Below are 115,343 nucleotides of genomic sequence, written 5' to 3'. Positions count from 1 at the left end.
GATGAAGGCAAGCCCGAGCGTGGCGATCAGCCCGGCGACGAAGGAGCCGATCGCCGCTGTCGCCAGCGCCGGTCCACCGCGCCCGGCGCGCGCCATCTTGTTGCCCTCGAGTGCGGTGACGATCGAGGCGCTTTCACCCGGCGTGTTGAGCAGGATCGAGGTCGTCGAACCGCCATACATGCCGCCGTAATAGATGCCGGCGAACATGATCAGCGAGCCGCCCGGATCGAGCTTGTAGGTGACGGGCAACAGCAGCGCCACGGTGAGAGCCGGGCCGATGCCGGGAAGCACGCCGACGGCGGTGCCGAGCGTGACGCCGACCATCGCATAAACCAGGTTCATCGGCTGCATCGCAACCAGGATACCCTGCCATAGGAATTCGAATGTGCTCATCTTGGTGTCCCAAGCGGCATTCCCGGCCGTGCGTTTCGCAACCGGGCGCCGCGCAAAATCAAAAGAGCTGACAGCGCGTCCCGCGCGGTCAGAAGAACAGATGTTCGAGCGGGCCGGCCGGCAGTGTCAGCTGCAGCAGCTGCGAGAAGATCGCCCAGACGACGAAGCTGAGGACGATGCCCAGCGGCAGCGAGATCCAGAGCTTGCGTTTGCCGAAGCCGCGTGCCGTCAGCGCGAAGAGGATGCCGGTCGCGATCGAGAAGCCGGCGACGCGCAGGAGCAGCATCTGGCCGGCAAGACCGGCGACGATCCAGATGACGGGTGCGACTTCCTGCCGGTCACGTTCGGGAAAATCGCCGCGCCAGGCTTCGAAGGCGGTCCAGATCCCGAGACAGAAGAGGCCGAACGCCACCACTTGAGGCACTGTCGCCGGACCGATGCGGTCGTACTGCGCAATCGCTTTCAGATGCAAGGCATCCCAGGCCATCACGCCGGCGACAGCGAAGAGGAAAACGGCAATAATGAACGCCGCCCAATCAGGGCGGCGCTCGGTTGCCGAGGAGGTGTTATCCTCGCTCATTGAACAAGTCCGATGTCTTTGAGAATGCTCTCAGTGGCCGAGATATCCTTTTCGAGCTGCGCCTTGAAGGCATCGCCGGACAGATAGGTGTCGGCCCAGCCCTTGGTCTTCAGCGTTTCCTGCCAGGTGGCGGAGCTGTGCAGCTTCTCGAAATCGGCGGTGACGCTTGCCACCTGCTCTGCCGACAGGCCGGGGGCAGCGGCGACCATGCGCCAGTTCTGGATGGTGACGTCGGTGCCGGCTTCCTTCAGTGTCGGGGCATCGACACCATCGATACGCTTGTCGCTGGAGACGGCGAGAAGACGGAGTGTGCCGGACTTTACCTGCGATTCGAACTCGCTATAGCTCGAGACGCCGGCCGTGACCTGGCCGCCGAGAATAGCGGCGAGCGCTTCACCGCCGCCGGAGAAGGCGACATAGTTGATCTTGGTCGGATCGACGCCGGAAGCCTTGGCGATCAGGCCGACGGCGATATGGTCGGTGCCGCCGGCAGAGCCGCCGCCCCAGGAAACCGCGCCCGGATCCTTCTTCAGCGCCGCGACCAGATCGGCCATGGTCTTGATCTCCGACGCGGCAGGAACGACGACGGCTTCATATTCGCCGGTCAGACGGGCGATCGGCGTGACGTCCTTGAGCGTGACCGGCGACTTGTTGGTGAGGATCGCGCCGACCATGACATAGCCGCCAACGATCAGCGAATTCGGGTTGCCGGCAGCCTGGCTGCTGAATTGCGCAAGGCCGATGGTGCCGCCGGCGCCCGGAACATTCTGGACCTGGACGTTGCCGGAGATCTTCTCCTGCTGCAGCGCGGTCTGCAGCGAACGGGCGGTCTGGTCCCAGCCGCCGCCGGGAGCGGCGGGCGCGATGATGGTGTAATCGGCCGCATAGGCCGGCAGCGCGATGGTCGCTGCAAGAAGGGTTGCGATGAACGTATGCTTCACGATGTGTCCTCCGTCGGCGGCTGAGCAAACCGCCTGTTGTTCTCTGGGAATCGGGAGGAATGGCCGGCCAGCGGACGCAAGCGTCCTGAATGACGAGCGGAATACCTCCCAAGGCTTCAACTCTCCGCCTCCACGGAGAAGAAGTAGCCAAAGCGACCACAACAACCTGTCATTTAGCTGACATCGGCGAGATATCCAGGAGGACGGGACACTTTTTTGCCGTAATTGGCAGGTGCCGGCTGGGACCAGCTTTCGCCTGCCGTCAGGCAAGTACATTATCTACACTGGACGTCCGTTTATATTTGCCGGATATTTTAGGCTGGAGGCAATCCAATGGCGAATGGCGGTTACAACCATTTTTGTCCGGTTTCCAAAGCGTGCGAGCTGCTTGAGCCGCGATGGACGCTGCTCATTCTCTGCGAGATGTGGTCCGGTTCAACCCGCTTCAATGAGATCCGGCGAGGCGTGCCGGGAATGTCGCCGACCCTGATGGTTAAGCGCCTGAGGGAAATGGAAGCGAACGGATTGATCGTCCGGTCGCAAAACGATGCGACGGGCGATATAGCCTATAGGCCGACCGACATGGCCAAGGAGCTGGAGCCGATCGTCCACGCGCTTGGAAAATGGGCGCACAGGAACGTCGACGCCGACGTCACGCTGGAAAAGCTCGATGCCCGCATATTGATGTGGAACATGCGCCGCAAGATCGATGCGAGCGCCCTTCCTTCCCGCAGGCGCAGCGTCATCAGGTTCAGCTACCCCGAACTGCCGAGAGACGAGAGAAATTACTGGCTGCTGGCAAAACCCGGTATGCCGGTCGACCTGTGTCTCAGTGACCCCGGCTATGACGTAGACCTTTTCGTGACGGCGGAGCTCAAGGCCATGACATCGGCATGGATTGGCCTGTCGAGCCTGGAAACGGAAATCGCCCATGACAAGATTTCCCTGATCGGCGACACGACCCTCGCCGCCAGCATGGAAAACTGGATGGTCAGGAGTTCCTACGCGATCGCCTGAGGCGCCATGGTTGCGCCTGCCAGTCTATATTCTGTATCGGGATTGCTACACTTCCTACACTAGCCCGAATTGCCAGGTCGCGGCACCATCGAACCATGAGCGAACCAGCGGCAACGCTGATTGGCGGGCTGGCCGCTTTGCAGAACCGAACGAGAGCAACAAAACCCGGCGGACGTTACGGCGGATTGCCTGCGTTTGCCGACAAGCCCAGGAGAGAAACCATGCAGACCACCCTCAGCATGTCGCGAGAACCCGCGCTATCCCAAAATACCGACCTTGCCGCCCTGAAGTCGCGCCAGCAGACCGCATGGGCCTCGGGCGATTATGCCGTTATCGGCGTGCGACTGCAGATCGTCGGCGAAAGCCTCTGCGAGGCGCTGGACCTGCGCGGCGGCGAGAAAGTCCTGGATGTGGCGGCCGGGAACGGCAACGCCACGCTTGCCGCTGCGCGGCGCTGGGCCGAGGTGACATCGACGGATTACGTCCCCGAGCTTCTGGAGCGCGGCCGCGAACGGGCGATCGCCGAAGGCATGCCGGTAAACTTCCAGATGGCCGATGCAGAGGCGCTACCGTTCGAAAACGGAGTTTTCGATGCCGTCATTTCTACATTCGGCGTGATGTTTACCCCCGATCAGGACACTGCGGCGAAGGAGATGCTGCGGGTCTGCAGATCAGGCGGGAGGATCGGCATGGCGAACTGGACGCCGAACGGCTTCATCGGCCAGGTGTTCAAGACGATTGGCCAGCACATTCCACCCATGCCCGGCGTGAAATCTCCTGCACTTTGGGGCACGACCGCCAGGCTCGAAGAGATGTTCGCAAGCAGCGGACGGATCGCCGTCACGCCGAAAATCTTCAATTTCCGCTACCGCTCCCCCGCCCATTGGCTGGAAATTTTCCGCACTTGGTACGGCCCTGTGCACAAGGCGTTCGAGGCCTTGCCCCAGCCGGGCAAGGCGGCGCTGGAACGTGATTTCCTAACGCTGATCGAGCGCTTCAACCAGGCCGAGGACGGCACGATGGTGGTGCCCGCCGAATATCTCGAAGTGGTAGTGACGAAGCATTAACACGGCTGCCGGGCTCGATCTGGCGGGATCATCGGCCCGGCCTCCGCCTTCACTGCGTCCGCAGAACTTCGTTCCAGTGCGCGATCAGCCGCGCCCGTTTCACCTGGTCGAGATAGACCATGAGCCCGGGGCTGACCGGCACCGGCCGCAATTGGGCGCCGAGCAGTTCCTGCAGCGTATTGGCGGTATTCTCCCCCGCGACCTCGGGGCTGACGGCCGGGATCTGCAGCTCGCGCGCCATGATCGTCTGCCCTTCCCTCGACATGAAGAAGGTGAGGTAACGCCGACCGAGCTCCGGCTCGGCGGCGGCCTGCGGCACCAGCCCGATCCGCGACATCACCACGGTATAATCCTTCGGCAGCACGATGCCGACATCGGGATAGCGCGAGGCCCAGTCGGCCGCATAGGAACCGAGAATATTGTAGCCGAGCACGAAGCGCCCGTCGGCAACGCGTTCGAGGATCGCCGAACTCGTCGAATAGAGCTTGACGCCGGCAGCCCCCATCGCCCCGATCACCGACCAGATGTCGCCGAACTGCTCCTGGTCGCGCGCCATGAAAAGAAAACCGACGCCGGAACGCTCGATGTCGTAGGTGCCGATCCGCCCATAGACCTCGTTGCCCTTGCGCTTCAGATAGTCGACGAATTCGGCCCGCGAACTCGGCACCGGCTCATGCGCAAAGCTCGGCTTGTGATAGACGAACACCGCCGGCTCGAAGGTGAGCGCATAGGCGGTGTTGCGCCAGTTCGCCCATTTCGGCCATGCAGTACTCATCGGCAGGTTGCTGACCTGTGCATATCCGTCGTTGGAAAGTTTCACCTGCAGGTCCATCGCCGAGGAGAAGGCGAAATCCGCCGTCTTCTTGCCGGCATCGGTCTCCCGGACGATCCGGTCGTAAATGTCGCCGGTCAGCATATCCTCATATTTGACCGCGACATCGGGATTGGCGTCCTGGAAACCCCGGATCATCGGCTGCGCCAGCGGCTCGTCGAGCGAGGAATAGACCGTCAGCACTGGCGCATCGGCATTGCCCGACTTCGCCGGATAGAAGGCTTGATCGGCTAGCGCAAAGCCCGGCAAGAACGCCAGCAGCAAGATGAAAACTCTCCTCATGCCGCAACAATGCCTGAGCGCGCCCAGAGGAGCAAGGGCGCCGGACTAGGCAGCGACCCACTCCACCAGCGCATTTTGCGCATGCAACAGAAAGGCCTTGGCGACGCGGCTTTGGCAGAGCGGATGCGCCATCGCCTCTGCCGTCACCTCCTGGCCGCGCCGAACCGGCGGGCACGGCAGAAAGATCGCATCCTCCCGCAAACGATCGAGCACATCGGCCCCGATCCGGTAGCCGGCGAGCGCGTCCGAGGCGGCATCGCCCGGCCATGAATCGGTGATGACGACGTCGGCATTCGATAGCTCGCCCATATCGGTGCTCACGCGGAAGCGTCCATTGAGCAACGCGGCGTCGCTGATTTGCCAGCGTTCGGGATAGACCTGAACCACCTCGATCGGCAATGCGATCGACGCTTCGGCCCAGGAGCGGAGGATATTTGCGTCCGCCGCCACACCAACGACCTTCAACCCGTCGATCGAACCGCGCCGGCTGTTGATATAGGCAAGGTCGCCGAGTGTCTCGCAGGGATGGTTGGAGCGTGTCCGCGCATTGATGACAGGCACCGGCGAGGCTGCCGCCACCGACTTCAATGTCGCAAACTCCCTGGTGCGGATCACCAGCATGTCGAACCAGTTGCCGAGATAACCCGAGAGATCGCCGGTTTCCTCCCTGGCATTGAAGCCGATCGGCACATGCACGCAGATACCGCCCATCGCCTGGATGCCGAGATCGAAGGCGGTAGTATTGCGCCAGCCGCCATCATCGACAATCAGCGCGACGCGTTTGCCCGCAAGGCTCTGCGGCATCGCACGCTCATCCCAGGCTTCGGCGAGCTCTCCGGCGCGAGCGACAATCGATCGAAGCCCGGCCTCCTGAATGTCATGAAACTCCAGAAAACTCCGGGCCGAACCTGTCATTCCAACCCTCGTTGCGCTTGAAACCGTCGCCACAATACCCTTCGCTGGCCTCACGGCAATCTCCCAAGCAACCGCGAATCACATTCCATACCGCGTTGGATAGCCTCGCGATTCGTCTTCCAAGCTATGCCCTGGGTCCGGCTCAAGCCTTAAATCGGTGGGCGATCGGTTTTATGATTGTCGATTCAGAAAGTGTCGACCAAAGCAGAACATTCCATTTTTCTCCTATGTGAATTGTCTTTTCATCACAAAGGATTAGGGATTGGCTCCGTCCTTCACCCGTTTAGAGTATTGATGAAGATCGACGACGTTATATGGTCGCGCTGCCGCGTTAAAAACGTCGAGACCGCCCGAATTTATTATTCGGGGGACGACTCTACGCGACAAAAACTCTATAAAAAGCTAGACTAAACTGGGAAGATCCATGGGAGGGGTCATGGAACGACGACTGAGCGCTATTCTTGCTGCAGACGTCGTCGGCTACAGCCGACTGATGGGCATTGATGAATCCGGCACGTTGCAGGCGCTGAACCGCCATCGCTGCGAGCTGGTCGACATTCGTATTTCAGACTACAAGGGCCGGATCGTCAAACTCACCGGCGACGGCATCCTTGCCGAATTCCAGAGCGTGGTGAATGCGGTCGCCTGCGCCGCCGAAATCCAGCGCAGCATGGCGGCCCGTAACGAGAACGTGCCCAAGGACGAGCGCGTCGAATTCCGCATCGGCATCAATCTCGGCGACGTCGTGGTCGAGAACGGCGACATATTCGGAGATGGGGTCAATCTCGCCGCCAGGCTCGAGCGGATCGCAGCGCCGGGCGGCATCGCCGTGTCGGCCTCGGTGCGCGACCAGGTCGGTTCGCGGCTCAATCTGGGCTTCGAATTCATCGGCGAACATATGCTGAAGAACATCAAGCAGCCCGTTCAGGTTTATACCGTCAGCTTGGCGCCGCCCTCCTCCGCCAGATTGGTGGCGCAGAACCGCAATACCTGCTTCATCGCCGTGCTGCCCTTCACCAATATGAGCGGCGATGCTGATCAGGATTATTTCTCCGACGGCATCACCGAAGACATCATCACCGATCTCTCCAAGATCTCCAGCCTGCACGTCGTGCCGCGCAACACCATTTTCACCTACAAGGGCATATCGGTGAAGGTGAAGCGGCTCGCTCAGGAGCTTGGCGTGCGCTACGTGCTCGAGGGAAGTGTGCGCATCGTCGGCAATCGCGTGCGCATTTCCGGCCAGTTGATCGACACCGCCAATGGCGACCATCTCTGGGCCGAGCGTTACGACCGCGACATGACCGACATCTTCGCCATCCAGGACGAGATCACCCATGCGATCGTCGGCCAGTTGAAGGTGCGCCTGCTGCCGGAAGAGAAGAAGGCGATCGCGACTGAGCCGACCGCCAATGTCGAGGCCTATACCTATTATCTCAGAGGCCGCCAGCTCTCCCATACCTGGACCAAATCTTATCTCCAGCTCGCAAGGCGTATGTTCTGCAAGGCGGTGGAGCTCGATCCGGATTATGCCCGCGCCTATGCCGGCATCGCCGATTGCGACGCGGCGATCCGTGACTGGGCGCCTGATGACGTGCCACTGAGGCGCATCCTCGAGATGAGCGCCCGCGCCCTGGCGCTTGATCCTGACCTTCCCGAGGCCCACGCCTCCCATGGTCTCGCTTTGCATCAGAGCGGCTATGACGACAGGGCGGCGGCAGCCTTCGAACGTGCCCTGGCGCTCGACCCGAACCTCTTCGAGGCGAATTTCCACTATGCCCGGTTCTTCTTCATGCACGGCAACTTCGCCGAATCCGTGCAATATTTCACCCGCGCCGCCGCAATCCGCCCTGATGATTACGTCTCGCCGATCCATCTGATGTCGGCCTACCGCTCGCTCGGCCGGGCGCTGGATACGGAAAACTGGGCGCGCCTCGGCCTGCTGCGCGCCGAACGCGCCCTGAACGTCAATCCGGAAAATTCGGGCCCCGCCCATCGCGGCGCGCTGGCGCTTGCCCATCTCGGCGACGCGGCAAGGGCACGCGACTGGGCGGCCCGCGCGATCGCCATCGATCCCGACGACATCGTCGCGCAGTATAATCTCGCCTGCGTCTACTCCGTCCTCGGCGACGTCGACCAGGCGATCGATCTGCTGGAGAAGCTGCTGCCGAACAGTTCCGTCTACCATATCAAATGGTTCGACAATGATTCCGATCTCGACAACATCCGCGACGATCTCCGCTTCCGGAAGCTGCTCACCGCCGCAATGATGCAGCGCGAACGGATCGAAAGGACCGGGAGCTGAGGTCGAACCTTTCCCCGACTGGCGCATCGGCCCGAAAATCGGAATCGATTTTCGGAAAGCACGATGCGTAGATTCAAAGTATTACAGCGTCCTTTGCGCGTCTGAAGGACGCGCGGCGCTGTAAGCTTGAAAATCGCTGTGACATCCCTGCTTCATCTCTGTAATCTCCCTTGAAAAACAGGGGAAACATCCGTGCGCATCCTGCTCACCGAAGACAATATCGCGCTGGCCGACGGCCTGTCGGCGATCTTGCGCGGCACGGGCCATGCCGTCGATGTCGTCCATGACGGGGCGTCTGCCAATGCGGTCATCGCAGCGGAAAATTTCGATCTGGTGATCCTCGACCTCAACCTGCCGGAGATGGACGGGCTCGACGTCCTGCGCGCCATGCGCGCCCGGCAGAACCAGGCGGCCGTCCTCATCCTGACCGCGCGCGGCACACCGGAAGAGCGGGTGAAGGGGCTCGATCTCGGCGCCGACGATTATCTGATCAAGCCCTTCGATATCGCCGAATTCGAGGCCCGCGTGCGCGTGCTGCTGCGCCGCCAGGCCGGGCTGCGCTCGGCGACGGTCGGCTTCGGCGGCATCTCCTTCGATCTCAATTCCCGCACCTTTTCATCAGGCGCCACGCCGCTCGATATTCCCGCCCGCGAGCTCGGCCTGCTCGAAATCCTCTTCATGCGGGCCGGCAAGGTCGTCGCAAAGGAGGCGATCATTCAATCGCTCACGGCCTTCGACGACGACATTTCCGCAAACGCCATCGAGCAATATGTCAGCCGCCTGCGTAAGCGCCTGTCGCCGCACGGCCTGACCGTCAAGACCGCCCGCGGCATCGGCTATTATCTCGACAAGCTGCCCGAGGCCTCATGAAAGCCGCCTATTCCCTCAGGCGCCGGCTGCTCTTCTGGTTGCTCGTCTCCACCGCCGTCATCGGCACGCTGGCCCTCGCCGATACCTATCGCGAGGCGGTCCAGACATCGAACATCGTCTCCGACCGCGTGCTCGCCGGCTCCGCGCTGGCGATCGCCGAGCGCGTCGTCGTCGCCGAGGACGGCACCCTGCAGGTCGATATCCCCTATGTCGCACTTGAGATGCTGACCTCGGCCGCGCAGGATCGCGTCTTCTACCGAGTCGACGGCCCGCCGGGCCAATTCATCACCGGCTACCAGGCCCTGCCGGTCCTCAAGAAGACGCCGGGCGATGCCGCCGCCTTCGCCGACGATAGCTTCCGCGGCGAACCGATCCGCATCGCCACACTCGAACGCTCCGCCTCGACGGGCATCCGCTCCGTGCCCTTCGTGGTGACGGTCGCCGAAACCACCATCGCCCGCCGGCAATTGGCGCAGGCGATCCTCGTCCGCTCCGCACTCCGTCTCGCCTTCATGATCGCCGGCGCGGCCGTCATCGTCTGGATCTCGGTCACGGTGGCGCTCCGCCCGCTCTACAAGCTCGGCGACGCCATCGGCGAACGCAGTCCCGATGACCTGCATCCGATCAAGCAGACCGTACCGAGCGAGGTCGAGCCGCTGGTCGATACGGTCAATTCCTTCATGGTCCGCCTGCAATCGGCGCTCGATGCGCTCCGCCATTTCACCGGCAATGCCAGCCATCAGTTGCGCACCCCGCTGGCGATCATCCGCACCCAGCTTGCCCTTTCCGCCCGTGCCGGCTCGCTTGATGAGGCGCAGGCGGCAGCACTGAAGGGCGACCAGGCGGTAGCGCATGCCGAACGCATCCTCGCCCAGCTTCTCCTGATGGCCAAGATCGATGCCGCCACCGCCAAGGAGGCGCTGACCGCTTCCGCCATCGATCTCGCCGCCATCGCCCAGGAAATCACCGGCGAGCAGATCCCGACGGCCGCCGTCGCCGGCATCGATCTCGGCTTCGAGGGCGAGAGCCCGGCGATGGTTCGCGCCGAGCCGCTGCTGATCGGCGAAATGCTGCGCAACCTTGCCGGCAATGCCATCGCCTATGCCGGCAAGGGGGCCGAGGTCACCGTCCGTATCATTGCCGCGTCAGAGACGATCCGCCTCGAAGTCGAGGACAACGGTCCCGGTATTCCGCCCGAGAAGCTGGAAGCAGTACGCCGGCGTTTTTCGCGCGGCAATGAGTCCGGTGCGCCCGGCGCCGGCCTCGGCCTGCCGATCGTCGAAGAAATCGCCAATCTTTTCAACGCCGACCTGACGCTGGAGCCGGGCGCGGATGGCAAAGGCCTGAAGGCGGCCGTCACCTTTGCCAAGGCGGCGTAACAGCCGTCGACCTTTCCGCCTTGCTTTCTTTCGCTGCATTGCACACACTGATTTCCGGGAACAGCAAGCCGCACGATGATGCGAGCCGGATAAAAAGAGAAATATGTCGATCAAAGCCAGCATCTATCATCTGACGCATTACACCTATGACAAGCCGGTCCGCCTCGGCCCACAGATCATCCGGCTGAAACCTGCCTCGCATTCGAAGACACGGGTGCTCAGCCACTCGCTGAAGGTCACGCCCTCCAACCATTTCGTCAACCTGCAGCAAGACCCTTATGGCAATTACCTTGCCCGCTATGTCTTTCCGGATCCGGTGACCGAGTTCAAGATCGAGGTCGATCTCGTCGCCGACATGACGGTCTACAATCCCTTCGACTTCTTCGTCGAGGAAGAGGCGACCAAGTGGCCCTTCGGATACCCTGAAACGATCCAGGAAGATCTGTCGATCTACATGACGCCGGAGCCGGCCGGTCCGCGCCTCAAGGCGCTGCTGCCGACGCTCGACTGGTCGCCCGACCAGCCGACAGTCGATATGATCGTCGGCCTGAATGCCCGCTTGCAGCGGCAGATCGGCTATGTCATCCGCATGGAAACCGGCGTGCAGACGCCGGAGGAGACGCTGGAAACCGCCAAGGGCTCCTGCCGCGACACCAGCTGGCTGCTCGTCCAGATCCTTCGCCATCTCGGCCTCGCCGCCCGCTTCGTCTCCGGCTACCTCATCCAACTGACGCCGGACCTGAAGGCGCTTGACGGTCCCTCCGGCACCGAAGTCGATTTCACCGACCTGCATGCCTGGGCTGAGGTCTACCTGCCCGGCGCCGGCTGGGTCGGCCTCGATCCGACTTCTGGCCTGCTGACCGGCGAAAGCCACATCCCGCTTGCCGCCACGCCGCATTATCGCAACGCCGCTCCGATTTCCGGCGGCTATTTCGGCGAGGCCGAAACCGAATTCGCCTTCGATATGAAGGTCTCGCGCGTCGCCGAGCACCCGCGCATCACCAAGCCCTTCTCCGATGAAAGCTGGGAGGAACTCAACGAACTCGGCGAGAAAGTCGATCGTATCCTCGAAGCCGAGGACGTGCATCTGACGATGGGCGGCGAACCGACCTTCGTTTCGATCGACGATTTCCAGTCCGAGGAGTGGAACACCGCCGCGGTCGGCCCGACCAAGCGCGAAAAGGCCGACCTCCTGATCCGCAAGCTGCACGAACGCTTCGCCCCCGGCGGTTTCCTGCATTACGGCCAGGGCAAATGGTATCCGGGCGAAAGCCTGCCGCGCTGGACCTTCTCGCTCTACTGGCGCCGTGACGGCAAGCCGGTCTGGCAGAACCTCGATCTGGTCGCCGCCGAAGGCAAGGATACCGGCGTCAAAGCCGAGGATGCCGAAAAGCTCCTGACGGCAATTGCAAAGGAGCTGGCGATCAAGCCCGATATGGTGCAGCCGGCCTATGAGGATCCCGCTGACTGGATCATCAAGGAAGGCAGCCTTCCCGAAAACGTCGACCCGGCGAATTCGAAGCTGAAGGATCCCGAGGAACGCAATCGCATCGCCCGCGTCTTCGCCCGCGGCCTCACGACCCCGACCGGTTATATCCTTCCGGTTCAGGCATGGAATGCCAAAGCAGCGCAAAGCCGAGTCTGGGTCAGCGAGAAATGGCGCACCCGCCGCGGCAAGATCTTCCTCGTCCCGGGCGACAGTCCGATCGGTTACCGTCTGCCGCTCGGCACACTGCCCTATGTTCCCCCGGCGCGTTACCCCTATATCCACCCGGCCGATCCGACGATTCCACGCGAACCGCTACCTGATGTCTTCGTACCGGCTGGCCGGGCCATGCCTGAAGCCTCTTTCCATGCCGACGAGAGCAATCGCGGCCGGGTCGAACAGACGCTCGGCGAGCTCCGCGGCGCTGTGCGCACCGCCATGTCGGTCGAGCCGCGCGACGGCAGGCTCTGCGTCTTCATGCCGCCGGTCGAGCGCATCGAGGATTATCTCGAGCTGATCGCCGCTGCCGAAAACGCCGCAGCCGAGCTTAAGCTTCCCGTCCATATCGAGGGTTACCCGCCGCCGCAGGACGAGCGCATCAACGTCATCCGTGTCGCCCCGGATCCCGGTGTCATCGAGGTCAACATTCATCCGGCCGCGAACTGGAAGGACTGCGTCGACATCACAACGGCGATCTACGAGGAGGCGCGCGCCACCCGGCTCGGTGCCGACAAGTTCATGATCGACGGTCGCCATACCGGCACCGGCGGCGGCAACCATGTCGTCGTAGGCGCGGCCAATCCGAACAACAGCCCCTTCCTGCGCCGTCCCGATCTCTTGAAGAGCATGATCCTCCACTGGCAGCGCCATCCCTCGCTCTCCTACCTCTTCTCCGGCATGTTCATCGGCCCCACCAGCCAGGCGCCGCGCATCGACGAGGCTCGTCACGACAGCCTCTACGAGCTGGAGATCGCCATGGCGCAGGTCGGCGCGCCCGGCCGTGGCCAGCAGCCGCTGCCCTGGCTCGTCGACCGCCTGTTCCGCAATCTTCTGACCGACGTCACCGGCAACACCCACCGCGCCGAGATCTGCATCGACAAGCTGTTCTCGCCGGACGGCCCGACCGGACGGCTCGGCCTCATCGAGTTCCGCGGCTTCGAGATGCCGCCGAATGCGCGCATGTCGCTTGCCCAGCAATTGCTGGTGCGCGCGCTGATCGCCCGCTTCTGGGTCAACCCGGTCGACGGCAAGTTCGTCCGCTGGGGCACGACCCTGCACGACCGTTTCATGCTGCCGCATTTCGTCTGGGCCGACTTCCTCGACGTGCTTGCCGACCTTCGCCAAAACGGCTTCGACGTTAGCCCGGAATGGTTCAAGGCCCAGCTCGAATTCCGCTTCCCCTTCTGCGGCGAAGTCGAATACGAGGGCTCGAAGCTGGAACTGCGCCAGGCGCTGGAGCCATGGCACGTCATGGGCGAGGAAGGCGCGCCGGGCGGCACCGCCCGCTACGTCGACAGCTCCGTCGAGCGCCTTCAGGTGCGGCTCGAAACCAGCAATACCGCGCGTTACACCGTCACCTGCAATGGCCGCACCCTGCCGCTAACGCCGACCGGCACCGCCGGCGTGTCGGTCGCCGGCGTCCGTTACAAGGCGTGGCAGCCGTCCTCCGGTCTGCATCCCGTTCTGCCGATCAACACACCTTTGACTTTCGACATTTATGATACATGGTCGAAGCGTTCGATCGGCGGCTGCATCTATCATGTTGCCCATCCGGGTGGCCGGACCTATGACACTTTCCCGGTCAACGGTAACGAGGCGGAAGCAAGACGACTCACCCGCTTCGAGCCGTGGGGGCATACGGCGGGCGGATACATTCCGCGCGTCGAGACGGGTTCGCCGGAATTCCCGCTGACGCTGGATCTGCGGCGGCCCGCCGGAATTTAAGGCCGAAGGTTAGGGCCGGGGGGTTAGGGTTTCAGTTTTGATGGGTAAGAGGCCGGCAGCGGAGCGCAGGGGAGAGGCAGAGGACCGCATCGGCAAGGGTGTGGCCTTCGACTATGCGCCGCTTCCTGGCACCGCTGACGAGATGGTCGACAACAAAGGCGCGGTCCGCCCGGTCTGGCAGCGTTTTCTCTCGCATCTTAGCGCAATGCCGGAAAAGGATCTCACTGAGCGTTTTGCCCGCGCCGACCGCTACCTGCGCGATGCCGGCGTCTTCTACCGCGCCTATGGCAGCAAGGGCACCGGCGAACGCGCCTGGCCGATTTCGCATATCCCGGTGCTGATCGACGAGCGCGAATGGAAGACGCTGTCGGCGGGCCTCGTCCAGCGCGCCGATCTGCTGGAGGCGATCGTTGCCGATATCTACGGCGACAACCGGCTGGTGGAGGAAGGGGTTCTGCCGCCGGCGCTGATGGCCGCCAATCCCGAATTCCAACGCCCGCTCGCCGGCATCCGGCCGGGCTCCGGGCATTATCTGCATTTCTGCGCCTTCGAGATCGGCCGCGGACCTGACGGCAACTGGTGGGTGCTGGCCGACAGGACGCAGGCGCCGTCAGGCGCCGGTTTCGCGCTGGAAAGCCGCGTCGCGACGACCCGGGCCTTCTCGGATATCTACGCCGAAACCCCGGTCCACCGCCTCGCCTCCTTCTTCGGCGCCTTCCGTGACGCACTTCAGGGCATGAAACATTCGGGCGACGACCGCATCGCCGTGCTGACGCCCGGCCCCGCCAACGAGACCTACTACGAGCACGCCTATATCGCCCGCTATCTCGGTCTCATGCTGCTCGAGGGCGAGGACCTGACCGTCGTCAAGGGCCGCGTCATGGTGCGCACCGTCGCCGGCCTGAAGCCGATCGGCGTGCTTTGGCGCCGTCTCGATTCGGCCTTTGCCGACCCGCTGGAGCTGAACCAGAATTCGCATATCGGCACGCCCGGCCTGGTGGAAGCACTGCGCGCCGAAAGCGTCACCATCGTCAATGCGCTCGGCACCGGCGTTCTCGAAACCCGGGCGCTTCTGGCCTTCATGCCGACTATCTGCCACCGTCTGCTGGGGGAGGATCTGCAACTGCCCTCGATCGCCACCTGGTGGTGCGGTCAGAAGGAAGAGCGCGAGCACGTCGCAAAGAACATCGAGAAGATGGTGATCGGCCCGGCCTATTCCCGGGCACCTTTCTTCGACGACAACGGCGAGTCCGTGCTCGGCTCGTCGCTGCGTGCGGCCGCCAAGGATTCCATCACCGACTGGCTGAGTTCGGACGGCCCGAAACTGGTCGGCCAGGAGGTCGTCACGCTGTCGACGACGCCCGCCTGGGTGGACGGCAAGCTCGTGCCGAGGCCGATGTCACTGCGCGTTTTCGCTGCCCGCACGGCAGACGGCTGGCAGATCATGCCCGGCGGTTTTGCCCGCATCGGCTCCGGCGCCGATGTCGCGGCGATCGCCATGCAGTCGGGCGGAGCGGCCGCCGACGTCTGGATCGTCAGCGACAAGCCGGTCGAGCGCCACACGCTGCTGCCGGCCGAGGGCAGCTTTACCCGCAACATGCCGGGCAGCCTGCCGAGCCGGGCAGCCGACAATCTGTTCTGGCTCGGCCGTTACATCGAACGTGCCGAAGGGGCGCTGCGCATCCTGCGCGCCTGGCATGCGCGTTACGCCGAAGCTGCCGATCCGAGCCAGCCGCTGCTCGCCGATGTCTCCGAGTACCTTACCGCCGTCGATATCGATACCGCCGAACCCGTGCCGGAAACACTGCTGCGCAACATCGACAGCGCCGTTTATTCGGCGAGCAACATCCGCGACCGTTTCTCGCCGGACGGCTGGCTGGCACTCAACGATCTCGCCAAGACTGCCCGCCGCTTCCACGTCACCGTCGCTGCCGGCGACGACGCCAGCCATGCGATGACCATCCTTCTGCGCAAGCTTGCGGGCTTCGCCGGCCTCGTGCACGAGAACATGTATCGCTTCACCGGCTGGCGCTTCCTCTCGCTCGGCCGCTATATCGAGCGCGGCCTGCACATGACGCGCCTCCTCGGCCATATGTCCGGCCCGGACGCGCCCGACGGCGCGCTCGACATGCTGCTCGAGATCGGCGACAGCGTCATGACCCACCGCCGCCGCTACAACGTCAACACGGCACGGCTGACCGTCACCGACCTCTTGGCGCTCGACCCCCTGAACCCCCGCTCGGTCCTCTTCCAGGTGAACGAGATCCACCACGAGGTCGAGCAACTGCCGAACGCCCTGATCAACGGCCAGATGTCGCCCTTCTACCGCGAGGCGATGCGGCTCCATTCCGGCCTGGCGGTGATGACGCCGGAGGGCATGGGGGTCGAGGTCTATCAACGGCTCGAACGCGAATTGGAGCAGCTTTCCGATCTGCTCGCCCAGACTTATCTCGGGTGACGGCGATGCTCTACGATCTCTCCCTCCATATGGGTTACATCTACGACGTGCCGGCCTCCGGCGCCCGCCACGTCATGCGCCTGATGCCGCTGTCGCTGACGCATCGACAGCGCCTGATCGCCGGCTCGATCACCATCTCGCCGACGCCGGACGAGCAGTCGCATTTCGTCGATTTCTTTCATCATCCCACCACCTCCTTCATGCTGCGCGCGCCGCACGAGACGCTCGACATTCGCATGCAAGCCCGCGTGCAGGTGGAAAGCCAGCCGATCGCCGCCGATTTCTCGCCGCTGCTTGCCGACCTACCGGAGGAGGTCGCCGGCATCTGGTCGCTAGCGCCGGATTCGCCGCACCATTTCCTTGGTGAAAGCCCGCGTCTGACCCAAGCCCGCGAGATCGCCGACTATGCGCGAAACTGCGCCATGCCTGATCTGACGGCGCTGCAGATCGCCCATGCGCTCTGTACCCGCATCAACAAGGATTTCACCTACGACCCCGACGCGACGACGGTGGACACGACACCGATCGAGGCGTTCAGATTGAAGCGCGGCGTCTGCCAGGATTTCACCCATGTGATGATCCTGGCGCTTAGAAGCCTCGGCATTCCGGCCGGCTACGTCTCCGGTTTCCTGCGCACCATCCCGCCGCCCGGCAAGGAACGGTTGGAAGGCGCGGACGCCATGCATGCCTGGGTCAGGGTCTGGTGCGGTGAGACGAATGGCTGGATCGAGCTCGACCCGACCAACGACATCCCCGCCGGCACGGACCACATCGTCGTCGCCTATGGCCGGGACTATTCCGACGTCGTTCCCGTCATCGGCGTATTGAAAAGCTATGGCGGCCAACGCGCCGTCCAGGCGGTCGACGTGATCCCGCTGAAATAATCCCAAAACTGGAAAAATCCGACGATTCGTTAAAATTCTATTGACGCCGTAAGGACGGCGGAAAGGAGGAGCGTGCGTATATCACCTCACAGGGCCTCCTACACGGGTGAACATGATGAGCACCTCCTTTTTGCACCCCTGCCTGCGTCGCATGTTCAGCGACCGTGGCGGCAATTTCGGCATAATGACAGCTATCCTGCTGCCCGTCCTGCTCGGCGCCGCCGGCTTGGCGATCGACTATTCGAACATGGCGCTGTCGAAGCGCGAACTGCAGGAAGCCACCGACTCGGCGGCTCTCGCGGCAGCGACCGCACTCGCCAGTGGGGCGGCTTCGACCAATGCTGACGCCGAGACCATAGCCAAAGATTTCGTAAGCGGACAGATGGCCAACTATGTCGACACCGACGCCATAAGCAGCATTAAGGCTGGAACAAGCGTCGACATCGACGTCAGCACGACGGCAACAAGCAAGAGCTATAAGGTTACCGTCGCCACCTCTTATGGGATCGCCGCCACGCCATTCATGAGCGTTCTTGGCTACAAGACGCTGAATATCGGCGCCTCGACTTCGACTTCGAGCGGCACGAGCGATACCAAGACCGCTCTCTCGATGGAACTGGTGCTCGACCAATCTGGTTCGATGGGCGAAAAGACGACCACCTGCGCGACTTATAGTGGTAAGAAGTGCAAAACCTACGTCACGAAGATTGACGCGCTCAAAAAGGCTGCCGATGCCCTCTTTGATGCATTGGACACCGCCGATCCGGATCACAGCCTCGTACGCACGGGTGCCTATTCTTACAATAACGGTCTCATTTATAAGGATTGGCAAAAGACCCAGATCAAAAGCATGAGCGGTATGGCCTGGGGTACGGCGACGACTGCAACTTATGTGAGCGGAATTACAGCAAGCGGGGGCACCGACGCCACCGAACCGATGAGACAGGCAACTCTTTCTATTGCCAAAGCCTCGGACGGCTCGGATGTTGAGACTCAAGCGCATGCTGCCAAAGGCAACACAATTGTATCTCGGTACATCATCCTGATGACCGACGGCGAAATGACCGGCAACACAGGCGAATGGCAAAGTTCGTTCGACCAGAACGTGCGCAACCAATGCGACGCAACCAAAACAGCCGGCATCAAGATCTTTACCGTCGCCTTCATGGCACCGGACAGGGGCAAGCAGTTGCTTGAGTACTGCGCTTCGCCGGGCGGAAACTATTATGAAGCCGAAACGATGGAGAAGCTGGTGGCGTCCTTTACCAGCATTGCAAAAGAGGCGACGAAGGCTATCACACTGCTGACCAACTGATTGCTCAGCCCAAAGTTCAACGTAGAAAAAGCCGCTCCGGAACAAACCGGAGCGGCTCTTCGTTGTGCTCGTTCGACGCATCAGATCGGGAAAAGCGATTGAAATCAACCCCCTCGCCCCGCGTGGATATGAAGGTTTCGCAAATTTTTTGTTTGTCCAAATCCTTTGTTGCAAGTGCTTAGTAACGATGCATAAACTGTCGGCGGCGCAAGCGACAAATTGATTGAATCAGGCATAACATCCTGAAACCAAATTAAAATTGGCGAGACCTGACGATGAACACTGTTTCCAAGCCGATCATCCCCTCCCCCGCCCCTCGCAGTTCAAGGCCGGAAATTCTCGCTGAAGAAATTATCGAACGTCTGACCTACCGCATCGGCAAGGATGCCAAGGTGGCAAAGCCGCATGACTGGCTGACGGCGACCATCCTGGTGGTGCGCGACCGCATCATCGACAAGTGGATGGCTTCCACCCGCGAGGTTTATGCGACCGGCGCCAAGCGCGTCTATTATCTTTCTCTCGAATTCCTGATCGGCCGCCTGATGCGCGACGCCATCTCGAACCTCGGCCTGATGGAGGAGGTGCGCGATGCGCTCGCCTCGCTCGGCGTCGACGTCAACGTCATTGCCGGCCTGGAGCCGGATGCCGCACTCGGCAACGGCGGCCTCGGCCGACTGGCTGCCTGTTTCATGGAGAGCATGGCGACGGTCGAGGTTCCGGCCTATGGCTACGGCATCCGCTATGTCCACGGCCTCTTCCGCCAGCAGCTAGCCGACGGCTGGCAGGTGGAACTGCCGGAAAACTGGCTCGCCCATGGCAATCCCTGGGAATTCGAGCGCCGCGAAAGCGCCTATGAAATCGGCTTCGGCGGCGCCGTCGAATTCATCACCACCCATGACGACCAGCCGCGCTACGTCTGGAAACCGGCCGAGCGCGTCATCGCCGCCGCCTTCGACACGCCGGCCGTCGGCTGGCGCGGCAAGCGCGTCAACACGCTGCGCCTCTGGTCGGCGCAACCAATCGATCCGATCCTGCTCGATGCCTTCAATGCCGGCGACCACATCGGGGCGTTGCGCGAAAGCAACAAGGCCGAAAGCCTGACCCGGGTTCTCTACCCTGCCGACGCCACCCCGGCCGGCCAAGAACTGCGCCTGCGCCAGGAATTCTTCTTCTCGTCGGCCTCGCTGCAAGACATCCTGCGCCGCCATCTGCAGCAATATGACGATTTCACCTCGCTGCCGGACAAGGTGGCGATCCAGCTGAACGACACTCACCCCGCCGTCTCTGTCGCCGAACTCGTGCGCCTGCTCTGTGACGTACACGGGATGGATTTCGACCAGGCCTGGGACATCACCCGCCGCACCTTCTCCTACACCAACCACACGCTTCTGCCCGAAGCGCTGGAAAGCTGGGCGGTGCCGCTGTTCGAGCGTCTGCTGCCGCGCCACATGCAGATCATCTATGCGATCAATGCCAAGATCCTGATCGACGCCCGCAAGGGCAAGAACTTCTCCGATGGGGAAATCCGCTCGATCTCGCTGATCGATGAAAGCGGCGACCGCCGGGTGCGCATGGGCAACCTCGCTTTTGTCGGCTCGCATTCGATCAACGGCGTCTCGGCCCTGCACACCGACCTGATGAAGGTCACGGTCTTCGCCGACCTGCACAAGCTCTATCCCGACCGCATCAACAACAAGACCAACGGCATCACGCCGCGCCGCTGGCTGCAGCAGTGCAATCCCGGCCTCACCGGCCTGATCCGCGAGGCGATCGGCGACGAATTCCTCGATGATGCCGAGAAGCTGCGTGCGCTCGACGTGCATTCTTCCGATCCGGCTTTCCAGCAGAAATTCGCGGCGATAAAGCGCGCCAACAAGGTGGCACTCTCCAACCTCGTCGCCAGCCGCATGGGCGTGAAGCTCGATCCGTCGGCGATGTTCGACATCCAGATCAAGCGCATCCACGAATACAAGCGCCAGCTGCTGAATATCATCGAGGCCGTCGCGCTCTACGACCAGATCCGCTCGCATCCCGAGCTCGACTGGGTGCCGCGCGTGAAACTCTTCGCCGGCAAGGCGGCGCCGAGTTACTATAATGCCAAGCTCATCATCAAGCTGATCAACGACGTCTCCCGCACGATCAACAACGACCCGTCGGTGCGCGGCCTGCTGAAGATCGTCTTCGTGCCGAACTACAATGTCTCGCTCGCCGAAGTCATGGTTCCGGCCGCCGACCTTTCGGAGCAGATCTCGACCGCCGGCATGGAAGCATCGGGCACCGGCAACATGAAGTTCGGTCTCAATGGCGCGCTGACGATCGGCACGCTCGATGGCGCCAATGTCGAGATGCGCGACAATGTCGGCGAGGACAACATCGTCATCTTCGGCCTCAAGGCCGACGAGGTGTCGAAAGTCCGCAGTGATGGCCACAATCCGCGCGCCATCATCGAGGGATCGCGCGAACTCGCCCAGGCGCTTGCCGCCATCGGCTCCGGCGTCTTTTCGCCCGATGACCGCAACCGCTATACGTCGCTGATCGACGGCATCTATTCGCACGACTGGTTCATGGTCGCGGCCGATTTCGACGCCTATGCCCAAGCCCAGCGCGAGGTCGACCAGATCTGGACCAACCAGTCCGCCTGGTACACCAAGACGATCAACAATACGGCGCGGATGGGCTGGTTCTCTTCCGACCGTACGATCAGGCAATATGCAGACGAAATCTGGAGAGCCGGATGAAAACGCCGAAAACCGTCCCTGAAGTAAAGCTTTCCTGGGAAATTTCGGCAGATGAAATCACGGCAATCCTTGCCGGTTCGCATTCCAATCCCTTTGCCGTCCTAGGTGTGCACCAGGCCGGCGACGCTTTCGTCGCCCGGTGCTTCATCCCGGGCGCCGAGGAGGTGACCGCCATGACGCTCGACGGCGGCGTCATCGGCGAACTGAAGCAGCTCCATGCCGACGGCGTCTTTGCCGGCCCGGTTTCCCTCACAAAGCTCCAGCCGGTGCGTTACCGCGCCCGGCGCGGCGATGCCGAATGGGCTGTCACCGATCCCTATAGCTTCGGTCCGGTGCTCGGACCGATGGACGATTATTTCGCCCGCGAGGGCTCGCACCTGCGCCTGTTCGACAAGATGGGCGCCCACCTCATCAAGCATGACGGCGCGCAGGGCATCCATTTCGCCGTCTGGGCGCCGAACGCGCAGCGCGTCTCGGTCGTCGGTGATTTCAACAATTGGGACGGCCGCCGCCACGTCATGCGCTTCCGCTCGGATAGCGGCATCTGGGAAATCTTTGCCCCTGACGTACCGATCGGCGTTGCCTACAAGTTCGAGATCCGCGGCCAGGACGGCGTATTGCTGCCGCTGAAGGCCGATCCCTTCGCGCGCCGCAGCGAGCTGCGGCCGAAGACCGCCTCGGTCACCGCCGCCGAGCTGGAGCAGGAGTGGGAAGACGAGGCCCATCTGAAGCACTGGCGCGAGACCGACAAGCGCCGCCAGCCGATCTCGATCTACGAGGTGCATGCCGCCTCCTGGCAACGCCGGCAGGACGGCACGATGCTGTCCTGGGACGAGCTCGCCTCCAGCCTCATCCCCTATTGCGCCGACATGGGCTTCACCCATATCGAATTCCTGCCGATCACCGAGTACCCCTACGACCCCTCCTGGGGTTACCAGACGACCGGCCTCTACGCGCCGACCGCTCGTTTCGGCGAGCCGGAGGGTTTTGCCCGATTCGTCAACGGCTGCCACAAGGTCGGCATCGGCGTCATCCTCGACTGGGTGCCGGCGCATTTTCCGACCGACGAACACGGTCTCGGCTGGTTCGACGGCACGGCACTCTACGAGCACGAAGATCCGCGCAAGGGCTTCCACCCGGACTGGAGCACGGCGATCTACAATTTCGGCCGCACCGAGGTCGTTTCCTATCTCGTCAACAACGCGCTCTACTGGGCCGAAAAATTCCACCTCGACGGTCTGCGTGTCGATGCCGTCGCTTCGATGCTCTACCTCGATTATTCGCGCAAGCACGGCGAGTGGATCCCGAACGAATATGGCGGTAACGAGAACCTCGAAGCGGTCCGTTTTCTGCAGGATCTCAACATCCGCATCTACGGCAAAAATTCCAACGTCATGACCATCGCCGAGGAATCGACCTCCTGGCCGAAGGTCTCGCAACCCGTCCATGAAGGCGGCCTCGGCTTCGGCTTCAAGTGGAACATGGGCTTCATGCACGACACGCTGAGCTACATGAGCCGCGATCCCATCTATCGCGGGCACCATCACAACGAGCTCACCTTCGGCCTGCTCTATGCCTATTCGGAAAATTTCGTCCTGCCGCTCTCGCATGACGAGGTTGTGCACGGAAAAGGCTCGCTGATCGCCAAGATGCCGGGCGACGACTGGCAGAAGTTCGCCAATCTGCGCGCCTACTACGCCTACATGTGGGGCTATCCCGGCAAGAAGCTGCTGTTCATGGGACAGGAATTCGCCCAGTGGAGCGAGTGGAGCGAAGAGAAGGCACTCGACTGGAACCTGCTTCAGTATCGGATGCACGAGGGCATGCGGCGCCTGGTGCGCGACCTCAATTTCACCTATCGCAGCAAGCCGGCGCTGCATGAGCGTGACTGCGAGGGCGAAGGTTTCGAATGGCTGGTCGCCGACGACCACCAGAATTCCGTCTTTGCCTGGCTGCGCAAGGCGCCTGGCCAGAAGCCGGTTGCCGTCATCACCAATTTCACCCCTGTCTATCGCGAGAATTACTCGATCCGCCTGCCGTCCGCAGGGCGCTGGCGGGAAATCCTGAACACCGATGCCGACATCTACGGCGGCAGCGGCAAGGGCAATGGCGGGCGCGTGCAGGCCGTCGATGCCGGCGGCGAAATCACCTGCTCGATCACCTTGCCGCCCTTGGCGACAATCATGCTTGAACCTGAAAATTAGTGACTGGTGGGAGGAGAAAATGGTAGAAAAGCGCGTTCAGCCACTTGCCCGCGATGCAATGGCTTATGTTCTGGCGGGCGGTAGGGGAAGCCGTCTCAAGGAACTCACCGACCGGCGTGCCAAGCCGGCCGTCTATTTCGGCGGCAAGGCCCGCATCATCGATTTCGCCCTGTCGAACGCCCTGAATTCCGGCATCCGCCGCATCGGCGTCGCCACGCAATACAAGGCGCATTCGCTGATCCGCCACATGCAGCGCGGCTGGAACTTCTTCCGCCCCGAGCGCAACGAGAGCTTCGATATTCTGCCCGCCAGCCAGCGCGTCTCCGAGACGCAATGGTATGAAGGCACGGCCGACGCCGTCTATCAGAACATCGACATCATCCAGGATTACGGCGTCGAATACATGGTCATTCTTGCGGGCGACCACGTCTATAAGATGGACTATGAATGGATGCTGCAGCAGCACGTCGATTCCGGCGCCGACGTCACCATCGGCTGCCTGGAAGTGCCGCGCATGGAAGCGGTCGGCTTCGGCGTCATGCATGTCAACGAGAAGGACGAGATCATCGCCTTCGTCGAGAAACCGGCCGATCCGCCGCCCATTCCCGACAAGCCGGATTTCGCCCTCGCCTCGATGGGCATCTACGTCTTCCACACCAAGTTCCTGCTCGATGCGCTGCGCCGCGACGCCGCCGACCCGACCTCGAGCCGCGACTTCGGCAAGGACATCATCCCCTATATCGTCAAGAACGGTAAGGCGGTCGCCCATCGGTTCGCCAAGTCTTGCGTCCGTTCCGATTTCGAGCACGAGCCCTACTGGCGCGACGTCGGCACGATCGACGCCTATTGGCAGGCCAATATCGACCTGACGGCGATCGTTCCGGAGCTCGACATCTACGACAAGTCCTGGCCGATCTGGACCTATGCCGAGATCACCCCGCCGGCGAAATTCGTCCATGACGACGAGGATCGCCGCGGCTCGGCCACCTCCTCCGTTGTGTCGGGCGACTGCATCATCTCGGGCGCCATGCTCAACAACAGCCTGCTCTTCACGGGCGTCAGGGCCAACTCCTTCTCCAAGTTGGAAGGAGCGGTCGTCCTGCCGAACGTGAAGGTCGGACGGCGCGCGCAGCTCAAGAATGTGGTGATCGACCATGGTGTCGTCATTCCGGAAGGCCTGGTCGTCGGCGAGGATCCCGAACTCGATGCCAAGCGCTTCCGGCGGACGGAAAGCGGCATCTGCCTGATCACGCAACCGATGATCGACAAGCTGGATATCTGACTTATGAAAGTTCTTTCGGTTTCGTCCGAAGTCTTCCCTTTGATCAAGACAGGGGGTCTGGCCGATGTGTCCGGCGCCCTGCCGATTGCTCTGAAAGCCTTCGGGGTCGAAACCAAGACCCTTCTGCCCGGCTATCCGGCCGTCATGAAGGTCATTCGCGACGCCGTCGTCAGGCTCGAATTCCCCGACCTGCTCGGTGAGCGGGCGACCGTGCTGGAGGTCCAGCACGAGGGCCTCGATCTGCTCATCCTCGATGCGCCGGCCTATTATGACAGGCCGGGCGGGCCCTACCTCGATCCGCTCGGCAAGGACTATCCCGACAACTGGCGTCGTTTCGCCGCCCTGTCGCTTGCCGCCTCCGAGATCGCCGCCGGCCTGCTGCCCGGCTGGCGGCCGGATCTCGTCCACACCCACGACTGGCAGGCGGCGCTGACATCGGTCTATATGCGCTACTACCCGACGCCGGAACTGCCGAGCGTACTGACCATCCACAACATCGCCTTTCAGGGCCAGTTCGGTTCCGAGATCTTTGCCGGCCTGCGCCTGCCTGCCCACGCCTTCACCACCGAAAGCATCGAGTATTACGGCACTGTCGGCTTCCTCAAGGGCGGCCTGAAAACTGCCCATGCGATCACGACGGTCAGCCCGACCTATGCCGATGAGATCCTCACGTCGGAATTCGGCATGGGGCTCGAGGGCGTCATCGCCAGCCGCATCGACGATCTGCACGGCATCGTCAACGGCATCGACACCGATATCTGGAACCCGGCGACCGATCCTGTCGTCCACACCCATTATGGCCAGACAACGCTGAAGAATCGCGAGGAGAACCGGCGCTCGATCGCCGAATTCTTCGGTCTCGACAATGACGACGCCCCGATCTTCTGCGTCATCAGCCGTCTCACCTGGCAGAAGGGCATGGATATCGTCGCCAACATCGCCGATGAGATCGTCACCATGGGCGGCAAGCTCGTCGTGCTCGGCTCCGGCGAAGCCGCCCTTGAAGGCGCGCTGCTCGCCTCCGCCAGCCGCCACCCCGGCCGCATCGGCGTTTCGATCGGTTATAACGAGCCAATGTCGCACCTGATGCAGGCCGGCTGCGATGCGATCATCATCCCCTCGCGCTTCGAACCCTGCGGCCTGACTCAGCTTTACGGCCTGCGTTACGGATGCGTGCCGATCGTCGCCCGCACCGGCGGGTTGAACGACACCGTGATCGACGCCAATCACGCCGCACTTGCGGCGAAAGTCGCAACCGGCATACAATTTGCCCCCGTGACCGAAACAGGCATGCTACAGGCAATCCGCCGTTCGATGCATTTTTATCAGGACCGAAAACTCTGGACCCAATTGCAAAAGCAGGGCATGAAATCGGATGTCTCCTGGGAGAAGAGCGCCGAACGCTACGCTGCCCTCTATTCAAGCCTCGTCTCGAAAGGCATGTGACCTAAAATGATCAAGTCCGTTCCCACCACGCCCTATCTGGACCAGAAACCCGGCACGTCGGGCCTGCGCAAGAAGGTTCCGGTCTTCCAGCAGCCGAACTACGCGGAGAACTTCATCCAGTCGATCTTCGATTCGCTGGAAGGCTATCAGGGCAAGTGCCTCGTCATCGGCGGCGACGGACGCTACTACAATCGCGAGGTCATCCAGAAGGCGGTCAAGATGGCCGCGGCCAATGGCTTCGGCAAGGTCATGGTCGGCAAGGGCGGTATCCTGTCGACGCCGGCCGCTTCCCACATCATCCGCAAGTACAAGGCTTTCGGCGGCATCATCCTCTCCGCCAGCCACAATCCCGGCGGCCCGACCGAAGATTTCGGCATCAAATACAACATCAACAATGGCGGCCCGGCGCCGGAAAAGATCACCGACGCGATCTATGCGCGCTCCAAGACGATCGACAGCTACAAGATCGCCGATTTCGCCGACGTCAATCTCGACCGCATCGGCAAGGACGAGCTTCCCGGCGGCACGATCCTCTCGGTTATCGACCCGGTCGAGGACTATGCCGCGCTGATGGAAGAGCTGTTCGATTTCGGCGCCATCCGCAATCTGATCAGCCTCGGCTTCCGCATTGCCTTTGATGGGATGAGCGCCGTCACCGGCCCCTATGCCAAGGAAATCTTCGAAAACCGTCTCGGCGCTCCCTCGGGATCGGTGCGCAATTTCATGCCGCTGCCGGATTTCGGCGGCCATCACCCGGACCCGAACCCGGTGCACTGCAAGGAACTCTTCGATGAGATGATGGGCGATGACGCGCCCGATTTCGGCGCCGCTTCCGACGGCGACGGCGACCGCAACCTGATCATCGGCCGCGGCATCTTCGTCACGCCTTCCGACAGCCTGGCGATCCTTGCCGCCAACGCCAATCTCGCGCCGGGCTATTCCGGCGGCCTTGCCGGCATCGCCCGTTCGATGCCGACATCGGGTGCTGCCGACCGCGTTGCCGAAAAGCGCGGCATCGGCATGTACGAGACGCCGACCGGCTGGAAATTCTTCGGCAACCTGCTCGACGCCGGCATGGCGACGATCTGCGGCGAGGAAAGCTCCGGCACGGGCTCCAGTCATGTCCGCGAAAAGGATGGCCTCTGGGCCGTGCTGCTATGGCTGAACATTCTTGCCGTGCGCGGCGAGAGCGTCGCCGATATCGTCACCCAGCACTGGCAGACCTACGGCCGCAATTATTATTCGCGCCATGATTATGAAGGCCTCGACACCGATGCGGCGAACGGCTTGGTGGACAATCTCCGCAGCCAGCTTCCCGCTCTGCCCGGCAAGAGCTTCGGCAGCCTGAAGGTCGAGAAGGCCGACGACTTCGCCTACCACGATCCGATCGACAAATCGGTGAGCGAGCATCAAGGGGTTCGTGTGCTCTTCGAGGGCGGCTCCCGCGTCGTCTTCCGCCTGTCCGGTACCGGCACGTCTGGCGCAACCTTGCGTGTCTATATCGAGCGTTACGAGCCGGATTCGACTCGCCACAACATTGAAACGCAGGAAGCGCTCGCCGATCTGATCGCCGCCGCCGAAAGCATTGCCAGCATTCGTGAACGCACGGGACGCGATGCGCCAACCGTGATCACCTGATCCGGGGGGAACATGCGGGGGAACAGTTCGGCGCAAGCCGGCGCGATCGTCTTCGAGACCGGCGTCGAATTTGCCGTATGGTCGCATCATGCCGCACAAATCGAACTCTGCCTCTTCGAGGATGACGGCAACAGGGAATTCGCGCGCCTGCCGATGGCGCGCGACAGCAACTACTTCCATCGTCTCTTTGTCGACGGACTGAAGGCGGGGGCTCGCTACGGCTATCGCGCCGACGGTATCTATGCGCCCGATAACGGCCTCTGGTACGATCCTTCCAAACTGCTGATCGATCCCTACGCCAAGGAGATCGACAGGCCGTTCCGCTACGATCCCCGCCTCGGCATCTATGGCGAGGACAGCCAGGATCTGATGCCGAAGGCAATCGTCACCACCGATAGCCGAGCCGCGATCCGCAAGCCACTGTTCAAGCCGGGCGGCTTTATCTATGAGGTGGCGGTCCGGCCCTTCACTATTCTCCATCCAGATGTGCCGGAGGCTGCGCGCGGCACGGTCGCAGCGCTTGCGCATCCCTCCGTCGTCGCGCATCTGAAGCGCATCGGCGTCGATGCCGTCGAACTGATGCCGATCACCGCCTGGATCGACGAACGCCATTTGCCGCCGCTCGGCCTCACCAACGGCTGGGGCTACAATCCCGTCGCCTTCATGGCGCTCGATCCGCGGCTCGTCCCCGGCGGCATGACGGAGCTGCGCGAGACGGTCGCGGCCCTCCATGCCGAAGGCATCGCCGTCATCCTCGACCTCGTCTTCAACCACACCGGCGAGAGCGACCGTTACGGCGCGACGCTGTCGCTGCGTGGCCTCGACAACCTGCATTATTATCGCCACGCCCAGAATTGCCCAGGCGAACTCGTCAACGACACAGGCACCGGCAACACGCTCGCCTGTGATCATCCCGAGGTCCGCCGCCTCGTCATCGACAGCCTGCGCCATTTCGTGCTCAACGCCGGCGTCGACGGTTTTCGCTTCGATCTCGCCCCGGTGCTCGGCCGCACCGCGACGGGCTTCGAACGCGACGGAACACTGGCCGCGATCCTCTCCGACGATGTGCTTGCCGACCGGATCATGATCGCCGAGCCCTGGGATATCGGCCCGGGCGGGTACCAGCTCGGCAATTTCCCGCCGCCCTTCCTTGAATGGAACGATCGTGTTCGCGACGACCTGCGCTGCTACTGGCGCGGCGACGATTGGAAGACCGGAGCGCTGGCAACAGCACTCGCCGGCTCCTCCGACATCTTCGCCCGCAATGACCGCAAGGAGACGCGCAGCGTCAATTTCCTCGCCGCCCATGACGGCTTCACACTGATCGATCTCGTCTCCTATGCCGGAAAGCACAACGACGCCAATGGCGAACACAATCGCGACGGCCATAACGAGAACCACTCCTGGAACAACGGCGTCGAGGGGGAAACCGTCTATCCGACGATCCGCAAGCGTCGCAGGGACGATGTGATGGCGCTGATATCAACGCTTTTTGCCACCCGCGGCAGCATCATGCTGACGGCGGGCGACGAGGGCGGCCGCAGCCAGCACGGCAATAACAACGCCTATTGCCAGGACAACGAGATCACCTGGCTGGACTGGAAGGCGTTGGACGAGGGTCTCATCGCCCACACCGCCTTCGTTGCAGGGTTGCGTCGCCGCTTCACCGTCTTTTCCGAAATGGGCTTCCTGGCGGGAAATGGCGATGTCGAATGGATTTCGCTTTCCGGCGAGCCGATGACCGTTGCCGAATGGGAGACGCCGTCGCTGTCCACCCTCGGCATGCTGCTTTCGACCGGCGACCGCTCCGAGCGCGGCAGGCAAACCCGGCTTGGCGTGCTTTTCAACCGCTCGGGAAGCCGCCAATTTTTCACGCTGCCTTCTCAGGGCGAACCGGGCTGGCGCCAGCTGACGCCGGATGGAGCGAAGAAAGCCGGTGGCCGCGCAATCGTCGAGCCGCGCTCTATCGCCTTTTTCGTAGAAAATTGACCGCCTCCCGCCCCTCACGCAAATCCTTGTCGCAATCGTCACAAATGCACGATAAGGCTTTGCCGCGGCGGCTTATTTCACGAGGAATTCATGGTCACGGAAATTTCACTCTCCGACGTGCGGGGATTGATCGGCATGGAAACGGGCCTTTCGGATTGGGTCACCGTCGACCAGACGATGATCGACGCCTTCGCGTCGGCGACCGACGACCATCAGTTCATCCACGTCGATCCTGAGCGCGCGGCGGCCGAGAGCCCCTTCGGCGGCACCATCGCCCACGGCTTCCTGACCCTGTCTCTGCTGTCGACGATGAACTACAACTGCTTGCCGAAAGTGCGCGAGCAGACCCTCGGCATCAACTACGGCTTCGATCGCGTCCGCTTCATGACGCCGGTGAAAAGCGGCGCCCGCGTCCGCGGCCGCTTCCTGCTTTCCGAAGCCCGCTTCCGCGGCGCCGGCATGCTGATGACCACCTATGACGTTACGATCGAGATCGAAAACGAGAAGAAGCCGGCGCTGACGGCAAAATGGATCACCATCATCCAATTCGACCCGAAGGACCGTCCCGAGGACATCTGAGCAAAGTTGCTTTGTTATTCGGCCGAATTGAACACGGCTTCGAGCGCGTGTCCGTCGGGATCTATGACGAATGCCGCGTAATAGTGTTCGCCGTAATGGGACCGCAGGCCTGGACCGCCATTGTCGCTTCCGCCATGCGTGATTGCCGCCGCATAGAACCGATCGACCGCTTGGCGGTTCGGCGCGGCAAACGCCAGATGAAAACCCGGGCCGGGCGCACGCTGGCCGTCCGGGCGATGCTTGATCGCCAGTTTGTCCCCGCCGCCAGGAGGGCCGTAGCCGACTGCCTGCCCTGTTTGCCCCGGCCTGATATCGTCCCAGACCCTGATATAACCGAGCGCCGCAAGGGTGGCATCGTAAAATGCCGCCGACCGCTCGATGTCGTAAACGCCGAGGGAGGCATGGTGCAGCATTCGCTTACCTCTTGAATGAGCGCTCGCCCGCGATTTGCTGAGACTCAATGCCCGGCGTCATGAGCCGCCTCGTTCAGCAGCCCGAAGACATAATCCGAAAACGACCGCCAGCACTCCACCCGGAACGTGTCTTCTTCCTTACGGAAAAGCACGATTTCCGCCTTGCCGAAAATCGTGCGTGATGCGGCGCCGACCGGAAAGGAGGAAAGCGACAGATCCTGCGGGCAGCCGGCCGAAAGCGTCGCCTCCGCACCTGGTCCCGAGACGATGATCGCGACATTGCGGTGGGAAACGTCGGTCGCCGAATGCAGCGCGCCGGCGCTGGAAAGTGCTGCCATCAGATCGGCGCCGGCCTCGTCGATCACCAGCCACTCGTCCGGGCCAATCCAGAGCGCCGATCGGGCGCCGGCCCGGCCGGATGTCTTCGGGGCATCCGGCAGCGCCAGGCCGAGAGCAGAGGAGAGTGCTGCAAGCGATTCCGCCGGCGCGCGCAGCGCCACCCGGCTGGCAGTGGGAGCGGTTGTCAGCCGTACCGCTGCGGAGCCGCCGAGACGTCCGGCAAGCGCCGGTTTGCGAATTGCGACATCAGCCATGGATGCGGCCCCCTTCCTTGTCAAAGAATACCAGATCCGTCACTTCGACGGCGATCGTCCGGTCCGGCATCGGCACATAGAGCGTCTCACCCATCCGCGCCCGGCCGCCGGCGACCAGCGCGAAGGCGATCGACCGGCCGCAATTTTCCGACCAGTAGGCAGATGTGACGTGGCCAAGCATGGTCATCGGCTTCGGCTCGTTCGGGCTCGCGACGATCTGCGCGCCTTCTTCGAGCACCAGCTTCGGGTCCTTGGTGACGATGCCGACGAGCTGTTTGCGCCCGTCCTTGACGAGATCCGGCCGCTTCAGCCCGCGAATGCCGACAAAATCCGTCTTTTTCTTCGAAACCGCCCAGGAAAGCCCGGCGTCATCGGGGGTCACCGTCCCATCCGTATCCTGCCCGACGATGATATAACCCTTCTCGGCGCGAAGAACGTGCATCGTCTCCGTGCCGTAGACGCAGGCGCCGAGCGGCTCGGCATTGGACCAGACCGCTTCGAGCACCGACTGGCCGTAATCGGCCGGCACATTGATTTCGAAGCCGGTTTCGCCGGTGAAGGAGACGCGGAACAGCCGCGCCGGCACGCCGCAGACCGTGCACTCGGCAACGCTCATATGCGGGAAGGCTTCGTTCGAAAGATCGAGCCCTTCGACCAGCGGCGCGACGATCTCGCGCGCCTTCGGTCCCTGCACGGCGATGACAGCCCATTGTTCGGTCACCGAGGTCAGCCATACCTTCAGATGCTGGAATTCCGTCTGCAGGTAATCTTCCATGTGATGGAGAACGCGCGGCGCGCCGCCGGTCGTCGTCGTCACATGGAAACGGTCGTCCGCCAGGCGTCCGACAACGCCGTCGTCATAAACGAAGCCGTCCTCGCGGGTCATGATGCCGTAGCGGGCCTTGCCGGGCTTCAGCGTATCCCAGGCATTGGTGTAGATGAGGTTTAGGAATTCCGCCGCATCCGGCCCCACCACCTCGATCTTGCCGAGCGTCGAGGCGTCGAAGATACCGGCCGCCTCGCGTGCCGTCCGGCATTCGCGAGCGACCGCCTGGTGCATGGTCTCGCCGGCCTGCGGATAGAACCAGGCGCGCTTCCAGTTGCCGACATCCTCGAAGACCGCGCCATGGGCTTCTTCCCAGCCGTGCAGCGGCGTCTTGCGTGTCGGATCGAACAGCTCTCCGCGCGAATGGCCGACCAGCGTACCATAGGTGACCGGCGTATAGGGCGCACGGAAGGTGGTGAGCCCGACCTGCGGGATTTCCTTGCCGAGCATTTCGGCGGCAATCGCCAGGCCATGCATGTTGGAGAGCTTGCCTTGGTCCGAGGCCATGCCGTTGGTCGTGAAGCGCTTGATATGCTCGATCGAATGCATGCCTTCGCGCACGGCGAGGCGGATATCCTTGGCGCAGACGTCATGCTGGAAATCGATGAAGGCCTTGGCGTTGGTCTTCGGCCCGGCGCCTTCGGCAGCGCCGATCATGCCACCCGTCCAGTCATAGGCCTGCTCGGCCGAAATTGCGATCTTCTCGCCGCTGCTTCTGCCGGTGGCCTGCGCCATCAGCTCGCCGGCGGCAAGCGATTCCTCGATCGTCCGCTGCAGATCGTCGGTGCCGTTGCAGGCGCCGACCGAGAGGCAGTCCTGCGCATAGGAGCCGGGCAGGAAACGCTGGCTTTCTGCATCGAAGGCTACTTTGCCGCGCGACTGCGAGAACAGATGCACGGACGGCGTCCAGCCGGCCGAAACCAGCAGCGCATCGACCGCGATCTTGCGCGGCGAACCGCCGCCGTTGCGCGTCACCGTCATCGACGAGATACGCAGCCGCCCTGACGTGTTGACGACCGATTGGCCGGCCAGAACGTCGATGCCGAGCGCCCGCGCCTCCTCCAGCACTGCCGCTCCCGGCGCCTGCCTGCGATCGACGATGGCGGCGATCGAAACACCGGATCGTTTCAGATCGAAGGCCGCCTCATAGGCCGAATCATGCGCCGTGTAGACGCCGACCTTGGCCCCGACCGCAACGCCGTAGTGATTGAGATACATCCGCCCCGCCGAGGCGAGCATGATGCCCGGCCGGTCGTTGTTCGGAAATACCATGTGCCGCTCGATCGCGCCGGTGGCGAGGATCACCCGCTTCGCCCGGACCTGCCACAACCGCTCGCGCGGCAGATCACGGGAAGGCTTGGCGATATGATCGGTGACGCGCTCGGCAAGACCGACGAAATTGTGGTTGTAGTAGCCGAAGGCGGTCGTGCGGACCAGCACCTCGACATTGTCCATCGCCTTCAGCCGCGCCACGGTCTTCTGTGCCCAGCTATTGCCGTCCTGTCCGTCGATCCTTACCCCGACATCGTAGCGCAACGCGCCGCCGGCTTCCGCCTGCTCGTCGCAAAGGATCACCCGCGCCCCGGTCTCGGCCGCGGCCAGCGCCGCCGAAAGCCCGGCAACACCGGCGCCGACCACCAGCACATCGCAATGAGCATAGCGGCTGGCATAATGGTCCGGATCCTCCTCCGTCGGGGCGACGCCGAGGCCGGCGGCACGACGGATGAGCGGTTCGTAGACGTGTTTCCAGGCGGCGCGCGGCCACATGAAGGTCTTGTAGTAGAAACCGGCGGCGAAGAACGGCGACATGAGATTGTTGACCGCGCCGACATCGAAGGCAAGCGAGGGCCAGCGGTTCTGCGAGCTGACGATCATGCCGTCGAAGACTTCCTGCACGGTAGCGCGCACGTTCGGCTGCTTGCGCGCCGTATCGCGGGAAACGTCGATCAGCGCGTTCGGCTCCTCGGCCCCTGCCGACAGAATACCGCGGGCCCGGTGATATTTGAACGAACGTCCCAGAAGATGCACGCCGTTGGCGATCAGCGCCGAGGCGACGGTATCACCTTCGAGCGCCGTATAGCTCTTGCCGTCGAAGCTGAAGCGCGCGGTCCTGGCCGGTGTCAGGCGCCCCTTGCCGGCGATACGGTTCACGCCGCTCATTGCGCCTCTCCTTCCACGGCTTCATATGTCTCGACAGGCCCATGCTGCGCGGCCGCCGCACCGATCTCAGGCTTTGGTTCACCCGCCTTGTAAGTCACGATGAACTTGTCGGTCACCGTATCGCGCGCCGCATTGAAGAAGCGCCCACAGCCGTGAATGTGCCGCCAGCGTTCGAAGATTAGCCCCTTCGGATTGTCGCGGATAAAGAAATAGGACTCGAACTCCTCGTCCGAAATCGAGGCGATATCGGCGGGCCGCGCGATATGCGCGTCACCCGCGCCACGAAATTCGAGCTCGGAGCGCTCTTCCTGACAGTAGGGGCAATAGATCAGCAGCATGTGTTACCCGTCTTAGAGTTCCGATCCGGAAACATTGGTTCCGGGAGGTTGATTGCAGAGACGCTTTCCCATCGTCACATAGGGAATGAGGCGCTTGAGAAGCTGTTCGAAATTGTCGTAGGGCTCCAGCACATCGGTCATGCCGATATTCGCAAAAGCCATCATTGCGATATCGTTGTCGATCACAAAGGCACGTCCCGGCGTTCCGCCGACCTCGGGCACGAAATAGACGGCTGGCTGGCGCAGGACCATCGCGCAAAGCAGCGTGCCGCTCTCGGCAACGAAGGGCCATTCGCTTTCGCCGACGGCCCTGTGGATCTTCTGCAGGCGGAAATCTCCGACGCCGGGAAAGACGTCACCGGCCGGCATTGCCGCGCCGCTGATCCCGATCGTCAGGAGAGCCGCCATCCACATCAGTGCGCCACCGCCGCCGCCGCCGCCTCGTCGATCAGTCGGCCGCTGCGGAAGCGCTCCAGCGTCAGCCCGGCATTGAATTTGTGTGGCTCGTCGCGAGCAATCAGATGCGCGAAGAGATTGGCCGAGCCCGGCGTCGCCTTGAAGCCGCCGGTGCCCCAGCCGCAATTGACGTAAAGCCCGGGAACCGGCGTCTTCGACTGGATCGCCGAACGATCCGGCGTATTGTCGACGATGCCGCCCCATTGCCGCATCATCTTGACGCGCCGGAACATCGGGAAGAGCTCGCAGATAGCGTCGAGCGTATGTGTGATGATCTGCAGTCCGCCGGTCTGGGAGTAGGAATTATACTGGTCGGTGCCGGCGCCGATGACCAGCTCTCCCTTGTCGGACTGGGAGATATAGGCATGCACCGTGTTCGACATGACGACGCAGGGAAAGATCGGCTTCAGCGGTTCGGAAACCAACGCCTGTAGCGGGCTCGATTGCAGCGGCACGCGCACGCCGGCCATCTGCATGACTGTCGTCGTATGGCCGGCCGCCGACACGCCGACCTTCCTGGCGCCGATGAAGCCGCGCGACGTCTCGACGCCCGTCACCCGTCCGTCCGGGCCGCGGCGGATACCGGTCACTTCGCAATTCTGGATGATGTGAACGCCGCGGTCTGACGCCGCCCGCGCATAACCCCAGGCAACCGCATCGTGCCGCGCCGTGCCGCCGCGCCGCTGCAGTGCTGCGCCGTTGATCGGGTAGCGCGCACCGGCCAAAATGTCGAGCGGCGGACAATAGGCCTTCGCCTGCTCCGGCGTCAGCCATTCATTGTCGATGCCGTAGAGCCGGTTGGCATGGATATGCCGCTTGAAGGACTGCTGGTCGTGAATATTGTGCGAAAGCATCATCACGCCGCGCGGCGAATACATCACATTGTAGTTGAGCTCCTGGGAAAGCCCTTCCCAGAGCTTCATCGAATGCTCGTAGATGTGCATGCTCTCTTCATAGAGATAGTTCGAGCGGATGATGGTGGTGTTGCGCCCGGTATTGCCGCCGCCGAGCCAGCCCTTCTCGATCACCGCCACATTGGTGATGCCATGCTCCTTGGCGAGATAGTAGGCAGCGCCCAGCCCGTGGCCGCCGCCGCCGATGATGACGACGTCGTATTCGGCGCGCGGCTCAGGCGAAGTCCACTGCTTCTCCCAGCCCTTGTGGCCGCGAAGGGCCTCCCGTGCCACGGCAAAAACCGAATATTTCCGCATCCGCCTTCTTCTCCTTCGGGAAAGGGCTTGTTCTCCGCGCTCATACAAATCGCAAATCCAAATGCGGCACAACGGTTCTTTTGCGACGCACGAGAGCTTTGCTTTCGACACGCTGAAGAGAATGCCGCTTCAGGCGAATGACGCCGCCGACGGCATTTGCGCTTAACCGCCGACCCTGGGGCCTAACCCAACAGGGTTAGAAGACAAGCAATTGCTAAAATGTTAACAATCGCCTGTTCCCGGGGGTACGTGTATCATGTGGGGTTGGCGCGCAGTATCAGTCGCGATGCTTTGCGTCGCGTTAAACGGCGCATGGCCGGCGCTCGCCGCCGAGCCCGTCGGCCAGGCCGTCGTCATCAAGACGCAGGTGACGGGACAGAGCGGGCCGATCGAGGTCGACACCCGCGTTCATCGCAACGAGCGCATCAAGACATCGCAATCGGGGCTTGGCCAATTCGTGTTTCGTGACGGCACGAAGCTCGCGGTCGGCTGGGGTTCGTCGGTCGTGATCGACAAATATGTCTTCGATGATTCCCAATCGGTCAAAAAACTGACGATCAGGGCGGCAAAGGGCACATTCCGCTGGGTCAGCGGCAATTCCAATTCCTCGGCCTACCAGATCCTGACGCCGGCCGGCACGATCGGCGTGCGCGGCACCGCTTTCGATTTCTACGTCGGCCCGGATGGCACGACCGCCATCGTGCTGCTGAATGGTGCTGCCAGTTTCTGCGGCCCGGGCGGCTGCCGGCAGTTGCAGCAACGCTGCGATTGCGTGGTGGCCAAGCCGAATGGCGATATGTCCGCGGCACGCCGGGTCGACCCCAGCATCCTGGCGACGCTCGGAAATCAGCGCGCCCTGCCCTTCCTCTCCGGCAATCAGCGACTTGCGGGCGGCATCGGCATGCTCGGCGGCTGCAATATGGCCTCAGCCGCGCCGGAAAGAAAAGACAGAATGCGGCCTCCGCCGGCAGTTGCGCCTGCTCCGCAAAGGCAGGATCCGCCACAGAGACAGGCCGAGCCACAAAAGGAGCGACCGAACAAGCCCGACAAGCCGCATCATGACAGGCCGCACCACGATAAGCCCCATCATGACAAGCCGGATAGGCCCGACAAGCATGATGGCCACGGCCGGCATGACGATGATGGCAAGCCCGGAAATCACGGTTTGGATCATCGGGGGCACGAGCGCCACCATGATCGAGATCGCGATCACGACAACGATCGGAACCGCAGGGGTCATAATTTCAATCACGGTCGCTGAGGCCTGTCAATCTGCGGCGCTTTTTTCGACCGCCTCCGGCACCTCGCGGAAATGATCGGCCCTGCGGGATACGCGCTCGTAGAATTCAGCCAGACCGCCGATCACCTGCACAGCCCTGAGCTTTGCCGTACCGATAAGCTTTCGGCTATTCCTTGAGTGTGATTGCAGGGCCTGCATCAACTGATTGTGGACGACCTTGAGCGCGGCAAATTCCAGAGATGCTGCGACCCGCTCATCGCCGACAACGGCGAGGATCTGTGTCCGGCTGCTCTTCCCCTTTAGCGGGAGCGCGCCGGCCTCGATCAGCGCCATTCCCGGCACTGACCGTGCCGTGCTGTCGGAAATGAGGATATCGAAGCCGACCTCCTTGCAGGAGGACTCGATTCGAGCCGCAACGTTGACGGCATCTCCGACAGCTGAATAGTTGAAGCGGGTCTTGGCGCCCATATTGCCAACGCAGGCAAGGCCAGTATGAATGCCGATGCCGATGCTGACTTCCTGATCAGGCCCGAAGCCAAAGGCGTCGCCGGCGTTCAATTCGGCGAGTGTCTCGCGCATGGCAAGTGCTGCGCGAACAGCCTTGGCTTCGTGATCCGCCACATCGACGGGCGCATTCCAGAATGCCATGATCGAGTCGCCGATGAACTTGTCGAGCGTGCCCTCATTCGCCACGACATGGCGGCTCAACGCATCGAGCAGCGTGTTCAGGAAAGCGACGACATCAGTCGGCGCCAGCCGCTCGCTCATTTCAGTGAAATTCCTGACGTCGACGAACATCATCGTCAACTCTCGGTCGTCTCCGCCGAGACGCAATGCGTCGCGATTATGCTCGATACGATGGAGCAGCGACGGGGAAAGATAATGTCCGAAGGCGCGCCGCACCTCGCGTCGCTCTCGATCGATCACCAGGATCTTGAACGAGGTGGCGGCAAAATGGGTGATCGATCCGCTGATGATCGGCGCCAGCGGATCGAAGAGAAGCCCCGCATAAAGAAAGGCGAGCCACGACGCGACAAGCGCCATAGCGGTAATCAGCAAACCGCAGACCAGCGCGACGGCGGGGCTGACGAAAGTCGTCACCACAACGAGCAGGCATCCGAGCACTGCGATGACGAGGATTTCAAGGCCATCCGCCCAGTCGGGCCGAGATAGGAACTGGCCGGAGAGGATCTGCTCCACCGCCTGCGCATGCAGCGAGACACCCGGAACATTCTCGCCAAGCGCGGTAACGCGGATGTCCTGCAAGCCGGCCGCCGATGTGCCGACGAAGACGATGCTTCCGGCAATGGCGGCTTCGACTTCTGCGGAGGCGCCACCTGACGAAAGCACCTGACGGACCGAGATATACCGCTCGGCCCGGTCGGGAGTGACATAGAGCCAGAGTTCGCCCGCCGCCGTCAGCGGCACGATGAAATCGCCGATCTTAGCCGATGTCATGATACCCGCGTGGTCGGGCGCGCCGGACACCACGTAGGTCGATGCTTCCTGCGCCACGCGCAGAGCCTCCACCGCGAGATTCGGATAGAGCTGTTCCCCATCGGTCAGGAACAGTGGCACCGCCCGCACCACCGGCGAGGGATTGCCGGGGTTGAGGCTGATATGGCCGAGCCCCGCAGCATTGGCCTCCAATTGCGGTCTGAGCGGCGTCGAGGCGCCGAGATAGGGCGGAGCCGAGACAGGGCTTTCGCCCGTGTAGGCGAAGCCCGCCTTGACGGGCGGCCGGTAGTTGCCCTCGTTGGAAAGACCAAAGCCGAGCACGACGGGTTTTCCGGCAATCGAACGGGCGAATATCTCGTCATTGTCTGGCAGCTTCTCGGCCAAGGAAGGATCCACACCAGCAACGTCGCGCACAACATTGCGCGGCGACAGCCGGTCTGGCTCGGCGAAGAGAACATCGAAGGCAATGGCTGAGGCACCCATCTCCGAAAGCCGGTCCACCAGCAGAGCCATCCGGTCCCGCGGCCACGGCCACTGGCCGAATTCGCGCAGCGACGTCTCGTCGATGTCGATCACGCGGACGGGCATCGGCTCGAAGATCCTGGGAACCAGCCGCTGATACTCGTCGAAAGTCACGCCGCGGATCAGCTTGAAAATCCCGGGATCGCCTGCGCGCAGAATCGTCAGCATAGCCACGATCGCCAGGCCGATAACGACACCGATTTGCTGCACGTGCGTCATGATCTCACCGGCTGTCCCCTCCGACGGCCGACAGAACGGCCCGCACCTGCCGGCAGACAGGCTACGCCGCTTTCGGTCCAAACGCCATTCGCAGATGCATCAAGGACGCTGTCTTTTCAGCCTCCCGCATATCGCTTTCCGGCGGAGGGCGGGCAACCGTCTTCAATAAGCCCACGCCTCCAGTTTTGGCCGGGCTTTTGGCTGGATGACAAGGCTTCGACCTTGCCCGGCGCGCAGCGAAATGTTCTTGTAACGATCGAAAATCGGATGCTTTTTCGAGAGAAGGATGAAGGTCGCCGTGATTTCCGAATCCGCCGCACGCCGCAGCGGCTACTGGCTGATTGTTGTCGTGCTGGCAATGCTCGCAGGGCTGCCGCTTGCCGTCTGGCTTGATATCAGCGATCTCTCGGGGAATACCCTGCGCCGTCAGGCGCGCGACATGAGCTCGCTGATATCGAGCATCCGCTCCTATTATTCCGCGAATGTCGTGGGGCGCGTTCTGGCCGCCCATGCCAGCGGCGCGACCGGAGGCACGGTCGTCTCTCACACTTACGCGAATATTCCAGGCGCCATCCCGCTGCCGGCCACGCTCTCCCTGGAACTCGGCGACGTCATCAAGGAGCAGCAGGCCAATATCACCTACCGTTTCGTCTCCGACCTGCCGTTCAAGAGCCGCGCATCCCACGAGCTCGACGATTTCGAGAGACAAGCGCTCGCCGCGTTGCGCGCCAATCCGCAGCAGACGCTGAACGATCTCACCCGCGTCGGATTAACGGATACCTTGCGGTTCATCACCCCCGTCGTCATGGGCCAGGCCTGCGTTGCCTGTCACAATACCCATCCCGAAAGCCCGAAGACCGATTGGAAAGTAGGCGATGTGCGCGGCATTCAGGAAGTCGTCATCAGGCAGCCCTATGCGAGCAACGTCTTCGCCTTCAAATACCTGCTCTGCTATTTTCTTTTCGTCGCCATCATCGGCATCAGCTTCATTCTGCTCCAGCGGCAGCAGGCGCGTGCAATCCATAGCGCCAACCAGGATCTGGAAGCAGCGAACGAATTCCTCGCCAGCGTATCCATGAAGATTTCCCGCTATCTCTCGCCGCAGATCTACAAAAGCATCTTCTCCGGGCAGAAGGACGTCGTCGTCCATACCGAGCGCAAGCGCCTGACGATCTTCTTCTCCGACATCAAGGACTTCACGGCGACGACCGAGCGCCTGCAGCCGGAAGCCCTGACGGAGATGCTCAACGAGTATCTGACCGAGATGTCGAACATTGCCCTGGAGCACGGCGGCACGGTGGACAAGTTCATCGGCGACGCGATGCTGGTCTTCTTCGGCGATCCCGAAACCAAGGGGCCGGAGGAAGACGCGAAAGCATGTCTGCGCATGGCCGTCGACATGCAGCGCCGTCTCGGCGAACTCAAGGACAGATGGCGCAGAAACGGCACCGAAGAGCCTTTCGTCGTCCGCATGGGAATTAACAGCGGTTATTGCAACGTCGGCAATTTCGGCAGCAGCGACCGCATGGACTATACGATCATCGGGGCGGAGGCCAATCTCGCAGCCCGGCTGCAATCGATCGCCCAGGGAGGAGAGATCGTCATCAGCTACGAAACCTATGCGCTGGTGAACGAAATCGTCGACGCTCATCCCTTGCCGCCGATCTCGATGAAGGGCATACAGCGCGAGATCGTGCCCTACGGGGTGGATGGGCTGACACTCGGTGCGGACCACAAGAGCCGCGTTCTGAGCGAGCACCTCTCCGGCCTCGACCTGCATCTGGATATGAGCCGGCTGGAGCCCGCCGACCGCCTAAGGGTCAGGACGGCTCTCAAGGAGGCAATCGCCGCGCTGGATGAAGCCGCGCCCGAGCCGGCCGGATCATGACAAGATCAGGCGAAGCGTGATTTTTCCGCCCGCAATCCATATCCATCTGGACTTCCCGTACCCAATCTGCTATCCCGCATCACCAATCGCAAGGCTGCTGCCGCGCGAACGTTATTGTTTTGCCTCTGGCCGCTGCGCCGCCTCCGGCATCAACCAACCAAAGGAACGTGATTCTCGTGCAGGTACTTGTCCGCGATAACAATGTTGATCAGGCTCTCCGCGCTCTCAAGAAGAAGATGCAGCGCGAAGGCATTTTCCGCGAAATGAAGATGCGCGACTACTACGAGAAGCCGTCGCAGAAGCGTGCTCGCGAAAAGGCCGAGGCTGTTCGTCGTGTTCGCAAGCTGGCCCGCAAGCGGGCCCAGCGCGAAGGTCTGGTCGCAGCACGCTGAGCGTTGCCGTCGTTTTTTCGACGTTTTCAGATGCATTGTGGCGGGGGCGATGGGTTCGCCGCCGCCTTTTTTAGTTTGCCGCTGAAGATCGCATATCCGCGCACCGGATATGCCGCATGGGGAAAGCGAGCCCGAATGGCTGTCAACACCTTTAATCCGTCCCGCGCTTTGCGCTTGCAAAAAACGGCATTCCTGCCCGCTTTGGCGCTGGCGGCAATGTTCGGCCTCGCCGGCTGCGAGACGACCAATACCACGGATGCCGTGATCCGCATCGACAAGGCGCAGGGTTCGGAAGAGAATATCGCGTCGCTGACGGCGGTCATCAACGCCAATCCGAGGGATCCGGAAGGTTACAACGTCCGTGGTTCCGCCTATGGCCGCGCCGGCCAATTCCGCCCGGCGCTGAACGATTTCAACACGGCATTGCAGATCAATCCGCGGTTTTTCCAGGCTTACGCCAACCGCGCTCTCGTCTATCGCAACATGGGCCAGCAGGCCCAGGCGATTGCCGATTACAATGCCGCCCTGCAGATCAATCCGAGCTACGACGTCGCCTATATCGGCCGTGGCAATGTCTATCGCATGGCCGGCCAAGACGACCAGGCTTTCAACGATTTCGACAAGGCGATCCAGCTCGGCACCACCGATGGCCGCGCCTATCACAATCGTGGACTGATCTATCAGAAGCGCAATCAGCAGGATAAGGCGATCGACGATTTCTCGAAAGCGATCTCGCTCGCGCCGAATTCGGCCGAGCCCTATAATGGCCGCGGCATTTCCTATATCGCGCTGAACGACGACGACAACGCCTTTGCCGATTTCAACCATGCGATCGAGCTTAACGGCAACATCGCCGAATCCTGGGCCAACCAGGCGCTCGTCTACGAACGCCGCGGCGACAAGGCGAAGGCTGCTCGCTCCTATCGCCACGCGATCGGTCTCGATCCGAAGTACCAGCCGGCTCGTGACGGCCTTGCTCGCGTCGGCGTCGCCCCAGCCGGCTGAGGACATCATTGGCGACCCGAAGCATCGGACGGCCGCAACCGCCTCTTGCCGATGGCGCCGCCCATCGGGACTGCGGCCAAGTCTCTGATGGCTCAAACGAATCTTCCAGCCGTTAGATATCATTGAGGTGATATCCTGCCATGCCGGGCGGAGGAAGCGACGCTGCGGCAAAGCCGGCCGCACCGCCTTGCAAAGAGAAGCCAAAAAAGCGTCCATCCTCGGCGATGGGCTGTCATAGTGTGTTGCAACCTGCTCTTGCTCCCCCTAACATGGACCTGCTTCGATAGCCCGCTATCGGATGTTCGAACACGTGTTGGGGGCGGTTTGCGAGAGATGCGGATCTTGGCTTTCCTGGCCGCAAGCCAAAACCGTTGCGGGCCAAGCGCATTACAGCGCCGCGCGTCTTTTCAAACGCGCGAAGGACGCTTTAGCACTTTGAATTCCTGCACGATTTGGTCCTTAAATCGATTCCGATTTCAGGAATTATGCATGTGCGCATGCGATGTGGCGTAACAGATGAAAATCGTAGCGCTGTTCTTTCCCAAGGCTTCGATCGGCACCTACCTCGTCGCCATGGCGGTGGCGATCGCACTGCCGATCTTCGCCTTCGTGGCGCTGCTTTTGCTGCAGCTGGAGGACAACCAGCGTTCGACGCTGAAGCGCGAGACGGCCCAGGATGCACTTGCCCTTTCACGCATCATCGACCGCCAGCTTCAAGACATGGCGACGACGCTGCGGCTGCTTTCGAGTTCGCCGGAGCTTGAAAACGGCAATCTCGCCTCCTTCCATGAGCGCACGGAAACGGCCCTCAGAGACAATACGCTTTTCGTCATCGCCGTCGACCGCAGCGGCCAGCAACTGCTGAACACCCGTCGGGCGTTCGGCACGCCGCTCGGCCAGACGGCGAATATCCCCGCCCTTGAGGCGATCATGGCGTCCGGTCGCATTGAAGCGTCCGACGTCTTTCGCGGCCGGACCAGCGGCGAATGGGTCTATAACGTCACTCTGCCGCGGAAGAACGAGCCGGTCGCAGCCCTTATCATCACGCAGAACGCCCAGGATCTGGGCAAGCTTGTGACCACCGAGGGCCTCGCCCCCGGCTGGTCGGCCGCCGTCATCGATGAGAGCGGCCACGTCGTCGCGGCCACTGGCCCCGCCAATCTCGAACCCGGCACACCCTTCGATCCGCGCATTCTGCCGGCGCTCACCGTGTCCCGCGGCGTCTTCGAGGACGAAACGATCCTGCCGCACATGCTTCTCGGTTATGCTCAGATTCCCGGCTGGTCGTGGAAGACGGTGATCTGGGGACCGATCGCCCAGGCTTCGATCCTCAGCACCTGGCGTTTCCTGATCATCGGCGGCGTGGCACTGGTGCTCGTCGCCGTGCTGGCCGCCTATGCCGTCGCAAGGCAGGTGCGCACCACCATCCGCGATATTGCCGACATGGCGAACCGCATGGGCGAAGGCCATATTGTCTCGCCGGTCGAGACCAGCGTCATCGAGGCGAACCAGGTGGCGATTGCCCTTTCGAATGCCTCTTTCGACCGTAGCCAGACCGAAGACCGGCTGCGTTTCGTCATGCACGAGCTCGTCCACCGCACCAAGAATCTTCTGACGCTTGCCCAGGCAATGATGCGCCAACTCGCCAAGCAATCCGACAGCGTCGAGACCTTCCGCGCCGCCGTCGCCGACCGCCTCGAGGGATTGGTGCGTTCGATCGAGCTTTTGACCAGCGAACAATGGGGAGGGGTATCGCTGCGGCGGGTCGTCGACATCCATTTGCACGCCTTCCCGCAATCGCGCGAGCAGATCGACATCACCGGCGAAGACTTCGTGCTGAAACCGGATGCCGTGCAGAATCTCGGCCTCGCCTTGCATGAGCTCGCCACCAATTCGGTGAAATACGGTGCGCTCTCCGTACCGCAAGGCCGTGTCCGCTTCGAATGGCGTGACGTCAGCGAGGAGGACAAGCCGGATGCCCTGCTCCGCTTCACCTGGGAAGAGCGCGGCGGCCCGCCGGTCACCAAGCCATCGCGCTCGGGCTTCGGCACGACCGTTATCAAAGCCCATGCCGCCTCCGCCTTTCGCGGCACGGTTGAGATCGATTTCCGGCCCGAAGGCCTGTTATGGGTGCTGACGGCGCAGCGCGCCACGCTGGAGCGGGAATAGAGCGCCGCGCGTCTCCTTAGACGCGCTAAGGACGCTCTATCACTTTGAATCTGCGTCCCGGAACAATCGCAACCTCCACCCGTTTCGGACAGGTCGTTCCAAAGGAGAAAGACCATGTTCAAGCAAACGATGATCGCAGCTGCGGCTCTTACAGCCGCTGCCTGGGCGAGCCCGGCGGGCGCGGAAAACTATGTCACGCTTGGCCGTCTGGTCTGCGGATCGGATGGCGGCCAGGGTCTGATCGTCACCTCGCAGAAGAACCTTATCTGCACCTATACGCCATCGGCCGGCGGCGCCAAGGCGGTCTATGCCGGCAAAATCGAGAAATTTGGCCTCGATATCGGCCAGACCGGCAAGAGCGTCATGATCTGGCAGGTGCTGGCAAAGACCGGCACGGATATCCCGCAATTCGCCCTTGCCGGCGAATATTACGGGATCGGTGCCGATGCGAGCATCGGTGCAGGCGCCGGCGCCAAGGTCATCGCCGGCGGCACCGACAAGGCCTTCATGCTGCAGCCATTGAACGTCCAGGCTCAGGAAGGCCTGAACCTGGCGATCGGCGTCGAAAAGATGACACTCGTGCCGGGAGAGACCTGACGAAAAGCGGCCGGCCAGAAGGCGGACAGCAGTGGCTTGCCGCATAAATCAAACAGCCGCCCGAAGGGCGGCTGCATTGGCGTCGATCAATGCGCGAGCGCTTTGTTGATATCCTCGGTCATCTTCTTCGCGTCACCCAGCAGCATCATCGTGCCGTCCTTGTAGAACAGCGTATTGTCGATGCCGGCATAACCCGAGCCGAGCGATCGCTTGACGAAGAGGCAGGTCTTTGCCCGGTCGACGTCGAGGATCGGCATGCCGTAGATCGGCGAGGTCTTGTCGTCGCGCGCCGCCGGATTGGTGACGTCGTTTGCGCCGATGACATAGGCGACGTCGGCCTGGGCGAATTCCGAGTTGATGTCCTCGAGCTCGAAAACCTCGTCATAAGGAACATTCGCTTCGGCGAGCAACACGTTCATGTGGCCGGGCATACGGCCTGCGACCGGGTGGATCGCATATTTCACCTCGACGCCGTTCTTCTTGAGATTATCGGCGAGTTCGCGCAGCGCATGCTGGGCCTGGGCCACCGCCATGCCGTACCCCGGCACGATGATGACCTTCGATGCATTGGCCATCAGATAGGCCGCATCCTCGGCCGAGCCGAGCTTGACCGTCCTGTCTGAGGTGTCGGGTCCGCCGGACGCCGTCTCACCGCCGAAACCGCCGAGGATGACGGAGACGAAGGAGCGGTTCATGCCCTTGCACATGATGTAGGAGAGGATCGCGCCGGAGGAACCCACGAGCGCACCCGTGATGATCAGCGCCAGATTGCCGAGCGTGAAGCCGATGCCGGCCGCTGCCCAGCCTGAATAGGAGTTCAGCATCGAGACAACGACGGGCATATCGGCCCCGCCGATGGGCACGATCAGCAGGACGCCGAGCGCCAGCGACAGCGCGACGACGGCCCAGAAGTCGAAATGGCTCTCGGTGGCGGCAAGCCCGATGATGAAGAGCACGATCAGCACCAGCAGGCTCGCATTGATCACATGCCGGTAGGGCAGCAGGATCGGCTTGCCGGACATGCGTCCGTCGAGCTTCAGGAAGGCGATGATCGAGCCGGTGAAGGTCAACGCCCCGATCGCCACGCCGAGCGCCATCTCGACGCGTGCCTCGGTGTGGATCTGACCGATCTCGCCGATACCGAAGGAAGCCGGCGTGTAAAGCGCCGAAGCCGCGACCAGCACGGCGGCAAGGCCTACCAGCGAATGGAAACCGGCGACGAGCTGCGGCATCGAGGTCATGGGGATGGTGCGGGCGACATAGGCGCCGACGCTGCCGCCGATGGCAAGGCCAAGGACGATCAGCACAAAGCCACCGAAGTCAGGCGTCGCCAGCACCAGCGTCGTCAGGATCGCGATCCCCATGCCGATCATGCCGTAGAGATTGCCCTTGCGGCTGGTGGCCGGATGCGACAGGCCGCGCAGCGCCAGGATGAAGAGCACGCCGGAGACGAGGTATAGGAAGGCTGCGATATTGGTCATCGGTCCCTCACCGGTCCTTCTTGCGGTACATCGAAAGCATCCGCTGCGTGACGAGGAAACCGCCGAAGATGTTCACCGAGACGAGCACGAGGGCGACGAAACCGAAACCGGTCGCAAGCCCGCTGGTCGAGATGCCGACCGCCAGAAGCGCGCCGACGACGATGACGGAGGAGATCGCATTGGTGACGGCCATCAGCGGCGTATGCAGTGCCGGCGTCACCGACCACACGACGTAATAGCCGACAAAGATCGACAATACGAAGATGGCAAGCTGGAAGACGAAGGGATCGATCGCCCCGCCGGTCGCAGCGCTTGCCGCTTCCGGCGCCTGGGCCGCCGCCGTGATGACGGCGGTCACCGCCTGGTCGAGCTGCTCCAGCGCTCTGTCCATTGCTTCACTGGCCATCAGATGTCTCCCTTCTTCGCGCCGCCGAAGGCGGGATGAACCACATCGCCGGCATAGGTCAGCATCGTTGCCTTGACGAGTTCGTCGTCGAGATTGACGACTACGCTCCGGGTTTCCTTGTTGACCATGGTCTCGAGGAAGGTGACGAGGTTCTTGGCGTAGAGCGCCGAGGCACTGGCCGAAACCCGGCCCGGCATGTTGGCGAAACCGATCACCCTGACGCCTTCGACATCGGCCACCTCGCCGGGGACGACGCCCTCGATATTGCCGCCGCGCTCGACCGCGAGGTCGACGGCGACCGCACCTGATTTCATTGAAGCGAGCATGGCGCGCGAAACGAGGCGCGGCGCCGCACGACCGGGGATCAGCGCGGTGGTGATGACGATATCCTGCTTGGCGATGTGTTCGGCAACCAGAGCCGCCTGTTTCGCCTGATAGTCGGCGGACATTTCCTTGGCATAGCCGCCGGCCGTTTCCGCCGCCTTGAACTCCTCGTCCTCGACAGCGATGAACTTGGCGCCGAGCGAGGCGACCTGCTCCTTGGCGGCAGGGCGAACGTCGGTGGCCGAGACCGCAGCACCCAGGCGACGCGCGGTCGCAATCGCCTGAAGACCGGCGACGCCGGCGCCCATGACGAAGACCTTGGCGGCCGGCACGGTGCCGGCGGCGGTCATCATCATCGGCATCGCGCGGTCATAAACCGCCGCCGCCTCGATGACGGCCTGGTAACCGGCGAGATTGGCCTGGGACGACAGCACGTCCATGGACTGGGCGCGGGTAATGCGCGGCATCAGTTCCATCGCGAAAGCCGAAAGCCCTGCACTTGCCAGTGCCGCGATCGCTTCGTCATTGCCGTAGGGATCCATGATGGCGATGATCACGGCGCCGCTTTTATAGCCGGAGATTTCCGACCCGCTGGGACGGCGCACCTTCAGCACCACGTCGGCCAAGGCTGCATCTGCAAAACTGCCGATCCTGGCGCCGGCGGCCTCGAACTCCCCGTCCGGAATGCGCGAAGCCGCACCGGCACCAGCTTCGACGACGACGTCGAAGCCGAAACTTTTCATCTTCTTCACGGTCTCGGCGGAGGCGGCGACGCGCGTCTCCTCGCCCGTGTTTTCCCTTGCAACGAAAATGGTATTGCCCAACTGCCCCCTCCTCCGGGTCAGCCAGACCGCCGCAGGTTTCCCTGCGCAGGCCAAGCACCTCATTCAAAAAGCTTCGGAGAAGCTCTCCTCCCCTCAGAGCACCGAGCGTCCTTTCGGACGCACAAAGGACGCTCTGAATCTACGCGATCAGCGGAGCAGGAAGATGCCGGCAGCCAGAAGAATGATGAAGACGAAGAGACCGCCGAGAAGGCCGGCGCCGCCGAAGAAACCGGCGGTCATAGCAAGCAGGAGGACGATGAGAAGCATCGAGCCGTATTTCGCGCTGGCGATGAACATGTCGTAGGTCTTTTCATGTTCTTTGTAATCCATCGGCGCGCCGGTCTCGACCGGTCCGGTATGATGTTCGGCCATAAATATCGTCTCCCTGAAATGCCTCTGCGCTGCTTGATTCCCTAGCTTGAGCGAGGGAAGTCCCTTCCTGCAGGGATTACACAATGACTGGCGAAAGCGCAATGCATGAGAATGCCGCAGGCGCGCTTGGCAACCGCCATTTCAGAGGCTCGGAACGGGACCTGAAGAACGGCGGATATCGCCTGTGTCTGTCGCCACGTCACCTGCCCCGGCGGACATCGTCTCTCCGCCGGGACAAGGGAAAATTACAGCGGCAGGTCGGTGCCGAGTTCGCCTTGCGGCACGAAACGCGCCGTCGGAATGATGGTCAGCGGCGGCAAGGTGTCGTTGGGATTGCGCGAAAACATCATGCGCTGCTCGCTGGCGCTGGAGATGAAGAAGGGATAGCGCGTCAACAGCTTTCGCCCGACCTCGATCACATTCGTCGCCATCAGCGTCATGTCGATCCCGTAATTCTTCGCCAGCTGGCCCGGCACGACCGTATCGGCATAGAAGACCCGCTTGTAGAAGGCCGCATGCGGCGGCCGAACGAACTGAAGGACGCGGTCGGCACGGAAATACGCCGCCGCCACGATGGTCGGCCTCAGCGTCAGATAGGGAACCCAGGGCAGATCGGCGGTGAGCTCGGGGTCGGCCGCAAAACGCGCCGGATCGATCAGGGTCAGCCCTGCATCCAGAAGTTCATCCATCGCCTCGGGAAAGGCGCCACCGGACTGACTGAGGCGATGCTCCGGTGTCACATAATGAACCCGGATCGTACTGACCAGTTCCCCATAATAATACAGACCGAAAATATAGGCGTGGCTGTCGAAATCGCTGTCATCAAGCAGCCCTTTCGGAGCGAGCGCCAGTACGTCATGGGCCTTGTAGGCCTTGTAGCGCAACCGTTCCACCTGCTCCATGTCTTCGCTGCTTTCGACGCGGCGATACTCGACATGATCCAAAACTTCCAAAATTTTTGTGCTGAAATCACTACGCTTGAACAGTGTCTCTGACATTTCTCGATCCGCTCGTTAACGGATCATTAATCATACGCCAGCGAAATTTAGGCAAGGAAATCCGATAACTTCCCTTGTTTTTAAATCGTTAAGGTTAACGCGGCGCGCGCTTTTCAGGGGGAAAACTGTCCGTTGAGACCGCTCAGGCGACCTTGTTGCGGCGGCGTTGCACGACGCGGCGGCCGATGCCCTGCTGCAGCAGCGGGATATTCTGGGAAGGCACCGGCGGCGAGAAAACATAGCCCTGAACAAGATCGGCGCTGCGGTGCTTGTTGAGCAGTGCGAGCTGCTCCTCGGTTTCGACGCCTTCGATGACGATCTTCAGGCCCAGTTCGCGGGCGAGATGGACCGTGCCGCGCAGCAGCTTCAGGCGGCGATTATCCTCGACGATGTTGCGCACGAAGGAGCGATCGATCTTCACGATATCGAGCGGCAGCGTGTCGAGATAGCTGAGGCTGGAGAAGCCGGTACCGAAATCGTCGATGGCGATGGTGATGCCGCGGGCCCTGAGCTCCGCCAGGATGGCGCGCACGGCCGCCGGCTCGTCGATCAGGCAGCTTTCGGTGACTTCGAGATGCAGCCGCGCCGCATCGAGGCCGGAATGGGCAAGCGCTTCGGCGACCACCGAGAGAATATCGGCATCGCGCAGATCCCGCGCCGAAAGGTTGACCGAGACGGCGATATGCTCCGGCCAGTTCATGCATTCGCTGCACGCCTTGAACAGGACGAAGCGGGTGATGTCGGAGATAATGCCCATATCCTCGGCGAGCCGGATGAAGACGTCGGGCGGGATCGAGCCCTTCTCCGGATGCACCCAGCGCGCCAACGCCTCGGCGCATTCGATCCGCGAGCCGTCTGCTCGGAACATCGGCTGGAAGGCGAGATGCAGCGCCTGCGCCGAGACCGCCTCGCGCAGATCTGCCTTCAGCTTCTGCTGCTCGATATAGCGGCCATCCATCTCCCGCTCGAAGCCGGAAATGCCGCCCTTGAAGCGCGACTTGCTTTCGAACAGCGCCAGATCCGCCTTGACGCTCCATTCGTCCATCGCAAACGCGGCACTTTCGAGGATCGCGTAGCCGGCGCTGAGCGAAACGAGGAAGGTCAGCTCGTCGACCGCGTAATTGCCCTGGATTGCGGCGTGCACGCGGCGGATCTCAACGTCGAGCGAAGCCTGTTCCTTCGCATGCGGGAAGAACAGGATGAACTGGTCTCCCATCAGCCGGCCGAGGATGGCGTTGCCGGAGGCCTGCTTGATGCGGGCGGCGATGGCGCAGAGCAGGTGGTCGCCCGTAACGTGGCCGCGCATGTCGTTGACATGTTTGAATTCGTCGATATCGAGAACCATGAAGCCGAGCGGCCCGGACTTCCTTTGATGTTTGGCGAGATACTCCTGCACCAGTTGTCCGAAATATTCGCGGTTCGGCAGGCCGGTCAGCGCATCGAAGCGGACCATGTGCATGATCTTCTGCTCCGCCTTCACCCGGCTCGACACGTCCTCGAAGATCAGCACGGCGCCGCCGTCGGCCCTTCGGCTGGCGGAGAATTCGAGCGACAGGCCCTCGGGGAAATGGATCAGCGTGCGCGACAGGTTACCTTCGGCGACCTGGGTGAGCTGGCGCAGAATGAGTTCCGGCTGCGAGGCGTCCATGAAGCTGTAGCGCGCGCCATAGCGCAGCACGGCGCCGAGGTCGCGGTCCTTCAACCGGTCCGGCGCACCGATCTTCAGAAGCTCGCAGGCCTTGCGATTGACGACCTGGATGCGGTTTTCGGCATCGACCATGACCAGGCCATGCGGCATGTTGTTGAGCGCCGTATCGAAACGGTCGGCGATGATGGTGATTTCGCGGCGCGCTATGACATTCTCATAGAGGAACTCGCGCACGCCGTTCGCCATGGCCCGCGTCGTCAGCCAGAACGGAATGAGGAAGATCGACAGCAGGCCCCGATAAAAATCAAGCGCCAATAGGCTGCAGATGATCATTGGCAGACAGCAGGAGAAGGTCTGGAGGTCGACCGCCAGGCGCGAACCGTAGTTGCGGCCGACAACGGAAACCATGGTCGCCATGGTCACGGCAATGCAGGCAAGTTCCGCAAAGGAATCATGCACGACGAAGATGGCGTATCCGCTGGCGATGCCAAGCAGGGCGGTGGTGCAGGCGGCACCCGCAACCAGGATCCGCTCCCAACGCTCGATTCCGGCGTGCGACAGCCTCTCCTTGTCGACACGGTCGAAGTGCCGGAAGATGACCATGCGAACGCAGAAGACCAGAAGGAAGGCGGCCGACAGCACGATATAGACGAAGGACTGCGTCTTGGCAGCAACGGCAAGGCAGGTCGCGACATGCACGATCACGCCAGCAAGAAGCGTCATGCGATTCCCGGAAAGGGAACTCACAAACGACAGATACACATCTATAGGGACCCTGTTCGGGTTATCTGGCTTCATCCACACTTTCCCTGTGCGCGGGAATTCTAAGCCCAACCCTTTAAAAATTGATTTCAATGGAATCAAACATTTGGTCAAATTTTCTAAAACCATAGGGTGAACGGCACAGCCTACGCGAGTTAATGCAGCCTACTGGCGAGATTACTGAAATAATTTATCCACGCCTGGGTTGCTGAAATATTCGACGGTCATATCGTCCGACCTGCGCACCTAAGACTATACTCCAACGCCAGGCATTTATCCTTCCAATTTCAAAGGCCGTGGTCTACATCGATTGCAAGAGGGAAAAGCTGCCGGAAAACCGGCGGGACAAGAATAAGGGGAGGCGAATGTCGGTACTTCTGGCAGCAAGCCGGCTGATCGATTCGATCAGTCAGTTCATGGGCAAAATTTCCGAATATATGGTGCTGTTCTGCTGTCTGATCAGCGCCGGTAACGCCATCGTCCGTTATGCCTTCAACTACAGTTCGAACGGCTGGCTGGAGATCCAGTGGTATCTCTTCGCCTTCGTCGTCATGCTCGGCGCCTCGCATGCGCTGCGCAACAATGAGCATGTCCGCGTCGATCTGATCTATGGTTCGGTTTCCGACAGGGCGAAGATCTGGATCGACATCGTCGGCCTCATCCTCTTCCTCCTTCCCGCATGCGTCTTCCTCACCTGGATCTGCTGGCCCTTCTTCGCACTGTCCTACCAGCAGGGAGAAATATCGGGCAATGCCGGTGGGCTGATCCGCTGGCCCGTCAAGCTGATCCTCGTCGCCGGCTTCGCATTGCTCTCCCTTCAGGGCCTCTCGGAACTGGTCAAGCGGATCGCAGCGCTCACCGGCTATATCAGCATCGATACGAAATACGAAAAGCCGCTGCAGTAGGGCGGGCTGGGAGAAACGGATTTGTTTGATTTCGGCATCATCCCGCCGGCCATGTTCCTGGGCATGGTCATCTTCATGCTCTACGGCTTCCCGGTCGCCTTTTCGCTCGCCGCCGTCGGTTTGTTTTTCGGCATCATCGGCATCGTCACCGGCCATTTCGGCGAGGTCTTCCTGCAGGCTCTGCCGCTGCGCTTCTTCGGCATCCTTTCCAACGACCTCCTGCTCGCCATTCCCTTCTTCACCTTTATGGGCGCGGTGCTGGAGCGCTGCGGGTTAGCCGAGGACCTGCTCGAAGGCACCGGCAAGCTCTTTGGTGGCATACCCGGCGGCCTTGCCTATGCCGTCATCCTCGTCGGCGCCGTGCTCGGCGCGATCACCGGCACCGTGGCCGCCTCCGTCATCACCATGGGCGTCATCTCGCTGCCGATCATGCTGCGCTACGGCTACAACCCGCGCCTTGCCACCGGCGTCATCGCCGCCTCGGGCACGATCACCCAGGTGATCCCGCCCTCGCTCGTGCTCGTCGTTCTCGCCGATCAGCTCGGCAGGTCGGTCGGTGACATGTATCTCGGCGCGATCGGCCCCTCGATCCTGCAGGTGACGATCTTCGTGCTCTTCATCATGGTGATGTCGATTATCCGGCCGAAATCGATGCCGCCGCTGCCGAAAGAAGTGCGCGGCGATTTCAACTGGGCACTGCTGATGAAGGTGCTGATGGGCATGGTCCCCTCGATCGTGCTGATCTTCCTGGTGCTCGGCACGATCTTCATGGGCCTTGCGACGCCAACCGAAGCAGGCGCGCTCGGCGTCGTCGGCGCCATTGTGCTTGCCGCCATGAATCGCCGCCTCACCTGGCCGCTGATCCGCGAAGCCATGTCATCGACCACGCACATCACATCCATGGTGGTGATGATCCTGATCGGCTCCACCTGTTTCAGCCTGGTCTTCCAGGGCATGGACGGCTCGCGCTGGATCGAGCACATGCTGTCGGGCATTCCAGGCGGGCCGGTCGGTTTCCTGATCTTCGTCAACATCTTCATCTTCGTGCTCGCCTTCTTCCTCGATTTCTTCGAGATCGCCTTCATCGTCATCCCGATGCTCGCACCCGTCGCCTCCAGTCTCGGCATCGATCTGATCTGGTTCGGCGTGCTGATCTGCGTCAACATGCAGACGAGCTTCATGCATCCGCCCTTCGGCTTCGCACTTTTCTACCTGCGCTCGATCGCCAGCAAGGACGTCAAGACCTCGGATATTTACATGGGCGCTCTCCCCTGGGTCGGTATGCAGCTGATCCTGGTGGCAATCGTGATCTTCTGGCCGCAATCGGTCACCTATTGGCTGGATCACGGCCCGAAGGTCGATCCGAACTCGATTAAGATCGAAGTCCCGGGCTTCGGCGGCCAGCTCGGCCTGCCGCCGCTGGGCGGCGGCGGCAATGGCTCACCGCAGATCCCCGGCCTGACCCTGCCGCCCCTGAACGGCCTGCCGGGAGCACCGCCGCCACCGGCAAAATAGTCCAGAAATAACAAAACCCCGGATGGAGATCCGGGGTTTTGTTATTGCGCTCGTCTGAAGCGTCGACGGCGGAGAGCTTAAAGCTTCCCGGCCCGCTGCTGGATCATCATGAACGTATCGAACGTGTATTCCGACAGCTGCATCCAGAGATAGGCGTCCCGCTTGAAGGCGGTCTGGTCGTCGTAGATCTTCTTGAAATACTGGTTCGTGCCCGAGATTTCGCTGTAGATGCCCATCGCTGCCTGGAAGCAAGCTTCCATGATCTCCTGGCTGAACGGGCGCAGCGTCGCGCCTTCAGCGACGAGCTGCTTCAACGCGGTCGGGTTCTTCATGTCGTACTTCGCCAGCATGTTGGTGTTGGCGAAGGCGCAGGCATCGGTCAGCGCTGCCTGATAATGCTTGGGCAGGCTGCTCCATTTTTCGAGATTGAAGAACCCATGCACCGTCGGGCCACCTTCCCACCAGCCCGGATAATAGTAGTACTTCGCCACCTTGTGGAAGCCGAGCTTCAGGTCGTCATAGGGGCCGACGAATTCCGCCGCATCGATCGTGCCTTTTTCCAACGCCGGATAGATGTCGCCGCCGGCGATCTGCTGCGGAATGACGCCGACCTTCTCCATGACGCGGCCGGCAAGGCCGGCAATGCGCATCTTGACACCCTTGAGGTCATCGAGCGTGTTGATTTCCTTGCGGAACCAGCCACCCATCTGCGCACCGGTATTGCCGGCCGGCAGGGCATACATGCCCTGCGTGGCATAAAACTCGTTCATTAGCTTGTTGCCGTTGCCTTCATAATACCAGGCATTGGTCAGACGGCTGTTCAGCCCGAATGGAATGGCCGTTCCGATGGCATAGGTCGGGTCCTTCCCGACGAAATAATAGGAGGTGGTATGGGCTGCCTCGACCGTGCCGGCGGCAACGGCATCGACGGCCTGCAGGCCCGGCACGATTTCACCGGCCGCAAAAGGCTGGATGGTGAAATTGCCATCCGTCGCGGCGGCGACATGCTTGGCGATATCCTCGGCGCCGCCATAAATCGTATCCAAGCTCTTCGGAAACGACGATGTCATGCGCCACGCGATCTTCGGATTCTCCTGCGCGATCGCAGGCGCTGCCAATGCCGTTGCGGCAACCGCACCGGCGCCGGCGGTTCCCGCCTTCTTGAAAAACGAACGACGATCCATCAAAAACCTCCCGTATAGATGGTACTGCGCGGGCGATCTTCACCCCTACCCGCAGCAAGGGCAAACCTAAGCATGGCGAGGGCCGCGATTCAAGCTTTAGTCTATTAGCCTTTGGCATCAAGACGGCAATAAGGCGGCGCCCAAGCGCCCATCAAAATCAGCGGCTTAGCCTCAAACCGGAGAATCCCCGTACCGCTTCCGCCGCAATTTGGCCACCTCACGCAGCCAAGCGTTGACTTGACGGTCGTTCTGGCGGCAGAAACGGCAAGCACAAAGATTTCACCGGGGCTGATATGACGAAACCGATCGTTGCCATTCCTGCCGATATCCGCAGCTTCGACGGCGCGACTTGGCATGCCGTGCAGCATCAATATCTGCGCGCCGCATTGAACGCATCCGGTGTCATGGCCTTCATCATCCCCGCCTTCGAGGAAGGCTACGATACCGATGCGATCCTCGACCGCGTCGACGGCCTGCTGGTCTCCGGTTCGGCCAGCAATGTTCATCCCTCGCTCTACGGCGCCGAGTCGAACGACAAGGACGGGCCGTTCGACCCCGCCCGCGACGCCACCAGCCTGCCGCTCATCCGCCGCGCCATCGACCGCGCCATCCCGCTGCTTGCCATCTGCCGCGGCATCCAGGAGCTGAACGTCGCCCTCGGCGGCTCGCTGGCAAGCGAGATCCAGGAGCAACCCGGCATCTGGGACCACCGCCGGCCGGAAGGCGTCGATCGGGATGGCATGTACGCCATTCGCCAGACCGTCCACGTCAAGGAAGGCTCCTGCATCGCCGGCATTCTCGGCCCGGGCGAGATCCGCGTGAATTCCCTGCATCGCCAGGCAATCGCCAGGACAGCGCCGCGCCTGCAGGTGGAAGCCATCGCCGAGGACGGCACGGTGGAGGCCGTTTCCGTCATCGACGCCAAGGCCTTTGCCGTCGGCGTGCAATGGCATCCGGAATATTGGGCTGAAACCGACAAGTCTTCGAACCAGCTATTCGCCGCTTTCGGCGACGCCGTCCGCAGCCATGCCGCGGCCAAGCAGCCGGTCATGCCCGCGCAGGCGATCGCCTGACGGCGCGGCGCCAGCTAAGCATCGTCCGGAGCCAGCTACGCCTCAGCCTTCTGCGGCGTCTCGGGCACCGGCGTCAGCGCCGCACCCTTCTCGAACCAGCCAATGAGATTGTCGGCGACGAGATCGGCCATTGCATTGCGTGTCGGCACGGACGCGGAGGCGACATGCGGCAGCAACACGGCATTGGTCGGCTCCAGCAGGTCGGCCGGCACGGTCGGCTCTTCATAGAAGACGTCCAGACCGGCAGCGCCGAGCGCGCCGGAAGCAAGCGCCGCACTCAGCGCCTCCTCGTCCACCGTCCAACCGCGGCCGACATTGACGAGAATGCCGTCAGGGCCGAGTGCGGCCAAAATATCGGCATCGATCGTCTTGTGCGTCTGCGGCGTCTTCGGAACGATGGCGATCAGCGTATCCACGGCATTAGCCAGCCCCTTCAGCGTCGGGTGATAATCGTAGGACACATCGGCATGGCGCGAACGTGTGTGATAACTGATCTTTACCTTGAACGGCTCCAGCCGCTTGGCGATTTCGAGGCCGATGCGGCCAAGTCCGTAAAGCCCGACATGCCGGCCCTTCAGCGAGAAACGCGACAGCGGATAGGCCGTGCCCGGCTTCCAGTTGCCGGCGCGCAGCCAGGCTTCGGCCCGCGGCAACTCGCGGACCGTGTTCAGCAGCAGGCCGATCGCGGTATCGGCGACCTCGTCGTTCAGCACCTCGGGCGTATTGGTGACGACGATGCCTTTTGCGGCGGCATGTTTCACGTCGACGCCGTCATAACCGACACCGAAATTGGCGATCACCTCGACACGCGGCAGCTGGTCCATCCAGGCGCCCGGGAAGGAACCGGACACGGCGACGCCGCGGATGCGGCCGGCAATCTCGCCGTCGAGCGCAAGCTTCTCCTCGCGCGGGACGGCGATAATCTCAAAACGATCCTTCAGCCTGTCGAGAACGCGCTCGTGTATCTTCCCAGGAACGAGAATGGCGATGCGGGACATGGCTTTTCCTCTTGGATGGTGGTCTTGGTTCAGGCGCGCGGCCGATGGGGACTGGTGGACTGGCGAATGCGCATTTCCGGCTTGATCAGATGCATACCGTCAGGCTCATGGCTACCGGCAAGGCGATCGAGCAGCGCCCGAGCGGCCAGGCGCCCGACCTCGGCCTGACCGTTCCAGACGGTCGTTAGCGCAGGCGTAGCGATCGAGGCCTCCTCGAGATCATCGTAGCCGGTGACGGAAATATCGCGTCCCGGCACCAGGCCGGCCCGCGCAATGCCGTTCATCAGGCCGATCGCCACGAGATCGTTCCAGCAGACGGCTGCGGTCGGCTTCTGCGGCAGCGAAAGGAAATGCACTGCAGCCTCGAAACCGCCCTGTTTCGAGCGCGGACCGGGAATGCGCAGGTTCGGATCGACCTCGATGCCGGCCTTGCGCAGCGAATTGACATAGCCCTGGTAGCGATCGCGGCCGGTGGATGTCTGGTCCGTGCCGCCGATCATGGCGATCGAGCGATGACCGAGGCCGATCAGGTGGTTGGTGGCAAGCGAGATACCGTAGCTGTCGTCGCCGCGATAGGTCGGCAGGTCCTGCCCTTCCATCGAGCGAGCGACCAGAATCGCCGGCATGCCGTTGTCTTCCGCCAGTTGCACGTCTTCCGGCGGCGTACCGATCGCCGGCGACATGATGACGCCGTCGCCACCGAGCTGCAGCAGCGTCTCGATGAAGGTGCGCTGCTTTTCGACATTGTCGTAATGGTTGGAAAGGATGAAGGTGTGGCGGCTGCGGTCGAGTTCGCTTTCGATCGCCTTCAGGATCTCCCCGTAGAAGGGGTTCATGATGTCGTGCACGACGACGCCGATGATGCCGGAGCGCGAGGTCCGAAGGCTGGCGGCACGGCGATTGTAGATATAGCCGAGCGCGCGCGCCTGTTCCTTGATCTTCTCCCGGGTATTGCCGGCGACGAGCGGACTGTCGCGTAAGGCAAGCGATACGGTCGCCGTTGAAATGCCGAGCGTTTCGGCGATTGTCGAAAGCTTGATCTTCTGGACCACGTGTCCTCCTCCAGGCAGCACGTACGCAGCAAGACCCCGCCAGCAAACCGGCGCGGCCCTTAAAATGTTTAATTAAAAGATTTAATCGGCGGAAGCAATTCGTCTTTCGGGGAAATTTCAGTCTTCGTCCGGTTCTTCGATATGAATGGCTTCGGCCTGCAGATTGGCATCGATTGCCTTCAGCAGGCGGACGAGATTGCGGATTTCCTTCTCGGAGAACTCCTGCGTCGCCAGCATGTCGCAGGCCGAAGCCGCCATCTCGATCCCCTGAACGCTGCCACGGCCGAGTTCGGTGAGATAGACCTTGGTGAGGCGCGCATCATCCGCATCGGGCTTGCGCTCGAGGAAGCCCTGCGCCTCCATGCGCCCGATCGTGCGCGTCATCGTCGGCGCCTTGACCCCGAGCTTCTGGGCAAGACCGCCCGCCGTCATGCCGTCGCTCTCGGCAAGCGAGAGAATGACGCCGTCCTGGCCGGCATAGAGCCCGCTTTCAAGCAGGTTGCGCGAGAGCACCGTCCGCATGGAACGCGCCGCCTGGGTCAGGGCCGGGGAAAGATCGACGAGCGTATACTCGGTCTGGTCCTTTTTCTTGGACTTGTTTTTTTTGCCGTCCTTGTGCTTCTTTCCCATAGCCATCCCTTTGATCTTTAAGCCCCGACGCCGCTGCGATATGACATTGCTCAGGATCTCGTCATAAACAAGAGGCAACGACCGGATGATGACACCTTCGCCGCGCTTCGAGGACAGCAACCCGGCCTTTGCACCTGACAGGCGCCATCTGATCGCTGTGCTGCCACTCGGCGCCCATGAACAGCACGGCCCTCACCTGCCCTTCGAAACCGACACCCTGATTGCCGAAGGCATCGCCGAGCGATTGAAGACAGCCCTGCCCGCCGGCCTGCCGGTCACCTTCCTGCCTGCCGAATCTGTCGGCTATTCCGTAGAGCATATGGATGTCGAAGGAACGAAGACGCTTGCCTTCGACGAAGCGGTATACCGCTGGCTCGGCATCGCCGAGGGGCTGGCAAAACAGGGTATCCGCAAATTCGTGATGCTGAACGCTCATGGCGGCAATTCGCCCGTCATGACCATTGTCGCGACTGAGGCGCGGGTCCGCTTTGCCATGCTGGCGGTGGCGACGAGCTGGACCCGTTTCGGCGTGCCGGATGGCGTGATCACGCCGGAGGAAAAGGCGATCGGCATCCATGGCGGCGATATCGAGACCTCGGTGATGCTGGCGCTTCATCCCGACAAGGTGGATATGGCGAAGGCGGCTGACTTCCGCTCGCAACAGACGGAATTCGCCGAGAGTTTCAAGCATCTGCGCGCCTACGGGCCGCACGCCTTCGGCTGGAAGATGTCGGATCTCAACACGCAAGGCGTGGCGGGCAACGCCGCAGCTGCGACGGCAGAGAAAGGTGAGGCGCTGATTGCCCATGCGGTAAACGGGCTGATGGAACTGCTTGGTGATGTCGATGCATTCGATGTCGCGCAACTCAGGTGAATATGGGTCATCTGCACCGGCCAGACGATGTGATCTTATAACATTATAAAACCCTTTGAACTGCCACGCTCAAGCCATTATATGAGACCAACCGTTCAAGCAGCCGATCCCAAGCCGCTCGGCCGCACGCCTAATCCTAGAGGTTCTCATGACCGACGCGATCTCCACCCAGAAGCCTATTCCCGTTACCGTGCTCACCGGTTATCTCGGTGCCGGCAAGACGACGCTGCTCAACCGCATCCTCTCCGAAAATCACGGCAAGAAATATGCGGTCATCGTCAATGAATTCGGCGAAATCGGCATCGACAACGACCTGATCGTCGAGTCGGACGAGGAAATCTACGAGATGAACAACGGCTGCGTCTGCTGCACGGTGCGCGGCGACCTGATCCGCGTCGTCGAAGGCCTGATGCGCCGCCCCGGCCGCTTCGACGGCATCATCGTCGAAACGACCGGCCTTGCCGATCCGGTGCCGGTCGCCCAGACCTTCTTCATGGATGACGATGTGCGCGCCAAGACCGAGCTCGACGCCGTCGTCGCCCTCGTCGATGCCAAGCACCTGCCGCTGCGCCTGAAGGACAGCCGCGAGGCCGAAGACCAGATCGCCTTCGCCGACGTCGTCATCATCAACAAGAGCGACCTGGTGACCCCGGAAGAACTTGATGTGATCGAGGATATCGTCCGCGCCATCAACCCGGCCGCCCGCGTTTACAAGACCAGCCGCTCGGGTGTCGATCTCGCCCGCGTGCTCGATCAGGGCGCCTTCAACCTGGAGCGCGCGCTCGAAAACGATCCGCATTTCCTGGAGCACGGCCATGACGACCATGTCTGCGGCCCAGATTGCGATCACGACCACCACCATCATGACCATGATCACGATCATCACGGTCATCAGCATGATGACCACGGCCACGACCATCATCACCATGGCGCCCATAACCATGGCGCGATGTCGGCGATCCACGATGTGACAGTGCAGTCGGTCTCGCTGCGCGGCGGTCAGATGAACCCGGAACGCTTCTTCCCCTGGATCCAGAAGATCACCCAAACGCAGGGGCCGAATATTCTGCGTCTCAAGGGCATCATCGCCTTCAAGGATGATCCCGAGCGTTACGTCGTTCAGGGCGTGCACATGATCATCGAGGGTGATCATCAGCGGCCGTGGAAGGAAGGCGAAAAGCACGAGAGCCGTCTGGTCTTCATTGGCCGCGAACTCGACCGCGAGAAGCTCGAAACCTCCTTCAAGGCCTGCGAGGCAGCCGCCTGATGCCGACAGTTGCACCGCTTGATCTCGACGGCCACGTTCTGGCCGTCGAATTTTTAGGTGATGTTCCCTTCTTCGCAAGCGCAAACGGCACATTCCACCGGCTGGATGGCGGCGACAGGGTTTCCGAAGCCCACCAGGGCATGCTCACCGCGATCCGCGATCCCTACAGCGAGAGCCTGATTTCGGGCGGCGAGGACGGCAAGGTGCTGCGCATTGCCGCCGACGGCAGCGTCAGCGAGATCGCGACCGCGCCGCGCAAGTGGATTTCGCAGGTGGCAGCCGGCCCGCAGGGCGCCGTTGCCTATTCCTACGGCAAGAGTTCGCTGGTGCGCCTTGCCGACGGCACGACCAAGGAATTCCCCGAAGAGCGCACCGTCGAAGGGCTTGCCTTTGCGCCGAAGGGGCTGCGCATCGCCGCGGCGCGCTACAACGGTGTGTCGCTGCACTGGATCGGCATGAATGCCAAGCCGGTCGATCTTGAATGGAAGGGTGCGCATACCGGCGTCACCTTCTCGCCGGATGGTAATTTCCTCGTCACCTCGATGCAAGAAAACGCACTGCACGGCTGGAAGCTCGACATCAAGCCCGGCACCGAAGCCCGCCACATGCGCATGACCGGCTACCCCTCCAAGGTGAAATCGCTCTCCTGGTCGGTCAAGGGCAAGTGGCTCGCGTCTTCAGGCGCGCCGGCGGCAATCGTCTGGCCCTTCCAGGGCAAGGACGGGCCGATGGGCAAGGCGCCGCTGGAGCTCGGCACCCGCGCCAATATCATGGCAACCGCGGTGAAGTTCCATCCGCTCGAGGATATCCTCGCCATCGGCTTCATCGACGGCATGATCCTGGCCGTGCGCATCGCCGACAGCAAGGAAGCGCTGCTGCGCCGACCTGGCAAGGGCGCGATCACGGCGATGAGCTGGAGCAAAAACGGCAAGCTTCTCGCCTTCGGCTCGGAAGCCGGCGATTGCGGCGTCGTCGATATTTCGGCTTGAGGCCCGTTGCCGGCAATGGACGACGCCCTGATGGAACCCGAAATCATGGCGCTCACCGCCGATCACATGCAGGCGGCCGCCGGAATCAGACGTGTCGCCCTGTGGCAACGGCTGCCCTGGCTGCCGGACGTGCATACGCCCGAGGAAGAGGAGCAGTACTGGCGCATGCATCTGCTGCCGACTTGCTCCATCCTCGGCGCCACCTTGGGCAACCGGCTCGTCGGCGTCATCGCCTATGGCGACAACTGGATAGAGCAGCTTTACGTTCTCCCCGGTTTCCAGGGCATGGGCATCGGCTCTTCACTCCTCGGCTGCGCCAAGGACGAGATGAACGAGATCAGGCTCTGGACGTTTAAGTGTAATGCAGGCGCTCGCAGCTTCTACGAACGGCACGGTTTTACCGCCGAGAAGGAGACCGATGGCGCCGACAACGAAGAACGGGAGCCTGACGTGCTCTATCATTGGCGCCAGCTTCCGGAGCTGACACCTCGCCTGCAACCGTCGGGCTAGAGTATGCTCGGGCCCTGCCAAATGCCCTGCCCGGGCAAGACATCAACCGCATGCAGGAGGCGCTTTGCGCTGCCGGGCTGACAGAGGAAACGGAAATGTCGAAATCGACCCGCCTCGGTTTGGCCGGGCAACAGCCGCAGCCTTTGGGCGACGCATCCGTCTGGACCGTGATTCGCGCCGAGGCGGCCGAGCTTGCCGCGCGCGAGCCGATATTGAGGCAGCTGCTTGCCGCTCAGGTAACGGACACTGCCGGCAACGATGAGATCATCGCCCGCGTGCTGGCCGCGCGGCTCTCCGTAGCGCAGGTGGCAACGGGTGATCTGTTCGATCTTATCCTGTCCACACTTGATGACGATATTATGCGGAAGGTCGAGGCCGATCTCATCGCCGTGCGCGAGCGCGATCCGGCCTGCACGACATTTCTGCACGCGCTTCTCAATCTGAAGGGCTTTCATGCGCTTGAGACGCATCGCATCGCCCATGCGCTCTGGATCGCCGGCCGTCCGGAGATCGCCAGCTGGCTCGCCAATCTCGTTTCGCTGGTCTTCGGCCCGGATATCCATCCGGCCGCACGCATCGGCGCATCCATCATGCTCGACCACGGTTCGGGCATCGTCATCGGCGAAACGGCTGTCATCGAGGATGAAGTGTCTATCCTGCAGAACGTCACGCTCGGCGGCACCGGCAAGGAAACCGGCGACCGCCACCCGAAGATCCGCCACGGCGTGATGATCGGCGCCGGCGCCAAGATCCTCGGCAATATCGAAATCGGCGCCTTCAGCAAAGTTGCCGCCGGTAGCGTCGTGCTCAAATCGGTGCCCGAGCATTGCACGGTCGCCGGTGTGCCAGCCGCCGTCGTACGCATCCACCGCGCCGATGAAATCCCCGCCGAGACGATGGACCAGAACATCTAGGATCGCTCCGAGATAAAGAGTTCGGCCCTTTTCGCTAAGCGGCCTGCTGATTTTCCCAGAAGACTTCGACCCGGTTACGGCCTTCGCGCTTCGAACGATAGAGCGCCTCGTCCGCCTTCTGCATCAGCCGTTCAAAATCTCCGCCGCTTTCCGCACGCGCGGCAACACCGACGCTCAGCGTCGGAAAGACGGCCAGATCCGGCCGCTGCATGACGGCAGCGGCGAAAGCGAGACGGATGCGCTCGGCAATCGCCACCGCATCCTCCCGGGAAACGTTTTTCAGCACCGCCAGGAACTCATCTCCACCTTGACGGGCAAGCAGATCGTCGGAGCGCATGATGCCTCTCGAAACACTGGTGAAAAGCCGCAGGATGTCGTCGCCGGCTGCATGGCCATGCCTGTCGTTCAGTTGCTTGAAATGATCGATATCGATGATCAGCAGCGATACCGGCTGGGAACCGAGAGCCGGCAGATGCTGGGCAAGGCCGCCGCGATTAAGCGCGCCGGTCAGCGGGTCGTGGTGAGCGAGCTCAGTCAGCTGATTTCGGCTGCGCTCGGCGGCCATCAGCACCATCGCCATGCTGCGCAGCATGATGAACGCGACCGCCGATACCGCCATCCAGCTGTGAATTGCACTGCCGCCGAAGGGATCCGGCCCACCGATCTCACCGGTCGCCGCGAGAATGCTGCGAACCGCAAAGATCGCGGCAGTGCAGGCGTAGAGGCCGACAAGCAAGGCTGCCGAATAAAGCCTCTCGCGCCGGACAATGCTGATCGCCTCCCTTGCGACGGCAAGATCGCAGAGGCAGCATATGACGGAGACGTAGAGGAGCCTCGCCGAGACTGCCGATGGATCGCTGACGATGAGGACGACAGGAACGCTGACGAGCAAGATGGCAAGCCAGAAAGTGCGTTGGTCGAGCGCTCGTCCCGAAAACACCCGCACGGCAAAGAACATCAGCATGTAGCCGGCGATGGTAACGATATTGCCGCCGTCGACCGAGACGGAGTAGGGAACGAGATTGCGCAACGCGACGAGAAACGAGCCGACGCCGACAAGAAGGTTGCTCAGGCCCCACCACAGCGGCCACCTCTCGAAGCGGCCAGTCGCATAGGCTGCAAGCTGGAGAATGCCCAGTACGAAACAGCTCACGGCAACAATGAAGTAGATTGTCCTGAGATCCAGCAGCATGGCGCTTTCCCGAAATTCCCGCGGAACTTACAGCAAGCGTTTTGCGGTTTGATTGGAGGCTTCGCTAAGAATTTAACGATCGCGGGATTTTCCTGCTGCATAATGCAGCAATTCAGGCGTTGCAGCGTCCTTTACGCGTCTGCAAAGATGCGCGGCACCGTCTTTAGGCGGCCCGCACCGCGCCGATAATGTCCGCCAACAGACCGTGCAGCAAGTCCCTGTAGCCGTTTCGGGCAGACGGACCGCTCTCTTCCGAGGTCATGACGACAGTGAGATCGAGCGACGGCACGATGTAGAGCATCTGCCCGCCGTAACCCCAGGCGAAATGCACCTGCTCGCCGCCGATCTGCCGCGTGAACCAGCCATAGCCATATTCATCGCCGGAGAAGCGCGAGTTGGTGCGCTGCTGCCACGACTGGGTGATCCAGTCGGCAGGGACGATCTGTCGGCCGTCGGCGGCCTTGCCGCCGTTACGGTAGAGTTCGCCGAAGGCAAGCAGGGACCGGGCGCTCATCGCCATCTGATTGCCGCCGAGATAGATGCCCTGCGGATCGCGCTCCCATGCACCGATGCGGAAACCGTCGACCGGGCCGAGCCATTCGCGCGCCAACACCAGAGTCGGCCGCCGGCCGACCTTAGTGAGAATGGCCGACAGCAGATGCGTGGATGCGGTGGAATAGAGCATCTCGCCGCCGGGCTGATCGACGAAAGGCTGCGACAGCGCAAAGCGCACCCAGTTGCGCGAGGAGACCCAGCGGCCGTAGTTCGTCCCCGACATGCGATCGAGCCCGGCCTGCATGGAGAGAAGATTGCCGATGGTGATGTCGTTGATGCGCGGGTCTGGTGATGCCGGAAGATCGGCCCTCAGGATCGGCGCGATCTTCTGGTCCGGCCCCTCAAGCAGGCCTTTGTCGATGGCGATACCGACCAGCGCCGAAATGATCGACTTCGAAGCGGATTTGATATTGGTCGATTCCGAGGGCGAATGACCCCGGAACCCACGTTCGCTGAGCACGCGCCCGTCGCGAGCGACAATCACCGTCTTGAGAGGCCTCATCGCGGGGTCGCTCGCCGCGCGATCGAGACGCGGACCAAGCCCGCCGACGCCGGAAGCCGTGCTCTGGGCAGCCGCCGGCCCCGTTGCGGCAAGCGGCAGGCAGAAGAAAAGCAGAAGGGAAAGAAGGCGGATCATGCGACGCAAGATAGGATATCGCCGCGATATGTTCGCGGGCCGGCGACCCATTTCACGCGATTGTGTTTCCGCGTGCGTCGGGGAGCTAGCGACCGCGCCGCTTCACCCGCCAGAAAGACAATCCGCGCCGCAACCACACCAGGCCCGCCTGCCTGCATGGTCAAACGGCGCGGATATTACCAGCCGGGGGAAAAATTCCCAACCTGGCCGGCCGGTCGGCGCAGCCTTACAGAGCCGCGCGTCTTTTCGGCCGATGCGCTAAGCTGCGCGGCGAACCGGCGCGCTGGCCAGCATGCGTCCCGAGGGGACGATCATACCGGCCGCGCCGTCAAGCCAGCCTTCCGTGAGCTCGAGCGCCAGAAAGCGCGAGCGTTCGAACGGACCCGGCATGACAAGATGGCGGGCCTTTTCGGCAAAGAAGCCGAAACGCTCGTAATAGGCCGCATCGCCGACGAGCAGGACGGCACCATGCCCGCGCTTCTTCGCTTCGAGGATTACCGCGCGCATCAGCGCCGCACCGATGCCCTTGCCGCCATGCTGCGAGGCAACAGCAAGCGGCCCGAGCAGCAGTGCATTGATTGGCGTGCCTTCGTCATTGACGCCGGCCTCGATGTTCCAAAGCCGCACCGTACCGATGAGACGGCCGTCGCGATCGCGCGCGACGAGCGCAAGGCCCTCGGCCGGGACGCGGTTGCGGCGGATCTTCTCCGACGACTTCTTGCGGCGACCCGGACCCATGACGCGGTCTAGCAGGTTTTCACGCGCGACGACATCCGAGGGATTTTCGGCGTCGATGGCGAAAGTGGTAGGCGCAAAGAATGCGCGGACAGAATCAAGAACAGCGGCCATCTTGGCCTCCCGTACCCAATACCGTTATCAGCGGCGATGAAGGAAAATTGTGAAGTTGCCGCCCCGGCTGGTTACGGGGCCGGCGGAAACGACCTTAGATGACGTAGGCCTTCAACGGGTCGAAACCGTTGAAAGCGACCGCCGAATAGGTCGTCGTATAGGCGCCGGTGCCTTCGATCAGGACCTCGTCGCCGATCGAAAGGGAGATCGGCAGCGGATAGAGGTTCTTCTCGTAGAGCACGTCGGCCGAATCGCAGGTCGGACCGGCAATGACGCAGGGCTCCATCTCGTCGCCGTCGTGTTCCGTGCGGATCGGATAGCGGATGGCTTCGTCCATCGTCTCGGCGAGACCGCCGAACTTGCCGATGTCGAGGAAGACCCAGCGGGCATCGTCATTATCCGACTTCTTCGAAATCAGAACGACTTCCGCCTTGATGACACCGGCATTGCCGACCATGCCGCGGCCCGGCTCGATGATCGTCTGCGGGATCTGGTTGCCGAAATGCGTGCGCAGCGCCTGGTAGATCGACTTGCCGTAAGCTTCTGCGGACGGAACGTCACGCAGGTACTTGGTCGGGAAGCCGCCGCCCATGTTGACCATCTGCAGGTGGATGCCCTGCTTGGCAAGCGATACGAACACGCGCTTGGCATCGGCGAGCGCCGAATCCCAGGCATCGACCTTGATCATCTGCGAACCGACATGGAACGAGACGCCATAGGACTGCAGGCCAAGCTGATGGGCGTAGACGAGAACGTCGACAGCCATCTGCGGAACGCAGCCGAACTTGCGCGACAGCGGCCATTCGGCGCCTTCGCCATCCGTGAGCACGCGGCAGAAGACACGGGCGCCGGGAGCGGCGCGCGAGATCTTCTCGACTTCCTCGTGGCTGTCGACGGCAAAGAGGCTGACGCCGAGCGCATGCGCGCGGGCAACGTCACGTTCCTTCTTGATCGTGTTGCCGTAGGAGATGCGGGCGGCGGTCGCACCGGCGTCGAGCGCCATTTCGATTTCGGCAACGGATGCGCAATCGAAATTGGAGCCGAGGCCTGCGAGCAGCTTCAGCACTTCCGGGGCCGGGTTGGCCTTGACGGCATAATAGATGGCGCTGTCCGGCATGGCGTGACGGAAAGCGTGGAAATTGTCGCGAACGACGTCGAGGTCAACCACGAGGCAGGGACCGTCGGGACGTCGGGTTGCGAGAAAGTCGCGGATGCGCTGGGTGGTCATATCGATTCCCTCTTCCAATTCCAGAGCTCCGGCATGAACCGGAGGACAAAGGGCATACGATAGCTCGCATTGGAACCAGCCGGTGGAGACCCCGGAACCATAGCAAGCGCTCGATGCGCAGATAGTGAACCAACGCCGCGATGCGGTGTAAGTTCGGCTTTGTCTGCCATGGATTGGAGGGAGAATCCCAACCGCACTTCCGGCAATGATGGTGTGCCTCTTCAGTAACCCCCGCTGATGGAAAGCAGGGAGAGAACAAAAAGGCCCGCACCGTCGTTGCTTCAGGCGTCCTCGCATTTTCCGGTTGGCCGGAATAGCGACTGGAGGGGTTAATTCCAGGTACCTTACCGATTTCCTCACCAATTCGAGGGTTCGGCGGACACCCATGGGCACGTGCGACTTTGGGCTGAGTGGGAAATAAGAATATTCGCCTTCATAATCAAGCGATTTTTTGATCTCGGACTAAAAAAATTATTGAACAAGACGAGCCAATTTGTTCAACATTCCGAAACAGCCTGAGGGGTGCCATGGATACCTTGACCCGCATACGCGCCTTCATCGATGTCGTCGAGGCCGAAGGCTTCTCCGCCGCAGCACGGCGCACCGGTCGCTCCAAGGCGCTGCTCTCCAAATATGTGCGCGAATTGGAAGACGAGCTCGGCGCTCTGCTGCTCAACCGCACCACCCGGCAGTTCTCGATGACCGAGGCCGGCCATACCTATTACCGTACCGCCTCCGATATCCTGAAGGAAATCGATAACCTCGCCGATCTCGTGCGCGAAAACAATGCACAGCTCAAGGGACGGCTGCGCATCTCGGTGCCGCGCACCTTCGTCGATGCCGATGTCGGCCAGTCGCTGATCGATTTCGCCAAAGAGAACCCCGACCTTTCGCTGGAGATCGCCGCCGACGACCGATTCGTCGATCTGATCGAGGAGGGCTTCGACGTGGCGATCCGCATCACCAAGCTCGAAGATTCCGGCATGATCGCCCGCAAGATCTCGGATTTCCGCATCCATATCTGCGCCACCCCTGAATTTCTCGAGCGTTATCCCGATCTCGATCACCCAACGGCCCTTTCGAGCGTCCCCTTCATCGTCGATACCAATGCGCGCACCCAGGCGAGCATCCGCTTCCACAATCCTGACAACACCTCGTTCGCCGTCGCCGTTTCCGGACCGATAGAGGTCAACAGCCCGCATGCGACATTACGCGCAGCACTGGCCGGCATCGGCGTAGCCTTCATCCCGGATTTCATCGCCCGCAAGCCGATCGAGAGCGGCGAACTGGTGACCCTGTTCAACGATTACACCCCGACCGACCGCGGCATCTATGCCGTCTATCCGCACCGGCGCTATCTGCCGGCCAAGGTAAGGATCTTCGTCGATTACCTGCACAACTGGTTCAAGAAGCATCCGTAGACCGACGCCCTTTGCGGAGCGATGCGACATTCCCGTCCCGCTTCAACGTCTGGTCACGCCAATCCGATCCGGCCCGGTCCCAATTCCGTCCCAATTTCTGGCAAGAAGTCAGGGGCAGCGAACAAGGCAGCGGGATAGATGAGATATTCAACAATACTGATGGCCGCGCTTCTTTCGCTGGCACCGGCCGCCGCCTTTGCCCATCCGCACATCTTCGTGGAAGCGCGCCTCGAAGTCGTGGCCGGCAAGGACGGCAGTGTCGAGGAGCTGCGCAATGTCTGGCGCTTCGACGAGGTCTTTTCCTCCTCCGTGGTCATGGATTTCGACAAGAACACCGACCTGAAGCTGGAGCCGAACGAACTCGCTGAGGTCGGAAAGACGGTGAAGCAATCGCTTGCCGACTACGATTACTACATGAACCTGACGATCAACGGGAAGAACATCACCGTCCAGAAGCCCGACATCATCCATGTCGACTACAAGGATGGCCAGCTACTGATGTTCTTTGCGGTAAAGCCGGTGGAGAAGATGCCGCTCAAGGGCCGGCTCACCTTCGGCGTCTACGACCCGACGCTCTACACCTCGATCGATTTTCCCACCGACACCGAGCTGGCGATCGTCGGAGACGGCTTCAAGGCCTGCAAACATCAGGTGGTGCGGCCGGATGCCGACGAGGTGATCTCGCAAAACAAGCAGTCGCTGACGGACGCCTTCTTCAACGATCCCACCGGCACCAACATGTCCAAACTCTTCGCCACCAGGCTGGAGGTCACATGCTGACAAAACGCCTGCCCCTCATTTTTTCCGCTGTCGTCCTCGCGTTCCTAGTGGCGGCAAGTCTGGCCCATGCACAATCTCCGCTCGGCATCGGCACGGCGGAGCCGAGCTTCCAGCCGACCGGCGGTCCGCTCGCACCGCTTTTGCTCTATGTGAATTATGAACAGCAGGCCTTCTACCGGGCGCTGACCGGCGCCTTGAAGGCGATGCGCCAAGACCCGTGGCAGCTGGCATCGCTGATCGGCCTCTCCTTCGCCTACGGCGTCTTCCATGCAGCCGGCCCGGGCCACGGCAAGGCGGTCATCTCCTCCTATATGATCGCCAACGAGATCGAGCTGAAGCGCGGCGTGATGATTTCCTTCATTTCGGCCTTCATCCAGGGCGTGGTGGCGGTAGCGCTGGTCGGCGGCGCCTGGCTGGTGTTGCGCGGCACCGGCATCACGCTGACGGAGGCGACCCACGCGATGGAGATCGCCAGCTTCGTCATGGTCATCCTGTTCGGCGGCTGGTTGTTGTTCCGCAAACTGCGCTCGATGGCCGGCAATATGCCACGGCGCCGGCTGATGGCGACGCCGGCCGGCCCGGTCAGCATGATGCTCGACTGGAAGGACAATCCCGCCGAACGCCAGGCCTATGCGTTCAACGGCAAGGCGCAGGCTGTCGAAGCCGGCCACACCTTCGTTCCCGGCATGGTCTGCGAGACCTGCGGCAATGCCCATGTGCCCGACCCGGCCCTGCTCGGCGGCGACAGGTTCAGCGTCCGCGAGGCCTGGTCGGCGATCGTTGCCGTCGGTCTGCGCCCCTGTTCCGGCGCGCTTCTGGTCATGACCTTCTCACTGCTGAACGGGCTCTATCTCGGCGGCATGCTGTCGGTCGCTGCCATGTCGCTCGGCACGGCGATCACCGTTTCCCTGCTTGCCACACTTGCCGTCACCGCCAAGAGTGCGGCCGTCCGCCTCTCCGGACGCGGCTCCACCGCCTCGATCTGGATCGGCAACGCCATCGAAATCCTCGGCGCCGTACTCGTTATTCTGATGGGTGCCCTGCTGCTCGGGGCCTCGCTACAAGGGTAAACTTACTTCCCCCGGCTGCGCTGGTAGCGCGCCCGCAGCCAGAAAACCGCGAAAAACGCCAGGATCAGGCAGACGCCGACGACGATTGCCAGCGTCGGCGAGAAATTGCCGATCCACAGCACGATGGTCGGCAGGAAATAGATGACGAGGGCGGCGCCAAGCAGGATGATGGCGGCGGCGGTCGCCTGCGAGCGGCTTTCCGGGCTCATACGAGCCTTTCCTTTTCGAGATCGGCGCGGATATCCTGCAGGCGGCGGATCTGGTTGCCCTCGGCGTCGAAATTCTCCGGCGAAAGCCAGGCTTCGAAGGCATCGTTGATCATCGGCCATTCGGCATCGATCATCGAGAACCAGGCGGTGTCGCGGTTGCGATGCTTGGAGATCATGTGCTGGCGGAAGACCCCTTCGAAGCTGAAGCCATAACGCGCCGCCGTCGTCTTGCTCGCCTCGTTCTTATTGTCGCATTTCCATTCGTAACGGCGGTAGCCGAGATCCTCGAAGACATGCTTGGCCATCAGGTAATGCGCCTCGGTCGACAGTGGCGAACGCTTCATCTCAACCCCGTGCGCGACCCCGCCGATCTCGACGACGCCGTTTGCCGGGTCGGCGCGCATGTAATTCGCCATGCCGACAATCTTGCCGGTGGCGTTGTCGCGGAAGATATGGGTGAGCCAGCCGGACTTGGTATTGACGGTTTCCAGCCAGTTGGCGAAATCGTTGATACCGGAGAAATCGTCCTGGGCGAAATAGAGAAGCAGCGGGTTGATGCCCATGCCACCGAGGCCATCCCATAACGCCTGGAGATGTTCCTCACGCTGGTAGGGCTCGACGGTGACGAAGCGGCCCTTCAGCGTGACCGGCTTCGGCGCCGGGCAGCCCTTGAAATTTGCAAGATCGCGCATGTTCACTCCTCTTTTCCGAAGAGTGGATAGGCCAGCCGCCCAGCAAAGGCAACCGGCCTGGATGTCACTGCGACAAGGTCGTCTTGGCCGACGACACCGTCGCCTCGATATGGTCGACCAGCTGGTCGGCAAGGCCGAGGCGGCCGGCAAGCAGATCGAGATAACCGCGCTCGGCACGCGAATCCGGCTCGATGGTGAGCCGCGAGGCGGTGTAGAGTTCGACGCGCTGTTCTTCAGTCACCGCCGCAGCAACCAGCGCATCGATATCCGTTGGCGAAGCGAGTTCACGCTCGATGAAGGCCGCAGCCTCGCCGCTGACGTCGGCGGCCTTGACCTTGTCCATGATGAGGGCGCGTTCGGCATCGTCGATATGGCCGTCGGCTTTGGCGGCGGCGATCATCGCGCGGATCAGCACCAGCACGAATTCATTGCTGCCGGCAGGCGATGTCGGCCCGAAACCGGATTCGGCAGGCGGCGGCAGAAGGACCGGATTGTTTGCCGACGGTGCATCCGAGGGGGCTGCGGGCGCCTGCCCCGCCTGGTAATTCTTGTAGGCTTGGTAGCCGAGGCCGGCAATCGCGGCAAGACCGCCGATCGCTAGTGCATTGCCGGCAATACCCCGACCGGTCTTGGTGCCGAGAAGCGCGGCTGCAATCGCACCTGTCGCCAGCGGATTGTTCTTTGCCGTCTGCACGGCGTCACCGGCCCTGTCGCGGACCGAACCGCCAAGACCTGGCACCTGCGAACCCAAAAACTGGTCGAGAAGCTTCTTTGCGTCGAACATTCCTCGTCATCTCCCTGTTTGAAACTGGAGGAGTACATAGGTTTGCGACGGGTGAAATACAAATAAGGGGAGCGGGATTAAGCCATGAGACTCACCCGCCCCTGCCGAAACTCAGGCCTTCAGCGCTGCCGCCTCTGCCGCGAGCTTGGTAATGCCAGCCCAGTCGCCGGCCACGACCAGTTCCTTCGGCGCCACCCACGAGCCGCCGACGCAGATGACGTTCGGCAGCGAGAGATAATCATTGGCGTTCTTCAGCGAAATGCCGCCGGTCGGGCAAAACAGCGTGCCGGCAAGCGGCGAGGACAGTGCCTTGAGATAGGCGGCGCGACCGGCCTGCTCCGCCGGGAAGAATTTCAGCACCTGGTAGCCTTCTTCGCGCAGTGCCATGACTTCGCTGGCGGTCGCAGCCCCCGGAAGCAGCGGCACGTCGGAATCGGCGGCGGCATCGAGCAGTTCCTGCGTCGTGCCCGGGCTGACGATGAACTTCGAACCGGCCTCGACGGCGGCTTCCCAATGGGCGACATTGAGGATCGTGCCGGCGCCGACTTCGGCCCCCTCGACCTCTGCGGCGACGGCGCGCACGGCCTCGAGTGCCGCCGGCGTGCGCATGGTGATCTCGATCGCCTTTAGCCCGCCCGCGACGAGCGCGCGGGCCAGCGGCACCGCCGTCTTCGCATCGTCGACTATCAATACCGGAACGACGGGCTGGAGTTTCAGGATGGAAAGGAGCTTCTCTGTTTTCTCGCCCATGGTCGCGCGACCTCCTTGAAACGATTGAATTCGGACCCCGAATAACGCCCCCGCGGAACCTTGTCGAGATAAAACCGGACCGCATGCCGAGAAGGGTATGAAATGCGTGGAAATTGGGCTACCGTGCCGTAATCGTCACAAAAGGTTCACCGGCATGGCGAAAGAGATCGAGCGGAAGTTTCTTGTACGCAGCGATGGATGGCGTTCCGCCGTCGAGACGAAATCTGTCTTCAGGCAGGGTTACATTGCCTCGATGGACGATCGTTCCGTGCGCGTGCGCATCCTCGACGGCAGGAAGGCGAAACTGACGATCAAGATCGGCCGCAGCACCATCACCCGTGACGAATTCGAATATGACATCCCGATCGCCGATGCCGAAGAGCTGCTGCAGAACGCGATCGGCGTTGTCATCGAGAAGACGCGCTACCGCGTTCCGCATGAGGACTTCGTCTGGGAAGTCGACGTCTTTACCGGCGAGCATCGCGGACTGGTGATTGCCGAGGTGGAAATGACGGCGGAAACCGATGATCCGGCCCTGCCCACCTGGCTCGGCCGCGAAGTGACCGGCGATTTCCGTTATTCCAACCAGGCGCTTGCCACAGAGTACGGGCACGACAGGCATGGCCTATCGCATTCGGCCTGACGCCGATTTCACCGAAGCGTTCCGCAGCGTCGCGACCAAGCAGCTGGAACACGCCGTCACTGTCCTCGCGGAACGCCCGGACGGCGCGCATGAGGCGATCCATTCTTTCCGCAAAAACCTGAAACGGCTACGCTCGCTCTATCGCCTCGTGGCCCGCGAGACGCCGGATTTTCAGGCCCAAGAAAATGCGCGGCTGCGCGATGCCGCCCGCTCGCTTTCGGCGATCCGCGACGCTACCGCCCTCATCGGCACCGCGGAATATCTGCAGCATGCAGCCCGCGGGAACGAGGAGAGCGAGGCGCTCGGCCGTATCGTCACCATTCTCGAAGGACGCCGTGAATGGATGGCCGAAGCCGAAAGCGGCCTGGAACAGCGGCTCGCGGAAACCTCCGACGTTCTGAAGCAAGCGATCGCCGCCCTGGATGCCGTCTCCTTTGATGGCGGCCACCGCAAGAATGCCCGCATGCTGGCGAAGAGCTGGCGCCGCACCACGCGCAAGGCCCAGGCCGCGCTTGCGGCTTGCCACGGCGAGGCATCGGCCGACGATTTCCACGATCTGCGCAAACGCACCTACGACTATCGGCTCTACCATACCCTTTTGCGCGACGTCTGGCCGGGCGCGATGAAGGCCAAGCGGGATGCAGCCAAGGAACTCGTCGAGGATCTCGGTCACATCCATGATCTCACCGTGCTCTCCGAACTGGTCGAGGCCGAACCGCAGCTCTTCACTCGCAATGACGACCTGGCGCATCTGCTCGACATCATCATCTTCCGCCAGCAGGAAGACCGGCGGCAAGCGCTGGTCAAAGCCGAGGCCGTCTTCGCCGATGATGCCGACGAGGAAGCCCAGCGCATCGAGCTTCTCTGGGTGATGGCTGGGAGTTGAGAGGCCGCGAAATCGGAAGTGCTTGCGCGCAGCTCTGCATTTCCCATCGCATCTGCAATATCACAAGAAACCCTATTGACCTCAAGCAATCTTGAGGTCCTAGCCTCCGGTGGTCGAACAAGCAGAGACTTGACCCGCGAGGAAAATATGACCGCCGAAAATGCCGCAATGCCGGAAGTGCTCGGGCTCTACGAGACCCATCTGACCGTTGCCGATCTCAAGACCTCCACGGACTTCTACCGCGATGTCGTTGGGCTCGAACCGGCAGCCTCATTCGAGGAGCGTAAAGTCGCTTTCCTCTGGGTGGACGACAGGAAGACCGGCATGCTCGGCCTTTGGGAAATCGGAAGCGAGCCGCTGAAGATGCGGCTGCACATCGCCTTCCGTATGACCGCAGGCGACGTGTTGCAGGCGCCCGCCATTCTCAGGGCAAAAGGTGTGGAACCCCTCGGCTTTACCGGCGAACCGGTGACGGAGCCGGTGGTTCTCGGCTGGATGCCGGCGCTGTCGATCTATTTCAAGGATCCGGACGGGCACTCGATCGAATTCATCAGCGTTCTCGACGACATCCCCGACCGGAGCTTCGGCGTGCGGCCGTTTTCCGCGTGGCAGGCGCGAGCGTAATCGGTCACCGGTCAAGGTCGCCGCTGGCGAAGGCAATTGCGCGGCCCGCCGATTTTCTGTATTTCCGGCCTATGACCGACAGCCTGACACACACCAGCCCGTTCCTCGTGGCCGCACTTTACCATTTCGTTTCCGTGCCGCGCTTTGCCGACCTGCAGGCGCCGTTGCAGACGCTTTGCGAGGAGAACGGCGTCAAGGGAACGCTGCTTCTGGCGCATGAAGGCATCAACGGCACGATTGCGGGGCCGGATGCCGGCATTCACGCCGTGCTTGCCTTCCTGCGCGCCCAGCCGGAATTTTCGGGCCTGGAGCACAAGGAAAGCCGCGCCTCGAAAATGCCCTTCCTGCGCATGAAGGTGAAGCTGAAGAAGGAAATCGTCACCATGGGCGTCGAAGATATCGACCCCAACAAGGTGGTCGGCACCTATGTGGCTGCCAAGGACTGGAACACGCTGATTTCCGATCCCGACACCATCGTCATCGACACCCGCAACGACTACGAGACGGCGATCGGCACCTTCCGCGGCGCGCTCGACCCGAAGACCAAGAGCTTCCGTGAGTTTCCGGAATGGGTGCGTCAGAATCCCGGTCTGCAGAACAAGCCGAAGGTCGCCATGTACTGCACCGGCGGCATACGCTGCGAGAAGGCCACCGCTTTCATGAAGGCTGAGGGCTTCGACGAGGTCTATCATCTGAAGGGCGGCATCTTGAAATATCTGGAGGAAGTGCCACCGGAGGAAAGCCTCTGGGATGGCGCCTGTTTCGTCTTCGACGAGCGCGTCTCCGTCGAGCACGGCTTGAAGGAAGGCGAACACCGGCTCTGCCACGCCTGCCGCAACCCGATCACTGCCGAGGAGATTACTTCGCCGCTTTACGAGGAAGGCGTTTCCTGCAGCCACTGCTACCACACGCGCACGGAGGAAGACCGGCTGCGTTACCGTCAGCGTCAGCACCAGATCGCCCTGGCGAAGAAGCGCGGCCAGCGACATATCGGCAGCTGAGCCAGGATTCTGATTGGATCAGGCTGCGCCGATGTGGCGTCGGGCCGCCGGCTCCGCTGCACGTCGCTCGTTCAGCATCTCGGTGATAAGGTCTGATATCACAGGCTTTCCGAACAAATAGCCTTGCAGGCAGTCGCAGCCGAAAAGGCGCATGGCTATCGCCTGCTCCTCGGTCTCGATGCCTTCGGCCGTCACCGGAATGTCGAGCGAGCGGGCGAGCGCCACTGTCGCCTGCAGCATCTCGCGCTGGCGTTTGTCGTTGACACCCATGACCAGCGAGCGGTCGATCTTGATGCGGTCGAAGCCGAACTGCCTGAGATAACCGATCGAGGAGAAGCCGGAACCGAAATCGTCGAGCGCCACCTTGACCCCCAGTCCCTTCAGCCGTTCGATCGACTGGCGGGTGCGCTGCGGATTCTGGATCATGTAGCCTTCGGTGATCTCGAGCGTGACGCGGCCGGCTTCGATCTCCGTCTGCTTCAGCACGTAGCGCACATAGTCGGTAAAGGCGGGATTGCGGAACTGGCCGGGTGAGACATTGACCGAGACATTGAGTTCCGGCCATTGTTTAGCCGTCTCACAAGCCTTGCGCAGCACGAACAGGCCGAGCGATTCGATGAGGCCACTGGTCTCGGCGATCGGGATGAACAGCTCGGGCGAAACAGGACCATGACCTGGACGGTTCCAGCGCACCAGCGCCTCGACGCCGGTCATCGCATGCGTCGCCGAATCGATCAGCGGCTGGTAGGCAAGCGTCAGGTCGCCGCTTTCAATGGCGATCCGGAGGTCGAGCTCCAGCGCATTGCGCTGCTCTCGATCGGCGTCCATCGACGGATCGTAGAGCGTCATGCGCGCGCGGCCGGCCTCCTTCGCCTTGTACATGGCAAGGTCGGAACGGCGCACCAGCTCCTCACGCCCGATCGTCCCGGAAGGCGACATGGCGATACCAATGCTTGCCCCGACGACGACGACACGACGACCGATCTCCAGCGGCTCGACAAGAAAATCGAGGATCTGCTCGGCGAGCTGCAGGGCGGCGGCATTCTCGCTGTCGGAGAGAAAGGCGATCGCAAATTCATCGCCGCCAATACGGGCGAGAACCGCACCTTGCGGAATGAGTACATCGAGCCCGGCCGCGACCGCCCGGATCAACTGGTCGCCGGTGCCGTGGCCATAACTGTCATTGACTTCCTTGAAGCCATCGAGGTCGAGATAGAGGAGCAGCACGTTGCGCTTGGTCTGGCGTGCCTCGATGACAAAACGATCGACGGCCAGTCCGAGACCGTCGCGATTGGAAAGACCGCTCAGCCTGTCGCGCAGCGTCTCCTCGCGGGCGCTGTTTTCCTCCGCCTTCAGGCGGCGGCCGGCAAGCCAGCCGATGACCAGCAGCACCACGAAGAACAATCCGACGAGGCCGAGCGCCTGGATGACCATCGGCCGCACCTGTGCATAGCCGATATCGCCGGGTGAACGCGAGATCCACACGAGCTTGCCGAGCGTTGCCCCCGTCGGATCGACGATCGGGACGAGGTAGTCGGCCGCAAGACTCGGCGGCGCCAGCCGCAGCCCGCCGATGACATAGGTCTGGCCGAGAGCGGTCACCCTGTCGTCATCGAGATGGCGGGCGAAAACGAGATAGCGCTGCTGGCCGGCGGGCACATCCAGCGAACCGGACTTTTTCCGCACCAATGCCACGCCGACGGCGGCAATGCCCCGCTTGGTGGTAACGAAACCGATCGCCTGAGGACGATCGGCCGGGCCGGCCGCCTTCACCGTGTCGAACAAGGTCCAGAGCGAAGGCGCGAAGAAATCCGTGACCGGCTCCTCCATCGGCTTGCCATCGCGATAGGCCATAATCGCCTTCTTCTCGGCATCGATGACGATCGCCATGTCGAAAAGCGAACTGTTGACCGACATCTCGCCGTAGTTGCTCACCGTCCAGGCCATACCGTCAGCTGCGTAGACGTTGACGGCGGCGTCATCCCAGGCGGCGTAATCGTCAAGCGTCGCGCCGAGCTGTTCCTCGAAGGTCTTCAACGCCCCGATCGTCGTTTCGCGCGAGCGCTCGTCATCGAGAATATTGGAATTTTCGGCCACGCGTTCGAGCGCCGTCAGCACCATGATGGTGACGACTGCAACAATGACTGCGAAGGAAAAAAGCACGCCCGTGACGGTGATGTGACGGCCTATTCCCGATCCTTTGCTCTGCGACTTTCCGGCGGTCTGCATTACGACTCCCTGACCGTCGGACTTTGCCAGCCAAGGGTTCAAAAACGTTTAAGCAACCGACTGTTGCAGGCCTCTCGCGAGCTATTTTTGTGTCGCCGCCTGAGGACGCGCCCCTAACCCGGCTTGTGATTGCCCTTCGGGAATTGCGCCGCGAGTTCGCGATACCATTTGCCGCTCTTTTTTACCGTGCGTACCTGGGTCTCATAATCGACATGGACCAGACCGAAGCGCATGCGGTAGCCTTCCGCCCATTCGAAATTGTCCATCAGGCTCCAGGCGAAATAGCCCCGCAAGGGGTAGCCGTCCTTGATGAGGCCGGCGACGATTTCGAGGTGATCGCCGACATAATCAAGGCGCATCGTATCGTCGACCTCGCCGTCGACGACATCGGTGTTGTCGCAGGCGCCATTCTCGGTGATGTAGCACTCCGGCAGCTCGTAGCGGCGGTAGAGATCCTCGACCGAGAGCTTCAGGCCAGGCGCATAGATCTCCCAGCCGATATCGGTCTTGACGTCGCTTGCCGGCGGCGCTTCCACCGTCCAGGGGAAATCACCTTTGCGTTCGGCATCATCAGTGACCCGCTCGGGCTTATAATAGTTCAGCCCCCACCAGTCGAGTTTCTGGCTGATGAGTTTCAGGTCGCCATCCTCGATGACGGGCATGCGATTGCCCAGCGCCTCGATGAATTCCTTCGGATATTCACCCTTGAAGACGGGATCGAAGAAAGCGCCGTTGTGGAACTGATGCGCACGCTCGCCGGCGGCCAGATCGGCCGGGCTGTCGGAGCCGGGAATGATCGAGGCGGCATTGAGCACGAGCCCGACCGGCACGTTGGGGGCTTCCGAGCGGATCGCCTCGACGCCGAGACCGTGGGCAAGGTTCATGTAATGCATGGCGTGAAGGGCGGCCTGCATGTTGCGTTCGCCCGGAGCATGGATGCCGTAGAGATGGCTGAGCCAGACGATGCACCAGGGTTCGTTGAAAGTCGCGACCCGGTCGAGGCGATCGCCAAGGCGGTTCATCACCGTCTTGGCATAGCGCTGAAACGCATAGGCGGTCGAGCGCGCCGTCCATCCGCCCTCGCCGGCGAGCAACAGAGGCAGATCCCAGTGGTAGAGCGTCGCGAAGGTCTTGATGCCGCGCGACTTGCAGCCGTCGACCAGCCGATCGTAGAAATCGAGGCCGGCCTCGTTCACCGGACCCGTGCCGTCGGGGATAATGCGCGGCCAGGCGATCGAGAACCGGTAGGCTTCGACACCCATCTCCTTGATGAGATCGAGGTCCTGTTCCAGGCGATTGTAGTGATCGCAGGCGATATCGCCGTTATCGCGATTATGGACGCGGCCGGGCATATTGCAGAAAGCATCCCAGATGGATGGCTTGCGGCCATCGGCTTTGCTGGCGCCTTCGATCTGGAAGGCGGCGGTGGCAACGCCGAAAGTGAAGTCGCCGGGAAAGCGTTCCGCGAGTTTCTTCGGATCGATCATCTGGAAATCCTATCTCTCAGGTTGGGCCGTTTGCGCCGGATTTAGCCAAGCCTGAAGGCAAAGTACAGGCTGACGGCGAGAAAAACTGCAACGTTGCAGGAGGAAAACAGAACAGCTGCAACGCCGCTGCAGCCGCCCCTCCCCCACCGCGCAGCTACCCTCATAACGGCAATGTCAGCAGTCGTGACTTGGCCATTGAGACCGCGATCCTTACACGGGAAATGGCATCACAAATATGAAAGGAATCCAATGCTCTCTTCGGTCCATTCGCTGCAGCCTCATCTGCTGAGCCTGTTGCGCATCGTCTCGTCACTTGTCCTTTTCAGCTTCGGAACACAGAAAATCCTGCATTTTCCGGCTGCGGCAAGCGTGCCGCCGGCGGGGTCGCTCTCCTGGGTTGCCGGGCTGCTCGAACTCACCTTCGGCTTCCTGGTCCTGGTGGGATTCCAGACCCGTATCGCAGCATTCGTGCTCTCGGGCCTCATGGCCTTCGCCTATTTTATCGGGCATGCTTCAAAGGGCATCTACCCCGCCCAGAACGGCGGCGTCGCGGCGATCCTGTTCTGCTTCGTGTTTCTTTATCTGGTGGCGGCAGGTGCCGGACCGCTGAGTGTCGACAACCTGCTGAGGCGTGGCCGTACAGCGGCGGCTTGATCAAAAATAAAACAAAACGCCGAGGCGACTCGAGACCGCCTCGGCGTTTTTCATGGGGCCACGCGGATCGGTAAATTCAGACCTTGACCCATGCGCCGTTCTTCTTGGAAGACGCGACGCAGGCTTCGACGAAAGCCACACCCTTCACGCCGTCATCGACCGTGGGGTAGACCACCGCCTTGTCGACGGCCTTACCCTTCTTGCGGGCGTTGATCGCATGCGCGGCTTCGGTATAGATCGTCGCAAAGGCTTCGAGATAACCTTCCGGATGCCCAGATGGCACACGCGTGACACGGCCGGCAGCCGCGCCTGAACCGGCACCGCCCCGGGTGATCAGCCGCTTCGGCTCGCCGAAAGGCGTGTACCACAAGTAGTTCGGGTCCTTCTGGGTCCATTCCAGCCCGCCCTTGGTGCCGTAGACGCGCACCATCAGGCCATTTTCATGGCCGGGCGCCACCTGGCTGCACCAGAGCATGCCCTTGGCCGGTTTCTCCGACCCCTTCGCCTTGAAGCGCAGCATGACATGCGCATTATCGTCCAGCCGGCGACCCGGAACGAAACTGTCGAGGTCGGCGGCGAGGCTGTCGAGCTCGAGACCAGTGATGAAGGCAGCGAGATTATAGGCATGCGTGCCGATATCGCCGGTCGAGCCGCCGACGCCGGACTGCGCCGGATCGGTGCGCCAGGCGGCCTGCTTCTGGCCGGTTTGCTCGACCGCTTCCGTCAGCCAGTCCTGCGGATATTCGGCCTGGACGACGCGGATGTCGCCGAGTTCGCCATTCGCGATCATCTCGCGCGCCTGACGGACCATCGGATAACCGGTGTAATTATGCGTCAGCACGAAGAGCGCGCCGCTCTCGTCGGCAATCTTCTTCAGCTTCTTCGCATCGGCAAGGTTTGACGTCAGCGGCTTGTCGCAGATGACATGAATGCCGCGCTTGAGGAATTCCTTGGCTGCATCGTAGTGAACATGGTTCGGCGTGACGATCGCCACCGCCTCGATGCCATTTTTCAGCTTCGCCTCGCGGATCGCCATCTCGCGATAGCTGGAATAGGTCCGCGACGGATCGAGGCCGAGGTCGCGGCCGGATGCGATCGCCTTTTCGGGCGAAGCCGACAGCGCGCCGGCGATGAGATCGTACTGATCGTCGATGCGGGCCGCGATACGGTGGACCGCGCCGATGAACGCGCCCGCCCCGCCGCCCACCATGCCGAGCCGGATGCGCGGCTCGCGTGTCTGTTCGGATGATGCTTCGATTGCCATTCTGTCCTCCTGAAATTTAAATTTGGTGCGGATATGGCCCCTCATCCGGCTGCCGCCAGCTTCTCCCCGCTCGCGGGGAGAAGGGGTATGCCGCAGCGTCTTTTCCGCTCTCGACGTTTGGTCGGGCAAGTCCCCTCGCCCGTTTACGGGGAGAGGGTTAGGGGCAACCAACCAATATGCACTGATTTAGGAAAGCCCCAGCATCCGCCGGTTCGCCGCCTGGTCGGTACCGCTACCGGCGAAATCGTCGAAGGCTTTCTCGGTGACGCGGATGATATGCGCGGCGACGAATTCGGCGCCTTCGCGGGCGCCGTCTTCCGGATGCTTCAGCGCGCATTCCCATTCGACCACGGCCCAGCCGTCGAAATTATTCGCCGTCATCTTCGAGAACACCGCGCCGAAATCGACCTGGCCGTCGCCGAGAGAACGGAACCGGCCGGCGCGTTCGACCCAGCCCTGATAGCCGCCGTAGACGCCCTGGCGCCCGGTCGGATTGAACTCCGCATCCTTGACGTGGAACATCTTGATGCGGTCCTTGTAGATGTCGATATTGTCGAGATAATCGAGGCACTGCAGGACATAGTGCGAGGGATCGTAGAGCATGTTGGCGCGCGGATGGTTCTTCACCCGCTCCAGGAACATCTCGAAGGTGATGCCGTCATGCAGGTCTTCGCCCGGGTGGATCTCGTAGCAGACGTCGATACCGTTCTCGTCCGCGTGGTTGAGGATCGGCGTCCAGCGACGGGCGAGTTCGTCGAAGGCAGTCTCGACCAAGCCGGCAGGACGCTGCGGCCAGGGATAGATGAAGGGCCAGGCAAGCGCGCCGGAGAAGGTCGCATGCGCCGTAAGCCCGAGGTTTTTGGATGCCGTCAGCGCCATCTTGACCTGCTCGACTGCCCATTCCTGACGCGCCTTCGGATTGCCGCGCACCTCCGGTGCCGCGAACCCGTCGAAGGCTTCGTCATAGGCCGGATGCACGGCGACGAGCTGGCCTTGCAGATGGGTGGAGAGTTCGGTGATCTCGATGCCGTTTTCGCGAGCCTTGCCGGCGAATTCGTCGCAATAGTCCTTGGACGTGGCAGCCTTCTTCAGATCGATCAGCTGGCTGGCCCAGGTCGGTACCTGGACGCCCTTGTAACCGATGTCGGCCGCCCATTTGGTGATCGCGTCCCACGAGTTGAAAGGAGCAGTATCGCCCGCGAACTGGCCAAGGAAAAGGCCGGGGCCTTTGATCGTTTTCATGTCAGATTCCTCCCTGAATATTGACCGTAAACGTTTCTGATATGTTGTAGCACGCTATTTGGCGGGAGCAAGGCACCTCCTCGCCCTTGGCTCGTGATTTGGCACGAGGCCAGATGCGATATGGCTGGGAGCTAATCATGATGGGCTTTGGCGGGCAAGAGGTACGTGCAGCATTTTCGGCCAGCCGCCGTATGGAAGCATAAAAAAGCGCCCATCCTTTCGAATGGGCGCATGTCTCAAGACGATGGATCAGAACGGCGAATCCGGGAAATAGAAGTCCTTGGCATTCTCCTTCGTGACGAGAGTCGCATCGAGAATGTAGCTGCCATGAACCGGGACCTGATCGTAGAGGGCCGCAGCCGTCAGCTCCATCGCCGTGCCGACCATTGCCGGCGGATAGAGAACGTCGACCGGGATCAGCTTGTCGCCGTCCATGACCTTCTTGACCATGTCCTTGGAGCCGGCGCCGGCGACGACATACTTGATGTCGGTGCGCTTGGCCTGCTCGATCGCCTGCAGAACGCCGACGGCCATGTCATCATCCTGGCACCATACGACGTCGATCTTCTGGTACTTGGTCAGGTAGTCCTGCATGACCTTGAAGGCATCGTCGCGGTTCCAGTTGCCGTACTGGCGGTCGAGAACCTTGACGTTCGAGCCGGCAATGCCCTTGTCGAAGCCGTCCTGGCGCTGCTGGTCGATCGGGATCGGCAGACCGCGGATGATGACCACTTCGGCGTCCGGCGTCGTGTCCTTGATGTACTTGCCAGCGACTTCGCCGAGAGCCGGGTTGTTGCCGGCGACATAGAGGTCGCGCACGGAATTGTCGTTGTTGCTCGGCGCGCGGTCGACGAGGGCGACGAACTTGCCCTTGGCCTTGACTTCCTTGATGGCGTTGACGAGCGGATCCGGATCCGACGGCAGGATGACGAGGGCGTCGATGCCCTGCGTATCGAGATCCTGCACGGCGTTGGCCTGGCTGGCGGCGTCCGGCGAGGTCTTCACGATGACGTTAAGACCGGGATGTTCGGCCATCAGCAGCTTGGCGACGCGTTCGGCATGGAACACCACGCCCGACGTCCAACCGTGGTCGGCGGCCGGAATGGATACGCCGATCGTGAATTTCTTGTCCTGGGCGTGAGCGGCGCCGGCGAACGTCACCGCCGCAACCGCCAGGCCCAACATCAATTTACGCATGCTATTTCCTCCCAATAATTTCAGGGACTTTTCCATACGGGACCGGACGCCCTGTAAGTCCGGTCAATTCATGATTTGCGCACCAGCGAACGCTGGACGAACATGGCGATGATGATGATTGCACCCTGGATGGCGCCGATCAGATATTCGCTGATGAAATTCGAAAGCAGCATGATGTTGCCGACCAGTTCAAGAATGAAGGCGCCGCAGATCGTGCCCCAGACCCTGCCCGCGCCGCCCTTCAGCGCCGTGCCGCCGACGACGACGGCCGTGATCGCCTGCAACTCCCACAGGATACCCGTCGTCGCCGATGTCGAGCCGAGACGCGGAACGTAGAGCAGCACGGCGATGGCGACGCACAGTCCCTGGATGACGAAGGCAATCGTCCGCACACGGTTGACCGCGATGCCCGAATAGCGGGCGACATCGCTGTTTGATCCCACGGCGACGACGTGGCGCCCGTAGCGGGTGCGGTAGAGGATGAAGGCAGCAACCGCCGTCACCGCCAGGATCACCACGATCGGCACAGGCACGCCGGCGATATTGCCGAAATAAGCAGGGCGATAGAGCGTCTGGATATCGGCGGAGCGAAGTGTGATCGCGCCTCCCTGCGACAGCCATGTCGTCAGGCCGCGATAGATGCCCATCGTGCCGAGCGTCGCGATGAAGGGCTCGATCCTGCCCACCGTCGTGATCAGGCCGTTCGCCAGGCCGCAGAGTGCGCCGGCGACCATGGTGAAGACGACCGCGACCAGCAGCATCAAAGCCGGGTTTTCGATGGCGCCCGAATTCATCAGCAGGATCATCAGGCTGGCGACGAAGGCCACCATCGACCCCACCGACAGATCGAGATCCCCGGCCGATATCACGAAGGTCGCACCGACCGCGATGATGGCGATGAAAGCGCTGCGCGTTGCGACATTGGCAAGGTTGGTGATGCCGATGAAATTGGGATTAACCAGGGCTCCGACGATCAGCAGCAGCGCCAGGGCGACGAACGGCGCGACCGCACGCAGGTCGACATCCCGCCAGGATCGGCGCCGGATTTCCCTGGTCTCCTCGTTGACACTCATTTCCAAACCAACCTCCCGTCCCATATTTTCTGGGAATCTTATCTGTCGCCCTGATCGGTAAAGCCCTGCTTCAGCCTTCAGGCAGCCGCCTTCTTCTTGAGCCCGGCGGCGTAACGCATGATCTCCTGCTCGGAAATCTCCTCGCCCTCGAGCACGCCGACGATACGCCCTTCGCGCATCACCGCCACTCTGGTGCAGAGGCCGATGACCTCCGGCATCTCCGACGACACGACGATGATCGACCGGCCGTCCCGGGCGAGTGCCGAGATGAAATGATAGATCTGCTGCTTGGTGCCGACATCGATGCCGCGCGTCGGCTCGTCGATGATGATGATCTGTGGCTCGGTCTCCATGACCTTGGCGAGCAGCAGCTTCTGCTGGTTTCCCCCCGACATCCGGCCGGCGACGATATTGCCGTCGCGAACCCTGATATCGAAGCGGCGCTTGGCCTTCGCCATCGCGGCCGCCTCGCTGCCCGGGCTGAGATAGCCGTGACGAGCGTGCCTTCCGAGCGATTGCAGTGTCAGATTGGTCACCATGCCGGAGCGCAGCAAGAGGCCTTTCGACTTGCGGTCCTTGGTCATGTAGGCGAGCCCGCAGCGATTGGCGGCATGCACGTCGCCGGAGGGAACCGTTTCCCCCTTGATGACCACCTCGCCCTCGAGACGGGTCCGCAACCCGGCGATCGCTTCCATCAGTTCAGTGCGGCCGGAGCCGATCATGCCGGAAAACCCGATGATCTCGCCCTTGCGCACCTCGAAGCTCGCATCCTTCACATAACCCGTCGACACCGAAGCGACTCTGAGGACGACCTCCTCGTCGACATCAGGCTCGACCTTGGCGGGATAGAGGCTGGAGAGTTCGCGGCCGACCATCAGCTGCGCGATCGATTCCCCGTCCAGAACGGACGTCGGCGACGTCTTGATCCATTGGCCGTCGCGCAGCACCGTGACACGATCGGTCAATTCCATCACCTCGTCGAGCTTGTGGGACACGAAGACGAAGCTGGTACCCTGGTCGCGAAGCTTGCGAACCTGCTTGAACAGCATATTGGTCTCTTCCCGCGACAGCACCGCGGTCGGTTCGTCCATGAACACCACCCGCGCATCGCGGCTGATCGCCTTGGCGATTTCGACCATCTGCTTGTCGGCGATGGAAAGCGTGCTGATCAGCGCATTCTCGTCGACATGCGAACCGAGCACATCGAGAACCTTGCGTGTCTCCGACCGCATATATTTGCGGTCGAGAACGCCGAAGCGCGTGACTTCGCGCCCGAGAAAAAGGCTCTCCGTTACGGTCAGATGTTCGGCGAGGTTGAATTCCTGGTGAATGATGACGATGCCGAGCGCCTCGGCGGCGCCATTGGGCGGCAGGACGACCGGCTTGCCGTCGAGCAGGATTTCGCCGGAACTCGGCTGTTCGAAACCAGACAACACCTTGACGAGCGTGGATTTGCCGGCGCCATTTTCACCCATGAGGGCATGGATTTCGCCGGCGCGGAGATCGAAGTTCACGCTGAAGAGGACCTGCACTCCACTGAAGGATTTGCATATGCGCCTGGCGGACAGCACCACGGGTGCGGTGTCGGCAGCTTCCACAGTCATCTGGTCCTCCCAAAGCGGCATCCCATCCGCTCTGGAGCCTTATGTAAACCTTTACATTCATCGTGTAAAGGTTTACATCGTTGATTTACACAGATCAGTTGAAGCCTGCCTTTGACCTCTCGACAAGTCTGTGTAGTGTCGCGGCGAAGACAGCCCCAAGGCAGAGCCAGTGTCGAATTCCACGCCCGCAACCATCGAAGACGTCGCCCGGATCGCCGAGGTCTCTATCGCGACGGTTTCCCGGGCAATCCACATGCCGGAGAAGGTCGCCAACTCCACTCGCCTCAAGGTCAACCAGGCGATCGCCATCACGGGCTATACGACCAATGCCATGGCGCGCAGCCTGAGGCTCGGCCGCTCCAACATGATCCTCGTCGTGGCGCCCGATATCGGCGATCCCAATTTCTCCAACATTCTCGTCGGGCTGGAGAACGAAGCGCGCGCGCACGGCTACGGCATCCTGATCGGCCACACGCAGAACGATGCCCAGCGCGGCCTGGAATATCTAAAATTCTTCAATTCCAACCAGGCGGCCGGGTTGATCCTCTTCACCGGCATCCTGCCCTTCGGGCATCAGACGATGACCGCGCGGCTGCCGCCGAGCGTCGGCGTTTTCGAGCCCGTCTTCAACGGCGGCATTCCCTATGTCGGCGTCGACGACACCGAGGGCGCTCGCAAGGCGGTGGACCTGCTGCTGGCCGAAGGGCATCGCAAGATCGCCTTCATCGGTGATTCGCGCACCCGGCTTGCCTATACGAGACGCCGCATGGGTTACGATGCCGGTCTCGACGCCGCAGGCATCCCGCCCGACACCAGGATCGTGCTGGAAGGCGACGGCACGATCGAAAGCGGGCGGCATGCGGTCGAACAGCTTTTCATGCGCGACACGCTTCCAACCGCCTTCATGTGCGTGAACGACCAGACGGCGATCGGCGTCATGGTCGGGCTTGGCGCGCGAGGCTACGACATTCCGCGGGATTTCTCGGTGACCGGTTTCGACGACGTGCCGCAGGCCGTCTTCATATCCCCACCGCTGACCACGATCCGCCAGCCGAGAACGGCGATCGGCAAGCAGGCGATGGCGCTGCTGCTGGAACTTCTGTCCGATGGCCGGCCGACCGAAACGGAAATCTTGCTGCGGCCGGATCTGGTGGTTCGAAACTCCGTCTCGGCGCCGTCGCGCAACTGGTCGAAACGTTGAACCCGTATCAGCAAGCGCTTAAGGCGCATTTAGCCGGCAAAATGCGCCGGCGACCAATGGCCGCCGGCGCGCTTTATCAAACGTAACGATTGACGACGTTCTCAAGCAATTCCTGCTTGCCCGACCTTGGCTGCGGGTTCACGTCGTGGCTCTCGACATAATGGGTGATCTCGTCCAGCGAATACTCGCCGCGGAAGAGCTTCTGCGCCTCGGCGGATTCCCAGCCGGCATAACGATCGGCGAGCGGCTGCGACAGAGCCTTGTCCTCGATCATCCTGGCAGCGGCCTTCAGGCCGCGGGCGCAGCAATCCATGCCGCCGATATGGCCGATCAGCAGGTCCGCCGGGTCGAGAGACTGGCGGCGCAGCTTCGAGTCGAAGTTGGTGCCGCCGGTCTTGAAGCCGCCGCCAGCCAGAACATGGTAGTAAGCGAGCGCCATTTCGGGAACATTGTTCGGGAATTGGTCGGTATCCCAGCCGGACTGGTAGTCGTTGCGGTTCATGTCGATCGAGCCGAAGATACCGAGCGCATTGGCAAGCGCCAGCTCGTGCTCGAAGGAGTGGCCGGCAAGGATCGCGTGGCCCTGCTCGATATTGAGCTTCACCTCGTTTTCAAGGCCGTGCTTCTTGAGGAAGCCATAGACGGTCGCGACGTCGTAATCATACTGGTGCTTGGTCGGCTCCTGCGGCTTCGGCTCGATCAGGATCGTGCCCTTGTAGCCGATCTTGTGCTTGTATTCGACGACGAGGTTGAGGAAGCGGCCGAGCTGGTCGAGCTCGCGGCCGATATCGGTGTTGAGCAGTGTCTCGTAACCTTCGCGGCCGCCCCAGAGCACGTAGTTTTCGCCGCCGAGCTTCTGCGTGGCGTCGATGCAGGTCTTCACCGTCGCGGCTGCGAAAGCGAAGACGTCAGGATCCGGATTGGTCGCAGCGCCCGACATATAGCGCCGGTGGGAGAAGAGGTTCGCCGTGCCCCAGAGCAGCTTGGTGCCGGTTGCGGCCTGCTTCTCGGCGAAATAATCGACGATCTCGTTGAGGTTTTTAGTGTTCTCGGCAAAAGTCTTGCCTTCCGGACGCACGTCGGCGTCATGGAAGCAGTAGTAGGGCGAGCCGAGCAGCGAGAAGAATTCGAAGGCGACGTCGGCCTTGAGCTTGGCGGCCTTCATCGTGTCCTCGAACCAGGGACGCAGGAAGGTCTGCCCGCCGAAGGGATCGCCGCCCGGCCAAGTGAAGGTGTGCCAGTAGGCCACCGCAAAGCGCAGATGGTCTTCCATGCGCTTGCCCATGACGATCTCGTCCGGCTGGTAGTGGCGGAAGGCCAGCGGATTGGTGCTGTCCGGGCCTTCGTATTTTACTTTCTGGATATCGCCGAAAAATCCGGTGCTCATGTTGGTTCTCCTTGGGTTTGTATCTGTTTGCAGTTCCGAATTCTTGTCTACGCCAGGGGCCCCCTCATCCGCCTGCCGGCACCTTCTCCCCGATGGGGAGAAGAGACTCGCTGCGGCGCTTCTTTCCCCTTCTCCCCTCGGGGAGAAGGTGGCCCGAAGGGTCGGATGAGGGGGCCGCTGGCTCCAGTTCTCAATGCGCCAGCGACTTGATCGCCGGGTAGAGTGCGCGATAGCGCTTGTAGGCATCCTCGTAAGCGCCGTTCAGTGCGGATACCGGCTCGATCGTGCCTGCCGTCACCGGCGGCGTGCAGACGGCAATCGGATCCGCGCCCGTTGCAGCGATCAGGCCGAGGCGGGCGGCGCCGAAGGCCGCGCCGAAATCGCCGTCGGCCGGCAGGTCGACGGGAACGCCGAGTGCGGTCGCGATCGACGCCAGCCAGTAACGCGAGCGCGAACCGCCGCCGATTGCCGTGACGCGGGATATGCCGGTGCCGGCCGAACGCAGGGCTTCGAGATTGTCGCGGATGGCGAAGGCGACGCCTTCGAGCACCGCCTGGGTCAGAACGACACGGCTGCTTTCATGTTCAAGGCCGATGAAGGCGCCGCGGATGACGGCATCATTGTGCGGCGTGCGCTCGCCGGAGAGATAGGGCAGGAAGGTGACGCCGGTGGGTGCCTTCAGCGTCTCGCCGAGTTCGCCGGTGAGATCGGCGGCCGACTTGCCGGTCACGCTGGAATGCCAGTTGAGCGCATCGGTGGCCGACAGGATGACGCCCATCTGGTGCCAGGTGTTCGGCAGCGCGTGGCAGAAGGCATGCACGGCGCTTTCCGGCTTCGGCAAATAGGAACCGTTGGCGGCAAAAAGCACGCCTGATGTGCCGAGCGAGACGAAGGCGGCGCCATCGCTGACCGTGCCCATGCCGCAGGCCGAGGCCGCATTGTCGCCGGCACCGCCGGCAACGACGACATCACCTGATATACCCCATTGCGCCGCCAGTTCGGACCGCAGCTTGCCGGCCTGCTCGGTGCCCTCGACGAGCGCCGGCATCTGCCCCTCGGAAAGGTTGGTGGCGGCGAGCAGTTCGGAGGACCAGGCGCGCTTGCCGGTGTCGAGCCAGGAGGTGCCGGCCGAATCCGACATTTCCGAGATATAGTCGCCGGTCAGCCACAGACGCAGATAGTCCTTCGGCAAGAGCACCTTGGCAATCTTGCCGAAGACATCGGGCTCATGCTTCTCGATCCAGGCGAGCTTCGGCGCCGTAAAGCCGGGGAAGACGATGTTGCCGGTGAGCGCGCGAAAGCGCGGATCGACATCGAGTGCTGCGGCCTCGACGTAGCTGCGGGTGTCGTTCCAGAGGATGCACGGGCGCAGGACCTTGTCGGTCGCATCGATGAGCGTTGCGCCATGCATCTGGCCGGAAAGGCCGATGCCCTTGACCGCCGCCAACTCCTTCGGATGTTTTGCCTTGAGGCCGGCGACGGCCTCCTCGGTGGCGCGCACCCAGTGGGCCGGCTCCTGCTCCGACCAGCCGGAATGCGGACGCGACACGTCGAGCGAACCGTTGGCCGAGCCGACGATCTTCTGATCACCGTCAATCAGCATCGCCTTGACGCCGGAGGTTCCGAGATCGAGACCCAGATACATGTGGTGTTTCTCCCTTTGCCGTTACGGCAGATTGTCTTTCAGGAATATGTCGAGGCGGATGCGCTCCTGCGCTTCGATGACGGCAAGCCCGTCCGCCTTGGCCTTCAGCACGCGGATCGCACTGCGCACCTCATGGCCGGCATCCTGGTTGAGGATCGCATCGATCGTGTTGTCGATGAGTGCTGCGCGCGTGTGGGCGGTCAGTTCGTGGGCGATCACGGTCAGCACGCGGTCGACGGCCTTCTCCTTCAACGCCCGGATCAGGCCGCGATTGCCGGCGCCGAGGCTGTAGACGCCGATGATGCCGGCATTCTCGAGCGCGTCGGCAACGAGCCTGTGGGCGACCTCCGGGTCGTCGCGGCCCTCGAGAACCGGCAGGATTGCAAGATCGGGAAATTCCTCAGCCATGACAGCGGTAAAGCCCTCCAGCCGCTCGCGATGGTCGCGCACCAGCATGGAGCCGGCGAGCACGGCGATTTCACCCTTCCGCGGCCCGAGGAATCGTCCGAGCAGCCGGGCGGCTGTGCGGCCGGCTGCGATATTGTCGACGCCGGCATAGTGATGGCGGAGCGAGCCCGTGAGATCGGAAACCAGAGTGACGATGGGAAAGCGCTCGCGCACCAGCCTGTCGACGGCGGCGCGCACGTCAGGCGCATCGGTAGCAACCAGCGCAATGCCACAGGGCTTTTCGCGGGAAAGCTCTTCGAGCACGGAGACGAGGGCAGCCGGATCGAAGGCCGGCACCTCGATGGTGCGGATATCGGTGCGCTCGGCCGACGATCGGAGGACTGCCTGGCGGATCTCGGCATTGAGCCCGTGCATGAAGGAGTTGTCGCTGGCCGGGAGGATGAAGACCAGCGGATAGGTGCGCCCTTTGGCAAGATTGGCGGCGGCGACGTCTCTGACATAACCGAGTTCGCGGATCGCGGTCTCGACCTTTTCCCGCGTGACGTGGCGCACACCGGGACGCTGGTTGAGAACCCGGTCAACGGTCGCCAGGCTGACACCGGCGGCGGCGGCGATATCGTGAACGGTTGGCCTCATCATTCCTCCTGACGAGACCATTAGCGCCAATTTTGATGTACGTAAATCAAAAAATCGAACGGGCGGGTTTCCGCATCGTTTTCCCGGCATGTTCGCTTCGGACCGATCCGGTGGCGATGATCGACCTGATGACATAGCGACCTGAAAACGGCAAACAAAAAGACCCTCCGAAGAGGGCCTTTTCAAGGGGCGGCAGGCCGGAGGTCAGTGGCCGCCACCGCCTCCCCCCCCTTGCGGCGCGGGTTTCTTGATCATGGCGACACCGAGGATCATGGCAAGGAAGAGTGCGGTCAGGATCAGGAACACGTCACTGAAGGAAAGAATGATCGCCTGTTTGGTGGCAAGGCCGACCATCTGCTTGATCGCAACCGAGGCGCCATCCATGCCATAGGTGTTGAAATTGGCGGCCATGTTGTTCATCTGGTCGATCGCCGCCGGATTGCCCCAGTCCATATTCTCCCGCAGCCGCTCGTAGTGCACGTCCTGCCGGTTGGTGAGCACGGTATTGATGACGGCAAGGCCGACGGCGCCCCCGAGGTTTCTGGTCAGGTTGAACAGGCCGGACGCGCCGCGGATGCGCGAGGGCGGCATCGTGCCGAGCGCGATGTTGTTGATCGGCACCATGCACATCATCAGCCCGAAGCCGCGCAGGATCTGCGGGATGAAGAGCTCGTAGAAATCCCAATCCGCCGTCAGATGCATCATGATGAAGGTGCCGGCGGCAAAGCTGACGAAGCCGATCACCATCATCAGGCGCAGATCCATCTTGGTCGACAGCCGCCCGGCGATCGGCGCGGTGAAGAACATCGCAAGCCCGGAGACGAACATCGTCTCGCCGATCATCAGTGAATCATAGCCGCGGATGCGCCCGAGATAGACCGGATAGATATAGGTGAGACCATAGAGACCGATGCCCATGACGAAGGAAAACACCGAGCCGAAGGAGAAATTCCGGTTCGAAAAGGCCTTGAGGTCGACGACGGGGAAATCCACCGTGAAGGCGCGATAGAAGAAGACGATGGCTGCAACGCCGGAGGCAACCGCTGCGATGGTGATGAAACTGTCGTTGAACCAGTCGTTCGAATTGCCCTCTTCGAGCACATATTCCAGCGCACCGAGGAAGACGCCCATCGAGATCAGACCCCACCAGTCGAACTTCTTGAAGAGCGACAGCTCCGGCTTGTCGAAATCGATGAAGTTCCAGGTGACGATCGTGACGATGATGCCGGGCACGATGTTGACGAGGAACAGCCAGTGCCAGGAAAAGGCATGGCTGAGATAACCGCCGACGGTCGGGCCGATGGTCGGCGCCAGCGTCGCAATCAAGCCGATGATCGGCGAGACGATGCTGCGCTTCGACGGCGGGAAGATGGTGAAGGCGGCCGCGAACACCGACGGGATCATGCCGCCGCCGATGAAGCCCTGGATGACCCGGTAGACGATCATCTGGTCGATATTCGTCGCGGTCGCGGCAAGCGCGCTCGCCATGGTGAAGCCGGCGGCCGAGATCGCAAAAAGATACCGCGTCGAGATGATGCGCGCCAGCGTGCCCGAGAGCGGGATCATGATCACTTCGGCGATCAGATAGGACGTCTGCACCCAGCCGATCTCGTCGCTGCCGGCCGAAAGGCCGGCCTGGATCTCCGCAAGCGAGGCCGAGACGATCTGGATGTCGAGGATCGACATGAACATGCCGAGCACCATCGCGAAGAAGGCGATGAGCTTCTTCGGATCCATGCGCTCGTCGGCATGGGCGGGTGCCGCCGGCATCGTCCCCGCCGTTGCTGTCGCGCTCCCGGCCATCAGATCACCTCTGTCTTTCCTGAAGGCTTACTTGCTCGGCGCCGTGCGGGTGTCGACGTCGACGACGACGCTCAGGCCCGCGCGCAGACGGCCGCTGTCGAGCGCATCCTGCGGCAGCGCAATGCGCACCGGCACGCGCTGGATCACCTTGGTAAAGTTGCCGGTGGCGTTTTCCGGCGGCAGCAGCGAAAAGACCGAGCCGGAAGCCGGCGAGATCGATTCGACGGTGCCGACGATCGGATGATCGCTATAGGCATCGACCTGGACGTTGACCTTCGAGCCCGGCACCAGATGCTGGATCTGCGTTTCCTTGAAATTGGCGTCGATATAGAGCTGGCGCACCGGAACGAGCGCCATCAGGCGCTGGCCGGGAGAGACGAGGTCGCCTTCCTGGACGGAGCGGTTGCCGACAATGCCGTCATAAGGCGCCTTGAGCACCGTGAAGGAAAGGTCGCGGACGGCCTTGTCGCGCGAGATCTCAAGCGAACGGACCGAGCCTTCGGCTTCCTTGCGTTGGGCCTGGAGAATGGTGATGTTGGCCTGTGCGGCGGTGATGTTGGCGTCGCCGCCGGCAAGATTGGCCTTGGCCTGGTCGAGGGCAATATTGGCGTTGTCGAGATCGGCGGCGGTGCCGACCGACTTCGCCTGAAGGTCGCTCTGGCGCTTCTGGGTGATCTCGGCACCGCGAACGGCCGCTTCGAGTGCTACCTTCTGCGCCTGCGCCTGCACAAGGCTTGCATTCGCGCCTTCGATCTGCGCGTCGATACGCTGCAGCGAAAGCTGTTCGGTGACGATCTGGGCCTGGGCCAAGTCGAGGGCGTTCTGATAGTCGCCGTTATCAAGCGTGGCAAGCACGTCGCCCGCTTTGACTTCCTGGTTGGCGACAACGTTCACCTTCGCGACGTAGCCCGTGACCTTCGGCGAAATCGTTGCGATATCGCCTTCGATATAGGCGTCGTCGGTCGACACCATGAAGCGGCCGTTCGTCCACCATTCGTAACCATACCAGCCGCCGCCTGCGAGAAGGGCGAGCACGACGATCGGCAGCACCGGGCTACGGCGCTTCTTGGGAGCCGCGGGTGCGGCGACAGAAGCCGGCGCCGACTGCGCGGGAGCAGAGGGAACTTCGCGGGCTTCCGCCGTCGGAGCTTCTACGGCCGCGACATCGGCCTTTACCTCTTCGGTTCCGGCGTTTTCGCTGACGATACGCGCGACGTTGCTCTTCTGGTTGCTCGACATGGCCACTTTACCGATCTGGAGTAAATAATCGAACTGAACGGTTCGGTTCAGTTGACTTAAACCTGTTTTATCGTCATATCAAGATGTATAGAACCAACCGGTTCGATTTCTTTTAAAGACCATGCGAAACCGTCAACACGGTTAAGAGGACATGACGCTGAAACCCGACCACGCCGCCGTATTCAGTCCTCCCGCTGCCGGAGGCCGATTTGCCGCAGGCGAAGATCCGGCCAAGCGCCAGCAGATCCTCGCCGGCGCCAAGCGCGTCTTCATGAAGATGGGGTTCGACGCCGCCAGCATGAACGACGTGACCCGCGAGGCCGGAGTCTCCAAGGGAACGCTCTACGTCTATTTCACCAACAAGGAAGAACTGTTTTCGGCGATGATCGAGACCGAGCGCGCCGCCTTCGTGGCGGCCGTGCGCACGGCGCTTGCCGAACATGACGATCCCGAAGCCGGCCTGTACGAATTCGGGATAAGCTTCGTCACCCATATGACCGATGAAAAGGTCATCAGCGCGATGCGCACCGTTCTCGGCGTTCGCGACCGCATGCCGGTGCTCTGTCAACGCTTCTTCAAGGGTCCGGAAAATCTGCGCACCATCATGCGCGACTTCCTGGAACGCTACATCGCCGAAGGCAGGTTTGAGATCGACGACATCGATCTGGCCGCCGGCCAGTTCCTCGATCTCGCCAGCGGCAGTTTCTTCAAGCTCCGCCTGTTCGGAAGCATGGAAGAACCGCCGTCGCGCGATGAAATCGAGCGCGTCATCCGCGGCGCGATCCGGGTCTTCATGGCCGCCTACGGCGCGCGCCGGCACGAGACCGCCTGACCACACCCTTGACTGCCGTGCTCCATCGGCCAGAATCCCGCAATAGCGATCAAATCCGGCTGCCGGCCTTCCGCTAAGGAAGAAGCTGCAACCAGGAGAATGAGAATGAGCGCCGTCGGACGGGCGATCTGGTTCATCGAGAGCCATTTCGAAAGCGATATATCGCTGGAAGAGATATCGGAAGCAGCCGGATTGTCGCGCTACCATCTGTCGCGCGTCTTCGGGCTCGTCACCGGTCACTCGATCAGCGGCTATATAAGAGGGCGCCGCCTCAGCCGCGCCGTGCCGGCGTTGGTCGGCGGCTCATCCACCATTCTCGAGATTGCGCTTTGCGCCGGCTACGGCTCGCACGAAGCCTTCACCCGTGCCTTCCGCGACCAGTTCGGCATGACGCCGGATGCGGTGCGCAGACAGGGGCACGCCCGTAACCTTGTCTTGCTGGAGCCGATCAGAATGGACCCCGCCCACCTCAACGACCTCGAACCGCCCCGCTTCGAAACCCTTCAACCGATGCTGTTTGCCGGCCTGCAGGAGACCTACCCCTATGGCGGCAATGCCGCCATTCCCTCTCTCTGGCAGAAATTCAACGCCCATTTCGGTCATATCTCCGGCCAGAAAGGCAATGTCGCTTACGGCACCTGCACCCATATCGATGGTGAAGCAGAGAAATTCCGCTATATGGCCGCGGTCGAAATTTCCGATGTCGGCGATCTGCCGGCGGACTTTGCAACGCTCAAGCTTCCAGGCCAGCGCTACGTCGTCTTTGCCCATCGCGGTCATGTCTCCGGCATTCCCGCGACCATGAACCGGATATTTGGCGCATGGTGGCCGACCTCAGGCCTGGAGCACGGCGAGACACCCGACATGTTCGAACGCTACGACGAGCGCTTTGACCCCTATACCGGCATGGGCGTCACAGAAATCTGGTTGCCGATCAGAGCATGATGCCGAAAAGTGTCAGCGGTTTTCGGATGACATCCTGTTCCAGGGAATAAAAGTCACATCGGTTTCGTATACCCCCTTGCGGCGCTTGCCTGGCAGGCCGGCGACATTACATTGCGAGCGTCATTACTCACGTGACGCAAAAGGGATATATGCTGATGCAGGGAATCATGACGCTTATTCAGGATCCGGCCGCCTGGGTGGCGCTCATCACGCTGGTGGTGATGGAAGTCGTTCTCGGGATCGACAACCTGATCTTCATTTCCATTCTCACCAACAAACTGCCGCCCGAGCACCGGGAGAAGGCCCGCAAGATCGGCATCGGTCTTGCGCTCGTCATGCGTCTCGCCCTGCTCGGCACAATCGCCTGGATCGTGCAACTGACCGAACCGCTGTTTGAAGCCTTCGGCCACGGCTTCTCCTGGAAGGATCTGATCCTGATTGCCGGCGGTCTGTTCCTTGTCTGGAAGGCCACCAAGGAAATCCACCACAGCGTCGATCCGGAAGATCACGGCGAGGACTTCATCGCAAGTTCGGCAACAACCGGCTTTGCATCGGCCATCAGCCAGATCCTGCTGCTCGACCTCGTCTTCTCCGTCGACAGCATCATCACCGCCGTCGGCATGACGCCGCATCTGCCGATCATGGTGGTCGCCGTCGTCGCCGCCGTCACCGTCATGCTTGTTGCCGCGACCCCGCTTGCCAACTTCATCGAGAGGAACCCGACGATCGTCATGCTGGCGCTCGCCTTCCTGCTGATGATCGGTACGACGCTCATCGCCGAAGGCATGGGCTTCCATGTGCCGAAGGGCTACGTCTATGCCGCCATGGCCTTCTCGGCGCTGGTCGAGGTGCTGAACATGTTCGCGCGCAACGCCCGCAAGCGCAAACGCGACGCCGCACATTGAGGCTTGGACAGGAGGGCGCGGCGGAACCGGCGCGCCCTCACGCACCGCCATCAGGCCTTCGCAAGCGTGGTTTTTCTTGACGCGCCCGGTTGAATATGGCCTAAGGCCAGCCCAACGGACGATCGGCGGATAGTGCGGGCGCATGCCCCTTTTCCGGCCGGTTTGCCGATGAAGCTATCTGCATCCTTCCGGCCGAACGTCGCTTTCCCATGAAAGCCGTCCGGCATTCATTGACGGGCACACACAATGACAGTTTCCGGGACAGCCACCGGCGTCCGCGTCCGCATCGCTCCCTCGCCGACCGGCGAGCCGCATGTCGGCACCGCTTACATCGCTCTCTTCAATTACCTTTTCGCCAAGAAGCACGGCGGCGAGTTCATCTTGCGCATCGAGGATACCGATGCGACGCGCTCGACCCCGGAATTCGAAACGAAGGTGTTGGACGCACTGAAATGGTGCGGGCTGGAATGGAAGGAAGGCCCTGATATCGGCGGCCCCTACGGCCCCTATCGCCAGTCCGACCGCAAGGACATGTACCAGCCTTACGCCCAGGAATTGCTGGAAAAGGGTCATGCCTTTCGCTGTTTCTGCACGCCGGCGCGGCTGGAGCAGATGCGCGAAACCCAGCGCGCCGCCGGCAAGCCGCCGAAGTATGACGGCCTCTGCCTGAATCTTGCCGCCGAGGAAGTCACCTCGCGCATGGCCGCCGGCGAGACGACCGTCATCCGCATGAAGATCCCGACCGAAGGTTCGTGCGACTTCACAGACGGCGTCTATGGCGAAGTCTCGATCCCCTGGGATTCCGTCGACATGCAGGTCCTCGTCAAAGCCGACGGCATGCCGACCTATCATATGGCCAACGTCATCGACGACCATCTGATGAAGATCACCCATGTGGCGCGCGGCGAGGAATGGCTGGCTTCGGTGCCGAAGCATATCCTGCTTTATCGCTATTTCGGTTGGGATCAGCCGGTCTTCATGCATCTGTCGCTGATGCGCAATGCCGACAAGTCGAAGCTGTCGAAGCGCAAGAACCCGACCTCGATCTCCTATTACTCCGCGCTCGGCTACATTTCCGAGGCGCTGATGAACTTCCTCGGCCTGTTCTTCATCCAGATCGCCGAAGGCGAAGAGCTGCTTGATATCAACGAGCTCTCCGAGAAGTTCGATCCGGAGAACCTCTCCAAGGCCGGCGCGATCTTCGACATTCAGAAGCTCGACTGGCTGAACGGCCGCTGGATCCGCGAGAAGCTCTCCGAAGAGGAATTCCAGGCACGTGTGCTGACCTGGGCGATGGAAAACGACCGCCTGAAGGAAGGTCTGCGCCTGTCGCAGACGCGCATTTCCAAGCTCGGCGAACTGCCCGATCTCGCCGGCTTCCTGCTGAAGTCCGATCTCGGCCTGCAGCCTTCCGACTTCGCCAAGATCAAGTCGCCGCCGGAAGAGATCCTGGAGATCCTCAACACCGTTCAGCCGGATCTCGAAAAGATCCTGGAATGGAATGTCGAGACGATCGAGGCGGAGCTGCGCGCGATCGCCGACCGCATGGGCAAGAAGCTGAAGGTCGTGGTCTCGCCGCTCTTCGTCGCCGTGTCCGGCTCGTCGCGCTCGCTGCCGCTCTTCGATTCCATGGCGATCCTCGGCCGGTCCGTTGTGCGTCAGCGCCTGAAGCTCGCCTCGCAGGCGGTCGCCGCCCTCGTCGGCTCGAAGTAAGAACAGTCAGAGGATTTCGACAGTGGCTGACAACAAGACCGAAAACACCCTTTCCTCCGACGCGACGGAAGTGCGCGCCCAGAAGCTGAAGCTGCTGCGCGAGCAGATCGGCGAGGTCTATCCGGCACATTTCCACCGCACGATGACCAATGCCGAACTCATCGCGAAATATGAAAACCTGGAACCTGACGTCGAGACGCAGGATGTCGTCACCGTCGCCGGCCGCGTCTACTCGTCGCGCAACTCCGGCATGTTCATGGACATCCACGATGCCGGCGGCAAGATCCAGATTTTCAGTCACAAGGACACGACCCCGGAAGAAGCCCGTGCGCTGCTGCCGATGATCGACATCGGCGACATCATCGGCGTCACCGGCATCGTGCGCCGCACCAAGCGTGGCGAGCTGACGATCAACGCGCAGACGATCACCATGCTGACGAAGTCGCTGCTGCCGATGCCGGAGAAGTGGCACGGTCTCTCCGACATCGAGCTGCGCTATCGCAAGCGCCATCTCGACATCATGACCAACGAGGATTCGAAGCTCCGCTTCCAGCAGCGCTCGAAGATCCTTTCCGGCATCCGCCGCTTCATGGAAAATGACGGCTTCATGGAAGTCGAAACGCCGATGCTGCATTCGGTCTATGGCGGCGCCACCGCCGAGCCGTTCAAGACGCATCACAAAACGCTGAAGCTCGACATGTACCTGCGCATCGCGCCGGAACTGTTCCTCAAGCGCACGCTGGTTTCGGGGCTGACCGACAAGGTCTTCGAGATCAACCGGAACTTCCGTAACGAAGGCGTCTCCACCCGGCACAATCCCGAATTCACCATGATGGAGTGTTACTGGGCCTATGCCGACTACGAGGACATCATGGACCTCGTCGAGCGGCTGTTCGAAAGCTTGGCGCTCTCCATCCACGGCACGACGGAAGTCGACTTCGGCGACAAGCGGATTTCCTTCAAGGGGCCGTTCAAGCGCGTGCCGATGCCCGATGCCGTCAAGGAAGCGACCGGCATCGATTTCCGCGCCATCAAGACCGATGAAGAGGCCCGCGCCGCCGCCAAGGCTGCCGGCTTCGCAGTCGAGAAGGATTGGACCTGGGGCGAATGCCTCGCCTTCATCTTCGAAGAGAAGGTCGAGCAGACGCTGATCCAACCCTCGCACGTTACGCACTTCCCGAAGGACATTTCGCCCTTCGCCAAGGAAGTGCCGGGCGAGCCGCGCCTCGTCGAGCGCTTCGAAACCTATTGTAACGCCTGGGAACTCGGCAACGCCTTCTCGGAACTCAACGATCCTGAAGAGCAGCGCCGCCGCATGGTCGAGCAGCTCGAACAGGCGCATGCCCGCGGCGAAAAGGAAAAGCAGCTAGACGAGGAATTCCTCGACGCCATCGACCAGGGCATGCCGCCGGCAGGTGGCCTCGGCATCGGCGTCGACCGGCTCATCATGCTTTTGACCAATGCGCCGTCGATCCGCGACGTCATCCTCTTCCCGGCCCGCCGCAGCAAGGCCGACTGAGAACAGCATTCTTTAGATGAATAAACGGAACGCCCGAAAGGACGCTCCGTTTGTTTTAGGCAGACTGGTGAAAGACTGAGCCGATGGACCAAGACACAGTGGTTTGGTCGGTCACGGAATGACGTTATTTCGTTGGTTTTTGTTATGACCGCGTTCGTCGTCACACTCAGATCATGTAGCCGCCGGCGACCTCGATTGTCTGCGCATTGATCCATGCGCCGTCGTCGGACGCGAGCATGGCGATGACGCGGCCGACATCCTCGGCTTCGCCGATACGGCCGAGAGCCGTCTGTGAGGCGAGCAACGCGGCGAACTCCGGGTTCTTGTCCAGCGCAGCGTCGGCAAGATTGGTGCGGATAGGACCGGGCGAGATGGCATTGGCGCGGATCCCGCGATCGCCGAACTCCTTCGCCTGATAGCGGGTCAACGTCTCAAGTCCGGACTTGAGGGCTGCATAAGGCGCAACACCTGCTGTTGCGACGCGAACGGAAGCGCTCGTTACATTGAGGATGACGCCGCCATCGACCATCAGCGGCAGCAGCGCCTGCGTCAGGAAGAACGGCCCTTTCAGGTGGACATTCATCAGAGCGTCGAACTGGTCCGTCGTCACCGTCTCCATGAGATTGAACATGCCGAAACCGGCATTGTTGACGAGGCAGTCAAACGTATTCCGGCCCCAATAGGTGGAAAGCAGCCGTTTCACCTGCGCCACGAAGTCCGGAAAGCTGCCGGCATCACCGACATCGAGGGCAAGCGCAACGGCTTGACCACCGTCTGCCTTGATCGCGGCGATGACTTCATCCGCACCTGGTTTGTGGCTCTTATAGGTGAGGATGACACCCATGCCGCGCCTTGCGCATTCCTGCGCTGCCGATTGCCCAATGCCACGGCTGCCGCCGGTAATGATTGCGATTTTCATTTCTGTCTCCTTTGCTTCGGTGGCCGGAAGCTATGGGAAACAGCCGGCCTGCACTCCGCCGGAAACTGCCTCGTTCTTGCCTATTCCTGCTTTTACCTTGCGCCGTGTCACATGCTGGGTCAGGATTTCGCCATGCAAACAATGCTCGAAGAGATGCGCCGCTTGACGGCCCACGCTGAAAACCGCCCGACGGAAACCGGCATACCCGGCATACTGATGGTCAAGGGGGAGATCCCCGAACACAAGCTCGGCGCCGTTTATGAGCCGATGGTCAACCTCATTCTCGATGGCAGCAAGACGCTGACGATCGCCGGACAGGACTATTATTACGATCCAGCGAGCTACTTCGTGATATCGATCGATGTGCCGGCGACGGGCATGGTGCAGCAGGCAAGTCCCGACCGGCCCTATATCGGCGTCAGCCTATCGCTCGATCCGGCAAAGGTCGCAGCGCTTCTCCTGGATCTTCCGCCGCAATTCTATCAGGAGGGACAAAGCGGCGGCTATTCCGTCTGTCGCATGACGCCGGAACTTTTGGGTGCCTGGCTGAGGATGCTGCAGCTCATGGAGCGCCCGCAGGATATCGCTGCCCTTGCCCCGGCCTACGAACGCGAAATCCTCTATCGCGTGCTGCAGGGACCGCAGGGCTGGATGCTGCGCGATATCGCAGCACCCGATAGCGCCCTGTCGCGGATACGGCTCGCCATCCGCTGGGTTCGCGAGCACTATGCCGAAGCGGTCGAGGTCGAAAAACTTGCTGCCCTCACTTCCATGAGCGTCTCGGCTTTTCATCGCCATTTCAAGGCTGTGACGGCGATGAGCCCGATCCAGTTCCAGAAGCGTATCCGCCTGCTGCAAGCCCGCCAGCTTCTGATTTCCCAATCCGGAAACGCCTCCTCGGTCGCCTACTCGGTGGGCTACGAGAGCGCCTCGCAATTCACCAGGGAATATGCACGTTTCTTCGGCCAGCCGCCGGCGCGCGACGCCTCGCTGATAAGGGAAAATATCAGGCCTGCCGCCTGATGCTTTTTGGGTTTAGTGCCCGCTCTTGGCCGGCGGCGCCTCTTCGGGAGCGGCTTTTGCTGGAGTGGCTGCATCCTTGGGCGCTGCGCCGTGTCCGCCGGCTGCTGCCTTGCCCTCACTCTTTGTGGAAGCAACCGCGACCGGGTCGACGCAATCCTCGGGATCCTTGAAAGCGGCGCTGATCATGGCGATCTCGTCGAACGGCATCTCTATCCGCTCGCCGAAGAACAGCCCGTTTTCGCTGGCCTTGCCGTCGTAGTAGCGCGCTGTATAGGACTTGTCGTCGAGGCCGGGAACGGTCTTGTCGGGATGCGGGATATAGACGACATCCGCGCCGATCGCCCGGCCGCGAATATCGGCGCGCATCGTCGGTCCGTTTTCGTCGAGCACCACCACCTGCACCAGATCCGGCTTCTGCGCGGCATAAACCGCCTGGGCGACACGAAGCGCGGTCTTGACCCGCGTCATCCCGTCGGTCGGTTCGGTCTTGATGTATTTGCGCACCCAAACGTGATCCTGCTTGCGGATCGTCACCAGGTTGACGTCACTGCATTCGAGCCCGTAGCCACCACCAGCTGCACCGATCAGCCTGTCCTTGCCGACATAGACCGCCGCACCGCCGGACACGCCCATGAGAAGAGCGACTCCGCCAATGATGATTGCCAATTTCCGGGAAGGCCGGAATATGCGCAGTAAGGCCTTCACGCCAACTGCTCCGCCATCTGAAACTCCAACGCAGGACAAGTGCTGAGAACGCTAAGGAAATGACGTTTCCGAAAGTTTAAGTGGGTATGCGAAGCCCGCTCCATTTTAGGAAAATACCAAAAAAGGTCCGCTTTTTTCAGGCCGCTTGTCAGGTCGTATTCCGCCATGCTCTAAACGCCCATGGCCTTCACGCTTCGCCAGGTTCAATTTTTCGTCGCCGTCGCCGAACAGGGTTCGGTGACGCGAGCCGCACAGAACCTTTCGATCTCGCAATCCTCGGTGACGGAAGCGCTGAAGGAGCTTGAAAGCGACCTCGGCGTCGAGCTCTTCGAGCGCCATCCGCGCGGCCTGACAATCACCCACAACGGCCACCAGTTCCTGCGTCATGCGACGAAGATCCTCGCCTCTGTCTCCGATGCGCGGACCAGCTTTTCCGGCCAGCAAAACGCCCTCTCCGGCACGCTGAACATCGGCGTCACCTCGCTTGTCGCCGGCTATGTGCTCTCCGATCTCCTGGCGCGATACCGGCGCGCCTGTCCAGGCATCGAGGTCAGCGCCATCGAGGACAATGGCGGTTACCTCGAACATCTCCTGGTCGGCGGCGAACTGGATGTCGCCGTGATGGTCATTTCCAACCTGCGCGACCGCATGGCGCTGCAGGCGGAAATTCTGGAAACCTCGCCCTATCGACTATGGCTGCCGATGGGCCATCCGCTGGTATCGGCCGACATCATCTCGGTCGCCGACATCGCCCGCGAACCGCTGATCATGCTGACGGTCGACGAAATCGAGGAGAATACCGGCAAGCTGCTCTCAGCACTCGGCGCCCGCCCGCATGTCGCCTTCCGCACCCGCTCGGTGGAGGCGGTGCGCAGCCTGGTTGCAACAGGCGCCGGCGTAGCCCTGCTTCCCGATCTCGTCTACCGACCATGGTCGCTGGAAGGCGACCGCATCGAGAGCCGCGACGTCTCCGGTTCGCTGCCGGTCGTCCAGGTCGGCATGGTCTGGCGCAAGGGCTCCAGCCTGCCGCAGGCGGCGCGCGACTTCGTCGGTATCGCCGAGAGCTTAAGATCCGGGCGTATCCGCTGATATCGGAATTTCCGATATCGCCTTTCTGATAAATGAATTTGCGAAAGCGGCTTTTTCGCGTCACCTTTTCAACCGGGAACAAACCGCCACAGAAAGTGGCAAACCGGGAGACGGATGATGACGAATCTGTTGAAATCCTGCACGGCAGCGCTCGCCTGCCTGAGCTTCGCGACCCAGGGAATCGCCGCCGAACCGCTGAAGGCCTTGGGCAAGGGCGAAGGTGCGGTCAGCATCGTCGCCTGGGCCGGCTATATCGAGCGCGGCGAAACAGACAAGAACTACGACTGGGTCACCGATTTCGAAAAGGAGAGCGGCTGCAAGGTGTCCGTCAAGACCGCCGCCACCTCGGATGAAATGGTGTCGCTGATGAACGAGGGCGGCTTTGATCTCGTCACGGCATCGGGCGACGCCTCGCTCCGTCTCATCGCCGGCAAGCGTGTCCAGCCGATCAACACCGATCTGATCCCGAGCTTCAAGACCGTCGACGAGCGCCTGCAGAATGGACCGTGGTATACGGTCGGCGGCGTGCACTACGGCGTACCCTATCTCTGGGGGCCGAACGTGCTGATGTACAATACCGATGCCTTCAAGGACAAGGCGCCGACCAGCTGGAACGTCGTCTTCGAGGAGCAGACACTGCCCGACGGCAAATCGAACAAGGGCCGCGTCCAGGCCTATGACGGCGCGATCTACATCGCCGATGCCGCCATGTATCTGATGGCCCACAAGCCAGATCTCGGCATCAAGGACCCCTACGAGCTGAACGAAGACCAGTACAAGGCCGCCCTCGACCTGTTGCGCGGCCAGCGCAAGCTCGTCTCCCGCTACTGGCACGACGCGATGATCCAGATCGACGACTTCAAGAACGAAGGTGTCGTCGCCTCCGGCTCCTGGCCTTTCCAGGTGAACCTGCTGCAGGCCGACAAGCAGAAGATCGCCTCCACCTTCCCCGATGAAGGCGTCACCGGCTGGGCCGACACCACCATGTTGCACGCCGACAGCGAACATCCGAACTGCGCCTATATGTGGATGGAACATTCGCTGAAGGCCAAGGTCCAGGGTGACGCCGCCGCCTGGTTCGGCGCCGTGCCCTCCGTTCCCGCCGCCTGCAAGGGCAATGAACTGATGGGCGATAGCGGCTGCGCTACCAACGGCTTCGATCACTTCGACAAGATCAAGTTCTGGAAGACCCCGGTCGCCAAATGCACGACGCAGAGCGAATGCGTGCCGTACCATCGTTGGGTGTCCGATTATATCGGCGTGATCGGCGGGCGGTAATTTACGTCCTCACTGAGATGACTGTTGTAGCGTGAGACCCCTCCCCACAAGTGGGAGGGGCTCCGAGTGGCACCGCCGAATCCTGCCGAAACGCCAAGGTATTTGCGAAGGGGTACGGCAGGCTAAGCCCCTCCCCCTTGTGGGGAGGGGTTTGGGGCGGGGTCATAAACCAAAACCGCAGCCTCTCTAAAAGCAAAAAAGAAGCCGGAGCCCCCAATGACGTCAGCCGTCCGTTTCCAACAGGTATCGCGCCATTTCGGCCAGGTTCGCGCCGTCGACGGCGTCGATCTCGAGATCGCGCCGGGCGAGTTCTTCGCGATGCTTGGCCCCTCCGGCTCAGGCAAGACGACGTGCCTGCGATTGATAGCCGGCTTCGAACAGCCGACATCGGGCCATATTCAGATCTTCGGCGAGACGGCCGAGGGCGTTCCGCCCTATCGCCGCAACGTCAACACCGTATTCCAGGACTACGCGCTCTTCCCGCATCTGAACATCCTCGACAATGTCGCCTACGGGCTGATGGTCAAGGGCGTCGGCAAGGCGGAGCGGATCAAGGCCGCGGGCGACGCCCTCGAGCTCGTCAAGCTCCCGGGTTACGGCACCCGCCGCCCCGGCCAACTATCCGGTGGCCAGCGCCAGCGTGTGGCGCTCGCCCGCGCGCTGGTCAACAAGCCGAAGGTGCTGCTGCTCGACGAACCGCTCGGCGCGCTCGACCTGAAACTCCGCGAACAGATGCAGGAGGAATTGAAGAGCCTGCAACGCGCGCTCGGCATCACCTTCGTCTTCGTCACCCACGATCAGGGCGAGGCCCTGTCCATGGCCGACCGCGTCGCCGTCTTCAACGACGGAAACATCGTCCAGGAGGGCACGCCGCAGGATATCTACCGCCGCCCGAAGAACCGCTTCGTCGCTGATTTCGTCGGCTCGTCGAACGTCATCGCACCTGATCTGATGGCCTCGCTCGGCGGCGAAAGACGCTGGGCAAGCCTCCGCCCCGAAGCGATCCGGCTGGCAGGCGACGGCGTCGAGGCCCAGGTCGACAATGCGAGCTTCCTCGGCGCAGCCACGCGCCTCACCGTTGGCCTCCAGGGGGCGCGGCTGCATGTGATGCTGCCGGCGGGCGCAGATGTACCTGTCGTCGGCGCCGGCATACGCCTTGGCTGGCAGCCCGGCGATATCCACTACATGGATGACGCGGCATGACGGCGATCTTCATCACCACCAATGAGGCGACATCGATTCTTCCGGGGCGCGGCGGCCTCTTCGGCCGGCTGTCCGATGCCTTCTGGCGGCACCCGAAACTGCTGCTCTTCCTGATGCTGACGCCGCCGCTGCTCTGGCTCGGCATCATTTATATCGGTTCGCTGCTCGCCCTGCTTCTGCAGAGTTTCTTTTCGATCGACGACTTCTCAGGCCTGGTGAATTACGAATTCACCCTTTCGACCTATGCGCAGCTTCTAAACCCGACGAATTTCGACATCATCATCCGCACTTTCGTCATGGCAGCGCTGGTGACCATCGCTTCCGCCTTGATCGCCTTCCCGATCGCCTACTACACAGCGCGTTATGCGCAAGGCAAATGGAAGGCGCTTTTCTATCTCGGCATCATGCTCCCGCTCTGGTCGAGCTATCTCGTCAAGATCTACGCCTGGAAGCTGATCCTCGCCAAGGAAGGCATCCTCACCTGGATCTTCGAGAAGCTGCATCTCTCCTGGCTGCTGGACGGCATCCTGAACCTGCCCGTCATCGGCGGCAATTCGCTTTCGGTGAGCTACCTCGGCACCTTCATCGTCTTCGTCTATATCTGGCTTCCCTACATGATCCTGCCGACACAGGCAGCCCTCGAGCGTGTGCCTGGCAACCTGATCGAGGCCTCGTCCGATCTCGGCGCCACGCCGCGCCAGACCTTCCGCACCGTGCTGCTGCCGCTGGCATTGCCCGGCATCGTCGCCGGCTCGATCTTCACCTTCTCGCTGACATTGGGCGACTATATCATCCCGCAGATCATCGGCTCGTCCAGGCTCTTCATCGGCCAGGCCGTCTATACCCAGCAGGGAACGGCCGGCAATGTGCCGCTGGCGGCCGCCTTCTCCGTCGTGCCGATCGTCATCATGGCGCTCTATCTCTGGCTCGCCAAGAAACAGGGGGCCTTCGATGCGCTCTGACCTCAAGAGATCGCCACTGCCCCTGAAAATCGCCGCAGCCGCCGGACTGCTTTTCCTGCACCTGCCGATACTGCTGATCTTCGTCTACGCCTTTACGACGGAGGAGAAGAGCTATCAATGGCCGCCGCCCGGGCTGACCCTGCAATGGTTTGCTGTCGCCTGGAACCGGCCGGACGTCTGGTCGGCGCTCAGCCTTTCCGTGCAGGTCGCCGTCATCGCCACGGCGATCGCGCTGGTCCTCGGCACGCTCTGTGCGGCGGCCGTCAGCCAGACGAAGTTCTTCGGGCGCGAGGCGATCTCGCTGCTCGTCATCCTGCCAATCGCCCTTCCCGGCATCATCACCGGCATTGCGCTCCGCTCCGCCTTCAGCCTGTTCGACATCCCGTTTTCGGTCTGGACCATCGTGCTCGGCCACGCCACCTTCTGCGTCGTGGTCGTCTACAACAATGCGGTCGCCCGCTTCCGCCGCACTTCAGGCTCGCTGATCGAGGCCTCGATGGATCTTGGCGCCGACGGCTTCCAGACCTTCCGCCACGTCATCTTGCCGAATATCGGCACCGCACTTCTTGCCGGCGGCATGCTCGCCTTCGCGCTGTCTTTCGACGAGGTCATCGTCACCACCTTCACCGGCAGCCAGCAATCGACCTTGCCGATCTGGATGCTCGAAGAACTCATCCGCCCGCGCCAGCGCCCCGTCACCAATGTGGTCGCCATGGTCGTGGTGCTCGTTACCTTCCTGCCAATCCTGGCAGCCTACTACCTCACCCGCGATGGCGACCAGATCGCCGGCGCCGGCAAATAAAGGGAGAACATCATGGATATCCAAATGCTGATCGGGTCCCGCTTCGAAAAAGGCACGGAGACGGAAGAGCACGTCCTGAACCCGAAGACGGGCGAGACGGTGATCGACCTTGCGGAAGCCTCGCTCACCCAGGTCGACGCCGCCGTCGATGCCGCCGAAAAGGCCTTCGCGAGCTGGTCGCAGACGACGCCCGGCGAGCGCTCCGGCTACCTGTTGAAGATCGCCGACGCGATCGAGAAGGATGCCGCCGGCTTTGCCGCACTGGAGGCGCTGAATTGCGGCAAGCCGATCAATGCGGTGCTGAACGACGAAATCCCGGCGATCGTCGATTGTTATCGCTTTTTTGCCGGCGCCGTGCGCAACCTGCACGCCCCGGCGGCCGGCGAATACCTGCCCGGCCACACCTCGATGATCCGTCGCGATCCAATCGGCATCGTCGGCTCGATCGCGCCGTGGAACTATCCGCTGATGATGATGGCCTGGAAGCTGGCGCCGGCGATCGCCGGCGGCAACACCGTCGTCTTCAAACCCTCGGAGCAGACGCCGCTGACGGCGCTGAAGATGGCGAAACTGCTTTCCGAAATCCTTCCCGAAGGCGTCGTCAACGTCATCCTCGGCCGTGGTGAAAGTGTCGGCAATGCGCTGATCAATCATCCGAAGGTCGGCATGATCTCGATCACCGGCGATGTCGCGACCGGCAAGAAAGTGCTGCAGGCCGCCGCCAAGACAGTCAAGCGCACCCACCTGGAACTCGGCGGCAAGGCCCCGGTCATTGTCTTCGATGATGCCGATATTGATGCGGTCGTCGCAGGCATCCGCACCTTCGGCTATTACAATGCCGGCCAGGATTGCACCGCTGCCTGCCGCGTCTACGCCGATGCCAGGGTCTACGACAATTTCGTCGCCGATCTCTCCTCGGCCGTCTCGAGCATCCGCTTCAACCAGGCCGACGATACCGAAAACGAGATCGGTCCGCTGATCTCCAAGCGCCAGCGCGACCGCGTCGAAAGCTTCGTCGCCCGTGCTTCCGAACACAAGCACATGGAGATCACCGCCGGCGGCAAGATCTCCGGCGACAAGGGTTTCTTCTTCACGCCGACTGTCATTGCGGGCGCCACACAGGACGACGAGATTGTCCGCCGCGAGGTCTTCGGCCCGGTCGTCTCAGTCACCCGCTTTTCCGATGCCGACGATGCCGTTGCCTGGGCGAACGACAGCGATTATGGCCTGGCCTCCTCCGTCTGGACCAAGGATATCGGCCGCGGCATGAAGACCGCTGCCCGCCTGCAATATGGCTGTACTTGGATCAACACGCATTTCATGCTCACCAACGAGATGCCGCATGGCGGCCTCAAACAGTCAGGCTACGGCAAGGACATGTCTGTCTACGCGCTGGAGGACTACACCGCCGTACGCCACGTGATGATCAATCACGGCTGACAGACGAAAAGGCAGGATATTCCGGGGGGTAAAGGGCGCGCGGATAGCAACCAGGCGACTTTTGTTGAAACTGAACAATCAGCCGATAAATATCGCCTGCTATTGTCTTATTTTATTGTTGCGGCAATACGGGCACTCCATATTCGACCTCCGGCTCGAAAGCCGGGTCGGCAATAGCTTCGGTCAGGCAGTCTATGTTCATGGCGACGCGCATCGATATCCCCGGGCTCGAAAAGGCCATGGACGGATTGCTGGAATCCGCCCTCGTCCTGGAAAGATGGGCCGGCACACTGGAAGCGATCTCTCGGGCGACTGGCTCTGCAGGCGCCCACATCATGCCGGCGGTCGGCAAGTTTTCTCCAGGTTTCCTGACAACGCCCAACCTGCTCGAAGCCTTCGACGTCTATTTCGCCGAAAGATGGCACGAGCGGGATTTCCGCGAGCGCGGACTGCCGATGGCGCTTGCCAAGGGTGTCATCATCGAGCACGACATCGCCTCGGAAGAAGAGTTCCGGCGGCAGGAATTCTACACCGAATTCCTCGCCCGCTTCGGTCTGCGTTATTCCGCAATGATCGGCTTTACCTCGGGCGATACGCTGCTCAGCCTCAACCTGCAGCGCCGCGTCGACGATCATCCCTTCGACCGGGAGGAGGAGCGGATCCTGCTTGCCATGCGATCGAAGCTGACCGCCTCAGCCGAGATCATCCGTTCGCTGCAAGCCGCAAAGATCGAAAGCATGAGCGAGGCCTTCGAGCTCAGCGGCACCGCCTCGGTCTTCTTCGACCGCGCCGGCCGCGTCAGCCATTTGAACAATCGGGCCGAACGACTGCTCGACGGCGATATCCGCATCGTCGATCGCGAACTCACTTCCGGCAGCCAAGAGGAAACCGGTCTGCTGCGGCGGCATCTGAAAGCGGTTCTCGGCGGCGACACTTTCCTCAGTCCCGCCGTATCGACGCCGGTGCTCTTCACACGTCCCGGCAAGGCACCGCTCGTCATTCGTGCCCAGCTCCTGCGGGGCCTGCCGGCGGATCTGTTCGCCCATTCGCACGCTGTTGCAATCGTTACCGACCTTTCCGAACGCGCCAGAGCGGACGGCGATCTTCTCCGGCGGCTCTTCGCCCTGACGCCGCAGGAGGCGACCGTCGCGCGCCTGCTGATGGAAGGTTCCTCCCCTCGCCAGATCGCCGAGATCTGCGGCCTGACCTATGAAACGGCGCGCGGCTACGTCAAGAAGGTGCTCTCCAAGACCGGAACGCAGCGCCAGTCGCAGCTGATCTCGCTTCTCTTCGGCCTGAAGATCTAGAGCAATTCCAGCAAAAGTGCGCAGCGGTTTTGCGTCCGGAATTGCGCAAAACCGAAAGATAAAGCGGAGCAGATCTCACGCCGCGTGGCCGTAAAGCGCAAGCAATTGTCCGCCGCCGCTCCAGACCATGTCGAGCGCGACATAGACGATGACCGCAAGGCCGATCCAGCCGATCCACCTGAAGCGGTTGAGCAGCTTGGCAACGAAATTCGACGCGACGCCCATCAGCAGCACCGAAAGGATGAGGCCGAAGATCAGCGCGCTGATGTTCTCCTTCGCAGCGCCGGCGACGGCGAGCACATTGTCCAGCGACATCGAGACGTCGGCGAAGATGATCTGGCCGATCGCCTGCCGGAAGAGCTTCGGCTTGCTGTGGGAGACGTCATGCGCTTGCTCCTCGTCCGCCGAAAGCAGCTCGCGGCCCATCGTCCAGCAGATCCACAGCAACATCAGGCCGCCGGCAAGCGTGATGCCGGTGATGGCAAGGAGCTTGGCGGCGATGACGGCGAAGACGATGCGGATGACCGCGGCCGCGGCGATACCGACGGCGATCGCCTTGCCGCGCAGTTCGCTGACAAGGCCGGCAGCGGCCATGCCGATGACGATGACATTGTCTCCCGACAGCAGGAGATTGATCATGATGACTTCGAAATAAGCGGAAACTGTATGCTGGTCCAGAAAAGCTGGCATGATGGCGGAGCTTTCATCGATGGGGCAAATCGATAGTCCCTTGAAACAGATCGTACGGGCTTTGAAAAGACCCGCGTTTCTCCAAAGAATACGCCATCCCATCTCAAACGAACTGGGAACAATTTCCCGGTTGCCGCGTCTTTCCCAGGCAACCGCAAAGGATGACGTCATGCTGAAATGGGCCTTGATATTTTTCGTAATTTCGATCATCGCCGGCTTCTTCGGTTTCTCCGGCGTCTCCGCCGCCACCGCTACGATCGCCCGCGTTCTCTTCGGCATTGCGCTGGTGATCTTCCTGATCTTCCTTGTCCTTGCATTGATGGCCGGCCAGGCGATCTTGTGAGCCGTTGCAGACAGTGGCGCGCAGCCTAAGCGCTTGCGCGGCCGTCCGATGACGCCTTTTTTGAGCCTGCGGCCTATTTCAACTCGGCAAGGAGAGCGTCGGCACCTTTGCGGATGCCCACCATGGAGGCATCCATCGCCGTGAAGCTTGCGCCGATATTCATCGCGTTGGGATATTGCTTGGTGACATAGGAAGACAGGAGGCGATTGCTCGCAGCGTCATAGATCTCCACGGCATAATTCACCGAACCGGTCATCGAGCCTTCCCGGCCGCGAACGGCCTGGACGGTGTTGTACAATCCGCCTGCGACGTCGATGCGCGTGACCGTTCCGAGGACCGCGGTCGTTGCCTTGGCGCCCGTCAGCGTCAGATGCAATCTGAGAGTCGCCGGAGCAGGCGTGCTGACGACAGCAAAGCGCGTCTTCATTTTTTCCGTGAATTGAACCTGCATGTAATTGGCAAGGAATGCTTTGTCTTTTTCTAAGACCTTGCCGAACTGGTTGTCGGGACCGTTATAGACG

The 115,343-nt window shown here is 61.9% G+C and carries 99 protein-coding genes (2 of these 99 running past the window's edge); 53 read left to right on the top strand and 46 right to left on the bottom strand.

The features are described 5' to 3' along the window. The 3 genes from OLZ32_RS06585 to OLZ32_RS06575 form a co-directional block, all read right to left on the bottom strand. A protein-coding gene (locus OLZ32_RS06585) for a tripartite tricarboxylate transporter permease (RefSeq protein ID WP_017989425.1) crosses the window boundary here: on the bottom strand, positions 1-393 show its 5' end (the start). 1,125 nt of this gene lie to the left of the window's left edge; the window shows 393 of its 1,518 coding nt (coding positions 1-393); the start codon lies at positions 391-393; its stop codon lies off the left edge, out of view. A gap of 88 nt (positions 394-481) precedes the next feature. Then, positions 482-973: a tripartite tricarboxylate transporter TctB family protein gene (locus OLZ32_RS06580; protein ID WP_003542892.1), complete on the bottom strand. Its 492-nt coding sequence runs from the start codon at positions 971-973 to the stop codon at positions 482-484. Then, positions 970-1,914: a Bug family tripartite tricarboxylate transporter substrate binding protein gene (locus tag OLZ32_RS06575; RefSeq protein WP_264398443.1), complete on the bottom strand. Its 945-nt coding sequence runs from the start codon at positions 1,912-1,914 to the stop codon at positions 970-972. Before OLZ32_RS06575 ends, OLZ32_RS06580 begins: the two co-directional genes overlap by 4 nt. A gap of 333 nt (positions 1,915-2,247) precedes the next feature. Here OLZ32_RS06575 and OLZ32_RS06570 point away from each other — a divergent pair, with 333 nt between their 5' ends. Next, positions 2,248-2,931, top strand: coding sequence for a winged helix-turn-helix transcriptional regulator (locus tag OLZ32_RS06570; RefSeq protein WP_003542894.1), 684 nt, complete (start codon positions 2,248-2,250; stop codon positions 2,929-2,931). A gap of 221 nt (positions 2,932-3,152) precedes the next feature. Further along, on the top strand, positions 3,153-3,998 hold the full coding sequence (locus OLZ32_RS06565) for a class I SAM-dependent methyltransferase (protein WP_017989427.1): 846 nt from the start codon (positions 3,153-3,155) through the stop codon (positions 3,996-3,998). A gap of 49 nt (positions 3,999-4,047) precedes the next feature. Here the strand turns inward: OLZ32_RS06565 and OLZ32_RS06560 are convergent, their stop codons facing one another. Then, the gene (locus OLZ32_RS06560; protein WP_017989428.1) at positions 4,048-5,094 is read right to left on the bottom strand and encodes an ABC transporter substrate-binding protein; all 1,047 of its coding nucleotides are present in this window, start codon (positions 5,092-5,094) and stop codon (positions 4,048-4,050) included. Positions 5,095-5,157: 63 nt separating this feature from the next. Further along, a complete protein-coding gene (locus OLZ32_RS06555; protein WP_264420246.1) occupies positions 5,158-6,027 on the bottom strand; it encodes an ornithine carbamoyltransferase in 870 nt (289 codons plus the stop codon). Positions 6,028-6,463: 436 nt separating this feature from the next. On the opposite strand from OLZ32_RS06555, the gene OLZ32_RS06550 reads away from it, so the two are divergent. The 14 genes from OLZ32_RS06550 (at position 6,464) to OLZ32_RS06485 (ending at position 30,544) form a co-directional block, all read left to right on the top strand. Then, positions 6,464-8,332, top strand: coding sequence for an adenylate/guanylate cyclase domain-containing protein (locus OLZ32_RS06550; RefSeq protein WP_264420243.1), 1,869 nt, complete (start codon positions 6,464-6,466; stop codon positions 8,330-8,332). A gap of 192 nt (positions 8,333-8,524) precedes the next feature. Next, complete coding sequence (locus tag OLZ32_RS06545) at positions 8,525-9,202, top strand: response regulator (RefSeq protein ID WP_003542898.1); 678 nt, start codon at positions 8,525-8,527, stop codon at positions 9,200-9,202. Further along, complete coding sequence (locus OLZ32_RS06540; protein ID WP_003542899.1) at positions 9,199-10,581, top strand: sensor histidine kinase; 1,383 nt, start codon at positions 9,199-9,201, stop codon at positions 10,579-10,581. The genes OLZ32_RS06545 and OLZ32_RS06540 overlap by 4 nt, the downstream gene beginning before the upstream one ends. A 103-nt stretch (positions 10,582-10,684) precedes the next feature. Continuing rightward, positions 10,685-14,011, top strand: a complete 3,327-nt coding sequence (locus OLZ32_RS06535) for a transglutaminase family protein (RefSeq protein ID WP_264420240.1) — start codon at positions 10,685-10,687, stop codon at positions 14,009-14,011. A 40-nt stretch (positions 14,012-14,051) separates the two neighbouring features. Next, positions 14,052-16,469 carry a circularly permuted type 2 ATP-grasp protein gene (locus tag OLZ32_RS06530; protein ID WP_264420238.1) on the top strand — a complete coding sequence of 806 codons (2,418 nt, stop codon included), beginning with the start codon at positions 14,052-14,054 and terminating at the stop codon, positions 16,467-16,469. A gap of 5 nt (positions 16,470-16,474) precedes the next feature. Next, complete coding sequence (locus OLZ32_RS06525) at positions 16,475-17,353, top strand: transglutaminase family protein (RefSeq protein ID WP_264420236.1); 879 nt, start codon at positions 16,475-16,477, stop codon at positions 17,351-17,353. A gap of 115 nt (positions 17,354-17,468) precedes the next feature. After that, positions 17,469-18,668: a TadE/TadG family type IV pilus assembly protein gene (locus tag OLZ32_RS06520; RefSeq protein ID WP_264420234.1), complete on the top strand. Its 1,200-nt coding sequence runs from the start codon at positions 17,469-17,471 to the stop codon at positions 18,666-18,668. A gap of 275 nt (positions 18,669-18,943) precedes the next feature. Then, complete coding sequence (locus tag OLZ32_RS06515; protein ID WP_003542904.1) at positions 18,944-21,406, top strand: glycogen/starch/alpha-glucan phosphorylase; 2,463 nt, start codon at positions 18,944-18,946, stop codon at positions 21,404-21,406. Beyond that, a complete protein-coding gene (gene glgB, locus OLZ32_RS06510) occupies positions 21,403-23,610 on the top strand; it encodes a 1,4-alpha-glucan branching protein GlgB (RefSeq protein ID WP_264420232.1) in 2,208 nt (735 codons plus the stop codon). Before OLZ32_RS06515 ends, glgB begins: the two co-directional genes overlap by 4 nt. A gap of 19 nt (positions 23,611-23,629) precedes the next feature. Continuing rightward, entirely contained in the window at positions 23,630-24,892 is a 1,263-nt protein-coding gene (gene glgC / locus OLZ32_RS06505) for a glucose-1-phosphate adenylyltransferase (protein WP_012758982.1), read from the top strand. Between the two features lie 3 nt (positions 24,893-24,895). Further along, on the top strand, positions 24,896-26,338 hold the full coding sequence (gene glgA, locus OLZ32_RS06500; protein WP_264420228.1) for a glycogen synthase GlgA: 1,443 nt from the start codon (positions 24,896-24,898) through the stop codon (positions 26,336-26,338). A 6-nt stretch (positions 26,339-26,344) separates the two neighbouring features. Next, complete coding sequence (locus OLZ32_RS06495) at positions 26,345-27,976, top strand: alpha-D-glucose phosphate-specific phosphoglucomutase (protein ID WP_017989431.1); 1,632 nt, start codon at positions 26,345-26,347, stop codon at positions 27,974-27,976. A 12-nt stretch (positions 27,977-27,988) separates the two neighbouring features. Then, positions 27,989-29,965, top strand: coding sequence for a glycogen debranching protein GlgX (gene glgX / locus OLZ32_RS06490; protein WP_017989432.1), 1,977 nt, complete (start codon positions 27,989-27,991; stop codon positions 29,963-29,965). Between the two features lie 90 nt (positions 29,966-30,055). Then, on the top strand, positions 30,056-30,544 hold the full coding sequence (locus OLZ32_RS06485; protein ID WP_003542911.1) for a MaoC family dehydratase: 489 nt from the start codon (positions 30,056-30,058) through the stop codon (positions 30,542-30,544). A 14-nt stretch (positions 30,545-30,558) separates the two neighbouring features. On the opposite strand, the gene OLZ32_RS06480 is transcribed toward OLZ32_RS06485, so the two are convergent. The 6 genes from OLZ32_RS06480 to OLZ32_RS06455 are packed head-to-tail and all read right to left on the bottom strand — an operon-like array spanning position 30,559 to position 36,541. Continuing rightward, positions 30,559-30,957 (bottom strand): VOC family protein, encoded by a 399-nt coding sequence (locus OLZ32_RS06480; RefSeq protein WP_003542912.1) that lies wholly within the window; start codon positions 30,955-30,957, stop codon positions 30,559-30,561. A gap of 44 nt (positions 30,958-31,001) precedes the next feature. Beyond that, on the bottom strand, positions 31,002-31,550 hold the full coding sequence (locus OLZ32_RS06475) for a sarcosine oxidase subunit gamma (RefSeq protein WP_264420225.1): 549 nt from the start codon (positions 31,548-31,550) through the stop codon (positions 31,002-31,004). After that, a complete protein-coding gene (locus OLZ32_RS06470; protein ID WP_264420223.1) occupies positions 31,543-34,536 on the bottom strand; it encodes a sarcosine oxidase subunit alpha in 2,994 nt (997 codons plus the stop codon). Before OLZ32_RS06470 ends, OLZ32_RS06475 begins: the two co-directional genes overlap by 8 nt. After that, complete coding sequence (locus OLZ32_RS06465) at positions 34,533-34,874, bottom strand: sarcosine oxidase subunit delta (protein ID WP_065281278.1); 342 nt, start codon at positions 34,872-34,874, stop codon at positions 34,533-34,535. The genes OLZ32_RS06470 and OLZ32_RS06465 overlap by 4 nt, the downstream gene beginning before the upstream one ends. 12 nt (positions 34,875-34,886) lie before the next feature. Next, positions 34,887-35,288: a hypothetical protein gene (locus tag OLZ32_RS06460; protein ID WP_003542919.1), complete on the bottom strand. Its 402-nt coding sequence runs from the start codon at positions 35,286-35,288 to the stop codon at positions 34,887-34,889. Then, positions 35,288-36,541: a sarcosine oxidase subunit beta family protein gene (locus tag OLZ32_RS06455; protein ID WP_264420220.1), complete on the bottom strand. Its 1,254-nt coding sequence runs from the start codon at positions 36,539-36,541 to the stop codon at positions 35,288-35,290. The genes OLZ32_RS06460 and OLZ32_RS06455 overlap by 1 nt, the downstream gene beginning before the upstream one ends. Before the next feature lie 256 nt (positions 36,542-36,797). On the opposite strand from OLZ32_RS06455, the gene OLZ32_RS06450 reads away from it, so the two are divergent. Then, complete coding sequence (locus OLZ32_RS06450; protein ID WP_003542923.1) at positions 36,798-37,802, top strand: FecR family protein; 1,005 nt, start codon at positions 36,798-36,800, stop codon at positions 37,800-37,802. 6 nt (positions 37,803-37,808) lie between these two features. Here the strand turns inward: OLZ32_RS06450 and OLZ32_RS06445 are convergent, their stop codons facing one another. Further along, positions 37,809-39,980, bottom strand: a complete 2,172-nt coding sequence (locus OLZ32_RS06445; protein ID WP_003542925.1) for a CHASE2 domain-containing protein — start codon at positions 39,978-39,980, stop codon at positions 37,809-37,811. 286 nt (positions 39,981-40,266) lie between these two features. Here OLZ32_RS06445 and OLZ32_RS06440 point away from each other — a divergent pair, with 286 nt between their 5' ends. From OLZ32_RS06440 to OLZ32_RS06420, 5 genes are all read left to right on the top strand, one after another. Then, positions 40,267-41,868: an adenylate/guanylate cyclase domain-containing protein gene (locus OLZ32_RS06440; protein ID WP_264398556.1), complete on the top strand. Its 1,602-nt coding sequence runs from the start codon at positions 40,267-40,269 to the stop codon at positions 41,866-41,868. 176 nt (positions 41,869-42,044) lie between these two features. Then, a complete protein-coding gene (gene rpsU, locus OLZ32_RS06435) occupies positions 42,045-42,260 on the top strand; it encodes a 30S ribosomal protein S21 (protein ID WP_003542939.1) in 216 nt (71 codons plus the stop codon). A 135-nt stretch (positions 42,261-42,395) separates the two neighbouring features. Next, the gene (locus tag OLZ32_RS06430; RefSeq protein WP_003542941.1) at positions 42,396-43,265 is read left to right on the top strand and encodes a tetratricopeptide repeat protein; all 870 of its coding nucleotides are present in this window, start codon (positions 42,396-42,398) and stop codon (positions 43,263-43,265) included. Positions 43,266-43,781: 516 nt separating this feature from the next. Continuing rightward, positions 43,782-45,434: a sensor histidine kinase gene (locus tag OLZ32_RS06425; RefSeq protein ID WP_264420217.1), complete on the top strand. Its 1,653-nt coding sequence runs from the start codon at positions 43,782-43,784 to the stop codon at positions 45,432-45,434. 114 nt (positions 45,435-45,548) lie between these two features. Then, positions 45,549-46,031 carry a DUF992 domain-containing protein gene (locus tag OLZ32_RS06420; RefSeq protein WP_003542945.1) on the top strand — a complete coding sequence of 161 codons (483 nt, stop codon included), beginning with the start codon at positions 45,549-45,551 and terminating at the stop codon, positions 46,029-46,031. A gap of 86 nt (positions 46,032-46,117) precedes the next feature. Here OLZ32_RS06420 and OLZ32_RS06415 read toward each other — a convergent pair whose 3' ends face one another. From OLZ32_RS06415 to OLZ32_RS06390, 6 genes are all read right to left on the bottom strand, one after another. Then, a complete protein-coding gene (locus OLZ32_RS06415) occupies positions 46,118-47,512 on the bottom strand; it encodes an NAD(P)(+) transhydrogenase (Re/Si-specific) subunit beta (RefSeq protein WP_017989438.1) in 1,395 nt (464 codons plus the stop codon). 7 nt (positions 47,513-47,519) lie between these two features. After that, a complete protein-coding gene (locus OLZ32_RS06410) occupies positions 47,520-47,918 on the bottom strand; it encodes a proton-translocating transhydrogenase family protein (protein WP_003542949.1) in 399 nt (132 codons plus the stop codon). After that, the gene (locus tag OLZ32_RS06405) at positions 47,918-49,066 is read right to left on the bottom strand and encodes a Re/Si-specific NAD(P)(+) transhydrogenase subunit alpha (protein WP_264420213.1); all 1,149 of its coding nucleotides are present in this window, start codon (positions 49,064-49,066) and stop codon (positions 47,918-47,920) included. Before OLZ32_RS06405 ends, OLZ32_RS06410 begins: the two co-directional genes overlap by 1 nt. A 147-nt stretch (positions 49,067-49,213) precedes the next feature. Beyond that, positions 49,214-49,438 carry an aa3-type cytochrome c oxidase subunit IV gene (locus OLZ32_RS06400; protein WP_003542954.1) on the bottom strand — a complete coding sequence of 75 codons (225 nt, stop codon included), beginning with the start codon at positions 49,436-49,438 and terminating at the stop codon, positions 49,214-49,216. 245 nt (positions 49,439-49,683) lie between these two features. Beyond that, positions 49,684-50,436 (bottom strand): N-acyl amino acid synthase FeeM domain-containing protein, encoded by a 753-nt coding sequence (locus tag OLZ32_RS06395; protein WP_264420211.1) that lies wholly within the window; start codon positions 50,434-50,436, stop codon positions 49,684-49,686. Positions 50,437-50,578: 142 nt separating this feature from the next. Continuing rightward, positions 50,579-52,882 carry a putative bifunctional diguanylate cyclase/phosphodiesterase gene (locus OLZ32_RS06390; RefSeq protein ID WP_003542958.1) on the bottom strand — a complete coding sequence of 768 codons (2,304 nt, stop codon included), beginning with the start codon at positions 52,880-52,882 and terminating at the stop codon, positions 50,579-50,581. A 329-nt stretch (positions 52,883-53,211) separates the two neighbouring features. Here OLZ32_RS06390 and OLZ32_RS06385 point away from each other — a divergent pair, with 329 nt between their 5' ends. Next, on the top strand, positions 53,212-53,751 hold the full coding sequence (locus tag OLZ32_RS06385; protein ID WP_026160012.1) for a TRAP transporter small permease subunit: 540 nt from the start codon (positions 53,212-53,214) through the stop codon (positions 53,749-53,751). Positions 53,752-53,772: 21 nt separating this feature from the next. Then, on the top strand, positions 53,773-55,266 hold the full coding sequence (locus tag OLZ32_RS06380; protein ID WP_264420208.1) for a TRAP transporter large permease: 1,494 nt from the start codon (positions 53,773-53,775) through the stop codon (positions 55,264-55,266). 77 nt (positions 55,267-55,343) lie between these two features. Here OLZ32_RS06380 and OLZ32_RS06375 read toward each other — a convergent pair whose 3' ends face one another. After that, positions 55,344-56,450, bottom strand: a complete 1,107-nt coding sequence (locus tag OLZ32_RS06375; RefSeq protein WP_003542965.1) for a TRAP transporter substrate-binding protein — start codon at positions 56,448-56,450, stop codon at positions 55,344-55,346. A 293-nt stretch (positions 56,451-56,743) separates the two neighbouring features. Here OLZ32_RS06375 and OLZ32_RS06370 point away from each other — a divergent pair, with 293 nt between their 5' ends. Further along, a complete protein-coding gene (locus OLZ32_RS06370; RefSeq protein WP_264398561.1) occupies positions 56,744-57,523 on the top strand; it encodes a gamma-glutamyl-gamma-aminobutyrate hydrolase family protein in 780 nt (259 codons plus the stop codon). Positions 57,524-57,558: 35 nt separating this feature from the next. Here the strand turns inward: OLZ32_RS06370 and OLZ32_RS06365 are convergent, their stop codons facing one another. The 3 genes from OLZ32_RS06365 to OLZ32_RS06355 form a co-directional block, all read right to left on the bottom strand. Continuing rightward, complete coding sequence (locus OLZ32_RS06365; protein ID WP_003542970.1) at positions 57,559-58,521, bottom strand: 2-hydroxyacid dehydrogenase; 963 nt, start codon at positions 58,519-58,521, stop codon at positions 57,559-57,561. Between the two features lie 29 nt (positions 58,522-58,550). Beyond that, positions 58,551-59,573: a LacI family DNA-binding transcriptional regulator gene (locus OLZ32_RS06360; RefSeq protein ID WP_003542973.1), complete on the bottom strand. Its 1,023-nt coding sequence runs from the start codon at positions 59,571-59,573 to the stop codon at positions 58,551-58,553. Between the two features lie 117 nt (positions 59,574-59,690). After that, on the bottom strand, positions 59,691-60,203 hold the full coding sequence (locus OLZ32_RS06355; RefSeq protein ID WP_164024302.1) for a MarR family winged helix-turn-helix transcriptional regulator: 513 nt from the start codon (positions 60,201-60,203) through the stop codon (positions 59,691-59,693). A gap of 85 nt (positions 60,204-60,288) precedes the next feature. Between OLZ32_RS06355 and OLZ32_RS06350 the strand changes: the two genes are divergently transcribed. The 5 genes from OLZ32_RS06350 to cysE all read left to right on the top strand — a co-directional run bounded on the left by OLZ32_RS06350 (position 60,289) and on the right by cysE (position 64,757). Then, positions 60,289-61,077 (top strand): creatininase family protein, encoded by a 789-nt coding sequence (locus tag OLZ32_RS06350; protein WP_264420205.1) that lies wholly within the window; start codon positions 60,289-60,291, stop codon positions 61,075-61,077. 148 nt (positions 61,078-61,225) lie between these two features. Continuing rightward, on the top strand, positions 61,226-62,344 hold the full coding sequence (locus OLZ32_RS06345; RefSeq protein WP_264420203.1) for a CobW family GTP-binding protein: 1,119 nt from the start codon (positions 61,226-61,228) through the stop codon (positions 62,342-62,344). Then, the gene (locus tag OLZ32_RS06340) at positions 62,344-63,333 is read left to right on the top strand and encodes a WD40 repeat domain-containing protein (RefSeq protein ID WP_264420202.1); all 990 of its coding nucleotides are present in this window, start codon (positions 62,344-62,346) and stop codon (positions 63,331-63,333) included. The genes OLZ32_RS06345 and OLZ32_RS06340 overlap by 1 nt, the downstream gene beginning before the upstream one ends. Positions 63,334-63,348: 15 nt before the next feature. Further along, positions 63,349-63,843: a GNAT family N-acetyltransferase gene (locus OLZ32_RS06335; protein ID WP_264420200.1), complete on the top strand. Its 495-nt coding sequence runs from the start codon at positions 63,349-63,351 to the stop codon at positions 63,841-63,843. A 95-nt stretch (positions 63,844-63,938) separates the two neighbouring features. After that, positions 63,939-64,757 carry a serine O-acetyltransferase gene (gene cysE / locus OLZ32_RS06330; protein WP_264420198.1) on the top strand — a complete coding sequence of 273 codons (819 nt, stop codon included), beginning with the start codon at positions 63,939-63,941 and terminating at the stop codon, positions 64,755-64,757. Positions 64,758-64,791: 34 nt separating this feature from the next. On the opposite strand, the gene OLZ32_RS06325 is transcribed toward cysE, so the two are convergent. The 4 genes from OLZ32_RS06325 to odc2 all read right to left on the bottom strand — a co-directional run bounded on the left by OLZ32_RS06325 (position 64,792) and on the right by odc2 (position 69,218). Continuing rightward, positions 64,792-65,949 (bottom strand): GGDEF domain-containing protein, encoded by a 1,158-nt coding sequence (locus OLZ32_RS06325; RefSeq protein WP_264420196.1) that lies wholly within the window; start codon positions 65,947-65,949, stop codon positions 64,792-64,794. A 163-nt stretch (positions 65,950-66,112) separates the two neighbouring features. Continuing rightward, positions 66,113-67,141, bottom strand: a complete 1,029-nt coding sequence (locus OLZ32_RS06320; protein ID WP_026160013.1) for a serine hydrolase domain-containing protein — start codon at positions 67,139-67,141, stop codon at positions 66,113-66,115. A 258-nt stretch (positions 67,142-67,399) separates the two neighbouring features. Continuing rightward, positions 67,400-67,990 carry a GNAT family N-acetyltransferase gene (locus OLZ32_RS06315; RefSeq protein ID WP_003542989.1) on the bottom strand — a complete coding sequence of 197 codons (591 nt, stop codon included), beginning with the start codon at positions 67,988-67,990 and terminating at the stop codon, positions 67,400-67,402. 94 nt (positions 67,991-68,084) lie between these two features. After that, positions 68,085-69,218: an ornithine/lysine decarboxylase gene (odc2, locus tag OLZ32_RS06310; protein WP_264420194.1), complete on the bottom strand. Its 1,134-nt coding sequence runs from the start codon at positions 69,216-69,218 to the stop codon at positions 68,085-68,087. 527 nt (positions 69,219-69,745) lie between these two features. Here odc2 and OLZ32_RS06305 point away from each other — a divergent pair. From OLZ32_RS06305 to OLZ32_RS06295, 3 genes are all read left to right on the top strand, one after another. Then, on the top strand, positions 69,746-70,639 hold the full coding sequence (locus OLZ32_RS06305; RefSeq protein WP_003542994.1) for a LysR family transcriptional regulator: 894 nt from the start codon (positions 69,746-69,748) through the stop codon (positions 70,637-70,639). A gap of 138 nt (positions 70,640-70,777) precedes the next feature. Next, positions 70,778-71,419: a DUF1007 family protein gene (locus tag OLZ32_RS06300; protein ID WP_003542995.1), complete on the top strand. Its 642-nt coding sequence runs from the start codon at positions 70,778-70,780 to the stop codon at positions 71,417-71,419. Continuing rightward, the gene (locus OLZ32_RS06295) at positions 71,413-72,489 is read left to right on the top strand and encodes a nickel/cobalt transporter (RefSeq protein ID WP_264420192.1); all 1,077 of its coding nucleotides are present in this window, start codon (positions 71,413-71,415) and stop codon (positions 72,487-72,489) included. Before OLZ32_RS06300 ends, OLZ32_RS06295 begins: the two co-directional genes overlap by 7 nt. A 2-nt stretch (positions 72,490-72,491) precedes the next feature. Here the strand turns inward: OLZ32_RS06295 and OLZ32_RS06290 are convergent, their stop codons facing one another. The 4 genes from OLZ32_RS06290 to OLZ32_RS06275 all read right to left on the bottom strand — a co-directional run bounded on the left by OLZ32_RS06290 (position 72,492) and on the right by OLZ32_RS06275 (position 74,924). Continuing rightward, positions 72,492-72,698, bottom strand: coding sequence for a hypothetical protein (locus OLZ32_RS06290; RefSeq protein WP_003542999.1), 207 nt, complete (start codon positions 72,696-72,698; stop codon positions 72,492-72,494). Beyond that, positions 72,695-73,390, bottom strand: coding sequence for a GNAT family N-acetyltransferase (locus OLZ32_RS06285; RefSeq protein ID WP_003543002.1), 696 nt, complete (start codon positions 73,388-73,390; stop codon positions 72,695-72,697). Before OLZ32_RS06285 ends, OLZ32_RS06290 begins: the two co-directional genes overlap by 4 nt. Positions 73,391-73,454: 64 nt before the next feature. Continuing rightward, a complete protein-coding gene (locus OLZ32_RS06280; RefSeq protein WP_017989450.1) occupies positions 73,455-74,174 on the bottom strand; it encodes a tellurite resistance TerB family protein in 720 nt (239 codons plus the stop codon). A 111-nt stretch (positions 74,175-74,285) separates the two neighbouring features. Further along, complete coding sequence (locus tag OLZ32_RS06275; protein WP_264420189.1) at positions 74,286-74,924, bottom strand: 2-dehydro-3-deoxy-phosphogluconate aldolase; 639 nt, start codon at positions 74,922-74,924, stop codon at positions 74,286-74,288. Between the two features lie 154 nt (positions 74,925-75,078). On the opposite strand from OLZ32_RS06275, the gene OLZ32_RS06270 reads away from it, so the two are divergent. The 4 genes from OLZ32_RS06270 (at position 75,079) to trhO (ending at position 78,078) form a co-directional block, all read left to right on the top strand. Beyond that, positions 75,079-75,567 carry a CYTH domain-containing protein gene (locus OLZ32_RS06270; RefSeq protein WP_003543008.1) on the top strand — a complete coding sequence of 163 codons (489 nt, stop codon included), beginning with the start codon at positions 75,079-75,081 and terminating at the stop codon, positions 75,565-75,567. Next, positions 75,545-76,453, top strand: coding sequence for a CHAD domain-containing protein (locus tag OLZ32_RS06265; protein ID WP_264398568.1), 909 nt, complete (start codon positions 75,545-75,547; stop codon positions 76,451-76,453). Before OLZ32_RS06270 ends, OLZ32_RS06265 begins: the two co-directional genes overlap by 23 nt. Positions 76,454-76,600: 147 nt before the next feature. Further along, positions 76,601-77,077: a VOC family protein gene (locus OLZ32_RS06260; RefSeq protein WP_264420187.1), complete on the top strand. Its 477-nt coding sequence runs from the start codon at positions 76,601-76,603 to the stop codon at positions 77,075-77,077. Positions 77,078-77,148: 71 nt separating this feature from the next. Beyond that, the gene (trhO, locus tag OLZ32_RS06255; RefSeq protein ID WP_264398570.1) at positions 77,149-78,078 is read left to right on the top strand and encodes an oxygen-dependent tRNA uridine(34) hydroxylase TrhO; all 930 of its coding nucleotides are present in this window, start codon (positions 77,149-77,151) and stop codon (positions 78,076-78,078) included. 18 nt (positions 78,079-78,096) lie between these two features. Here trhO and OLZ32_RS06250 read toward each other — a convergent pair whose 3' ends face one another. Together OLZ32_RS06250 and OLZ32_RS06245 are read right to left on the bottom strand one after the other, a co-directional pair. Further along, positions 78,097-80,307 carry a putative bifunctional diguanylate cyclase/phosphodiesterase gene (locus OLZ32_RS06250; protein ID WP_264420185.1) on the bottom strand — a complete coding sequence of 737 codons (2,211 nt, stop codon included), beginning with the start codon at positions 80,305-80,307 and terminating at the stop codon, positions 78,097-78,099. A gap of 113 nt (positions 80,308-80,420) precedes the next feature. Beyond that, positions 80,421-81,794: a GH1 family beta-glucosidase gene (locus OLZ32_RS06245; protein ID WP_264420183.1), complete on the bottom strand. Its 1,374-nt coding sequence runs from the start codon at positions 81,792-81,794 to the stop codon at positions 80,421-80,423. A 249-nt stretch (positions 81,795-82,043) separates the two neighbouring features. On the opposite strand from OLZ32_RS06245, the gene OLZ32_RS06240 reads away from it, so the two are divergent. Further along, positions 82,044-82,448, top strand: coding sequence for a DoxX family protein (locus OLZ32_RS06240; RefSeq protein ID WP_003543018.1), 405 nt, complete (start codon positions 82,044-82,046; stop codon positions 82,446-82,448). 76 nt (positions 82,449-82,524) lie between these two features. Here OLZ32_RS06240 and OLZ32_RS06235 read toward each other — a convergent pair whose 3' ends face one another. The 5 genes from OLZ32_RS06235 to OLZ32_RS06215 form a co-directional block, all read right to left on the bottom strand. Continuing rightward, a complete protein-coding gene (locus OLZ32_RS06235) occupies positions 82,525-83,712 on the bottom strand; it encodes a Gfo/Idh/MocA family protein (RefSeq protein WP_003543019.1) in 1,188 nt (395 codons plus the stop codon). A gap of 186 nt (positions 83,713-83,898) precedes the next feature. Beyond that, the gene (locus OLZ32_RS06230) at positions 83,899-84,954 is read right to left on the bottom strand and encodes a sugar phosphate isomerase/epimerase family protein (protein WP_017989458.1); all 1,056 of its coding nucleotides are present in this window, start codon (positions 84,952-84,954) and stop codon (positions 83,899-83,901) included. A 249-nt stretch (positions 84,955-85,203) separates the two neighbouring features. Then, entirely contained in the window at positions 85,204-86,151 is a 948-nt protein-coding gene (locus OLZ32_RS06225) for a substrate-binding domain-containing protein (RefSeq protein ID WP_003543021.1), read from the bottom strand. A 68-nt stretch (positions 86,152-86,219) separates the two neighbouring features. Further along, positions 86,220-87,224, bottom strand: coding sequence for an ABC transporter permease (locus OLZ32_RS06220; RefSeq protein WP_011653575.1), 1,005 nt, complete (start codon positions 87,222-87,224; stop codon positions 86,220-86,222). A 77-nt stretch (positions 87,225-87,301) separates the two neighbouring features. After that, positions 87,302-88,828 (bottom strand): sugar ABC transporter ATP-binding protein, encoded by a 1,527-nt coding sequence (locus OLZ32_RS06215; protein WP_003543023.1) that lies wholly within the window; start codon positions 88,826-88,828, stop codon positions 87,302-87,304. A gap of 169 nt (positions 88,829-88,997) precedes the next feature. Here OLZ32_RS06215 and OLZ32_RS06210 point away from each other — a divergent pair, with 169 nt between their 5' ends. Next, positions 88,998-90,029: a LacI family DNA-binding transcriptional regulator gene (locus tag OLZ32_RS06210; protein WP_003543025.1), complete on the top strand. Its 1,032-nt coding sequence runs from the start codon at positions 88,998-89,000 to the stop codon at positions 90,027-90,029. Positions 90,030-90,105: 76 nt separating this feature from the next. On the opposite strand, the gene xylA is transcribed toward OLZ32_RS06210, so the two are convergent. The 5 genes from xylA to OLZ32_RS06185 form a co-directional block, all read right to left on the bottom strand. Next, positions 90,106-91,416, bottom strand: coding sequence for a xylose isomerase (gene xylA / locus OLZ32_RS06205; protein WP_017989459.1), 1,311 nt, complete (start codon positions 91,414-91,416; stop codon positions 90,106-90,108). A gap of 190 nt (positions 91,417-91,606) precedes the next feature. Beyond that, complete coding sequence (xylB, locus tag OLZ32_RS06200) at positions 91,607-93,061, bottom strand: xylulokinase (RefSeq protein ID WP_264420179.1); 1,455 nt, start codon at positions 93,059-93,061, stop codon at positions 91,607-91,609. 21 nt (positions 93,062-93,082) lie between these two features. Continuing rightward, the gene (locus OLZ32_RS06195) at positions 93,083-94,105 is read right to left on the bottom strand and encodes a LacI family DNA-binding transcriptional regulator (protein WP_003543030.1); all 1,023 of its coding nucleotides are present in this window, start codon (positions 94,103-94,105) and stop codon (positions 93,083-93,085) included. Positions 94,106-94,309: 204 nt separating this feature from the next. Further along, a complete protein-coding gene (locus OLZ32_RS06190; protein WP_164038707.1) occupies positions 94,310-95,908 on the bottom strand; it encodes a DHA2 family efflux MFS transporter permease subunit in 1,599 nt (532 codons plus the stop codon). 27 nt (positions 95,909-95,935) lie between these two features. Beyond that, a complete protein-coding gene (locus OLZ32_RS06185; RefSeq protein ID WP_264398576.1) occupies positions 95,936-97,147 on the bottom strand; it encodes an HlyD family secretion protein in 1,212 nt (403 codons plus the stop codon). 151 nt (positions 97,148-97,298) lie between these two features. Here OLZ32_RS06185 and OLZ32_RS06180 point away from each other — a divergent pair, with 151 nt between their 5' ends. The 5 genes from OLZ32_RS06180 to lysS all read left to right on the top strand — a co-directional run bounded on the left by OLZ32_RS06180 (position 97,299) and on the right by lysS (position 103,061). Continuing rightward, a complete protein-coding gene (locus OLZ32_RS06180; protein WP_003543038.1) occupies positions 97,299-97,979 on the top strand; it encodes a TetR/AcrR family transcriptional regulator in 681 nt (226 codons plus the stop codon). A 105-nt stretch (positions 97,980-98,084) separates the two neighbouring features. Next, positions 98,085-98,924 carry an AraC family transcriptional regulator gene (locus tag OLZ32_RS06175; protein WP_264420177.1) on the top strand — a complete coding sequence of 280 codons (840 nt, stop codon included), beginning with the start codon at positions 98,085-98,087 and terminating at the stop codon, positions 98,922-98,924. 149 nt (positions 98,925-99,073) lie between these two features. Then, a complete protein-coding gene (locus tag OLZ32_RS06170) occupies positions 99,074-99,829 on the top strand; it encodes a TerC family protein (protein WP_264420175.1) in 756 nt (251 codons plus the stop codon). A gap of 246 nt (positions 99,830-100,075) precedes the next feature. Continuing rightward, positions 100,076-101,542: a glutamate--tRNA ligase gene (gltX, locus tag OLZ32_RS06165; protein ID WP_264420173.1), complete on the top strand. Its 1,467-nt coding sequence runs from the start codon at positions 100,076-100,078 to the stop codon at positions 101,540-101,542. A 22-nt stretch (positions 101,543-101,564) separates the two neighbouring features. Continuing rightward, entirely contained in the window at positions 101,565-103,061 is a 1,497-nt protein-coding gene (lysS, locus tag OLZ32_RS06160) for a lysine--tRNA ligase (protein ID WP_264420171.1), read from the top strand. Positions 103,062-103,227: 166 nt separating this feature from the next. Here the strand turns inward: lysS and OLZ32_RS06155 are convergent, their stop codons facing one another. Then, complete coding sequence (locus tag OLZ32_RS06155; protein WP_003543047.1) at positions 103,228-103,980, bottom strand: SDR family NAD(P)-dependent oxidoreductase; 753 nt, start codon at positions 103,978-103,980, stop codon at positions 103,228-103,230. A gap of 132 nt (positions 103,981-104,112) precedes the next feature. Between OLZ32_RS06155 and OLZ32_RS06150 the strand changes: the two genes are divergently transcribed. Beyond that, positions 104,113-105,003 (top strand): AraC family transcriptional regulator, encoded by an 891-nt coding sequence (locus tag OLZ32_RS06150; RefSeq protein ID WP_003543048.1) that lies wholly within the window; start codon positions 104,113-104,115, stop codon positions 105,001-105,003. 12 nt (positions 105,004-105,015) lie between these two features. Here OLZ32_RS06150 and OLZ32_RS06145 read toward each other — a convergent pair whose 3' ends face one another. Next, positions 105,016-105,708, bottom strand: coding sequence for a hypothetical protein (locus OLZ32_RS06145; RefSeq protein WP_003543049.1), 693 nt, complete (start codon positions 105,706-105,708; stop codon positions 105,016-105,018). Positions 105,709-105,888: 180 nt separating this feature from the next. Here OLZ32_RS06145 and OLZ32_RS06140 point away from each other — a divergent pair, with 180 nt between their 5' ends. The 7 genes from OLZ32_RS06140 (at position 105,889) to OLZ32_RS06110 (ending at position 113,789) form a co-directional block, all read left to right on the top strand. Next, a complete protein-coding gene (locus OLZ32_RS06140; protein ID WP_003543050.1) occupies positions 105,889-106,797 on the top strand; it encodes a LysR family transcriptional regulator in 909 nt (302 codons plus the stop codon). A gap of 117 nt (positions 106,798-106,914) precedes the next feature. Next, positions 106,915-108,075 carry an ABC transporter substrate-binding protein gene (locus tag OLZ32_RS06135; RefSeq protein WP_003543051.1) on the top strand — a complete coding sequence of 387 codons (1,161 nt, stop codon included), beginning with the start codon at positions 106,915-106,917 and terminating at the stop codon, positions 108,073-108,075. A 216-nt stretch (positions 108,076-108,291) separates the two neighbouring features. Further along, the gene (locus OLZ32_RS06130; RefSeq protein ID WP_164047440.1) at positions 108,292-109,278 is read left to right on the top strand and encodes an ABC transporter ATP-binding protein; all 987 of its coding nucleotides are present in this window, start codon (positions 108,292-108,294) and stop codon (positions 109,276-109,278) included. After that, the gene (locus OLZ32_RS06125) at positions 109,275-110,240 is read left to right on the top strand and encodes an ABC transporter permease (RefSeq protein ID WP_003543053.1); all 966 of its coding nucleotides are present in this window, start codon (positions 109,275-109,277) and stop codon (positions 110,238-110,240) included. The genes OLZ32_RS06130 and OLZ32_RS06125 overlap by 4 nt, the downstream gene beginning before the upstream one ends. Further along, positions 110,230-111,042, top strand: a complete 813-nt coding sequence (locus OLZ32_RS06120) for an ABC transporter permease (protein WP_264420167.1) — start codon at positions 110,230-110,232, stop codon at positions 111,040-111,042. Before OLZ32_RS06125 ends, OLZ32_RS06120 begins: the two co-directional genes overlap by 11 nt. A gap of 12 nt (positions 111,043-111,054) precedes the next feature. Further along, the gene (locus OLZ32_RS06115; protein WP_003543059.1) at positions 111,055-112,482 is read left to right on the top strand and encodes a gamma-aminobutyraldehyde dehydrogenase; all 1,428 of its coding nucleotides are present in this window, start codon (positions 111,055-111,057) and stop codon (positions 112,480-112,482) included. A 200-nt stretch (positions 112,483-112,682) separates the two neighbouring features. Next, positions 112,683-113,789, top strand: coding sequence for a helix-turn-helix transcriptional regulator (locus tag OLZ32_RS06110; RefSeq protein ID WP_264420165.1), 1,107 nt, complete (start codon positions 112,683-112,685; stop codon positions 113,787-113,789). A 75-nt stretch (positions 113,790-113,864) separates the two neighbouring features. Here OLZ32_RS06110 and OLZ32_RS06105 read toward each other — a convergent pair whose 3' ends face one another. Further along, positions 113,865-114,479 (bottom strand): YjbE family putative metal transport protein, encoded by a 615-nt coding sequence (locus OLZ32_RS06105; protein ID WP_264420163.1) that lies wholly within the window; start codon positions 114,477-114,479, stop codon positions 113,865-113,867. Positions 114,480-114,648: 169 nt separating this feature from the next. On the opposite strand from OLZ32_RS06105, the gene OLZ32_RS06100 reads away from it, so the two are divergent. After that, entirely contained in the window at positions 114,649-114,822 is a 174-nt protein-coding gene (locus tag OLZ32_RS06100) for a DUF1328 domain-containing protein (RefSeq protein ID WP_003552965.1), read from the top strand. Between the two features lie 73 nt (positions 114,823-114,895). On the opposite strand, the gene OLZ32_RS06095 is transcribed toward OLZ32_RS06100, so the two are convergent. Continuing rightward, positions 114,896-115,343, bottom strand: the 3' portion of a protein-coding gene (locus tag OLZ32_RS06095) for a DUF3313 domain-containing protein (protein ID WP_210162457.1). Its footprint extends 212 nt past the window's final position; the window shows 448 of its 660 coding nt (coding positions 213-660); its start codon lies beyond the right edge, outside the window; its stop codon occupies positions 114,896-114,898.

The organism is Rhizobium acaciae (genome assembly GCF_025941625.1).
GTDB classification, from domain to species: Bacteria; Pseudomonadota; Alphaproteobacteria; order Rhizobiales; family Rhizobiaceae; genus Rhizobium; species Rhizobium acaciae.
The sequence above is the reverse complement of the archived record's forward strand: the minus strand, read 5'-3'. Positions and strand labels throughout refer to the sequence as shown.

What these genes read in the sequence shown, in the direction of transcription:
- OLZ32_RS06580 (WP_003542892.1), bottom strand. Translation starts at nt 973, where the DNA reads ATGAGCGAGGATAACACCTCCTCGGCAACCGAGCGCCGCCCTGATTGG.
- OLZ32_RS06570 (WP_003542894.1), top strand. Translation starts at nt 2,248, where the DNA reads ATGGCGAATGGCGGTTACAACCATTTTTGTCCGGTTTCCAAAGCGTGC.
- OLZ32_RS06565 (WP_017989427.1), top strand. Translation starts at nt 3,153, where the DNA reads ATGCAGACCACCCTCAGCATGTCGCGAGAACCCGCGCTATCCCAAAAT.
- OLZ32_RS06555 (WP_264420246.1), bottom strand. Translation starts at nt 6,027, where the DNA reads ATGACAGGTTCGGCCCGGAGTTTTCTGGAGTTTCATGACATTCAGGAG.
- OLZ32_RS06550 (WP_264420243.1), top strand. Translation starts at nt 6,464, where the DNA reads ATGGAACGACGACTGAGCGCTATTCTTGCTGCAGACGTCGTCGGCTAC.
- OLZ32_RS06540 (WP_003542899.1), top strand. Translation starts at nt 9,199, where the DNA reads ATGAAAGCCGCCTATTCCCTCAGGCGCCGGCTGCTCTTCTGGTTGCTC.
- OLZ32_RS06535 (WP_264420240.1), top strand. Translation starts at nt 10,685, where the DNA reads ATGTCGATCAAAGCCAGCATCTATCATCTGACGCATTACACCTATGAC.
- OLZ32_RS06530 (WP_264420238.1), top strand. Translation starts at nt 14,052, where the DNA reads ATGGGTAAGAGGCCGGCAGCGGAGCGCAGGGGAGAGGCAGAGGACCGC.
- OLZ32_RS06525 (WP_264420236.1), top strand. Translation starts at nt 16,475, where the DNA reads ATGCTCTACGATCTCTCCCTCCATATGGGTTACATCTACGACGTGCCG.
- OLZ32_RS06520 (WP_264420234.1), top strand. Translation starts at nt 17,469, where the DNA reads ATGAGCACCTCCTTTTTGCACCCCTGCCTGCGTCGCATGTTCAGCGAC.
- OLZ32_RS06515 (WP_003542904.1), top strand. Translation starts at nt 18,944, where the DNA reads ATGAACACTGTTTCCAAGCCGATCATCCCCTCCCCCGCCCCTCGCAGT.
- glgB (WP_264420232.1), top strand. Translation starts at nt 21,403, where the DNA reads ATGAAAACGCCGAAAACCGTCCCTGAAGTAAAGCTTTCCTGGGAAATT.
- glgC (WP_012758982.1), top strand. Translation starts at nt 23,630, where the DNA reads ATGGTAGAAAAGCGCGTTCAGCCACTTGCCCGCGATGCAATGGCTTAT.
- glgA (WP_264420228.1), top strand. Translation starts at nt 24,896, where the DNA reads ATGAAAGTTCTTTCGGTTTCGTCCGAAGTCTTCCCTTTGATCAAGACA.
- OLZ32_RS06495 (WP_017989431.1), top strand. Translation starts at nt 26,345, where the DNA reads ATGATCAAGTCCGTTCCCACCACGCCCTATCTGGACCAGAAACCCGGC.
- glgX (WP_017989432.1), top strand. Translation starts at nt 27,989, where the DNA reads ATGCGGGGGAACAGTTCGGCGCAAGCCGGCGCGATCGTCTTCGAGACC.
- OLZ32_RS06485 (WP_003542911.1), top strand. Translation starts at nt 30,056, where the DNA reads ATGGTCACGGAAATTTCACTCTCCGACGTGCGGGGATTGATCGGCATG.
- OLZ32_RS06480 (WP_003542912.1), bottom strand. Translation starts at nt 30,957, where the DNA reads ATGCTGCACCATGCCTCCCTCGGCGTTTACGACATCGAGCGGTCGGCG.
- OLZ32_RS06475 (WP_264420225.1), bottom strand. Translation starts at nt 31,550, where the DNA reads ATGGCTGATGTCGCAATTCGCAAACCGGCGCTTGCCGGACGTCTCGGC.
- OLZ32_RS06470 (WP_264420223.1), bottom strand. Translation starts at nt 34,536, where the DNA reads ATGAGCGGCGTGAACCGTATCGCCGGCAAGGGGCGCCTGACACCGGCC.
- OLZ32_RS06465 (WP_065281278.1), bottom strand. Translation starts at nt 34,874, where the DNA reads ATGCTGCTGATCTATTGCCCCTACTGTCAGGAAGAGCGCTCCGAGCTC.
- OLZ32_RS06460 (WP_003542919.1), bottom strand. Translation starts at nt 35,288, where the DNA reads ATGTGGATGGCGGCTCTCCTGACGATCGGGATCAGCGGCGCGGCAATG.
- OLZ32_RS06455 (WP_264420220.1), bottom strand. Translation starts at nt 36,541, where the DNA reads ATGCGGAAATATTCGGTTTTTGCCGTGGCACGGGAGGCCCTTCGCGGC.
- OLZ32_RS06450 (WP_003542923.1), top strand. Translation starts at nt 36,798, where the DNA reads ATGTGGGGTTGGCGCGCAGTATCAGTCGCGATGCTTTGCGTCGCGTTA.
- OLZ32_RS06445 (WP_003542925.1), bottom strand. Translation starts at nt 39,980, where the DNA reads ATGACGCACGTGCAGCAAATCGGTGTCGTTATCGGCCTGGCGATCGTG.
- OLZ32_RS06440 (WP_264398556.1), top strand. Translation starts at nt 40,267, where the DNA reads ATGAAGGTCGCCGTGATTTCCGAATCCGCCGCACGCCGCAGCGGCTAC.
- OLZ32_RS06430 (WP_003542941.1), top strand. Translation starts at nt 42,396, where the DNA reads ATGGCTGTCAACACCTTTAATCCGTCCCGCGCTTTGCGCTTGCAAAAA.
- OLZ32_RS06425 (WP_264420217.1), top strand. Translation starts at nt 43,782, where the DNA reads ATGAAAATCGTAGCGCTGTTCTTTCCCAAGGCTTCGATCGGCACCTAC.
- OLZ32_RS06420 (WP_003542945.1), top strand. Translation starts at nt 45,549, where the DNA reads ATGTTCAAGCAAACGATGATCGCAGCTGCGGCTCTTACAGCCGCTGCC.
- OLZ32_RS06415 (WP_017989438.1), bottom strand. Translation starts at nt 47,512, where the DNA reads ATGACCAATATCGCAGCCTTCCTATACCTCGTCTCCGGCGTGCTCTTC.
- OLZ32_RS06410 (WP_003542949.1), bottom strand. Translation starts at nt 47,918, where the DNA reads ATGGCCAGTGAAGCAATGGACAGAGCGCTGGAGCAGCTCGACCAGGCG.
- OLZ32_RS06400 (WP_003542954.1), bottom strand. Translation starts at nt 49,438, where the DNA reads ATGGCCGAACATCATACCGGACCGGTCGAGACCGGCGCGCCGATGGAT.
- OLZ32_RS06395 (WP_264420211.1), bottom strand. Translation starts at nt 50,436, where the DNA reads ATGTCAGAGACACTGTTCAAGCGTAGTGATTTCAGCACAAAAATTTTG.
- OLZ32_RS06390 (WP_003542958.1), bottom strand. Translation starts at nt 52,882, where the DNA reads ATGAAGCCAGATAACCCGAACAGGGTCCCTATAGATGTGTATCTGTCG.
- OLZ32_RS06385 (WP_026160012.1), top strand. Translation starts at nt 53,212, where the DNA reads ATGTCGGTACTTCTGGCAGCAAGCCGGCTGATCGATTCGATCAGTCAG.
- OLZ32_RS06375 (WP_003542965.1), bottom strand. Translation starts at nt 56,450, where the DNA reads ATGGATCGTCGTTCGTTTTTCAAGAAGGCGGGAACCGCCGGCGCCGGT.
- OLZ32_RS06370 (WP_264398561.1), top strand. Translation starts at nt 56,744, where the DNA reads ATGACGAAACCGATCGTTGCCATTCCTGCCGATATCCGCAGCTTCGAC.
- OLZ32_RS06365 (WP_003542970.1), bottom strand. Translation starts at nt 58,521, where the DNA reads ATGTCCCGCATCGCCATTCTCGTTCCTGGGAAGATACACGAGCGCGTT.
- OLZ32_RS06355 (WP_164024302.1), bottom strand. Translation starts at nt 60,203, where the DNA reads ATGGGAAAGAAGCACAAGGACGGCAAAAAAAACAAGTCCAAGAAAAAG.
- OLZ32_RS06350 (WP_264420205.1), top strand. Translation starts at nt 60,289, where the DNA reads ATGATGACACCTTCGCCGCGCTTCGAGGACAGCAACCCGGCCTTTGCA.
- OLZ32_RS06345 (WP_264420203.1), top strand. Translation starts at nt 61,226, where the DNA reads ATGACCGACGCGATCTCCACCCAGAAGCCTATTCCCGTTACCGTGCTC.
- OLZ32_RS06340 (WP_264420202.1), top strand. Translation starts at nt 62,344, where the DNA reads ATGCCGACAGTTGCACCGCTTGATCTCGACGGCCACGTTCTGGCCGTC.
- OLZ32_RS06335 (WP_264420200.1), top strand. Translation starts at nt 63,349, where the DNA reads ATGGACGACGCCCTGATGGAACCCGAAATCATGGCGCTCACCGCCGAT.
- cysE (WP_264420198.1), top strand. Translation starts at nt 63,939, where the DNA reads ATGTCGAAATCGACCCGCCTCGGTTTGGCCGGGCAACAGCCGCAGCCT.
- OLZ32_RS06325 (WP_264420196.1), bottom strand. Translation starts at nt 65,949, where the DNA reads ATGCTGCTGGATCTCAGGACAATCTACTTCATTGTTGCCGTGAGCTGT.
- OLZ32_RS06320 (WP_026160013.1), bottom strand. Translation starts at nt 67,141, where the DNA reads ATGATCCGCCTTCTTTCCCTTCTGCTTTTCTTCTGCCTGCCGCTTGCC.
- OLZ32_RS06315 (WP_003542989.1), bottom strand. Translation starts at nt 67,990, where the DNA reads ATGGCCGCTGTTCTTGATTCTGTCCGCGCATTCTTTGCGCCTACCACT.
- odc2 (WP_264420194.1), bottom strand. Translation starts at nt 69,218, where the DNA reads ATGACCACCCAGCGCATCCGCGACTTTCTCGCAACCCGACGTCCCGAC.
- OLZ32_RS06305 (WP_003542994.1), top strand. Translation starts at nt 69,746, where the DNA reads ATGGATACCTTGACCCGCATACGCGCCTTCATCGATGTCGTCGAGGCC.
- OLZ32_RS06300 (WP_003542995.1), top strand. Translation starts at nt 70,778, where the DNA reads ATGAGATATTCAACAATACTGATGGCCGCGCTTCTTTCGCTGGCACCG.
- OLZ32_RS06295 (WP_264420192.1), top strand. Translation starts at nt 71,413, where the DNA reads ATGCTGACAAAACGCCTGCCCCTCATTTTTTCCGCTGTCGTCCTCGCG.
- OLZ32_RS06290 (WP_003542999.1), bottom strand. Translation starts at nt 72,698, where the DNA reads ATGAGCCCGGAAAGCCGCTCGCAGGCGACCGCCGCCGCCATCATCCTG.
- OLZ32_RS06285 (WP_003543002.1), bottom strand. Translation starts at nt 73,390, where the DNA reads ATGCGCGATCTTGCAAATTTCAAGGGCTGCCCGGCGCCGAAGCCGGTC.
- OLZ32_RS06280 (WP_017989450.1), bottom strand. Translation starts at nt 74,174, where the DNA reads ATGTTCGACGCAAAGAAGCTTCTCGACCAGTTTTTGGGTTCGCAGGTG.
- OLZ32_RS06275 (WP_264420189.1), bottom strand. Translation starts at nt 74,924, where the DNA reads ATGGGCGAGAAAACAGAGAAGCTCCTTTCCATCCTGAAACTCCAGCCC.
- OLZ32_RS06270 (WP_003543008.1), top strand. Translation starts at nt 75,079, where the DNA reads ATGGCGAAAGAGATCGAGCGGAAGTTTCTTGTACGCAGCGATGGATGG.
- OLZ32_RS06265 (WP_264398568.1), top strand. Translation starts at nt 75,545, where the DNA reads ATGGCCTATCGCATTCGGCCTGACGCCGATTTCACCGAAGCGTTCCGC.
- OLZ32_RS06260 (WP_264420187.1), top strand. Translation starts at nt 76,601, where the DNA reads ATGACCGCCGAAAATGCCGCAATGCCGGAAGTGCTCGGGCTCTACGAG.
- trhO (WP_264398570.1), top strand. Translation starts at nt 77,149, where the DNA reads ATGACCGACAGCCTGACACACACCAGCCCGTTCCTCGTGGCCGCACTT.
- OLZ32_RS06250 (WP_264420185.1), bottom strand. Translation starts at nt 80,307, where the DNA reads ATGCAGACCGCCGGAAAGTCGCAGAGCAAAGGATCGGGAATAGGCCGT.
- OLZ32_RS06245 (WP_264420183.1), bottom strand. Translation starts at nt 81,794, where the DNA reads ATGATCGATCCGAAGAAACTCGCGGAACGCTTTCCCGGCGACTTCACT.
- OLZ32_RS06240 (WP_003543018.1), top strand. Translation starts at nt 82,044, where the DNA reads ATGCTCTCTTCGGTCCATTCGCTGCAGCCTCATCTGCTGAGCCTGTTG.
- OLZ32_RS06235 (WP_003543019.1), bottom strand. Translation starts at nt 83,712, where the DNA reads ATGGCAATCGAAGCATCATCCGAACAGACACGCGAGCCGCGCATCCGG.
- OLZ32_RS06230 (WP_017989458.1), bottom strand. Translation starts at nt 84,954, where the DNA reads ATGAAAACGATCAAAGGCCCCGGCCTTTTCCTTGGCCAGTTCGCGGGC.
- OLZ32_RS06225 (WP_003543021.1), bottom strand. Translation starts at nt 86,151, where the DNA reads ATGCGTAAATTGATGTTGGGCCTGGCGGTTGCGGCGGTGACGTTCGCC.
- OLZ32_RS06220 (WP_011653575.1), bottom strand. Translation starts at nt 87,224, where the DNA reads ATGAGTGTCAACGAGGAGACCAGGGAAATCCGGCGCCGATCCTGGCGG.
- OLZ32_RS06215 (WP_003543023.1), bottom strand. Translation starts at nt 88,828, where the DNA reads ATGACTGTGGAAGCTGCCGACACCGCACCCGTGGTGCTGTCCGCCAGG.
- xylA (WP_017989459.1), bottom strand. Translation starts at nt 91,416, where the DNA reads ATGAGCACCGGATTTTTCGGCGATATCCAGAAAGTAAAATACGAAGGC.
- xylB (WP_264420179.1), bottom strand. Translation starts at nt 93,061, where the DNA reads ATGTATCTGGGTCTCGATCTCGGAACCTCCGGCGTCAAGGCGATGCTG.
- OLZ32_RS06195 (WP_003543030.1), bottom strand. Translation starts at nt 94,105, where the DNA reads ATGAGGCCAACCGTTCACGATATCGCCGCCGCCGCCGGTGTCAGCCTG.
- OLZ32_RS06190 (WP_164038707.1), bottom strand. Translation starts at nt 95,908, where the DNA reads ATGGCCGGGAGCGCGACAGCAACGGCGGGGACGATGCCGGCGGCACCC.
- OLZ32_RS06185 (WP_264398576.1), bottom strand. Translation starts at nt 97,147, where the DNA reads ATGTCGAGCAACCAGAAGAGCAACGTCGCGCGTATCGTCAGCGAAAAC.
- OLZ32_RS06180 (WP_003543038.1), top strand. Translation starts at nt 97,299, where the DNA reads ATGACGCTGAAACCCGACCACGCCGCCGTATTCAGTCCTCCCGCTGCC.
- OLZ32_RS06175 (WP_264420177.1), top strand. Translation starts at nt 98,085, where the DNA reads ATGAGCGCCGTCGGACGGGCGATCTGGTTCATCGAGAGCCATTTCGAA.
- OLZ32_RS06170 (WP_264420175.1), top strand. Translation starts at nt 99,074, where the DNA reads ATGCTGATGCAGGGAATCATGACGCTTATTCAGGATCCGGCCGCCTGG.
- gltX (WP_264420173.1), top strand. Translation starts at nt 100,076, where the DNA reads ATGACAGTTTCCGGGACAGCCACCGGCGTCCGCGTCCGCATCGCTCCC.
- OLZ32_RS06155 (WP_003543047.1), bottom strand. Translation starts at nt 103,980, where the DNA reads ATGAAAATCGCAATCATTACCGGCGGCAGCCGTGGCATTGGGCAATCG.
- OLZ32_RS06150 (WP_003543048.1), top strand. Translation starts at nt 104,113, where the DNA reads ATGCAAACAATGCTCGAAGAGATGCGCCGCTTGACGGCCCACGCTGAA.
- OLZ32_RS06140 (WP_003543050.1), top strand. Translation starts at nt 105,889, where the DNA reads ATGGCCTTCACGCTTCGCCAGGTTCAATTTTTCGTCGCCGTCGCCGAA.
- OLZ32_RS06135 (WP_003543051.1), top strand. Translation starts at nt 106,915, where the DNA reads ATGACGAATCTGTTGAAATCCTGCACGGCAGCGCTCGCCTGCCTGAGC.
- OLZ32_RS06130 (WP_164047440.1), top strand. Translation starts at nt 108,292, where the DNA reads ATGACGTCAGCCGTCCGTTTCCAACAGGTATCGCGCCATTTCGGCCAG.
- OLZ32_RS06125 (WP_003543053.1), top strand. Translation starts at nt 109,275, where the DNA reads ATGACGGCGATCTTCATCACCACCAATGAGGCGACATCGATTCTTCCG.
- OLZ32_RS06120 (WP_264420167.1), top strand. Translation starts at nt 110,230, where the DNA reads ATGCGCTCTGACCTCAAGAGATCGCCACTGCCCCTGAAAATCGCCGCA.
- OLZ32_RS06115 (WP_003543059.1), top strand. Translation starts at nt 111,055, where the DNA reads ATGGATATCCAAATGCTGATCGGGTCCCGCTTCGAAAAAGGCACGGAG.
- OLZ32_RS06110 (WP_264420165.1), top strand. Translation starts at nt 112,683, where the DNA reads ATGGCGACGCGCATCGATATCCCCGGGCTCGAAAAGGCCATGGACGGA.
- OLZ32_RS06105 (WP_264420163.1), bottom strand. Translation starts at nt 114,479, where the DNA reads ATGCCAGCTTTTCTGGACCAGCATACAGTTTCCGCTTATTTCGAAGTC.
- OLZ32_RS06100 (WP_003552965.1), top strand. Translation starts at nt 114,649, where the DNA reads ATGCTGAAATGGGCCTTGATATTTTTCGTAATTTCGATCATCGCCGGC.